This window comes from Methylobacterium sp. ARG-1, assembly GCF_001262595.1.
Lineage (GTDB): Bacteria > Pseudomonadota > Alphaproteobacteria > Rhizobiales > Beijerinckiaceae > Methylobacterium > Methylobacterium brachiatum.
This window is the reverse complement of the sequence record NZ_LHCD01000039.1, coordinates 1-83,107: the sequence shown is the minus strand read 5'-3', so window position 1 is coordinate 83,107 and position 83,107 is coordinate 1. Positions and strand designations below refer to the sequence as shown.

Annotated in this window: 78 protein-coding genes and 4 pseudogenes; 44 read left to right on the top strand and 38 right to left on the bottom strand. The window is 67.4% G+C overall.

What is annotated here, in order from left to right:
- Window positions 1–570: 570 nt before the first annotated feature.
- Entirely contained in the window at window positions 571–1,158 is a 588-nt protein-coding gene (locus AKJ13_RS31650) for a hypothetical protein (protein ID WP_144426391.1), read from the bottom strand.
- A 214-nt stretch (window positions 1,159–1,372) separates the two neighbouring features.
- Between AKJ13_RS31650 and AKJ13_RS25830 the strand changes: the two genes are divergently transcribed.
- Both AKJ13_RS25830 and AKJ13_RS31645 read left to right on the top strand, forming a co-directional pair.
- The gene (locus AKJ13_RS25830) at window positions 1,373–2,005 is read left to right on the top strand and encodes a tyrosine-type recombinase/integrase (RefSeq protein ID WP_050735889.1); all 633 of its coding nucleotides are present in this window, start codon (window positions 1,373–1,375) and stop codon (window positions 2,003–2,005) included.
- Window positions 2,006–2,068: 63 nt separating this feature from the next.
- Window positions 2,069–2,257 carry a hypothetical protein gene (locus AKJ13_RS31645; protein ID WP_144426390.1) on the top strand — a complete coding sequence of 63 codons (189 nt, stop codon included), beginning with the start codon at window positions 2,069–2,071 and terminating at the stop codon, window positions 2,255–2,257.
- A gap of 39 nt (window positions 2,258–2,296) precedes the next feature.
- Here the strand turns inward: AKJ13_RS31645 and AKJ13_RS25825 are convergent, their stop codons facing one another.
- The 4 genes from AKJ13_RS25825 to AKJ13_RS25810 form a co-directional block, all read right to left on the bottom strand.
- Entirely contained in the window at window positions 2,297–3,232 is a 936-nt protein-coding gene (locus AKJ13_RS25825) for a PDR/VanB family oxidoreductase (RefSeq protein ID WP_050735888.1), read from the bottom strand.
- A gap of 4 nt (window positions 3,233–3,236) precedes the next feature.
- Complete coding sequence (locus AKJ13_RS25820) at window positions 3,237–3,806, bottom strand: MOSC domain-containing protein (RefSeq protein ID WP_050735887.1); 570 nt, start codon at window positions 3,804–3,806, stop codon at window positions 3,237–3,239.
- Window positions 3,803–4,195, bottom strand: a complete 393-nt coding sequence (locus AKJ13_RS25815; RefSeq protein ID WP_050735886.1) for a Rid family detoxifying hydrolase — start codon at window positions 4,193–4,195, stop codon at window positions 3,803–3,805. The genes AKJ13_RS25820 and AKJ13_RS25815 overlap by 4 nt, the downstream gene beginning before the upstream one ends.
- A 109-nt stretch (window positions 4,196–4,304) precedes the next feature.
- Complete coding sequence (locus AKJ13_RS25810; protein ID WP_244471730.1) at window positions 4,305–5,612, bottom strand: MFS transporter; 1,308 nt, start codon at window positions 5,610–5,612, stop codon at window positions 4,305–4,307.
- Between the two features lie 189 nt (window positions 5,613–5,801).
- On the opposite strand from AKJ13_RS25810, the gene AKJ13_RS25805 reads away from it, so the two are divergent.
- Both AKJ13_RS25805 and AKJ13_RS30860 read left to right on the top strand, forming a co-directional pair.
- The gene (locus tag AKJ13_RS25805; protein WP_050735884.1) at window positions 5,802–6,413 is read left to right on the top strand and encodes an XRE family transcriptional regulator; all 612 of its coding nucleotides are present in this window, start codon (window positions 5,802–5,804) and stop codon (window positions 6,411–6,413) included.
- Between the two features lie 493 nt (window positions 6,414–6,906).
- Window positions 6,907–8,400, top strand: a complete 1,494-nt coding sequence (locus tag AKJ13_RS30860; RefSeq protein WP_144426389.1) for a DUF2231 domain-containing protein — start codon at window positions 6,907–6,909, stop codon at window positions 8,398–8,400.
- 22 nt (window positions 8,401–8,422) lie between these two features.
- Here the strand turns inward: AKJ13_RS30860 and AKJ13_RS25790 are convergent, their stop codons facing one another.
- Window positions 8,423–9,688 (bottom strand): cytochrome P450, encoded by a 1,266-nt coding sequence (locus tag AKJ13_RS25790; RefSeq protein ID WP_050735881.1) that lies wholly within the window; start codon window positions 9,686–9,688, stop codon window positions 8,423–8,425.
- Between the two features lie 560 nt (window positions 9,689–10,248).
- Between AKJ13_RS25790 and AKJ13_RS25785 the strand changes: the two genes are divergently transcribed.
- Complete coding sequence (locus AKJ13_RS25785) at window positions 10,249–10,494, top strand: arginase family protein (protein WP_050735880.1); 246 nt, start codon at window positions 10,249–10,251, stop codon at window positions 10,492–10,494.
- 292 nt (window positions 10,495–10,786) lie between these two features.
- Complete coding sequence (solA, locus tag AKJ13_RS25780) at window positions 10,787–11,947, top strand: N-methyl-L-tryptophan oxidase (RefSeq protein WP_050735899.1); 1,161 nt, start codon at window positions 10,787–10,789, stop codon at window positions 11,945–11,947.
- A gap of 52 nt (window positions 11,948–11,999) precedes the next feature.
- Here solA and AKJ13_RS25775 read toward each other — a convergent pair whose 3' ends face one another.
- Window positions 12,000–12,530 (bottom strand): 4-vinyl reductase, encoded by a 531-nt coding sequence (locus AKJ13_RS25775; RefSeq protein WP_050735879.1) that lies wholly within the window; start codon window positions 12,528–12,530, stop codon window positions 12,000–12,002.
- Window positions 12,531–12,535: 5 nt separating this feature from the next.
- Window positions 12,536–13,513 (bottom strand): dipeptidase, encoded by a 978-nt coding sequence (locus AKJ13_RS25770; protein WP_050735878.1) that lies wholly within the window; start codon window positions 13,511–13,513, stop codon window positions 12,536–12,538.
- Between the two features lie 218 nt (window positions 13,514–13,731).
- On the opposite strand from AKJ13_RS25770, the gene AKJ13_RS25765 reads away from it, so the two are divergent.
- From AKJ13_RS25765 to AKJ13_RS25740, 6 genes are read left to right on the top strand one after another with little or no spacing between them, the layout of a single operon-like run.
- Entirely contained in the window at window positions 13,732–14,898 is a 1,167-nt protein-coding gene (locus AKJ13_RS25765; protein ID WP_050735877.1) for a branched-chain amino acid ABC transporter substrate-binding protein, read from the top strand.
- A 23-nt stretch (window positions 14,899–14,921) separates the two neighbouring features.
- Window positions 14,922–15,833, top strand: coding sequence for a branched-chain amino acid ABC transporter permease (locus tag AKJ13_RS25760; protein ID WP_050735876.1), 912 nt, complete (start codon window positions 14,922–14,924; stop codon window positions 15,831–15,833).
- 28 nt (window positions 15,834–15,861) lie between these two features.
- Complete coding sequence (locus AKJ13_RS25755) at window positions 15,862–17,088, top strand: branched-chain amino acid ABC transporter permease (protein ID WP_050735875.1); 1,227 nt, start codon at window positions 15,862–15,864, stop codon at window positions 17,086–17,088.
- Window positions 17,085–17,876, top strand: a complete 792-nt coding sequence (locus AKJ13_RS25750) for an ABC transporter ATP-binding protein (protein ID WP_050735874.1) — start codon at window positions 17,085–17,087, stop codon at window positions 17,874–17,876. The genes AKJ13_RS25755 and AKJ13_RS25750 overlap by 4 nt, the downstream gene beginning before the upstream one ends.
- The gene (locus AKJ13_RS25745) at window positions 17,873–18,592 is read left to right on the top strand and encodes an ABC transporter ATP-binding protein (RefSeq protein WP_050735873.1); all 720 of its coding nucleotides are present in this window, start codon (window positions 17,873–17,875) and stop codon (window positions 18,590–18,592) included. Before AKJ13_RS25750 ends, AKJ13_RS25745 begins: the two co-directional genes overlap by 4 nt.
- A gap of 39 nt (window positions 18,593–18,631) precedes the next feature.
- Window positions 18,632–19,846, top strand: a complete 1,215-nt coding sequence (locus AKJ13_RS25740; RefSeq protein WP_200905703.1) for a GlxA family transcriptional regulator — start codon at window positions 18,632–18,634, stop codon at window positions 19,844–19,846.
- A 380-nt stretch (window positions 19,847–20,226) separates the two neighbouring features.
- Here AKJ13_RS25740 and AKJ13_RS25735 read toward each other — a convergent pair whose 3' ends face one another.
- The 5 genes from AKJ13_RS25735 to AKJ13_RS25715 all read right to left on the bottom strand — a co-directional run bounded on the left by AKJ13_RS25735 (window position 20,227) and on the right by AKJ13_RS25715 (window position 26,156).
- The gene (locus AKJ13_RS25735) at window positions 20,227–21,600 is read right to left on the bottom strand and encodes an IS1182 family transposase (protein WP_050735872.1); all 1,374 of its coding nucleotides are present in this window, start codon (window positions 21,598–21,600) and stop codon (window positions 20,227–20,229) included.
- A gap of 940 nt (window positions 21,601–22,540) precedes the next feature.
- Window positions 22,541–22,777 (bottom strand): hypothetical protein, encoded by a 237-nt coding sequence (locus tag AKJ13_RS25730; RefSeq protein ID WP_050735871.1) that lies wholly within the window; start codon window positions 22,775–22,777, stop codon window positions 22,541–22,543.
- 236 nt (window positions 22,778–23,013) lie between these two features.
- Window positions 23,014–23,682, bottom strand: coding sequence for a GDYXXLXY domain-containing protein (locus tag AKJ13_RS25725; RefSeq protein ID WP_064774670.1), 669 nt, complete (start codon window positions 23,680–23,682; stop codon window positions 23,014–23,016).
- Window positions 23,679–25,016 carry a DUF2157 domain-containing protein gene (locus AKJ13_RS25720; RefSeq protein WP_050735869.1) on the bottom strand — a complete coding sequence of 446 codons (1,338 nt, stop codon included), beginning with the start codon at window positions 25,014–25,016 and terminating at the stop codon, window positions 23,679–23,681. Before AKJ13_RS25720 ends, AKJ13_RS25725 begins: the two co-directional genes overlap by 4 nt.
- Before the next feature lie 540 nt (window positions 25,017–25,556).
- A complete protein-coding gene (locus tag AKJ13_RS25715; RefSeq protein WP_050735868.1) occupies window positions 25,557–26,156 on the bottom strand; it encodes a TetR/AcrR family transcriptional regulator in 600 nt (199 codons plus the stop codon).
- 88 nt (window positions 26,157–26,244) lie between these two features.
- Between AKJ13_RS25715 and AKJ13_RS25710 the strand changes: the two genes are divergently transcribed.
- The 3 genes from AKJ13_RS25710 (at window position 26,245) to AKJ13_RS25700 (ending at window position 32,091) form a co-directional block, all read left to right on the top strand.
- A complete protein-coding gene (locus AKJ13_RS25710; protein ID WP_050735867.1) occupies window positions 26,245–27,504 on the top strand; it encodes an efflux RND transporter periplasmic adaptor subunit in 1,260 nt (419 codons plus the stop codon).
- A 119-nt stretch (window positions 27,505–27,623) separates the two neighbouring features.
- Complete coding sequence (locus AKJ13_RS25705) at window positions 27,624–30,818, top strand: multidrug efflux RND transporter permease subunit (protein ID WP_050735866.1); 3,195 nt, start codon at window positions 27,624–27,626, stop codon at window positions 30,816–30,818.
- Window positions 30,819–31,284: 466 nt separating this feature from the next.
- Entirely contained in the window at window positions 31,285–32,091 is an 807-nt protein-coding gene (locus AKJ13_RS25700) for a class I SAM-dependent methyltransferase (RefSeq protein WP_160320628.1), read from the top strand.
- A 113-nt stretch (window positions 32,092–32,204) separates the two neighbouring features.
- Here the strand turns inward: AKJ13_RS25700 and AKJ13_RS25695 are convergent.
- Window positions 32,205–33,307, bottom strand: a protein-coding gene (locus AKJ13_RS25695; protein ID WP_144426388.1) for an IS3 family transposase whose coding sequence is annotated in 2 segments (ribosomal slippage) — window positions 32,205–33,046 and window positions 33,046–33,307 — 1,104 coding nt in all. Because the reading frame shifts where the segments join, the coding sequence is not laid out codon by codon here.
- Window positions 33,308–33,542: 235 nt separating this feature from the next.
- On the opposite strand from AKJ13_RS25695, the gene AKJ13_RS31640 reads away from it, so the two are divergent.
- The 3 genes from AKJ13_RS31640 (at window position 33,543) to AKJ13_RS25680 (ending at window position 35,037) form a co-directional block, all read left to right on the top strand.
- Entirely contained in the window at window positions 33,543–33,932 is a 390-nt protein-coding gene (locus AKJ13_RS31640) for a hypothetical protein (protein WP_144426387.1), read from the top strand.
- A 208-nt stretch (window positions 33,933–34,140) separates the two neighbouring features.
- Window positions 34,141–34,770, top strand: a complete 630-nt coding sequence (locus AKJ13_RS25685; RefSeq protein WP_050735897.1) for a PRC-barrel domain-containing protein — start codon at window positions 34,141–34,143, stop codon at window positions 34,768–34,770.
- Window positions 34,771–34,797: 27 nt separating this feature from the next.
- Window positions 34,798–35,037, top strand: coding sequence for a hypothetical protein (locus AKJ13_RS25680; RefSeq protein ID WP_050735863.1), 240 nt, complete (start codon window positions 34,798–34,800; stop codon window positions 35,035–35,037).
- A 289-nt stretch (window positions 35,038–35,326) separates the two neighbouring features.
- Here AKJ13_RS25680 and AKJ13_RS33165 read toward each other — a convergent pair whose 3' ends face one another.
- Window positions 35,327–35,458 (bottom strand): hypothetical protein, encoded by a 132-nt coding sequence (locus tag AKJ13_RS33165; protein WP_280137128.1) that lies wholly within the window; start codon window positions 35,456–35,458, stop codon window positions 35,327–35,329.
- Between AKJ13_RS33165 and AKJ13_RS25675 the strand changes: the two are divergent.
- Window positions 35,414–36,591: pseudogene (locus AKJ13_RS25675) on the top strand (c-type cytochrome). The gene AKJ13_RS33165 and the pseudogene AKJ13_RS25675 overlap by 45 nt on opposite strands.
- A gap of 8 nt (window positions 36,592–36,599) precedes the next feature.
- Here AKJ13_RS25675 and AKJ13_RS25670 read toward each other — a convergent pair.
- The gene (locus tag AKJ13_RS25670) at window positions 36,600–38,585 is read right to left on the bottom strand and encodes a 4Fe-4S binding protein (protein WP_050735896.1); all 1,986 of its coding nucleotides are present in this window, start codon (window positions 38,583–38,585) and stop codon (window positions 36,600–36,602) included.
- A gap of 194 nt (window positions 38,586–38,779) precedes the next feature.
- Between AKJ13_RS25670 and AKJ13_RS25665 the strand changes: the two genes are divergently transcribed.
- The 13 genes from AKJ13_RS25665 (at window position 38,780) to AKJ13_RS30855 (ending at window position 49,523) form a co-directional block, all read left to right on the top strand.
- Window positions 38,780–39,529: a biotin/lipoate--protein ligase family protein gene (locus AKJ13_RS25665; RefSeq protein ID WP_050735862.1), complete on the top strand. Its 750-nt coding sequence runs from the start codon at window positions 38,780–38,782 to the stop codon at window positions 39,527–39,529.
- Window positions 39,526–40,077 carry a DUF6505 family protein gene (locus tag AKJ13_RS25660; protein ID WP_050735861.1) on the top strand — a complete coding sequence of 184 codons (552 nt, stop codon included), beginning with the start codon at window positions 39,526–39,528 and terminating at the stop codon, window positions 40,075–40,077. The genes AKJ13_RS25665 and AKJ13_RS25660 overlap by 4 nt, the downstream gene beginning before the upstream one ends.
- 4 nt (window positions 40,078–40,081) lie before the next feature.
- Window positions 40,082–41,092: a DUF6352 family protein gene (locus AKJ13_RS25655; RefSeq protein WP_050735860.1), complete on the top strand. Its 1,011-nt coding sequence runs from the start codon at window positions 40,082–40,084 to the stop codon at window positions 41,090–41,092.
- A gap of 1 nt (window position 41,093) precedes the next feature.
- Entirely contained in the window at window positions 41,094–41,606 is a 513-nt protein-coding gene (locus AKJ13_RS25650; protein WP_050735859.1) for a DUF3305 domain-containing protein, read from the top strand.
- A complete protein-coding gene (locus AKJ13_RS25645) occupies window positions 41,603–42,352 on the top strand; it encodes a DUF3306 domain-containing protein (protein WP_050735858.1) in 750 nt (249 codons plus the stop codon). Before AKJ13_RS25650 ends, AKJ13_RS25645 begins: the two co-directional genes overlap by 4 nt.
- Before the next feature lie 88 nt (window positions 42,353–42,440).
- Complete coding sequence (locus tag AKJ13_RS25640; protein WP_244471728.1) at window positions 42,441–43,064, top strand: molecular chaperone TorD family protein; 624 nt, start codon at window positions 42,441–42,443, stop codon at window positions 43,062–43,064.
- An 88-nt stretch (window positions 43,065–43,152) separates the two neighbouring features.
- Window positions 43,153–43,395, top strand: coding sequence for a formate dehydrogenase (locus AKJ13_RS25635; RefSeq protein ID WP_050735894.1), 243 nt, complete (start codon window positions 43,153–43,155; stop codon window positions 43,393–43,395).
- Window positions 43,396–43,402: 7 nt separating this feature from the next.
- Window positions 43,403–46,345, top strand: a complete 2,943-nt coding sequence (locus AKJ13_RS25630; protein ID WP_050735857.1) for a formate dehydrogenase subunit alpha — start codon at window positions 43,403–43,405, stop codon at window positions 46,343–46,345.
- Between the two features lie 16 nt (window positions 46,346–46,361).
- The gene (gene fdh3B, locus AKJ13_RS25625; protein WP_012320149.1) at window positions 46,362–46,958 is read left to right on the top strand and encodes a formate dehydrogenase FDH3 subunit beta; all 597 of its coding nucleotides are present in this window, start codon (window positions 46,362–46,364) and stop codon (window positions 46,956–46,958) included.
- An 89-nt stretch (window positions 46,959–47,047) separates the two neighbouring features.
- Window positions 47,048–48,085: a formate dehydrogenase subunit gamma gene (locus AKJ13_RS25620; RefSeq protein WP_050735856.1), complete on the top strand. Its 1,038-nt coding sequence runs from the start codon at window positions 47,048–47,050 to the stop codon at window positions 48,083–48,085.
- A gap of 63 nt (window positions 48,086–48,148) precedes the next feature.
- Window positions 48,149–48,388, top strand: coding sequence for a hypothetical protein (locus tag AKJ13_RS25615; protein ID WP_050735855.1), 240 nt, complete (start codon window positions 48,149–48,151; stop codon window positions 48,386–48,388).
- Between the two features lie 58 nt (window positions 48,389–48,446).
- Window positions 48,447–48,833, top strand: a complete 387-nt coding sequence (locus AKJ13_RS25610; protein ID WP_244471727.1) for a hypothetical protein — start codon at window positions 48,447–48,449, stop codon at window positions 48,831–48,833.
- Between the two features lie 6 nt (window positions 48,834–48,839).
- Window positions 48,840–49,523, top strand: coding sequence for a hypothetical protein (locus AKJ13_RS30855; protein WP_244471726.1), 684 nt, complete (start codon window positions 48,840–48,842; stop codon window positions 49,521–49,523).
- A gap of 391 nt (window positions 49,524–49,914) precedes the next feature.
- Here AKJ13_RS30855 and AKJ13_RS25605 read toward each other — a convergent pair.
- Window positions 49,915–50,166 (bottom strand): annotated as a pseudogene (locus AKJ13_RS25605) (integrase core domain-containing protein); the annotation flags it as partial.
- A gap of 260 nt (window positions 50,167–50,426) precedes the next feature.
- On the opposite strand from AKJ13_RS25605, the pseudogene AKJ13_RS25600 reads away from it, so the two are divergent.
- Window positions 50,427–51,657: pseudogene (locus AKJ13_RS25600) on the top strand (IS110 family transposase).
- Between the two features lie 95 nt (window positions 51,658–51,752).
- Here the strand turns inward: AKJ13_RS25600 and AKJ13_RS25595 are convergent.
- From AKJ13_RS25595 to AKJ13_RS25580, 4 genes and pseudogenes are all read right to left on the bottom strand, one after another.
- Window positions 51,753–52,466: pseudogene (locus AKJ13_RS25595) on the bottom strand (DDE-type integrase/transposase/recombinase); the annotation flags it as partial.
- Between the two features lie 323 nt (window positions 52,467–52,789).
- Window positions 52,790–53,635 (bottom strand): substrate-binding domain-containing protein, encoded by an 846-nt coding sequence (locus AKJ13_RS25590; protein WP_050735854.1) that lies wholly within the window; start codon window positions 53,633–53,635, stop codon window positions 52,790–52,792.
- Entirely contained in the window at window positions 53,608–54,318 is a 711-nt protein-coding gene (locus tag AKJ13_RS25585; RefSeq protein ID WP_050735853.1) for an ATP-binding cassette domain-containing protein, read from the bottom strand. Before AKJ13_RS25585 ends, AKJ13_RS25590 begins: the two co-directional genes overlap by 28 nt.
- The gene (locus AKJ13_RS25580; RefSeq protein ID WP_050735852.1) at window positions 54,315–55,010 is read right to left on the bottom strand and encodes an ABC transporter permease; all 696 of its coding nucleotides are present in this window, start codon (window positions 55,008–55,010) and stop codon (window positions 54,315–54,317) included. The genes AKJ13_RS25585 and AKJ13_RS25580 overlap by 4 nt, the downstream gene beginning before the upstream one ends.
- Window positions 55,011–55,397: 387 nt before the next feature.
- On the opposite strand from AKJ13_RS25580, the gene AKJ13_RS25575 reads away from it, so the two are divergent.
- The 3 genes from AKJ13_RS25575 to AKJ13_RS25565 all read left to right on the top strand — a co-directional run bounded on the left by AKJ13_RS25575 (window position 55,398) and on the right by AKJ13_RS25565 (window position 59,001).
- Complete coding sequence (locus tag AKJ13_RS25575) at window positions 55,398–56,489, top strand: molybdopterin-binding protein (protein WP_050735893.1); 1,092 nt, start codon at window positions 55,398–55,400, stop codon at window positions 56,487–56,489.
- On the top strand, window positions 56,486–58,471 hold the full coding sequence (locus AKJ13_RS25570) for a molybdopterin biosynthesis protein (RefSeq protein ID WP_050735851.1): 1,986 nt from the start codon (window positions 56,486–56,488) through the stop codon (window positions 58,469–58,471). Before AKJ13_RS25575 ends, AKJ13_RS25570 begins: the two co-directional genes overlap by 4 nt.
- Before the next feature lie 200 nt (window positions 58,472–58,671).
- Window positions 58,672–59,001: a winged helix-turn-helix domain-containing protein gene (locus AKJ13_RS25565; RefSeq protein WP_082317127.1), complete on the top strand. Its 330-nt coding sequence runs from the start codon at window positions 58,672–58,674 to the stop codon at window positions 58,999–59,001.
- Window positions 59,002–59,187: 186 nt separating this feature from the next.
- Here AKJ13_RS25565 and fdhF read toward each other — a convergent pair whose 3' ends face one another.
- The 3 genes from fdhF to AKJ13_RS25550 all read right to left on the bottom strand — a co-directional run bounded on the left by fdhF (window position 59,188) and on the right by AKJ13_RS25550 (window position 64,311).
- Entirely contained in the window at window positions 59,188–62,160 is a 2,973-nt protein-coding gene (gene fdhF, locus AKJ13_RS25560; protein ID WP_050735849.1) for a formate dehydrogenase subunit alpha, read from the bottom strand.
- 55 nt (window positions 62,161–62,215) lie between these two features.
- Window positions 62,216–63,934, bottom strand: coding sequence for an NAD(P)H-dependent oxidoreductase subunit E (locus AKJ13_RS25555; protein WP_050735848.1), 1,719 nt, complete (start codon window positions 63,932–63,934; stop codon window positions 62,216–62,218).
- Between the two features lie 62 nt (window positions 63,935–63,996).
- Complete coding sequence (locus AKJ13_RS25550) at window positions 63,997–64,311, bottom strand: hypothetical protein (RefSeq protein ID WP_050735847.1); 315 nt, start codon at window positions 64,309–64,311, stop codon at window positions 63,997–63,999.
- Between the two features lie 250 nt (window positions 64,312–64,561).
- Here AKJ13_RS25550 and mobB point away from each other — a divergent pair, with 250 nt between their 5' ends.
- From mobB to AKJ13_RS25530, 5 genes are all read left to right on the top strand, one after another.
- Complete coding sequence (mobB, locus tag AKJ13_RS25545; RefSeq protein WP_244471729.1) at window positions 64,562–65,080, top strand: molybdopterin-guanine dinucleotide biosynthesis protein B; 519 nt, start codon at window positions 64,562–64,564, stop codon at window positions 65,078–65,080.
- 4 nt (window positions 65,081–65,084) lie between these two features.
- The gene (gene glp, locus AKJ13_RS25540; protein ID WP_050735846.1) at window positions 65,085–66,341 is read left to right on the top strand and encodes a gephyrin-like molybdotransferase Glp; all 1,257 of its coding nucleotides are present in this window, start codon (window positions 65,085–65,087) and stop codon (window positions 66,339–66,341) included.
- Window positions 66,342–66,479: 138 nt separating this feature from the next.
- Window positions 66,480–66,833, top strand: a complete 354-nt coding sequence (locus AKJ13_RS25535) for an avidin/streptavidin family protein (protein ID WP_082317121.1) — start codon at window positions 66,480–66,482, stop codon at window positions 66,831–66,833.
- 588 nt (window positions 66,834–67,421) lie between these two features.
- On the top strand, window positions 67,422–67,652 hold the full coding sequence (locus tag AKJ13_RS30845) for a hypothetical protein (RefSeq protein ID WP_244471725.1): 231 nt from the start codon (window positions 67,422–67,424) through the stop codon (window positions 67,650–67,652).
- Between the two features lie 78 nt (window positions 67,653–67,730).
- Entirely contained in the window at window positions 67,731–68,351 is a 621-nt protein-coding gene (locus AKJ13_RS25530) for a 5-formyltetrahydrofolate cyclo-ligase (RefSeq protein WP_082317126.1), read from the top strand.
- Window positions 68,352–69,210: 859 nt separating this feature from the next.
- Here the strand turns inward: AKJ13_RS25530 and AKJ13_RS25525 are convergent.
- From AKJ13_RS25525 to AKJ13_RS30840, 14 genes are all read right to left on the bottom strand, one after another.
- Window positions 69,211–70,233: an aldo/keto reductase gene (locus AKJ13_RS25525; protein WP_050735844.1), complete on the bottom strand. Its 1,023-nt coding sequence runs from the start codon at window positions 70,231–70,233 to the stop codon at window positions 69,211–69,213.
- A gap of 95 nt (window positions 70,234–70,328) precedes the next feature.
- On the bottom strand, window positions 70,329–71,093 hold the full coding sequence (locus AKJ13_RS25520; RefSeq protein ID WP_050735843.1) for an SDR family oxidoreductase: 765 nt from the start codon (window positions 71,091–71,093) through the stop codon (window positions 70,329–70,331).
- Between the two features lie 46 nt (window positions 71,094–71,139).
- Window positions 71,140–72,198 (bottom strand): SDR family oxidoreductase, encoded by a 1,059-nt coding sequence (locus AKJ13_RS25515; RefSeq protein WP_050735842.1) that lies wholly within the window; start codon window positions 72,196–72,198, stop codon window positions 71,140–71,142.
- A gap of 433 nt (window positions 72,199–72,631) precedes the next feature.
- Window positions 72,632–73,675 carry an EscU/YscU/HrcU family type III secretion system export apparatus switch protein gene (locus AKJ13_RS25510; protein WP_050735841.1) on the bottom strand — a complete coding sequence of 348 codons (1,044 nt, stop codon included), beginning with the start codon at window positions 73,673–73,675 and terminating at the stop codon, window positions 72,632–72,634.
- Window positions 73,672–74,499, bottom strand: a complete 828-nt coding sequence (sctT, locus tag AKJ13_RS25505; RefSeq protein ID WP_050735840.1) for a type III secretion system export apparatus subunit SctT — start codon at window positions 74,497–74,499, stop codon at window positions 73,672–73,674. The genes AKJ13_RS25510 and sctT overlap by 4 nt, the downstream gene beginning before the upstream one ends.
- A gap of 8 nt (window positions 74,500–74,507) precedes the next feature.
- Window positions 74,508–74,783 carry a flagellar biosynthetic protein FliQ gene (locus tag AKJ13_RS25500; RefSeq protein WP_050735839.1) on the bottom strand — a complete coding sequence of 92 codons (276 nt, stop codon included), beginning with the start codon at window positions 74,781–74,783 and terminating at the stop codon, window positions 74,508–74,510.
- A 55-nt stretch (window positions 74,784–74,838) separates the two neighbouring features.
- Window positions 74,839–75,501, bottom strand: a complete 663-nt coding sequence (gene sctR / locus AKJ13_RS25495; RefSeq protein WP_050735838.1) for a type III secretion system export apparatus subunit SctR — start codon at window positions 75,499–75,501, stop codon at window positions 74,839–74,841.
- A 10-nt stretch (window positions 75,502–75,511) separates the two neighbouring features.
- Entirely contained in the window at window positions 75,512–76,654 is a 1,143-nt protein-coding gene (sctQ, locus tag AKJ13_RS25490) for a type III secretion system cytoplasmic ring protein SctQ (protein WP_050735837.1), read from the bottom strand.
- The gene (locus tag AKJ13_RS25485; protein ID WP_050735836.1) at window positions 76,651–77,166 is read right to left on the bottom strand and encodes a hypothetical protein; all 516 of its coding nucleotides are present in this window, start codon (window positions 77,164–77,166) and stop codon (window positions 76,651–76,653) included. Before AKJ13_RS25485 ends, sctQ begins: the two co-directional genes overlap by 4 nt.
- Complete coding sequence (gene sctN, locus AKJ13_RS25480; protein ID WP_050735835.1) at window positions 77,142–78,500, bottom strand: type III secretion system ATPase SctN; 1,359 nt, start codon at window positions 78,498–78,500, stop codon at window positions 77,142–77,144. Before sctN ends, AKJ13_RS25485 begins: the two co-directional genes overlap by 25 nt.
- Window positions 78,497–79,093, bottom strand: a complete 597-nt coding sequence (gene sctL / locus AKJ13_RS25475) for a type III secretion system stator protein SctL (protein ID WP_050735834.1) — start codon at window positions 79,091–79,093, stop codon at window positions 78,497–78,499. The genes sctN and sctL overlap by 4 nt, the downstream gene beginning before the upstream one ends.
- Window positions 79,086–79,670, bottom strand: a complete 585-nt coding sequence (locus tag AKJ13_RS25470; protein ID WP_050735833.1) for a hypothetical protein — start codon at window positions 79,668–79,670, stop codon at window positions 79,086–79,088. The genes sctL and AKJ13_RS25470 overlap by 8 nt, the downstream gene beginning before the upstream one ends.
- A gap of 7 nt (window positions 79,671–79,677) precedes the next feature.
- Window positions 79,678–80,550 (bottom strand): type III secretion inner membrane ring lipoprotein SctJ, encoded by an 873-nt coding sequence (gene sctJ / locus AKJ13_RS25465; RefSeq protein ID WP_082317125.1) that lies wholly within the window; start codon window positions 80,548–80,550, stop codon window positions 79,678–79,680.
- Window positions 80,551–80,602: 52 nt separating this feature from the next.
- A complete protein-coding gene (locus tag AKJ13_RS30840; RefSeq protein ID WP_050735832.1) occupies window positions 80,603–81,202 on the bottom strand; it encodes a nodulation protein NolB in 600 nt (199 codons plus the stop codon).
- Window positions 81,203–81,410: 208 nt separating this feature from the next.
- Here AKJ13_RS30840 and AKJ13_RS25455 point away from each other — a divergent pair, with 208 nt between their 5' ends.
- From AKJ13_RS25455 to AKJ13_RS25445, 3 genes are all read left to right on the top strand, one after another.
- Window positions 81,411–82,181 (top strand): secretin N-terminal domain-containing protein, encoded by a 771-nt coding sequence (locus AKJ13_RS25455; protein WP_050735831.1) that lies wholly within the window; start codon window positions 81,411–81,413, stop codon window positions 82,179–82,181.
- A gap of 224 nt (window positions 82,182–82,405) precedes the next feature.
- On the top strand, window positions 82,406–82,693 hold the full coding sequence (locus AKJ13_RS25450) for a hypothetical protein (protein WP_144426386.1): 288 nt from the start codon (window positions 82,406–82,408) through the stop codon (window positions 82,691–82,693).
- Between the two features lie 31 nt (window positions 82,694–82,724).
- The gene (locus tag AKJ13_RS25445; protein WP_144426385.1) at window positions 82,725–83,018 is read left to right on the top strand and encodes a hypothetical protein; all 294 of its coding nucleotides are present in this window, start codon (window positions 82,725–82,727) and stop codon (window positions 83,016–83,018) included.
- Window positions 83,019–83,107: the final 89 nt, after the last annotated feature.

Here is an 83,107-nt window from a genome sequence, read left to right as displayed (position 1 = left end):
CTTGGATGGGCAGCACGCCCTTCCTGACGAAGGGCCTGAAAGGCGTGCGAACCGAGATGAGCCTCGCGATTCTTGCCTACAACATGAAGCGGATGATCCGCCTGTTTGGCGCAGCCTGGCTCATCCAGGCCATTCGAGCCTGAAGCGGCCCACCGCGCCGCCGTCATCATCCTGCCAAGCGACGCTGCCGGCCACGAGCAACGCGTTTTGACACGGCCTCGACCGAGGCTGTGTCAAAACGTCGGGGCGTCGAGAAGCCCTAGAACAAACCTCTCCACAGCCGCCGTTAGAGATCTCCGGATCGGCCTTCTGGTGCCGACAGGAGGCCCATTCCGCCGATGCCACGAGCTACCGAGGGAAGATCCTTCTATGGTAGCCGACGACATTCGCGTTTCGACACAGCCTCGGTCGTAAGCCGAATGGCTGCTCTGGGTGGATTGCTGCCGGTCCGCTTCCGGACGGCGGATGCATCGAAGCGGACATAGCCGGGGAACCGGTCACGATCCAAAGCGGCCTTTCGCACAACCCCTCAAACAGATGCGTGGCGTTGGCCCTTGAGGGGTTAGAAGCTCATGTTCGAAGCTTCACGTCCAAAATCGTAATGCGGCGCGGCCGAAACGCCGACGTTCCGGGCAGAGCAACGGGTTTTGTCCCCCGGACTGTACGCCAGATTTCTTCGTACAGCGGACCGAGATCGTAATCTTCATTCAAGTAAAATTCGAACACGAGATGCTGGCACGACCAACTTTTATCGGAGGAACTGACAATTGGATCGTGGCAGAACATCAGATCGATAGAGCGGTTCACTTGAGACATGAAAGGTGATGCAGGGTGGGTACTGCGCGTGATTTTGGCTTCAACCAATGTAAGGCGATTTTCGCTTTCGGATTTTGAAACGACCCTAACGCCGTCGTTTACAAGACGATTTCTGATGAAATCTTGAAGCCCGACAAAAATGGACTGAGCAGGGATTGTCTTGAGCCCAAGCACTCGGCTGGCGGCAAAACGCTCGGCATCGTAATCTCGGTCCTCGTAGACTGCGACAGGCAGAATACCAGCTTGAACTGGCCGAGCTACGACGGGGACGTTCGCCAGCCATACGGATGCTGCCAACAAAGCCGCACCACCGAGCGAAAGAATAAGCGTTCGACCCTTCATCGCTTTAGCATGAACCCCACCGCGTCGGCCTTCCCATCCCTAGCCGAAGTTGCCGGACGGCCGAATGATGACCGCTTACTGGAAGCGCTCATGCCGATCCAGGCGGCTCGGTTGGGTCGGATGCGGAACGTCCGCATCTGCTCGCCCTCACCTCAGCGGTTTTGATTCGGGTGTCTTCTCGTCTCGTCGGCATAGGCCGGCGAGGGGATCGACGATGGGACACTCTGCATACGATCCGGCCACAAAAGGTCGGCAGCCCTGGAACGCGGGCCGCAAGCTCGGCGCCAAACGTGCCCTCAAACCTCAGCAGGTTTGGGCCATCCGGTTCTGGCTCGACCGCGAACGGCGGGTGCGTGACCGCGCGATGTTCGACCTTGCCATCGATAGCAAGCTGCGAGGCTGCGACATCGTCAAGCTCAAGATCGGCGATCTCGTCAGTGGTGGTCGCGTCCGCACACGAGCCATCGTTACTCAGCGCAAGACCGGCCGACCGGTACAGTTCGAGCTCCTCGAACCAGCCCGCAGCAGCATCCTGGCATGGCTGGAGGCCAGGGGTGGAACGCTCGACGACTATGCCTTCCCGAGCCGGCTCGACGGCGTCACGCACATCAGCACGAGGCAGTATGCGCGCTTGGTCGATGAGTGGGTCACGGGTATCGGGCTGCGGTGCGAGGACTACGGAACCCATTCTTTGCGGCGAACGAAGGCGTCGTTGATCTACAAGCGGACCGGCAACCTGCGTGCTGTGCAAATTTTACTGGGCCACACGAAAATCGAGAGCACAGTCAGGTACCTCGGCGTCGATGTCGAGGATGCGCTTACGCTTGCGGAAGGGACTGAGATTTGAGCCTCCGGCCCCTCGGCTTCAGGGTCGAGGGGCTTTAAAACCGGCTGGGCAGCAGTGCGCCCAATGCAGCCATCTGACCGCGTCACCGCCGAACTTGAAAGCGGACTCGCTTCGAAATGCCCGTCCGGCAAAGCCAGCGGCGGTCGCTCACTCATTGAAGGCAAGGCAATTCAGCTCGTGGCGCTGCATCTTCTCGTTCAGGGCATGGCCGAGACGATGTCCTTCATCACGAGCGGCCCGTGCCGGGGCTGAGGCGCCCCGGTCAATGAGCCGGGGTCGCGCTGCAAGTGATCAGAGGGCGAGCGTTACGGTCCCGCGGGCGCGGGAGACGCAGGGCATCAGGTGGTCTCGGCGTCTGGCCTGGGGCAGCACGACGTCGCGGTGGATCACGTCGCCTTCCCGATAGCCGCATTCGCAGGCGCCGCACACGCCGATCTCGCAGGACGAGGGCATCTTGACCCCGTTCTGGTGCAGGACCTCCAGGAGCGAGGTTTCGGCGGGGACATGGAGGGTCGCGCCGGTCGAGGCGATCTGCACATCGAAGGGTTCGGGCACGTAGCCCTCATCCACCAAAGGCGCGAAATGCTCGACATGCACCTGCTCCGCCGGCCAGCCTAGCGCCTGCACGGCCGCCGTCAGACGCTGAGGTCCGCAGGCGTAGAGGTGGACGCCGTCCTCCGGTGGCCCGAGCGTCGCGGGATCGAGCCGTTGGCCCGCCGCAGAGTACCAGCAGTGCAGGCGTTCACCGCAGACCGCGCGCAGCTCCTCCAGCAGGGGGGCATGCGCGGCAGAGCGCGCGCAGAGGTGGAGTGTGAAGTCGCCGCCGGTCGCGGCCAGGTGCCGTGCCATGGCGGCGACGGGCGTCACGCCGATACCGCCGCCGATGAGCACGTGATGCCGCGCCCCGGCGGCCAGGGGGAAATGGTTGCGCGGATGCGAGATGGGGACGGTTGTGCCGGCGGCGAGGTGGGCATGCGCCCAGGCCGAACCGCCACGCCCCGCCTCCTCGCGCTTGATCGCCAGGACGTACCGGCTCCGGTCGGCGGGGTCGCCGCAGAGAGAGTACTGCCTCACCCGCTCGTCCGGCAGGCGCAGGTCGACATGGGCGCCGGGCTCCCAGGCGGGCAACTGGGGGCGCTGCGGATGGACAAGGGTGAGGCGCACCACCTCCGGTGTGGTGGCCAGGGCCTCCACGACCGTCAGCTTCATGACGATGCGGGCGGACATCGCCTCACTCCACCAGGGTGATCGGATCGCCCGGCCGGATGATGCCGCCGCGCTCGATCCCGCAATTGAGGCCGGAGCGGTTGTAGAGCGGCAGGTAGAGGGGGAGGCCGAGCAATTCCTCAAGGTATTTGCACGGGAAGTTCAGCCGCCCCCCGCGCAGGATCACCTCGCCCACCCGGAAGCGGCGGCCGACGAGGTGGTTGAGGGGCACACCACGCACCGTGAGGTTGCGGCGGTGGTCGATGGGCGCCAGGTGGATCGGCCCATCCTGAAGCGGCGGATCATTGCGCGCGAGGGCGTCGAGCACCTCATGCTCGATCAGCGTCACCTCGCGGGTGTCGGCCTTGGGCGAGTATGTGCCGGTGCCGAGGCAATAGCGGTCGCCCTCGATGCCCCGGCCGGCGACGCAGCGGGCCTCCGTCAGCTCCTCCATCTCGTAGCTCGCCGCAGGGGCGATGTGGATGTGGAGCAGGCTGCCCTGCCACCCGGTGGCGCCACCGGGCACGCTGTGGGCGACCGAGCCGACCTTGTGGACGAAGGCCTCGATATGGGGAGGGGCCGCGGTCGTGCTCATCGGGCTGGTCCTGTCGCTAGGGCGATGGCCTCGACCTCGACCAGGGCGTCGCGTGGTAGGCGCGCCACCTCCACGGTCGAGCGCGCCGGGGCGGCTTCGGGGAAGTGCTCAGCGTAGACGGCATTCATCGCGGCGAAGTCGTTCATGTTTTTCAGGAACACCGTGGTCTTGGCTACGCTTGCGAGGCTGGCGCCCCCGGCTTCCAGCACCGCTGCTAGGTTGGCAAGCGAGCGGCGCGTCTGCGCCTCGATCCCCTCCGGGAACGCCCCGGTGGCGGGGTCGATCGGCAGCTGCCCCGAGGCGAAGACGAGGTCGCCCACCCGGGTGGCCTGAGCATAGGGTCCCACCGCCGGCGCGGCGGCCTCCGTCGCGATGATCGTTCGAGTCAAAGCCGCCCTCCTTCGAAGCCTTCTGGCCTAATTTTTATTCCACTGCAGTGGACAAATGTCCACCAAAGGATCGTGGGGTTCCGCATCAATGATGCGGCCGTCACCTCGCTCAGTCGATGGGCCGCCGGGCTGTTTCGGGTGCCAGGTAGGTAGCCACGAGCGTCACACAGGCGAGGACGATGAGATAGGTCGAGATCGGCCATGTCGCCCCACCGCTCCAGGTGAGGAGGGCGGCGGCGATCAGCGGGGTGAAGCCGCCGCTCAGGGCCGCGCCGACCTGGAACCCGAGCGAGGCGCCGCTGTAGCGCAAGCGGGCGTGGAACATCTCGGACATCCAGGCGGCCCCGGTCCCGAACATGATGCCCTGCCCGAAGCTGAGGGCGACCGCGACCGTCAGAGCGATGATGGTCGGGTTACGGGTGTCGAGGAGTTGGAACATCGGGAAGGCGAAGGCGATCGAGAACAGGCAGGCGACCACGAACAAGGTCTTGCGGCCGTAGCGGTCCGACAGCCAGCCGAAGGCTGGGATGGTGAAGAGTTCGATCACCGCCGCAATCAAGATCCCGTTGAGGATCACGCTTCGTGACAGCCCGAGTTGCCCGGTGACGTAGGAGATCGAGAACACGGTCACCACGCTGACATAGGCGATCTCCGAGACCTTCAGGCCCACCGCCTTCAGGAACAGGCCCGGATGCTCGGTGAGGATCTCCATCACCGGCAGCCGGGCCGTCGCCGCCTTTGCCTTGATCGCCTTGAAGGCGGGGGTCTCGTGCAGCCGCAGGCGGATGAACAGGCCGACGAGGACCAGCGGCGCGCTCGCCAGGAACGGCACCCGCCAGCCCCAGGACAGGAACGCCTCCTCTGTCAGGAGGCCGGTCAGCGCGAAGGCGCCGATCGAGAGGATCACCCCGATCGGGTATCCGAGCTGGACGATGCTACCGAAGAATCCGCGCCGCTCCTGCGGTACGCTCTCCACCACCATCAGCACGGCGCCGCCCCATTCGCCGCCGATCCCGATGCCCTGGACCAGCCGCAGGGCGACGAGGAGGACCGGGGCCAGGATGCCGATCTGCCCATAGGTCGGCAGGCAGCCGATCAGGAAAGTGCCGATGCCCATGATCATCAGGGTCAGGGCCAGCATGGCCTTGCGCCCGACCCGGTCGCCGAAATGGCCGAACACCGCCCCGCCGAGGGGCCGCGCCAGGAAACCCACGGCGTAGGAGCCGAACGCGGCGATGGTCCCCACCACCGGATCGATGCTGGGGAAGAACAGCTTATTGAACACCAGCGCGCTGGCCGTTCCGTAGATCAGGAAGTCGTACCACTCGATGGTGGTGCCGATGACGCTCGACCAGACGATCTGGCGGCGGTCCGCAGGGGTTACGGGATCCTGCGCGGCCAGCAGGGTTCCATCCATCGGGAGGGCGGCGTCGAGCATGTCGGGCATCCACTTTGAAAGAGGAATTTCCACTCGAGGCGATACAAGCTGCGTGCCAACCGAAGGCTTCGGTCCGGCGGACACGGCCGCGCCGGTCATGCTAAGTCCCTCCCGCGAGCTTCCGGGAACGAGGGAGCGCTCTGGCCGGGGGACCAGGACGACGTGCCGATGACGGTCATGACAGAGGGGCGGCGCGAGCAGGCCGACGCGGAGGCCCGCTCGCAGCTCCAGGTGCTCGCCGAGGAAATCCGGCGGCGGCGCAAGGAGCGGGATCTCTCCCTGGAGGCGCTGAGCGCCCGCTCGGGGGTGAGCCGTTCGATGATCTCCAAGGTGGAGCGCGGCGAGGCGGTGCCATCGACAGCGGTGCTCTCGCGGCTCGCCGAGGCCCTGGACGTGACCTTCTCGCGCCTGATGTCGCCGGCCACCGACCGGGAGGTGCTGCTGATCCCCGCCGCCCGCCAGCCGGTGCTGCGGGACGAGGAATCGGGCTTCCTGCGCCGCTGCCTCTCACCGGTCCTGCCGGGCCGGGGGATCGACATGGTGCTCAACACTCTGCCGCCGGGGGCGACGGCGGGGGAGTTTGTGGCCCACCGCAGGGGCGTCTCGGAATACATCTTCGTGCTGAAGGGGCGCCTGCGCGCCGTCATCGGTGAGCGGTCCCTCGTGGTCGAGGAAGGGGACAGCCTGTATTTTGAGGCCGATGCCGGGCACGCCTTCACCAATCTCGGGGCAGAGGCTTGCCAGTACTTCCTGGTCATCGACGCAACGCGGCTGCGGTGAGCGTCGCCTTCCACGCCGGATAAAAGTCGCCCCTGGAACAACAGCGTTGGAGAATCGCCGTTGGCAGCCTGAGCGGCCGGGTTGAAATAGTAGCAGTCCGTCCGCTTAACCGGTGGACCTTCTTGGAAGCGGACCGGCAACTTCCGGCCAGCTCTGGTCGCGCCGGCGGGGCCACTAGACGGCTAGGTTGGGTGGATTCCAGCTGGTCTGCTTTTGAGCAATCAATAATCTAAGCGGACATAGCTGCGCCGCCCCTTCACGACCCTTTTTAGAAGATCGAATGTAGGCTTGCGCAGGATGAGGAGCGCGCTCATACATTCATGGCAATCGCTCAGATATGGCTTTCAAAAAGCAATGTAAGTTGAGATTTTCAGCTCCGTAAGCGCTGTAATGGCCGGGTATTGATCGGATCCGTAGCGCTTCCGTGTCGCGTTGCCACCGTTGGTGCTCGGCGCTTACGCTGAGAGAACAGGCGCAACAGCGGGAAGATCCATTGGTCAAGGTTCTGGATAAAGCGATTGGCAAGCTCGAAACCGCGGAGGGGTTGGATCGACCCTCTTATATGCTGGGCAAAGCCATTTCTCGCACGGGGCAGATCGTTGGCAGGCCGGGCAAGAAGATAGCAAACACCCTTCATGGGCGCGGCTACGGACACCCAGTTCACCCGATACTCGTCACCATACCAATCGGTACCTGGACCCTGGCGCTTGGCTTGGATCTGTTGGGGTCTGCCGGCTTGCTCCGCAACCGAGCCTCTGAACAAGCCGCTGATCTGGCGCTGCAAGCCGGCTCGATCGGTGCTGTTGCCGCCATGGCGACAGGGCTCGCGGATTGGCAGTCGATGAACGGGCGTGACCGCCGGGTTGGCCTGGTGCATGGCTCTGTCAACGCGACAGCGCTGGGCCTCAACCTTCTGTCCAGCGCGCTGCGCAGCCGCGGCCGTCGAGGAGCAGGAATCTGGGCAAGCGCCTCAGCCTTCGCCTGCATGGGCATTGGCGGTTACCTCGGCGGGCACATGGTCTATCGGCGCCGTACAGGCGTCGACCACGCCGATCGAAGCCCAGAGCCACGCGAATTCGTACAAGTGGCGAAGCTCGGCGAGTTGACCGAGAAGGTACCCTTTCGCGTTGCCGTCTGGGACGAGGTCGCTCGGAAGGAAATTGGCGTTGTATTGGTTCGACAGGGCGAGCGCGTCCATGCACTAGGCGCACGCTGTACTCACGCAGGCGGGCCGCTCGATCAAGGCTGGGTGCTGGATGGCAAGCTCGTCTGTCCCTGGCATGGTTCATCCTTCGATCTTCAGACCGGGGAGCCCGTAACTGGGCCAGGAACTTGCCCACAACCGCGCTACCAAGTGCGGCTGCAAGGCGGCGCGATATACATTCGGCGCGAGCAGGAACCCGGCGATCACGTCGTCACCTCCGCCTCCCTCGCTCACGTACGGGACGTCGCGAGCTTCGAAGAGCCGGACGAGTGGCAGCCGGAAACGAGGACTCATCAGCCGGGTAAGAAGGGGACCGATGTTTTATACGAGCATCATGAACTGATGAGGCGGATGTTCAAAAAGATGCGGGCGACCTCTGGCCATGGGGCGGAGCGACATGAACTCATGCGTACGCTGGCCGCCGAGCTCGACATCCATGAAGTCATCGAAGACGCGATTTTCTACCCTGCTGTGCAGCCTGTCAGCGAAGACACTGAAATAGCCTATGCTGAGCACGGCGTGCTAGCCGACCTGCTCGCTGCGACGGTCAAATTGCCGCTCGGTGGACCTGAGTTCGAGGAGCATTTGGTTGCCCTGGAGTCTGCCTTCCTTCACCACGCTGGATCGGAGGAACGGTCGATGTTCCGAGAAGCGGAGCGATTGACCGATGAGCGGCTGCGAGATCTTGGGGAACAGTTAGAGACGATGCTTGAACGCGAGCGTACCTCGCGCTTCCGTCAAGCTTTTAGAACTCTGAAATTGACGTTGCTCGAGAACGCTTGAGTGTCACGCGCGTGCCGGAGCCTCACGCCGGCTGTACGTTGCGGAGGACACATCCGCTCCGGGGGCGTGCGGGAATGTAGGCTAGATCAATCCTGAGATCCTGTGGAGGAACCTCGTAGCGCATCGAATGCGCCAGAAGATCAGCGGCCGTGATGAGCAGAGTTTGCGTGATGCCCTCGCCGGGGCAGCGGTGCCCGTCCGCGGCTGAGCCACCGCCATGGGAGATCAAGTCAAACGCATCGATGGCTTCGGTGTAGAAGCGGTCTGGATCGAAGCGCTCCGGCGCCTGCCACCGATCCGGGTCGTGATTGGTGCCGTAGAGGTCCATGAGTGCCCAATCGCCAACCCTGAACGCATGGCCTCGCCACTCAAACGGCTCTCGGACGCGACCGCCGATGAACGGGATAAACGGGAAGACCCGCCGCACTTCCAGGACGAAGCGCTGGCGCGTGTTTTCGTCTGTATTGCGGAGAGCCTCGACCCAGTGAGGGTGCTCATGAAGCGCCATGGCGACGAATACGACATAACGGGCGTTCGCCACCGTCGGGCGCAGGACGTTGATGAGTTCCACTCCCGCTGTTTTGACATCAAGAAGGCGACCGTCGGCGTCGCGATGGGTTGCGACGGTCCGGGCAGCACCCAGAGGGACTTCGCGCCGGCCACTTCGGATCTCTTCGATCGTTCGCCCCGCCCAGCGCTCGGTGCGAGCGCGAAGCAGATGCCCTCGCCAATTGCGTGGTCCGATTGAGCCCGTGCCCGCGACCATGGCGGCAAACTCGGCGGCTCGTGCGCCGACTTCATCAGAGGTGAGTGGAAGACCGGCCCATTCGCACACCGCAGCCGTGATGACGCGGTGCGCCTCGTCGAGGAGCACTACACTGTCCATTGTAGCCCAGCGAAGCACGGCTTGGCGCCAGTGACCAGCGAATAGGTCTGAGAAGCGCTGGAGCGCCGCTGGCCCGACCAGCGACAGGAACATCTTCTTGCGGTGACGATGGGCATCACCGTCCAAGACCATCACGCTTCCGTGGTCCTGGATCAGCGCAAACGTGGTCGGCGGGAGCGCGTGTCGACGTGTGAAGCGATAATGATCGTAGAAGCGTGACGCTGCCTCTCGACCTGACATGCAGACCACGGGGCTCAACATGAGCCGGGCCATGAACAGGTCCGATCCGTACCGCCCGCAACGGTTCGGGATGAACGCATAGCCTTCCGAGAGCAGCGACAATGTGCTGTCGGGTGCGCGATCCCGGGGTATCGCCGAGCTTATCCGACCGTTCAGCTTCATCCCGGTTCTCTCAAAAGCTGCTGCGGAATGCGCCTTCTGAGCTCGGTCAACCTATGCGAGGCCAAGCAGTTCACACCATAGGGCTCTACCGCCCTCAACCGGCGAGCGGCAGCATCGGGGGACGTCAAGAGCGGGCAGCTATGACCGAACTGGGTTGGCAGGGTCCTGTCTGCTTCCCCGTCGGAACTTCTCCGAAGCGGACCGGCGGCTTTCGGCCATGAGCAGACATCAGCTCAACGCCCGGTAGCGGACATTCAGTATCAGATGACCGTCCGTCCGGTGTCGACCCTTCTCAGACTTTCGGAACGTCTGCTTGCCGGAAGTCTGAGGGGCCGCGAATGACGGAATCTGGCCGAAAGCCGCCGGTCCGCTACGGAGCGGTCCCACCGAAAAGCAGACGCTCCTCCCGCGATCCAATCAGGTCTCACCGCTACTTTCGGCACCGAGCCGCGGGAGACATCTGATCCGGTCATTTCAACCTGCGGTCACACAACGTTAAGGATTTAGAATGGCCGTCCTGCCACGGACAGGAACTAGTAAGGTCTATTCGTTCCTGGGGTATGGATGTCTTCGATCCGTCGGTCGCCCCCGGTGTCTGCATGGCCAGCTGGGGCGGCCTGACGGCGCGGGAGGGGATCGAGCTGATCCGCAGCCTGAGCGGCCTGAACATCGTGGCGATGGATTACAACACCGTGAGCCCGCCGCAGGACGTGAGCGACATGGCCGCGCATCTTTGCGCGCATATGATCATGGAGGGGATGCTCCTGCTGGCTCGCCGGCATGACTTGATCCCGGAGCCGGCCTGAGTCTCGTCGGCCGGACCACCCAGGCGCGGGAGATCGCCCTCGACTCTCAACACTCGAAGAAAGACGACATCTGCGGCGGCAGGAGAGGCTGCCCCCTCCCACAACGGGCAAGCCCCTCCGTCCTCTCGAACCGGCGGTTCGTCACCGGGGACCGCGAACAAGGTGCGGTCCCGTCCGTGCCGCATGCAGCTTACCGATGCGCCGCTTGCGTCCAAGCCGATCCCCGCCCTTCCGGGGGATGACCGGTGCCGAAGTGCGACCCTCCGCCATCAGGTCGAAGATGCAGGCCCCCATGCGTTCGGACACGCCCTACGATGTCATCGTTGTCGGGATCGGCGGCATGGGCAGTGCCGCGGCCTGGCAGTTGACCAAGCGCGGTCAGCGCGTGCTCGGGCTTGAGCGCTACGACATCCCCCACGCCATGGGCTCGTCCCATGGGATCAGCCGGATTATCCGTTTGCCCTACTACGAGGATCCGGCCTATGTGCCGCTCCTGCACCGGGCCTACGCGCTGTGGCGGGACCTCGAGGCGGCGACGGGCGACGAGATCCTGGTGATCACTGGCTCCATCGACGGCGGCGCGGAGGAGAGCGACGTCTTCCAGGGCGCCCTGGCCTCGGCCCGGCTGCACGACCTGCCCCACGAGGTCCTCACCGCCACCGCGGTCAACGAGCGGTTCCCGGCTTACCGGCTCCCGGTGGGCATGCGCGCCGTCTACCAGCCCCAGGGCGGGCTCGTGGCCAGCGAGCGGGCGATCGTCGCCCACGTCCGGGCCGCACAGGCCCACGGGGCGGAGATCCATGCCCGCGAGCAGGTTCTCGACTGGCAGGCGACCCCGGGAGGTGGGGTCGTCGTGCGGACCGATCACGGGACCTACGAAGCCGGGCGGCTGGTCCTGACGGCGGGGGCCTGGGCGGCGGATCTCGCCGCGCCCCTGGCCGGTCTTGCCGTCCCGGAGCGCCAAGTGCTGGCATGGCTCCAGCCTCAGGAGCCCGCTTGGTTCGAGCCGTCGCGCTTTCCGGTCTTCAACTTGCAGGTGCCGGAGGGACGATACTACGGACTGCCCGTCTATGAGGTTCCGGGGTTCAAGTTCGGGCGCTACCATCACCTCGGGGAGACCGGCGCCCCGGACGCCGTGCGGCGGGAGCCGGATGCCGCCGACGAGCGCCTCCTGCGCGACTTCGCGGAACGCTACTTCCCCGCCGGCAGCGGGCCGACCATGGCCTTGCGCGACTGCATGTTCACCAACACCCCCGACGAGCACTTCATCCTGGATCACCACCCGGACTACCCGCAGGTCGTGCTGGCCTCGCCGTGCTCGGGGCACGGCTACAAGTTTTGCTCGGTGATCGGCGAGATCCTTGCCGATCTCGCCAGCGGCGACGGGCGGACCCGCCACGAGATCGGCTTCCTGGGCCTCAAGCGGCCGGGCCTGAGCCCCGCCAATCCGTAGCGCCGGAGGCGTCACGGACTGGGAGCCGGCCGGGATCGGAAAGAGCCGAAGCCTATCTCCGCGGCGTGACCTCGAACAAGCAATGGTCGTGCGTGCCCTCCGCGGCGCAATAGGCTTCCCGGGCATGGAGATGCAGCGTCCGGCCCGAGGCCGCCGCCGCATATTCGAGCGAGCCTTCGAGCCACGCGGCGAACATCGTGCAGACCTTGCGGCCGAGGCGTCGGCGCTCCTCGTCCACAAAGGCCGAGTTCCGAAGTCGGACCGAGGCGGTGCCGGCCCCGAGATCGACGTCCAGCACCTCGAACTGCCCCCAGCCGCGCTGGGTGATGCGCCGCATATAGTGGTGGAAGGCCCCGAGGCCGTCCAACCCATGATGAGCGGCCTCCTTCTCGCACCAATGATAGGCCGAGCGATGGCCAGCGGGCCGCAGCACCTCCGCCAGCCGTTCGGGACCCAGTTCCGCCTCAAGGGCGAAGTGGTTGTTCAGGAAGAAGTGCTGCGGCACCAGGATCATCGGCAGCGCGTCGACGGACCAGCGCCCGGTGGTGTCGTCGACCGTGATCTCGACCTGCGGCTTGCCCATGACCCTCACGCTCCCCACACGTCGCGCAGGAGCGCGAACCAGTTGCCGCCGATCACCCGCTCGATCCGCGCGGACGGCCAGCCGCGCCGCTCCATCGCCGCTGTCAGGTTCGGCCACTCGCCGATGGTGCGCAGGCCCTCGGGGTTGATCACCTCGCCGAAGTCGGTGAGCCGGCGGCCATAGCCCTTGTCGTGGGTGATCCAGTCGAAGAACGGCCGGCCGTAGCCCTGGGTAAAATCGGTGCCGATGCCGACCTTGTCCTCGCCGCACAGGTTCAGGACGTACTCGATCGCCTCGACGTAATCATCGACCGTCGAATCCGGTCCGCGCTTGAGGAAGGGCGGGAACATGGTCACGCCGACAAACCCGTCCCGCTCGGCGATGAAGCGAAGCTGCTCGTCGGACTTGTTGCGCGGGTGCGCCTTCAGCCCGGCAGGGAGGCAGTGCGAGTAGGCGACCCGCTGGCGGGAGCCGAGGATCACGTCCTCGCTCGTCTTCGGACCCACATGCGACAGGTCGGCCAGGATGCCGAGCCGGTTCATCTCACCCAGCACGTCATGGCCGAAGTCCGACAGGCCCCCGTCCCGGCGCTCGTAGCAGCCGGTGCCGACGAGGTTCTGGGTGTTGTACGCCATCTGGATGATGCCGACGCCGAGTTCCTTGAACAGGCCGAGATAGCCAACCTGGTCCTCGATCCCGGTGATGTTCTGCCAGCCGAGGATGATACCGGTCTTCCCGGCTTCCTTGGCGGCCTGAATGTCGGCGGTGGTGTAAATCTGCGTGATCAGGTCCGCATGTTCGCGGAAATACGCCTTCCAGCGCATCACGTTTCGCATCGTCTCCGTGAAATTCTCCCAGACGCAGCAGGTGCAGTTCGCGGCAGTCAGGCCGCCCTTGCGCATGTCTTCGAAGACCGGCCGGCCGAAGTCGGAGATGATCAGGCCGTCGATGACGATCGATCGGTCGTGCAGGTCGGACGGCATGCGCAGTCTCCGTGGGAGCTTCCCTGGTTCGGGGTGCCCTTGATCCTCCCTTCCGCCGGATGGCAGCTAGGACATTTCCGTCATCGGCTCGGTACGCACGCGCCGCGCCCCGCGGTTGCACCAATGGCGCATCCGTTCAGGAGCCAGCGCGCTTGCGTGCTAGTCTGCCCACGGCTCCGCTGCCTAGTCTGCTTCTGGACTGAAGACGGAGAGGCGGAATGGGTCGGATCACGCGGCGGTGCCTCGCAGGGGTAGTGGCGGGGGCGCTGCTCATCCCAGGATGGGCCGAGGCCAAGGACACGGTGAAGATCGCGTTCGTCGGCCCCCTCACCGGGCCGAACTCCCCCCACGGGATCGGCGCCCGCAACTCCGCCGAACTCGCCGTGAAGCTGTTCAACGCCGATCCGGCCCATCGTTATCAGTACGAGCTCGTCGTCCTAGACGACGAATGCAAACCGAATGTCGGCGTGCAGGTCGTGACCAAGCTCGGGTCTGACCGCAGCATCGCGGCGGCGGTACCGCATTACTGCTCGGCCACCGCCATCGCCACGGTCGACGTGTTCCACCGCTTCAAGCTGCCGATGGTGGTCTGGGCGGCGGTGCTGCCCGAGATCACCTATGCCAACAAATACGCGGAAATCCACCGGGTGAGCGGCATCCTCATCGGCCAAAACCGGGTCGGTGCGCAGTTCATGAAGGAGCAGGGTTACAAGACCTTTGTCTCCTTCGCCGACTCGACCGATTACGGGAAGTCGATGAACAAATATTTCACCGAGTTCACCAACGAGAACGGCGGAAAAATCCTCGGAAATTTCGCGGTCGCGCCCGATCAGCAGGATCTCAGTGCCGAGCTGACGAAGATCAAAGAATTGAATCCGGAGGTGATCTATTTCGGTGGCCTCACGCCGCTGGGGACGCGGCTGCGGACGCAAATGGACAAGCTCGGGATCAAGGCGCAGCTCGAAGGCAACTCCGGGATCATGGGCGATGCGTTCATCAACGCCGTGGGACCGGATCTCGCCGAAGGTACCGTGACCTTCTTCGATTCGCCACCACTCTCAAAGATGCCCGGCGGCGCAGCCTTCACCGAAAACTACAAGGCGGCGGGCTTCCGGGAGCCGCCGGAGGCCTACGGACCCTTCGCCTACATCGCCACCCACCTGCTGATGCAGAAAATCGAGGCGGTGGGTCCAGAGCGGGCGAAGATCACCGCGGCGCTCGGTGACGTGAAGGACGTGCCCTCGATCGTTGGGCCGATCACCTTCGACGACCACGGCCAGAATATCACGCCGCTCACCACGAAATACGTCGTTCAGGACGGCAAATGGCTCGTCTGGGAGGACAGTGAGTACGCAAGCGGCAAGCGCAAGTTGCTGCACCGCTGAGACCGAGCGATCGGAGATATGCGATGAGCGCGATCGGCCAGTACGTCCTCAATGGGCTCATGCAGGGGACGATCTACGGCCTCGTGGCGATGGGGTTCACGATCTTCTTCGGGGTGATGAACGTCATCAAGTTCTCCCACGGGGACGTGATGACGTTCGGAGCCTTCGGCGCCTTGGTCGCGGCGACTGCCGCCGCCGCCGCGGGGCTGCCGGCCGGTGTGCAGATCCTGGCCGCCGTCTCGACGGCCGTGGGCCTCGCCGCGCTCCTCGGCGCCGGGATCTCCCGCCTCCTGATACTGCCCCTGCGCTCCGCCCCGCCCCTCAACCTGCTGCTGATGACGATGATGGTCGGCACCGTGATCCGCGAGTCGATCCGGCTGTTCTTCCCCAACGGCACCAATTCGCAGCGCTTCCCCGCCCTGCTGCCACCTGGGGGGGCGACCGTCGGTGGCGTCTTCGTCCGCTATGACGGGCTGATCCTGATCGGGGCCGGGCTCCTGATTATCGCCGTCGTCCACCACATCATCAACCGCACCCGCTTCGGGCTCGCGATGCGGGCGGTGGCGGAGGATCAGGAGACCGCCCGGACGATGGGGGTCAACTTCTTCCGTGTCGTCCCCCTGACCTTCGCCCTCGGTTCGGCGACGGCGGGTTTCGCGGGGGTGATCTCCGGCCTGTACTACAGCGAGATCAACTACGGCATGGGCCTGCTGATCGCGGTGATCGGCTTCAGCGCGGCTATCGTCGGCGGGCTCGGTAACCTCTGGGGTGCGATCCTAGGGGGCTACCTCTTCGCCGGGCTTCAAACCGTCGTCGTCGCCACCCTGCCGACCTTCAGCGAATACAAGAACGTCGTCGCCTTCGTCGCCGTCATCGCCCTGATCACGTGGCGCCCCACCGGGCTGCTGGCCGAGCGCGCCAGCGAGCGCGTCTGACCTCTCCTCCCGCCCGGATGACGTACCGATGCTGATGCGCCACCGCTCCACCCAAGACGAGGTCCCCGGGGACGCGCTGCCGATGGTGGCCGGGGTGAGTGCCCGGCGGGCTTCGGATTTCGCGATCTTCGCGGTTGTCGTGGCCGCCTGCGCCGGGGCGGTCGCTTTCTTGGTCCATGCGGAGGACCAAAGGGTCGTTCTCTCGGCGCTGGTGGCCTGCGGGATGGTGTGGTTCGCCGCCGCTCGGTTCCGGGTGATCGCCGCCGTGGAGCGCGGCGCGGCCGGTCATCCCTGGCCGGCGCGGCTCGTGCTGGTGGCCGCCTGCCTTGCCGTCATCGTCGTCCTGCGCGAGGACAATTTCGGCCTCTTGATGCTGGCGACGGTGCTGATCTACGCCACGGTCTGCCTCGGCCTGACGATCCAGCTCGGCTATGCCGGCCTCTCGAATTTTTGCGCCGCGGCCTTTCTCGGCTGCGGCGGCTATACCGCAGCCGCCCTCGGCCGGGCGGAGGGAATCGCCATCCCGGACCTGGTGGTCATTCTCCTCGGGGGCGGTGTCGCTGTCGCGATCGGCTCGCTCCTCGTACTGCCGCTGTTGCGGACGCGGGGCCACTACGCCGCCCTGACGACACTGGCCTTCGGGGTGATGTTCAACGTCTTCCTGGACGCCAATGAGTTGCTCGGTGGCCCCCAGGGCCTGAAGCTCGCGCCGATCACGGTGTTCGGCTGGGACTTCTCGAACGACCTCGACTTGTTCGGCATGACGTTTTCCTTCTACGCCAACTACGTCATGCTGTGCCTCGCCCTCACCGCGGTGGCCCTGGCGCTCGTCGGTCTCCTCGATCGATCGTGGATCGGCATCCGTCTGGACGCAGTGCGGCTCGACGAGGTCGCCGCCCAGGTCTTCGGCCTGCGGATCGCCCGTTGGAAGATCCTCGCCTTCACCCTGGGCAACGTGCTTGCCGGGATGGCCGGGGCGATCTACGCCAAGATGACCGGCTTCATCGCCCCCAACAACTTCACCCTCGGCGACTCGCTGATGATGGTGTCGATCGTCATCCTGGGCGGGATCGGCAACCGCTGGGGGGTACTACCGGCGGCGCTGATCGTCGTGCTGCTGCCGGAGAAACTGCAGTTCATTCAGGAATACCGGCTTTTGCTGTTCGCAGTGCTGGTGATCCTTGTCCTCGTCCTCAGTCCCGGCGGCCTGTTGCCCCGCCGGACGCGGACCCTCGTCGCGGGGCGCCAGGCATGAGCGCCGTGGCGGCAGCCCCCGCGATCCTGGAGGCGAAGGGCCTGTCCGTCCGCTTCGGCGGCCTCTTCGCCCTCAATGAACTCGACCTGACGGTCCGACGCGGCGAGGTGTTGGGTCTGATCGGCCCGAACGGCTCCGGCAAGACCACCTTTTTCAACGTCACGAGCGGCATCTACCCGGCTGCGGCCGGCTCCATCGTCCTCGACGGCCGCGACATCACCCGCGAGCCTGCCCACGCGCTCGCCGGGCTCGGTCTCGCCCGGACCTTCCAGCGTTCGCGCCTGTGCCTGCCGCTCTCCGTCTTCGACAACATCGCGCTCGGCGCGCAGGAGCGCCTGCCGCAGGGTGTGATCGACAACCTCCTGCGCCGCCGCACCCTGGCGCGGGCCGTCGCGGCCCTCGCCGAGGAGGCCAGGGACCTCGCCCGGTTGTTCAACCCGGACCTCGCCCGGCGTCTCGACGAGCCGGCCGTCGCCCTCGGCATGATCGACCGCCGCCGGGTCGAGATCTGCCGCGCCCTTATCGGACGGCCGAAGATCCTGCTGCTCGACGAGCCCTCCGCCGGCATGACCCACGATGAGACCAACCAGCTCATCGACGAGATCCTCGATGTGCAGCGCAGCCGCGGCGACCTGACTGTTATCATCGTAGAACACGAGATGGGGTTGATCGAGCGCATCACCGACCGCTGCGTCGTCCTCAACTACGGCCGCAAGATCTGCGAGGGCTGTTTCCGCGAAGTGGCCGCCGACCCGACCGTCCGCGAAGCCTATCTGGGGCATTCATGACCGCGCGCCTGACCATCGACGGCGTCTTCACCACGTACGACCGTATCGATGTCCTCGACGACATCACCCTCGAGGTGGCCCCCGGACGGATCACATGTATCCTCGGCTCGAACGGCGCCGGCAAGACCACGCTGATCCGTTCGATCCTGCGCCTTACGCCGCCCCGCCGCGGCTCCATCTCCTTCGACGGGCGCAAGCTCGACGGGATGCAGACCCACGACGTGGTCAGTCTCGGGATCGGCTGCATTCCCGAGGGCCGCCGGATCTTTTCCAAGATGACCGTCGAGGAGAACCTTCGGCTCGGCGCCTACCGCGTGTCGTCCGAGCGGGAGATCCGGCGCAGGCTCGACGGCGTGCATGCCGTCTTCCCACGCCTCGCGGAGCGGGCTCGCCAGCTCGCCGGCACGATGTCCGGTGGCGAGCAGGCCATGGTGTCGATCGGCCGGGGGCTGATGACCGATCCGAAGCTCCTCGTGATCGACGAGCCCTCGCTGGGGCTCTCGCCGCTCTTCGTGCAAGAGAACTTCAATGTGATCGCCCGGATCAATGCGACCGGCGTCACGGTCCTGCTCGTCGAGCAGAACGTGAATCAGACGCTGGCGATCGCCCATCACGGCTATGTCCTATCCGGCGGGCGCATCGTGGCGCAGGGCTCCTCCGCGACGCTGCGGGACGACCCCGAATTGCAACGGGCCTATTTCGGCGCTGTGCACTGACGCCAGCGTCCCGCTGTTCGCTCGCCCCTGGTCCGTCTCTTGCAGAAGGAGACCGACCGGATCACAATCCGGGCAAACGCACCGGATGGCATGACGACACCCCGGACACCGTCGACCATACCGCTGCAGGGGCCGAGCCGTCGCAAGCTGTCGCTCGGTTTCGTGTTGCTGCCCCACTTCACCCTTGTGGCCTTTTCGACCCTGATCGACATCCTACGTTTGTCCGCGGACGAGGGGGATCGCAGCCGACCCGAGCGCTGCTCATGGAGCTTGCTCGCTCCGGATCTGGAGCCGGTGACATCGAGTTGCGGAATCCAGGTGATGCCCTGGGAGACGTTCTCGGATCCGACCCGGTTCGATTACATTGTCGTCGTGGGCGGGCTGCTCGACCGGGAGCCCTATAACTCCCGATCCCTCGCATTTATGCGAGAGGCTCATTCTGCCGGGGTGCGCCTCATCGGCATCTGCACCGGCGGCATCGCTTTGGCCGAGGCGGGGTTAATGCGCGGCCGCCGCTGCTGCGTCAGCTGGTACCACTTCACCGATCTCGTCGCGCGGCATGACGATGTGATCCCAGTCGCGGACCAACTCTTCGTGGAGGATGGCCCGATCATCACCTGCGCGGGCGGTCTCGCCAGCCTGGATCTCGGGGCTTGGCTCATCGATCGGCACCTTGGTCCGGGACATGCGCAGAAGAGCTTGCATATTATGGTCACCGACCGGGCCCGTCCCGCGGCCGGGGCTCAGCCCCAGCCGCCGAGTGCCGGGATCGTCGAGGACAACCGGGTTCGCCGGGCGATGCTGCTGATTGAGCAGCATCTCAGCACGCCTCAGCGCGTCGAGAAAATCGCGCAGACCGTAGGACTCTCGAAGCGACAGCTCGAACGGGTCTTCCGTAAGCTCGTTGGCAAGAGCGTTCAGGAATACTCGCGGGACCTTCGCGTCCTCTATGGACGCTGGCTCCTTGCGAACTCGCCGCAGACCATCACGGAGGTCGCCACGGAATGCGGGTTCTCGGACGTATCCCACTTCAACCGTCTGTTCCGTCGCAGCTTCGGATGTTCGCCATCGACCATGCGCCGGGGTGACAGCCAAGGTTCGGTACAGGCGTCGGAGGAGTGGGATAGCCTGCGGGCGATCGCCGGATCTCCCGACAGTCAGGGCGATTTCCATCGCTTCCTGAACAACGATCCGGCCGAGGTCCTCGGAGTCGAACGGTTCCTGAGCTGTGAGCGGCGTCCCTACGCCCAGTAGCCCCCACGCAGCTCGGCTGACGATGTGTCGGACGGAATCACCGCCGGCGCATCCAACATCGGCACACAATCGAGGTCCCGACATACAGACGTCGCTGTGGTGGCAATCTTCAATCCTGTCCTGTACCCCTGAGGAGACTGAGCAGTTCCGCTTTGGCGCAGGGCATGCTGTGGATCGGTATAACCGCCTCCTACATTCCGCTAAGCACGGGACAGGCCGAAGTACGGCGATGAGAAGTTAGCTCATTGTGAGGTCAGGTCCGCTTTGAAGACACCGCGAGAAGCGAGCGAATGCCCGCTATGGGCGGATTTCGTTGAAAAACTCGCGGTTGGCCTGGATCGAGGTTTGATTGGGGCTTGGCTGAGGGCCTCCCCAGCCGATCAGGCTAGGCTCGGCTGCCCCAGCGGGATCAGCTTGGCCAGCTTCCGTAGGTTCTGGGCGGCGGCCGCGAGGTGGAATTCGTCCCGGGCTCCATCCGGCCCCCGCAACCGAAGCCGATCCAGCTTCAGGATCCGCTTGAGGTGGGCAAACAGCATCTCGACCTTCTTGCGCTCCCGCCGCGAGGTACGGCCCGCCTCCGAGGCGCAGATGTCGCGCGCCATCTGCCGGGCGCCCTCGTGGATCGAGCGTGGGATCTTGCGAGCGGATGCGTTGGGGCAGCATCGTGGCTTCAGCGCGCAGGCATCGCAGTCGTGCTTGCTCGCGCGGTAGCGCAGCATCCCGTCTGCGTCGACGAGCGGGGGCGGTGACCTGTAGACCTTCTGACGTTGCCGCAGGTGCTTGCCGGCCGGGCAGGTGTAGGCGTCAGCGCTAGGGTCGTAGGTGAAGGCTGATCGGCTGAAGGTGCCGTCGCGGCGCTCAGACTTGTCGAAGACGGGGATGTGCGGGTCGATGCCCTGCTCGTGGACGAGCCAGCCCAGCATCGCGGCCGATCCGTAACCGCTGTCGCCGGCGAGCCGTGCCGGGTAGAGGTCGAAGCGCTCGCGCGAGCGCACGATCATGCGCTTGGCGGCCGTGACCTCGGCCTGCCGGATCGCGGTGGTCGGCTCGACGTCCACGATGACCGCGTGGTCGAGGTCGATCAGGTAGTTGGCCGCGTAGGCGAAGTAGGCCAGCCCACCGTCCGCGCCCGTCCAGCGCGCGGCCGGGTCGGCGGGGGAGACGAGCTTGGGCACGACCGGCGTCGCAGCACCGAACGCGGCGTCGTCAAGCACGGCCAGGTACTCCCGGGCGGCGCGGCTGACGGTCTCGGGCGGCAGGCCGTTCGTACCCTCGACGCCCTTCTGCCGGTTGGCATCGGCCTTGATCAGGCTGGCGTCGACCGCGAAGCCCTCGCCGCCCACGAGCCCCTCGGCGATGCAGCGGGTGAGCACGGTCTCGAACAAGCGGCGCAGCAGGTCGCTGTCGCGGAAGCGGCCATGACGGTTCTTGGAGAAGGTCGAGTGGTCGGGCACGGCGCCCTCCAACCCGAGCCGGCAGAACCAGCGATAGGCGAGGTTGAGGTGGACCTCGTCGCACAGGCGGCGCTCGGAGCGGATGCCGAAGCAGTAGCCGATGAGCAACATGCGGATCATCAGCTCGGGGTCGACCGAGGGCCGGCCCGTCGTGCTGTAGAAGGGCCGCAGGTGCGCACGCAGATCCGACAGGTCAACGAAGCGATCAATGGCGCGCAGCAGATGGTCGACGGGGACGTGGGTATCGAGCGAGAACTCGTAGAACAGGGCACCCTGCTCGACTTGCCGAGGTCCCATCATCTGCTTCGGTCTCCGTCTATCAACAGGAGTGAATCACCTCACGACTACCGCCGCAACACCTGAGTTTTTCAACAAAATCGGCCAGATCCAGTCCCGCAGGGTTGTGCCTTTTAATGACCGGGGTGGGTGGCTTGCAGTGGGTCCGCTTTCGAGCGGCGGGCGCAGCGAAGCAGACGTTTCTGGAAGCCTCGCAGATAATCTCATTCGTCGAAAGCAAGTGACCGACACAGCAATTTTGAAGGATATCGCGCGCATACTATCCAAATGCGCTGGAGGTAGAACATGCGGACGGTGGTGGCAGTAGGCGTGGCATCTCTGGCCCTGGTGGGGAGCATCAACGGGGCCGAGGCGCGCGCACGGATACGCCTGTCCTTCGGGCGTGCGGTGGCGCTACAGCGACCCATAATGCCGGCCCCTGCCGCTGCGGTAGCTCAGACTGGATCCGTCGGACGGATAAGCTACCGGCCTGCAGTCACTATCTCGCCGAGTCAGGCCGCCGTCGCAGCCACGGCAACCGCGATGCCGCTCGCAACCTCTGGGGATACGACCGCCGGCGTCGAACCAAGGGCGAGGATTGTGCCTTCTGTGACGACCCCAGCTCCCGTTCCGCCGCGCGTCCGTGAGGTCAGCACCGTTGCTCCGCCCTGCGAGGTTGGCAAACGCGTCGGGGGTGTGGAGCATGAAGATGCCGGCTTCTGCCTCATCAACTGAATGATGGCGCAGTTAACCCAGGGTTCCGATCACGCAACCAAGTTGTCTTCCCATCGGGCTCCAACCTTGTAGATACTGAAAACTTCTCACCTAGAGCAAACGGCATCAAGACCAGTGGTATGGCTCCGAGAGGCGCGCCCAGTGTTGAAGAGCACCGGGATACCTGCGGCCGCCGCAATGGAAGCGGCAGCCGGGTGAGATTGCCCTCACGCGGCTGCTCGCTCACCAGTCAGTAGCTGTAATCGCGGCGTGGGTAAGCTTGTGGCTGGCCGTAGCCCGTCCCCCTCGGCTGGACGCGAGCGCCGTAGTCGATCTCTCGCCGAGCCTGCCGGTTGGCGAGGTAGCGGCCACCGAGGCAGCCTGCCACGGCACCGACGACGCCGCGCTCAGCCAGATAATGACCGGCCAAGCCGCCGATGATTGCGCCCTTGATGCAGCCCTTTGCCTCGGCGGCCCCGACACTCATGAGTGTCACGTGAGTGTCACGAGGGCGATGGCCGATGCGTGTATGACTGGTCGCATACTGGTGCTCCTGGTTAATGGCCAGAAGAAATGGGTTTGCCCTGGAAGCGTTCCCGCCAGCAGACAACGGACCTCTGCTTGCGTCGCGCACGGCCGGCACGTCGCGGCGCGGGATGACGGCCGCCAGTGCAAACGACCGGCTGATGTTTCCTGGCTCTACTCTACGCTTGAAGCCGATCCTCACCAGAGACGAGCAGTCTTGGCGAAGGCTTTGCCCGCCACGGTGATCCCGTCGATCACGGCTGTTCCGTCCGACGCCACACGCACCTCGACGAGAATGTCCTTGCGTGCCGTCCGATCGAGTTTCCCGGGAACGCTTTGTGCCCCGTACCAACGCTCGATGCCGTAGTTCACGATGCCCGTCAGACAGACCGGATGCTGACAGGTGGCGGGCTCCGCCGGCTGACCGCCCGTCCTGGCCCGGATGCTGAGAGGAGCTCCCTGGCGCGCGAGCGTCGCGGATCCCAGGCTGCCTTTGATGAACAGCCCGTTTCCTGGGGGTGCCGTGAAGAACACCTCATCGGCCCTGTGCACACCATCAGCATCAGCATCGGCGGCGAGCCGGACGTAGACGTCGCGTCCAACCTTCAGCCTGCAATTGTCGCGAGCATCGAAATCGCAGCCCGCCGGCGCCGCATCCGCGCCGATCCCTTGCAGGCGCCCGATCTCGTAGGTGAACACGCTGTATTCACCGCGTAGCAAATCGCGAGGGTCTCGAGTTTCAACCGCTAAGCGGACCAAGTGTCCGTCATTCAGCCGTTGCGTCTGCCGCCAAGCCAGCATCGCGGCAGGGGACACCTGAACGGCCAGCAGGCCAGCAAAAGCGAGACCGACAAGCCATCCTTTCATGCGACTCTCCCGGTGACGCGGCGAGCAGCCCAACGGCAGGCCAGCAAGGCGAGGCTCAGGAGAACGGCGCACAGCAGCAAGTTCCCCGAGAATGCGATCAGATTGCGAGAGGCCGCGAGCATGCCGATTGTGAGGCCAGCGGTCAGTGTCATGCCCCAGCCGTACAGCTCTCGCCTGTCTTCGAGGTCGCCTGCCACGACGAGCATGAGGGCTGGGACGATGCCGCCCCACACGGTCCAGAAGGTCGATGGTTCCCAGCCCGTGCCAGCGATGAGCCAGATGAGAAGCGCCAACGCGGCCGCGGCAAGAACGAGAAGGTCACTTGTGGGGCGGGCCGCCCGCGCGGGCAACCGGAAGCGTGCCACGACGAACGCGCTGGTCGCGATCGTCGCGAGGGCGAGAGCTGCTGCGAAGGTCGGCCGCGCACCGCCGAAGCCGAGCGTGCGCACTGATACCATGACGATGCCGAGCAGGCAGAGACCGACTGCCGCACGTGTGAGGGCAAGCGCACCCGCGCGGATGCGCGAGGGCCATTCTCCCTGAGGCGCGACGCGAGACACTGCGTGGCCAACCGCGAGCGCAATCGCGGCCACGGTCAGTATGCGATCTGGCGGAAGAAAGAACGTCAGACCTGCCGGTGCACCACCAAGGTGGTTGGTGAACACGATTAGGAGAAGGAGAAGCGTTGCCTCCCGCGCAGGCAGCCAGCCTGACAGGCTCGCAAGGAACAGGGCCGGACCCACTGTCCAGAACCAAATCCCCGCACCTGCGGCTGTGTCCCCTCGCAGCGTTGCGAAGTCGAGCCCTCCGAACCCGACGTCGGCTGCGATGAGGGCGACGCAGGCGATGACGGCCGCGCCGCCGGAGCGCGCGACCAATGCTGTCGCTAAGCCGAGAGCCGCAATGGTTCCGGCAAAACCTTGCGGATCCGCGGCCACGTGGAAGGTCTGTCCGACGAGAGCCAGCGTGGCCGCTGCGATAACCAGGGACAGCGTCGCCAGTCCATCGACGAGCCTACTCGCCGAACGGGCTCGATCCAGAGCCCGCCGGCGCGCGGCGAGATAAGTGCCAAACACGGCCACGGCGTTGGTGACTAACAGGACGACCAGTCGGGACGCAGGCGCCATAACGGACCAATTTGCCGCCACGAACGCGATGATCGACGGAGCCACAAGCAGGAGGATGCACAGGACGATGGCGGCCTGCAGGTGTTTGGAACCGCGTGGTGCGAAGGCGTGCGCGGCGATGCGTTCCGCCTGCTCGGGCAGGATCAGGCCGCTTTCCTGCCAATCGCGGAGATCGCGCCGCAGGCGTGCGGAATAGGACAGCGGCATGGGCAGCCTTCATGCAATGCTGTAGATCGTATCAGCTGAAGTGTTAAAGCTCGGCCGCAACTCTCGAATGCGACTTTTTGCACATCGAATAATGCTTGCCATTAATTGAATAGATTGCATTGCGTCGGCGGATCTGGCTGCGCCTCGCAGCCGGCCCCTATCATCCCTCCCTCATCCGGAACCTTGGAACCGCACATCCGCACCGTTTTGGCTCTGGAATAGAGGACGAACGAAGGGCCGCTTTGTGGCAACGCCGCTGGCGGTCCAGGCGGCCGGGTTCGGTCGTCAGGAGGCTGTCCGCTTTTCCAGCGGGTCTGCTGCGAAGCGGACCAGCTGCTTTCGGCCACCTTTGGTCATTCTGGTTCGATCAGACCTCCAGCAAGGGGCCTTCTGAACACCTAAGAAGGGCCAAAAAGCAGAATGGCAGCTCTCGGGAACGCAGGACCGGAAAGCAGCCGTGCTCCGTATTGAGAGTCATCGGCCGGCCTACAAGTTTGGGGCCAATGCACGGGTGATACACTGCCGTGACGCTGCGACAGCCTACGTTTGCCCGCTTCTCGCAAAGGCATTGAGGGAAACGGATGCCACCGCGCGCAAAGCGTCCCGGTTCGCACCGGACGACGCCATGACGCCCATTCCAGAAGCGACCGTCGACAGGAACCGCGCCAGTGCAACTGGGTCCGCATCAGTCGGAAGATCGCCGTCCCCCTTGGCCTGGACGAAGCGCCCGAGGAGCTCCGTCTCTGTCTGCGCCCGACGCGACGCCAGCTCGAACGGGATGTTCTCCGAACCGGCGCCACAAGCCAAGCCGCCCTGGACCAGAAGGCAGCCAGGTGGATTGGCCGGGTCGGTATGGCTTTCGGCAATGCTGCTCAGGAAGCGTTCGGCTACGTCGCGCGCTGTGGCGCCGGCGAGCACGTAGCGCATGTGCTCGGAGCGCCGCAGCGCGTAGCGATCGAGGGCGGCCTTGAGTAGGCCCTCCTTGCTGCCGAAGGCCGCGTAGAGGCTTGGTGCCTTGATGCCCATCGCCTTCGTCAGCATGGCGAGGCTGGCGCCGTCGTAGCCGTGGCGCCAGAACACCTCCATTGCCTCGTCGAGGGCTTTGTCCATGTCGAAGGACCGAGGCCGCCCCATCACCATTGTCCGCAGGCTCCAACTTTTATATCGAGTGGTAGATAAGTCGCTTGACGCCCGGCGTCCATGCCGACATGTGTAGCGCACTCTACAAATGTCGGAGCCGGTCGTGAATCCTGCGCCTCATTCTGCACCTACCCGTTCCGGCCTCAGGCGCAGCCTCGTTGCAGGTGTTGCCCTCGCCCTTCTGGCAGGGGTCTCCGTCCAGCTACTGCCATCCCTAACGTCGCGAGGAGCTGAGGCATTCGCCGCCCCTGCAGCAGCCGAGCAGCCGATGCCGGTTCCGGTCGCCACGGTCGCTCCCCGAGCGGTCGTGCTTTGGGACGAGTTCTCCGGTCGCCTGGAGGCCGTCGACCGTGTCGACGTCAGGGCGCGGGTCGGCGGCGCGATCCAGGCAACACACTTTACCGAGGGCGAACTCGTAAAACCAGGCGACCTGCTGGTGACCATCGATCCGGCACCGTACGCCGCCGAGGTCCAGCGCCTTGAGGCACAGGTCGCCGGTGCCGAAGCGCGTGTCGCCCTGACCGCGAGCGACCTGGAGCGCGGGCAAAGGCTGTCGGGCCAACAGATCGTCACGGCGCGCGACCTCGACGTGCGCTCCAACGCCTTCAAGGAGGCGAAGGCGAGCCTTGATGCCGCTAAGGCGGCACTGGAGGCAGCGCGGCTGAACCTCGGCTACACCGAGGTCCGTGCTGCGGTCGGCGGCCGCGTCGGGCGCCGCGAGATCACGCCGGGCAACCTCGTAGCCACCGGCGCTGGCGCCGCCGTACTGACCACGCTCGTCTCGGTCGATCCCGTCTATGCCAGCTTCGACGCGGACGAGACCGTCGTCCTCAAGGCACTGGCCTCACTCGCGGAACCCTCGGGCAAGCGCGGCAAACTCGATCGCATCCCGGTCGAGATGGTCACCGCCGATGGTGCCCGGGCAGGTGGCCACCTCCAGTTCATCGACAACAAGGTCGACGCGCGCAGCGGCACCATCCGGGTCCGCGCCAGCTTCGCCAACGGCGACGGTCATCTCATTCCCGGCCAGTTCGCGCGCATGCGCCTCGGTCAAGCCGCGCCGCAATCGCTGCTTCTCGTGGACGAGCGGGCGGTCGGCACGGATCAGGACAAGAAGTTCGTGCTCGCGGTCAGTGCGGACGACCGCGCCGAGTTCCGCGCCGTCACCCTCGGCCGGGCCGTCGACGGGCTCCGCGTCGTGACCTCGGGCCTGTTTGGCGGCGAGCGCATCATCGTGAACGGCTTGCAGCGGGTTCGCCCCGGCATGCTGCTGCGGCCCGAGCCCGTCACCATGGGCGCCCGGCCTCATGACGCCGCATCCGCCGCGCGCCAGCTCGCCCAGCGCTGACGGCCGGCGCCGTACGCATTCCTGATCGACGATCATTCACGGCGGCCGCCTTGCGACCGCTTTCTCTAGCCGCGCGCAGTCCCACGCCGCGCGATCTCTCTCGCCCTCAGGAGAGCGGTATGAATTTCTCGAAATTCTTTATCGACCGGCCAATCTTCGCGGGCGTGCTCTCGGTGCTCATCTTCATCATGGGCCTGATCTCACTCTTCGCAATGCCAATCTCCGAGTACCCGGACGTCGTGCCGCCCTCGGTCGTCGTGCGCGCGACCTTCCCAGGCGCCAACCCGAAGGTCATCGTCGAGACGGTGGCGACGCCGATCGAGGAGCAGATCAACGGCGTCGAGGGCATGCTCTACATGTCGAGCCAGGCCACAACCGACGGCATCATGACCCTCACGGTCACGTTCCGCCTCGGCACCGACCCCGACAAGGCGCAGCAGCTCGTCCAGAACCGCGTCTCGCAGGCCGAGCCGCGGCTGCCGGCGATCGTGCGCCAGCTCGGCATCGTCACAGTGAAGTCCTCGCCGGACCTGACCATGGTCGTGCACCTCGTCTCGCCGAATGGGCGCTACGACATGACCTACCTGCGTAACTACGCGGTGCTGAACATCAAGGACCGGCTCGCCCGCCTCGACGGTGTCGGGCAGGTACAGCTCTTCGGCTCCGGCGACTATTCGATGCGCATCTGGCTCGATCCACAGAAGGTTGCCGAGCACGGGCTGTCGGCCGGCGATGTCGTGCGCGAGATCCAGGCGCAGAACGTCGAGGCGGCGGCCGGCGTCATCGGCGCCTCGCCGGCGATCCCAGGGCTCGACCTTCAGCTGTCGCTCAACGCCGAGGGCCGGCTGACCAGCGAGGAGCAGTTCGGCGACATCGTCGTCAAGACCGGGGCCGACGGCGAGATCACCCGCCTGCGCGACGTCGCCCGGATCGAGCTCGGGGCCTCCGACTACGCCCTGCGCTCGCTCCTCGACAACAAGTCCGCCGTCGCCCTGCCGATTTCCCAGTCGCCCGGCTCCAACGCGATTCAGATCTCTGACGAGGTCCGCAGGACCATGGCCGAGATCAAGCGGAACATGCCTGAGGGCGTCGACTACGAGATCGTCTACGATCCGACGCAGTTCGTGCGCGCTTCCATCGAAGCAGTCATCCATACCCTGCTGGAGGCGATCGCCCTCGTCGTTGTCGTCGTAATCCTGTTCCTTCAGACGTGGCGGGCTTCGATCATCCCGCTACTCGCCGTGCCGGTCTCCATCGTCGGCACCTTCGCGGTGATGCACGCCTTCGGCTTCTCCATCAACGCGTTGAGCCTGTTCGGCCTCGTGCTCGCCATCGGCATCGTCGTCGACGACGCCATCGTGGTGGTCGAGAACGTCGAGCGGAACATCGAGCGCGGGCTGTCGCCCCGCGAGGCCAGCTACCAGGCCATGCGCGAGGTCTCGGGTCCGATCATCGCCATCGCGCTGGTGCTCGTCGCGGTGTTCGTGCCTCTTGCCTTTATCAGCGGCCTCACGGGCCAGTTCTACAAACAGTTCGCCCTCACCATCGCGATCTCGACCGTCATCTCAGCCGTCAATTCGCTGACCCTGTCGCCGGCCCTCTCGGCGCTTCTCCTCAAGGACCACCACGCCCCCAAGGACCGGCTGACCCGGATCCTCGACGGGTTGCTCGGCTGGTTCTTCCGGCGCTTCAACCGCGCCTTCGGGCGGGCCTCGGACGGGTACGGACGCGGCGTCGGCTTCGTCGTCTCTCGCAAGGCGACGATGATGGTGCTCTACCTCGTCCTCGTTGGCCTGACCGTGATGCTGTTTCGTCAGATCCCCGGCGGCTTCGTGCCGGGCCAGGACAAGCAGTACCTCGTTGGCTTTGCGCAGCTGCCGGACGGTGCCACCCTCGACCGGACCGAGGACGTGATCCGACGCATGAGCGAGATCGCCCTCAAGGAGCCCGGCGTCGAGAGCGCGGTTGCCTTCCCGGGCTTGTCCATCAACGGCTTCACCAACAGCTCGAATTCGGGGATCGTGTTCTCGACCTTAAAGCCCTTCGAGGAGCGCCGCTCGCCGGCCCTGAACGGCGGCGCCATCGCGCAGTCGCTCAACAAGAAGTTCTCGGCGATCCCCGAGGCGTTCATCGCGATGTTCCCGCCGCCGCCCGTCAACGGGTTGGGCACTATCGGCGGCTTCAAGCTTCAGATCGAGGACCGGGCCGGCCTCGGCTACGAGGCGCTGAACGACGCGACCAAGGCCTTCCTGGCCAAGGCGGCGCAGGCGCCCGAACTCGCTGGCCTGTTCTCCAGCTTCCAGATGAACGTGCCGCAACTCTTCGCCGACATCGACCGGACGAAGGCTCGCCAGCTTCGGATCCCTGTGACGGACGTCTTTGACACTTTGCAGATCTATCTCGGCTCGCTCTACGTCAACGACTTTAACCGGTTCGGCCGCACCTACTCGGTCCGGGTCCAGGCCGACGCGCCCTTCCGCGCCCGCTCGGACGACATCGGAGCGCTGAAGGTGCGCGCGGGCTCAGGCGAGATGGTGCCGCTCGCGGCCCTCCTGCACGTCCGGCAGACGGCCGGCCCGGAGCGGGCCATGCGGTACAACGGCTTCCTCTCCGCCGACATCAACGCCGGCGCCGCGCCGGGCTACTCCTCGGGCCAAGCCCAGGCGGCGGCCGCCCGCATCGCGGCCGAGACCCTGCCGCGCGGCTTTGCCTTCGAGTGGACCGACCTGACCTATCAGGAGTTCATCGCGGGCAACTCCGGGATGTGGGTGTTCCCGCTCGCCTTGCTCCTGGTCTTCCTCGTGCTCGCCGCCCAGTACGAGAGTCTGGCGCTGCCGCTCGCCATCCTGATGATCGTGCCGATGGGCCTGCTGGCTGCGATGTTTGGCGTCTGGCTCTCGGCAGGCGACAACAACGTCTTCACCCAGATCGGCCTGATCGTCCTCGTCGGTCTCTCGGCCAAGAACGCGATCCTGATCGTGGAATTCGCCCGCGAGCTGGAATTCGCCGGTCGCTCCCCGCTTCAGGCCGCGATCGAGGCGAGCCGCCTACGGCTGCGCCCGATCTTGATGACCTCGATGGCTTTCATCATGGGCGTCCTGCCCCTGGTGACGGCCACCGGCGCCGGCTCGGAGATGCGAAGCGCTATGGGAGTGGCCGTCTTCTCCGGGATGATCGGCGTCACCGCCTTCGGGCTTTTCCTCACGCCGGTGTTCTACGTTCTGCTGCGCCGTCTTAGCGGTAACCGGCCGCTTAAGCAGCACGGCGGCCCCGCGCCGCTCGCCCATCAAGGGCGGATCGCGGAGGCAGCATAGCAGTTCCTTGGCCAGAGCCCGTGGCTTGCAAAGCGCGCATGGTCACTTCGTAACCAGCGCGCGCCGCTCGCCGACCGCTTTCAGGATTGATCGGTTTTGAGATGCATGACGATATCGGATCGATAGGAGGCCGTCCACTTTTGCGGCCCACCTTCTCCGAAGCAGTCGTTCCGCCTTCGGCCAGCTTCTGCCGGTATCGGGAGGCTGCTGAACGTCTCAGATGGGTGGTGAGCGGTCTGTCCGCTTTTGGACGTGCCCAAGGTAAAGCGGACACCGGGCGGCTATGTTTCTGCTGTCTTCTTCATGACATCCGCCCGTAACTTCCGGCCGCCATCGTGACGAGACATGTGCTTGGCGCCGCTTGTTGGGAGATCCGGAACCGCCACGGCCCATGGGCTTTTGGCTTTGGTTTGATGTCATGTACCGAACCGCGGGTCGGAGAAGCCAGAACGGAAAGGACGCACCGGTGAGCGACACGAACGGCGATCCACTCAACTTCAGCGAACTGGTGACATTCTACGAGCGCATCGTTGATCCCCTGACCCTGCCGATGGGCAGGCGGGCGCTAGATCTGGTCGGCCTGACGCGTGGTGACCGCCTGATCGACGTCGCCGCTGGAACCGGGGCATTGGCGGCCGAAGCGGCGCAACGCGGCATGCGCGTACTGGCGGTCGACGTCGAGCCCAAGATGGTAGCGCGGGCGGCCGCGCGATTGGCACCTTTCCCAGGTTCAGAAGCGCGCGAGATGAACTTCGATGCGATTGAGGCACCCGATGCTTCGTTCGACGCAGCCGTGTCGATCGTCGGGGTGCTAGCGTTCCCGGGAGGGCGGAAGGGGCTGCACGAGCTTGTTCGCGTCACGCGCCCTGGCGGCAGCGTGGCTGTAGCGACCTGGGATCAGGAACAGACTGCAGCGCCGCAGTATCTCGCTTCCGATGTGTTCGCCGGGCTGTTCCCCGACCGGCAGCTTTGGCCAGCAGATTTCTTCCCCGCTTGGACGAAGGACGAGGTTGTCCTCGCGTTGCGCGAGGCAGGTTGCACGAAGGCCGAGATGCATAGCGTGCAGGGCGAATGGGTAGTTCAGTCACCTGCCGCCGTGATGGCAGAGGCTGGTGCCTCCATCCGTATGTTCCCCGGCTACAAAGCTTTGAGCGAAGCGGATCGCCACCGTTTCGAGGACGCGTACACCGCAGCTGTTGTCGGTCGAGCCGGGCCGGATGGTACAGCCCGTATCATGACCCGGGCGTTTGTCGGCGTCGGACGTATTGCATAAGCGGGTCTCACTTCTGAAGTGAACACCATGACGTGGCCTGCCCCCATTTGGTGGCCCAGGTTTGAAGTTAGTGCATCGTCGGTCTGGAGTTGACCCTGTTTGTGGTCCACGGCCTATGCAAGTTCTCGGGCTGTGACAGCTTGGTTGGCGAAGGCTCGGGGCGTCAAGCCGCCCAGGGCCGTATGGGGTCGATCTTCGTTATAGTGGCACCTCCAGTCCTCGATGCACTCGCGGGCATCGGCCAGCGACAGGAACCACGAAGCGTTCAAGCACTCTGCCCGTAGGCGGCCGTTGAACGACTCGATGTAGGCGTTGTCGGTCGGCTTGCCCGGTCGTGAGAAGTCGATCTCGACCCCGTTCAGGTACGCCCACTGGTCGAGCATGCGCCCGGCAAACTCCGGTCCATTGTCGACCCGCAGGCTCTTGGGCTGCCCCCGCAGCCGGACCAAGGCGTCCAGGGCCTCGGTCACCTGGAAGGCGCGGAAGTTGGCTCTCGGTGTGAGCGAGAGCGCCTCTCGCGTATGGCAATCGACGGCCGTCAGGATTCGGAACGTACGTCCGTCGAACAGGCGATCAGACATGAAGTCCATGGCCCAGATCTCGTTTGGACCTCCGATCGCCGGCCGCCCTTGCCGGTAGCGCCAGGCCCGTTTGCGCTTGGGCAGCTTGGGCCGGATCGATAGCCCTTCGTCCCGGTAGATCCGGTAGGTGCGCTTGTGGTTCACCTTCCAGCCCTCCCGCCGTAACAGGATATGCAGCCGTCGGTAGCCGTAGCGCACCCGTGCGGCAGCGAGCTCCTTCAGCCGCATCCGCAGCGCCACCTGCGGGTCGGCGCGCTTGCGGTAGCGCTGAGACGAGCGGCCGAAGCCGGTGGCCTGGCAGGCCCGACGCTCGCTGATGTCGTAGGCCACCTGCAGGTGACCGGCGACCTCGCGGCGAGCGGCGGGCCTCACCACTTTCGCTTGAGCACGTCCTGCAGCATGGAGCGGTCCAGCGTCAGGTCGGCCACCAGTCGTTTGAGCTTGCTGTTCTCGTCCTCCAGCTGCTTCAACCGTCGGATCTCCGGCACGCCCATGCCGACGAACTGCTTCTTCCCGCGGTAAAATGTCGGCTCAGACACGCCCATCTTCCGGCAGACCTCGTCCACCGTCGTGCCGTTCTCCGCCTGTCGCAGGGCGAAGGCGATCTGCTCGTTCGTGAAGCGTTTGCGGGGCATGGCATCCACCCTCCTTCAGGGTTCAGGATGCCCGAAAAACTTGCGCTCAGCGCGGACCAGTTTGCTGGGTCAGGGTCAGGGACGTCAACATCCAGGGCTCTGCCTCGAATTGTGACAAGGTCGCTGCGGGTCCCTGGTATTCTGGGCACGGCTGGCCATACGGGCTGCGGTTCTGCGATCTTCGGCGAGATCGCCGCTTCCTTGTGCATTTTCGCAAAATGTGTTTGCGAGTTAAGTGGCTGATCAAGGTCGACAAAGCTGCGAGCAATCAGGCATCCTGACCAACAAGCGCATCCGAAGAGTTGCGTTCGGAAGAGGGAATGCCGTCGTGGCAGCGGAACGATTACATCTCACCGTGAGCGCGCGTTATCGACTCAAGCTCCTCTCCCGGGGGCCTCGGCAGTACGGCCTTGAAGATTACCAGTGTAAAGCTCTCTCCCGCCGTGGCCTGATCGCGCCTCTTCCTGATCAGTCTGCAGATGGCACGCGCCGATGGGCCATCACCGAGGATGGCCTGACCGTGTTGCAAAGCTACATTCAACCGATCAGAAAGGCTGCCAGACAGCCGGAACGCAGCGCCATGATCCCACAGGAGCGCCGCTCGATCGATGACACCGCGGGTTAGGCCGGCTGCCCTCGGTCATGCGTCCGGTGATGGGCTGGTGATCGGGTCCTGGGCTTCAAGCAAGCGGTAGCGGGCGTTCGTCACCGCAGGCCTTCCGAAGGCTCTGAGCGCGGTCGGCACGATCGCTGGGCCGCACCATTGATGAACCCAAGGGCACAGTCCATCGTTTCCGTCGTGTATGTTTTGGCACGAGTTCAGAGAGCCTGTGATGCGCGGTACCCTTCTCAAAGCCCGGATGCTGGGTGTCCTCGTCACCGCCGTGCTGCCTGCGGCGGCATCGCTGTCCGCGCAGTCGGATGCACCCGCGACCCGGTTCATCGAAGGCCCCGAGCCCGGAACCATATCGGCCTCGCAGATGATCAGGGTTCCGGTGATTGGAATGGACCACGTGGGGGTTGGGATGATCGAGGACGTGTTGGTCGACGGAGGTGGTCAGGTTCGAGCCGTCATCATCGGGGTCGGCGGATTCCTGGGACTGGGCAAAAAATCCGTGGCGCTCCCGTTCGACCAGATCGCCTGGAACTTCAGCGATGTGTCGCTGACAAGTGGCCCGAGCTCGATCGTGACGCCCGAGACCGCGCCCGGCGCCGAGGCCGCCGCACGGGCGGGGCCGGACACGATGCCGGGCGCGCGGACCACCCGCGATACCCTCGGTGCGGTTCAGAACCAGCATAGCGGGCGCGTGACCGAAGCGACCGGCTCTGTGGAGGCCGAGCGACCCAGCGGCACGCCGGCGACGGTCCTTGTCGGCGAGAAGCCCTGGCGCGCCGAAATCCGCCTGACGCGGGCGCAACTGGAAGCAGCACCGGCGTTCCGCTCTGGGAAGTCCCGCCTCTAGCGTCCACGCCTCACCCGGGAGCTAGTCATGCGAAGCGCCGTTCTCACCGGCCTGATCTGGGCTTCGAGCCTTAAGGGCGCGCTGGCACAGCAGACCCACCCGGCGCCCCCGATCTCGGAGACGGGCCCCGCGCAATCCAGCTCGGGAGCGGCCACGACCGCGGCGATCGACTTCAACTGGGTCTGGCTGAGCCTGGTCGTGGCCGTCGTGGTCCTGGCCCTCTGGTACATCGCGCGTCGACGTCAGTCCGGCCCGCCGCCCCGCTGATCCCCGATCCGCGCGTCACGGGCGCACCGGCGCCGCACAGCAGAGGCAGCGCGTCCCGGAGCGGCAACAGGGCCGCGGAGGCGGTTCGGATCATCGCCGGAGCGATGCGGCATCCCGGAGTGACGATCAGGATCCACCTGTGCGCCGCCCCGGCAACGCCGCGCGCTGTATCCACGCCCAAAAGGCGATCGACGACTGCCGGGGAGCCGCCGCGACAGGCCGGCCGGCGCTCCGCTATGGTGAGCGGCCCCTTCAGAGCCGAGCCTCGATGACCAGCTTTGCGCGGATCTTAGGCGTGATCGCCCTCCTGCTGCTCTGCGGCGCCCCGGCCCGAGCGCAGATGCGCGGCCACGGTGGCCCGGTCCGGGCCCTCGCCGTGACTGCCGACGGCCGCCTCGCAATCTCGGGCGGCTTCGACCATTCCGCCATCGTGTGGGGCATTGAGACCGATGCCGCGCTCGGCGTGCTGCGCTTCCACGACGGCGCGGTGAACGCGGTCGCCGCGCTTCCGGACGGCCGTTTCGCCACGGCCTCCGAGGACGGGCGGACGCCCTGTGGCGCCTGGGGCGCGCGGAGCCGGAACGGGTGCTCGAGGGCCATACCGGCCCGATCGTCGCGCTCGCGGTCTCGCCGGACGGCCTGTCGCTCGCCTCTGCCTCCTGGGACGGCACGGCGCGGATCTGGTCGCTATCCGGGGAGGACAGCCGGTTGCTCGATCCACACCGCGGGCCGGTGAACGCGGTGGCCTTCCTGCTGGGCGGCGCGCCGCTCACGGTCGGTGTCGACCGGGCGGTGCGGATCTGGCCCCCGGAGGGCGCACCCCGGGTTCTCGCCACCGCACCCACGGGCCTCAACGCCGTCGCGGTCGCGGCGGACGGCGAGATCGCGATCGCTGGGGCCGATGCGATTCTCCGCTTCATCCGATCCGACGGCACGGTCCGAGCCGATGCCGAGCTCGGCCCGAACCCGGTGATCGCCCTGGCCCTGTCTCCGGACGGAGCCAGGGTGGCTGCTGTGACGGCGGGCGGGACCATCGCGGTGGTCGACCGGGCGACCGGCCAAGTCCAGCTGCGGCTCGTGGGACCCGGCCTGCCGGTCTGGTCGCTCGCGTGGCGTCCGGACGGGGCCGAGCTCGTCACGGGCGGCGGCGACCGCCTCGTCCGGCGCTGGGACGCGAAGAGCGGCGCACCGATCGGCGCGCTGATCATGCGGCGCCCGGCAGATCCCCTCGCTGTCCGGCAGGGCGGCCGGGGCGCCGAGGTGTTCGGGGCGTGCGTCGCCTGCCACGCCCTGACGTCCGACGAGGGCGAGCGGGCCGGGCCGACGCTGGCCGGCCTGTTCGGCCGCCGGATCGCCAGCGTGCCCGGTTACCGGTACTCGGACTCCCTGAAGCGAATGGACCTCGTCTGGACACCCGAGACCGTGTCGCGGCTCTTCGAGATCGGTCCCGCCCGCTACACGCCCGGGACGAAGATGCCCGAGCAGATGATCGGCAACGAAGCGGACCGCGCGGCGCTGATCGAATTTCTTGAACGCGCCACCGCGCCCCACTGAGGCGCCCGTCAGCCGCTCGCGCGTTCGCGCAGGTAATCCTCGGTCGTACGGGGCTTGTCGCGTTCCGGCGCCGCGTTCGGATCGAAGCCCTGATTCACCGCGACTTCGACCCGGCAATCCTCGCACATCGTTAGCGCTTGCAGGCGCGCCTCGCCGTCCGCCCCGCTGAACATCCAGTGCCGCTCGCGCAGCCGCTCGACGATGCGCTCGATCGTCGAGCGCGTGCCGAAGGGTTTGGCGCACTGCGTGCAGCAGAAAGGCTCTTCCTCCTTCACGACCCGACGGGGCGCCGCCCAGGCCTCGAAATCCAACTGCGGGCGCAAGGCGATGACGTCCTCGGGACAGGTCGCGGCGCAGAGGCCGCACTGCACGCAGAGGCTCTCCTCGAAGCCGAGAAGCGGCTGCTCGGCACTGTCGGAGAGCGCGTGGGTCGGACAGGCGCTGACGCAGGCCAGGCACAGGGTGCAGTCCGCGACCCGGAAATCGAGGCCGCCGAAGGGAGCGCCGGCCGCGAGCGGAACCCGGCTCACGGGTGTTGGTGCGGCGGCGTGCATGTCGCGGAAGGCATGGCGCAGCACCTCGCGCTTGTTCCCCAGGAACAGCAGACCGGCCGGCACTACGGCCTGTCGCCCCAGCGTGGCCTGCCGGAGGGCGGCGCCCAGGAGATCAGGATCATCGGTCTCGATGGTTTCGACCACGCGCCCGCCGCCTTCCGCACCGTAGCCCAGCGCCTGCGCCAGCGTCTCCCCGAGGGTCAGGGTTCGGTACAGGGGTTCGAGGTCGTGCTTGGCACGGGCCCGGACCAGGACCCGGATTCCGGCGGCGCCGTAGGCAAACAGGGCCGCGATCACTTCGGGCCCGATCTGCGTCACCTCGTTGACCTGCACCGGCAGCACGTGTGCGGGAAGGCCGTCGCCATAGCGGCCGAGCGCGTCGACGAGGGGTTCTCCGTGGTCACCGTCGTGGAATAGGACGAGGCCGTTCTGTCCGCCCGCCGCGCGATAGGCGCGCATCAGGCTGCGCAGCCGGCGCATCAGCGCGTCGGAGGTCGGCAGCGCGTAGGCGGCGGCCCCTGTCGGGCAGACCGCGGCACAAGAGCCGCAGCCCGCGCAGACGTAAGGGTCGATGTGCACGGTGTCGCCCGCGGGCGCGATCGCGCCGGTCGGGCAGATTTCGAGGCAGCGCGTGCAGCCCGTGATGCGGGAGCGGCTGTGCGCGCACAATTCGCCGTGGAAGTCGATGAAGCGCGGCTTGTCGAACGTGCCGACCAGATGGGACGCGTCCGCCAGCACGCGCTCGACGGCGGCCGGATTGCCCGGGTCCGCGCGCAGATAACCGCTCCGCACCGCGTGTGCCGGAAACAGCGGCGCGCCGGCCGAGAGGTCGATGACGAGATCGCAGGTCGACACGGCGCCATTTCGCGGCGCGCCGAAGACGAGGTGCGTGCGCGAGGACGGGGCCGGGAGGGCGTAATCGTCGATGCCGAGCTCGAACGCTCCGAGGTACCCTTTCGCGGTCCGGATCGTGCCCTGCAGGACCGGGAAGGCGTTGCGGTGCAGCGGCGAGATGTCGCGGGGGCGGGTCAGCAGGACGGTGATGTCCAGATGCTCGGCGAGGCGCCGGCCGGCATTGAGGGCCACCTCGTCGCACCCGTAGATCAGGGCCACGCCGCGGCTTTCCAGGGAGACGGTGGCGGCGCCGGGGAGCGGCTCCGCCGCCGCGGCGAGCAAGGCGGCCATCTTCGGTCCGGCCGCCGCGGCGTCGGACGACCAGCCGGCGGTTTCCCGGATCTTGGCATAGGCGACCCGGTCCTCGCCGCCCGCCTCCTCGGCCACCTCGTCGAACAGCGGCGCCTGCAGCGTGCAGGACACCGTGACGGGCCGCCCGGTGGCCATGGCCTCCCGGAAGCGGTCGAGTTCGCGGCCGCAGAGCTGGTCGGCGGTGCGAAGCTCGCCGCCGCAGGTCTGGCCCATGGCGGCGGTATCGAGGGACATCGTCCGCTCGCAGGAGCAGGCGAGTACGAGGCGGTCGGACAAGATCGGACCCGAATACAACCGCGAATGGAAAGCCCCTTCGCGCGACGGGGCCGGTCCCTTATACTCGAACCATTCGAAACAACGATCCGGCATGCGGGCGCAGGTCGCAACCCTGTCCCGCACTCTCATCGGCCCCTCGCCAAAGCCGCTCCATGACCGTCCTTGTCGATGCCGGCCCGTCCAGGCTGGTCCTGCCCCCCGGCTTCAGCGAGCGCGCAGCGGAGCCGCATTCCGACGCGCACGCGGAAGCCTGCCGGCTCGCCGCGTCGGGCGAGGCGGAGGCAGCGACGCTCGTCCTGAGCCGGCGCGACGACCTGATCGACCTCGCCGTGGTGCTCGCCCCGGCCGAGCCGCTCGCCACCGCGCGCCGCGCGCATTTCGCCGGGATGGTCGCCCTGGCGAATGCCGTCGGCGTCTTTGGACCGCCGGAGATCCCGGTGACGTTCGAATGGCCCGGGACGCTGCTGTTCAACGGCGCGCGCCTTGGAGGGGGGCGCCTCGGCTGGCCCGAAGCGTGCCGCGAGGACGAGGAGCCGGACTGGCTGGTCTTCTCGGGGATGCTGCTCGCCTCGAGACTGGCGGCGGGCGACCCTGGCCACACGCCGGATTCCACCGCCCTGGAGGAGGAAGGCTTCGGCACGAACCTGCGCGCGCCCCTGGTCGAGAGCTTCGCGCGTCACCTGACCAAGACCTTCGAGGTCTGGCGCGAGGACGGCTTCGGCCATGTCGCGGCGCTCTACCTCGCCCATCTGCCGCGGGAATCCGGTGTGCGGGCCGCGATCGAGCCTGAGGGCGACGGGAGGCTGACCTGGCCCGGCGGGCGGGTCGAGCACCTCCCGCTGCGCGCGAACCTGGAGGCGCCGGACTGGCGCGATCCGAAGATCGGCGGAGTCCGGCTGTGACGCTCAAGCTCCTTCGAACCCTGCGGCTCGATCCCTCCGACACCTTCGTCTTCGCGCACGCCGCCGAACCCAGAGAATGGGCCGTCACCGGGACCTTCCTGTTCCTCGACGGGGATCCGTCGCGGCTGACCGGCAAGGCCCTGACGGCCTTCCGCTCGGGGTTTGTCGGCGTTGACTCGCTCGGCTTCTCCACCCTGGTGGTGGTGAGCGAGGCGAGCGAAGAGGAGCGCGCGAAGGCCGAGGAGCACCTCGCCGGCCACATCCACGCGCGCTTCGGGGCTCCCGACCGGGAGTCCGCCCTTGCGGCCGCCCGCGAGGAGCTCGACGTCGCCGCGTCCCTCTGCGATCTGCCAGTCGGCAGCGTCGTCGCGATGCACCGCGTCGAGACAGACGGGGCTATCCGGGAGGATTTCCGGACGCTGCACCAACGGTCCGGCGTCAACCGGTCGCTCGGACGCGCGTTCCTGTTCGTCGAGGCCGACGCGGACGAGCCGGAGGAACAGGCCGACCTTGTCGGCCTTCTGCGTGATACGACGGCGGGAGGCTGACCGGATGACCGAGTTCTGGGTCTCAAGCGGCCACCACCTCACGCAGCGCACGGCCGGCGGCGGACTCACGGTCACGGACGAACTGATCCTTGCGTATCTGGCGCGGCCCGAACTCGTGCCGCCGGACGACGCCTGCGCGTCCGAGGTCGCACTCCACGCCGCCCTCCTGGACGCGCCCCGGCGGCCCGTGGGGCCGGCCGAGATCGCCGCCATCGCCGACGCCGACGCTCGGGAGAACTGGGCGGTGATCCTCGCCTTCCGCGACCGGCTGCTCGCGGCCCGCTCCGTCGAGGCGGGATATCTGTCGCTCGTGCGCGGCGACCTTCAGGGTGTGCCGTCCCTGTTCCTGAACCACCTCGTCCACCTGATCCTGCGCAACGCCCTCGACGGCTGCGACGATCCCTTCGTCCTGCGCGCGGCCGAGCTGTTCTTCCGCCCCCAGCGCGTGAGCTTCCACGAGGGCGCCGTGCTCCTGGCCGACGCCGAAGTGATCGCTGCGCGCGAGGGAAGCGCGCCGCTCTCGCCCCTGCTGACGATGCTGGGCAAGGAGGCGGCGAACGAGCTGGACGTGCTGACGGCCGAGAATGCCTGGACGTACTGGAGCCGGTCGGACGCCTTCACGATGGCGCTCAATCTCGGCTCCGATCCCCGCAGCCGCATAGGATTGGCGCGGGTGATCGAGACCTTCGTGGGCCACCTGCTGAACGTCGCGGTGCGCGTGACGCCCCTCGATCGGCTGGAGGACCCCGACTGGCGCTGGTTCGTCGGTCTCGACCAGGAGGCGACGCGCATCGGCAACGCGCTCTGGCGCGGCGACACACTCGATGCCGGAACGCGCGAGCGGGTCCTCGCCGTGTTCAGCCTGACCTTCGACGACCCCGCGCAGGTCCTGCCGACAGTGGGGGAGCGCCCGGTCTATCTCCTGCTCGTGGCGTCGCCGGATCGAAGCGTGCAGCTGAAGCCGCACAATCTCGTCGTCGGATTGCCCCTCGCCGAAGGCCGGGAGGCCGCCTGACATGTCCACGACGCCCGAGCATCGTTTCGAGGTCGGCATCATCGTCGCGCGGCGGCGCCTGATCGGCCCCTGGGCGAGCCATGCTTGGCTCCCGGTGGGCGCCCTGCCGGCGGCGGCCGCCGCGTCGCCCTGGACGAAGCTCTCCGAGACCGAGGACGAGGCGACCTTCTATGCCGGCTCGTACGAAGTCGCGCTGCATCCGGGCGAGACCGGGCACTACCGCGACAATCTCGTCTCCGGTCGCCCCTCCCTCTGGGTCGCCCTGCGCAACAGCGGCGACGAGACCTACGAGGTCGCGAGCGTCACAGCCGACCCGTATGAGGGTGAATCCATGGCCGAAGGGGTCGGCGAGATCGTCGAGCCGGTGCCGATGCCGCCGGAGGTGCAGGCGAAGCTTCTGGCCTTCTTCGAGGCCTTCCACGTCGAGCGCAAGTTCGAGAAGCGCAAGCGCGATCGTGCCGATCCCGAGGCGCTGGCCCGCCGGGCGCACGGCGCCCGGGAGCGGCGCGAATGAGTGAGAATTTCCTCTCGCGGTGGACGCGGCGCAAGCTCGCCGTGCGCGCCGCCGCCCTGGCGGAACGCGGCACGCCGACTGCCCCCGACACGGCGCCTCTCCCGGAGCCGGACGCGGGGGCCGCCGAGGCGGATCTCATCGTGCCGCAGACCGGACCCGAGGCGCGACCGCCGGAAGCGGAGCCGGCGGACGATCCGGTGGTGGATCTCCCGCCTCTCGAAGCCCTGACCCCGGAGACCGATCTCGCCCCGTTCCTGCGGGCCGGCGTTCCGACGGCCCTGCGCAACGCGGCCCTGCGCCGGATGTGGTCGCTCGACCCCGCCATCCGCGACTTCGTCAGCGAGGCGCGGGAATACGCTTACGACTGGAACAGCCCGGGTGGCGTCCCAGGTCTCGGTCCGCTTCTGCCCGGCGACGACGTCAAGGCAATGCTCGGGCGTCTGCTGGGCGGGGCCTCCAAAGCGGCGCCGGCGTCGGGTGAGACCCGCGATGGCCAGCCCGAATGTTCGCCGGAGCCCAATCGGACGCTGGAATGTCCCCTAGCGGCCGATTCCGCTCCGCCCGGACCCGGTCCGCAGGACCAGGCGCCGGCCCTCCCGGCCCCCGCGGCCACGGTCCATCAAGCCGCTCCGGCCTTCGCTGATACGAGGTCCGCGCGCGATCCCGTGCCTGCGGCAGACGGAAAGGAGACGAGTCCGGGACCGCGCCTGCGGCGTCACGGCGGCGCGATGCCCAATACGAGCTAGGAGTTTTGGATTGCGGGAGATAAGAGCCCTTCTTATTGTCGTTCCAGAGAGCGAGATCGGTCCGATCTCGGGCGAGTAGAAAACTTCAGTGGCGTCGGCGTTCGGACCTGTGGAATCGGAGGCGCTGGGCGGCGCCCGCGTGGACGACGTCGACGGGCTACGCGCGCGGCACTACGATCTCCTGGCCGTCCTGCTCGGACGTCCACCCAGCCAGGACCTGCTCGATACGCTCGCCGGCCTCTCGGGCGGCGAAGGGATCCTCGGCCAGCACGTCGCGGATCTGAGCCGCGCGGCGGCAGAGGCTACCGGCGCGGGGGTCGAGCGCGAGTTCTTTGCGCTGTTCATCGGCGTGGGCAGGGGCGAACTTCTTCCCTACGCCTCCTACTATCTCACCGGCTTCCTCAACGAGCGCCCGCTCGCGCTGGTCCGAGAGGATCTCGCAGCCCTCGGCCTCTCGCAGGCCGAGGCTATGAGCGAGCCGGAGGACCACCTGGCCTTCCTCATGGAGGTGATGGCGGGGCTCGCCGGCGGGCGGTTCGCGGCCGGGCCGGATGTACAGGCACGCTTCTTCGCCCGGCACCTCGTCTCCTGGGCAGACCGCTTCTTCGGGGATCTTGAGCGGGCGAAGAACGCTCGCTTCTACCGGGCGGTGGGCAGCCTGGGACGGATTTTCATGGAGGTGGAGGCGGAAGCCTTCGCGATGGATGCGTGACGGGGATGCGGTGCCCGGTGGTCGGAGCGTGACCGAAAGGCGTGACGTGAGTTTGCTATCAAGCGGGTGTCGCTGAGGGAGTTGGATGATGCGGCAGGATCCGAAGACGCTCGGTCGTCGCCAGTTCTTTCGGGCGCTCGGCGGAAGCACCGTGGCGGTCGCCGCCGCGGTCGCGTCGCCGATGGCTGCGACGGAGGCCCAGGCCTACGACCCGGGCCAGGACGAGACGCGCAGCCGGTACCGCCTGAGCGATCACGTGAAGGCGTTCTACCGGACCAACGGCTACGAGACGCTCCTGAAAAATCCCGATCCTGCGCCGGGGACGAAGTGAGGCTGCCATGCTGACGAAGCGGAAGAGCGGCGAGGCCAGCCGCAGCAAGCATCAGGCGGTCGCGGCCGGTCTCGCGGCGGGCGTGCTCGACCGGCGTGCGTTCCTGCGCAAGTCCGGGCTCACGGCCGGAGCGCTCGCCGCCGCGGGCTCGATCCAGCTCGGCGCCGTCCGCAAGGTCGAGGCCGCCGGCTCGTCGGCGGTCGGGCCGGGGACGGTCATCAAGAAGAACATCTGCACGCATTGCTCGGTCGGCTGCACGGTGACCGCCGAAGTCGTAAACGGCGTGTGGGTCGGCCAGGAGCCGTCCTGGGCGAGTCCCATCAACCGCGGCACTCATTGCGCCAAGGGGGCCGCCATCCGCGAACTGGTCTCGTCGGACCGGCGGCTGAAATATCCGATGAAGCTCGTCGGCGGCCAGTGGCAGCGGATCTCCTGGGATCAAGCGATCAACGAGATCGGCGACAAGCTGCTGCAGATCCGCGAGAAGTGGGGTTCTGATTCCGTCTACTGGCTTGGCTCGGCCAAGTACACGAACGAGGCCGCGTACCTGTTGCGGAAATTCGGGGCCTTCTGGGGCACCAACAACGTCGACCACCAGGCGCGCATCTGCCACTCGACCACCGTGGCGGGCGTGGCGAATACCTGGGGCTACGGCGCCCAGACCAACTCGTACAACGACATCCGCAACGCCAAGACCATGATCATCATGGGCGGCAATCCCGCCGAGGCGCACCCGATCTCGATGCAGCACGTGCTGTCCGGGAAGGAGATCAACCGCGCCAACCTGATCGTCATCGACCCCCGTTTCACCCGCACGGCGGCGCACGCCACCGAATATGTGCGCATCCGCTCCGGGACCGACATCCCGGTGGCCTGGGGCATCCTCTGGCACATCTTCCAGAACGGCTGGGAGGATAAGGACTTCATCCGCCAGCGCGTCTACGCGATGGACGACGTCCGCAAGGAGGTCGCCAAGTGGACGCCCGAGGAGGTGGAGCGCGTGTCTGGCATACCGGGCGAGCAACTCCGCCGCGTGGCGGAGAAGTTCGCCAAGGAGAAGCCCGCCACCCTGATCTGGTGCATGGGCAACACGCAGCACACGGTCGGCACCGCCAATGTGCGCGCGCTCTGCATCCTGTGCTTGGCCACGGGCAATGTTGGCAAGCCGGGCACGGGTGCCAATATCTTCCGCGGGCACACGAACGTGCAGGGCGCGACCGACCTCGGCCTCGATGTGACAACCCTGCCGCTCTACTACGGCCTCGTCGAGGGCGGCTGGCGGCACTGGGCCCGCGTCTGGGAGGTGGACTACGCGTGGCTACAGTCGCGCTTCGATGAGGTTCCCGCGGCCGCCGGCCGCAAGGCGCGGTCCCGCAAGGAGAACATGGAGACCCCGGGCATCACGTCGACCCGCTGGTTCGACTCTGTCAACCTCCCGCCCGACCAGATCGATCAGCGGAGCCCCACGCGGGCGATGATGATCTCGGGCCATGGCGGCAACACCGTCACGCGCCTGCCCGAAGCCCTCGAAGGTCTGAACAAGCTCGACCTGATCGTCGTCGCCGACCCACATCCGACTACCTTCGCGGCGCTCGATGCCCGGCAGGACAACACGTATCTGCTCCCGATCTGCACCTCGTTGGAGATGGACGGGTGCCGCACGGCCTCGAACCGGTCCCTGCAATGGGGCGAGCAGATCGTGAAGCCCGCCTTTGAGTCCAAGAACGACTACGAGTTCCTCTACCTGCTCTCGAAGAAGCTCGGCTTCGCCGACCCGATGTTCAAGAACATCAAGGTCGAGAACAACGTCCCCTTGGCCGAGGACATCCTGCGGGAGATCAACCGCGGCGGCTGGTCGACAGGCTATTGCGGGCAGTCGCCCGAGCGCCTGAAGGCGCATATGCGCAACCAGCAGAAGTTCGATCTCGTCACCCTGCGGGCGCCGAAGGACGATCCGGAGGTCGGCGGGGATTATTACGGCCTGCCCTGGCCCTGCTGGGGCAAGCCGGAGATCCGCCATCCGGGCTCGGCCATCCTCTACAACACGGCGCTGCACGTGAAGGAGGGGGGCGGCACGTTCCGCGCGCGCTTCGGCACCGAACGCAACGGCGAGACGTTGCTGGCCGAGGATTCCTACTCGAACGGCTCGGACCTGACCGACGGCTATCCGGAATTCACCCTCGGCGTGTTCAAGAAGCTCGGGTGGGACAAGGATCTCACGGCGGACGAGCTCGCGACGATCCTGAGGATCGGCGGCGACAAGCCCGACACGGTGAGCTGGGCGACCGACCTCTCGGGCGGCATCCAGCGCGTCTGTCTCGAGCACGGCGTCTCGCCGTTCGGCAACGGCAAGGCGCGCGCGAATGCCTGGAACCTGCCCGACCCGGTGCCGGTCCACCGCGAGCCGATCTACTCACCGCGCCCGGATCTCGTGGCCAAGTACCCGACGCGGCCCGATGAGCGTCAGTTCCGCATGCCAAATATCGGGTTCTCGGTGCAGAAGGCGGCTGTCGAGCGCAACGTCGCCCGGGATTTCCCGATCATCCTCACCTCGGGCCGCCTCGTCGAGTACGAGGGCGGCGGCGAGGAGACCCGCTCCAACCCGTGGCTCGCCGAGCTGCAGCAGGACATGTTCGTCGAGATCAACACCGGTGACGCGGCCGAGCGCGGCATCAAGGATGGCCAGTGGGTCTGGGTCACGGGCGCGGAGAACAACTCCAAGACGAAGGTGAAGGCCCTCGTGACCGACCGCGTGGGGAAAGGCGTCGCGTTCATGCCGTTCCATTTCTCCGGCTGGTACCAAGGCAAGGACATGCGCGACTATTACCCGAAGGGCACCGACCCGGTCGTGCTCGGCGAGAGCGTCAACACCATCACGACCTACGGCTTCGATCCCGTCACCGGCATGCAAGAGACGAAAGCCACCCTGTGTCAGATCCGAGCGGCCTGAGAGGAGCGACCTGATCATGGCGCGCATGAAGTTTCTCTGCGACGCGGATCGTTGCATCGAGTGCAACGCCTGCGTCACCGCCTGCAAGAACGAGCACGAAGTGCCGTGGGGCATTAACCGGCGGCGGGTGGTGACGCTCAACGACGGCAAGCCCGGCGAGCGCTCGGTGTCGATGGCCTGCATGCACTGCACCGACGCGCCCTGTGCGGCTGTGTGCCCGGTCAACTGCTTCTACACCACCGCCGACGCGGTGGTGCTGCACTCCAAGGACATCTGCATCGGCTGCGGCTACTGCTTCTATGCCTGCCCGTTCGGCGCGCCGCAGTACCCGCGCGTCGGGAACTTCGGGTCCCGAGGCAAGATGGACAAGTGCACCTACTGCTCGGGTGGCCCCGAGCCTGATCTCTCGACCGCCGAGTACGAGAAGTACGGTTCGAACCGGCTTGCGGAGGGCAAGCTGCCGCTCTGCGCCGAGATGTGCTCGACCAAGGCTCTGCTCGCGGGCGACGGCGAGATGATCGCCGAGATCTACAAGCAGCGTGTGATCAAGCGCGGGTACGGCTCGGGGGCCTGGGGCTGGAAGACGGCCTATCGCGAGACCATCGCGATCTGATGTGGGGCTGCTCCTCTGCTGAGGGGCGCGCAGGAACAGGGACCGCGGCAGCGTCCGCGGACCGCTCGACCGATCTGAAAGGAACGCCGATGCGGCGGGCATGGACGCTTCTCAGCACTCTCGTCCTGGCAACGGCGCTCTGGACGACACCGGGTGTCTACGGGGCCGCGCAGGCGCAGAACCCGATCCAGACTGATGGGCAGAACCCAACGGGCGCGAAACCCACGGCGGATTCGATCAATGAGGAGCTTCTGTTCCGGCAGGCCCCCAAGATCAGCGGGCGCATCAGCATCCCGGACAGCAAGGCCGCCAACCTGATCCAGCCGCAGGGCCGCGCGTACCAGATGTTCCGCGAGGGATGGCTGCCCTGGATCGGGGCGCTCGTGATCCTCGGCATACTCGCAGCCCTGGCGCTCTTCTTCCTCTGGCGCGGCCGCATCATCACGGATCACAGTCAGGAATCCGGCAAGAAGATCCTCCGGTTCAACGCGTTCGAGCGGTTCACGCACTGGATGACGGCCGTGTGCTTCATCATCCTGTCCCTGTCCGGCCTGAACTACATCTTCGGCAAACGGCTGCTGATGCCGCTGATCGGGCCGGATGCCTTCGGTGCGCTAGCCCAGTACGCGAAGTACAGCCACGTCTATCTCGCCTGGCCCTTCATGCTGGGTGTCGCCTTCATGATCGTCGTCTGGATCCGGGACAACATCCCGAACCGAATCGACTGGGAGTGGCTCAAGGCGGGGGGCGGCTTCATCGGCAGCAAGCACCCGCATGCGGGGCGCTTCAACGCGGGTCAGAAGGGCGTGTTCTGGATGGTGGCCGGCTTCGGCGCCGCCATGGGCGCCACCGGCCTGATGATGCTCTTCCCGTTCGCGCTCGTCGACGTCAACGGGATGCAGATCATGCAGGTTATCCATTCCCTGATCGGCATCGTCTTCATCGCCGGTATTCTGGCCCACATCTACATCGGCACACTCGGGATGAAGGGCGCCTACGACGCGATGGGCAGCGGTCAGGTCGATCTGGCCTGGGCGCGCGCGCACCACGACCTCTGGGTCGAGCAGGAGCAGGCCCGCACCGCGAGCGGCCCGCAACTCGGATCCCGCCCGGCTCCGGCCGAGTGATGAGCCGGGTTGGCCTCCCGGCGTCACTCCGGACGCTCTGCGCTCTTATCAGGGACCACTGACATGAAAGCTTTCATCGCCGCTGTCCTTGCCGCCGTTCTCCTGGGCATTGCGGCCATGCTGGCGCTCACAAGCAATCAGAAGTTCGCCTACCAGGCATTCGCCACCTCCGGTGCCCGGGTCTCCGAGCCGGGCACCAACCTGGTCGGCCCGCGTTGGAACGGCGACCCGTCCCCCGATGAGTTCGCCGGCGAGCCGCATGGGAAAGCCGAGGGCGCCGCCTCGCAGCCGAAGCGCTCCTGAGGCCCGGTATTCGAGCGCCAGCTGCGACGAGACCAAGCTTTGAGGAGGAGCGCATCCGATGAAGCGGCGACTGAGCACTTTCGCCCAGGCAATCGGCCTGGCAGTGGTCCTGCTCGTAGTGGACAACGCCCTCGCGCAGGAGAGCGGCACAGCCGTCCCGATCGGGCGTCCAGCCAATCTCTGCCAGGAGCTTCTGGCCTTCGTGAAGCAGCCGGAGCCAGCGAAGGAGGCCGCCGCGACGCCTCCGCAGCAGGCGACCGCCGTCTCAAATCCCTCGGAGGCAAGCCAGGGTACGCAATCTTCCGCCGGCGGCGACGTCCAGCAGAAGTCGGGCTTGAGCGGCCCCACGAAGGGTGAGGCTCCCAATCAGACGGCCGCCAATGCTGAGCGCGGGCCGGCGAAACAGGCTGCGAAGGATGTGCCGGCTGCTGAACGACACGCCTAGTTACCGGTGAAGTTGAAACTCGATGTCCGCTCGTCGGTTGGCCCAGCGTTGATGCAGGATTTGCTCGTGGCACGCACCACCTCTACAGCGCTGATCGCCGCGGCCATCCTGCTGCCGTCGGTAGCGTTCGCGCAGGCTGGCCCGCAGCCATCCGCACCATCGCAGCCTCCTGAGGCGCAGATGAGCGGTACGCCGGCTAACCTCTGCCAGGAGCTTGTCTCCTTCGTTCACCAGCCGGACCCATCACAGGGGTCCGATGCCCCGCCCCCGCAACTGGCCACAGCAGTATCGGCCAAGAAGGATGATGCTCCTTCCGTCAAGCCAGGGGACGCAGCAGGGGCGGCACAGCAGGCTTCCGGTCAGAGCGGCCAGATCACCTCTTCCGGTCCAGGTGCAGCCGGTCCGCAGGGCGATGCACAGAACAACGCGGCTCCCGCCGGGACGACGGCGACGGCCGCAGGTCCTCCGAAAACTCCCTCATCGGCAGGTGCCGCAGCCAGTTCCACGCCGGATGCTCACAAACCGGCACCGGAGAATGTTCAGCAAGTCGAGGCAGCGGCCGCCAGCAATGACCTTCTGGGCTGCAGGGCCGCGGCTCAGAAGATGCGGCGGGCCGGCGTCGTCATGCCGGGACCGTTGCTGGCCCTGTCAGCCCTTGATCCGAAGCTGCTGGAGCGAGCCCGGCGCTGAAGACGTCTATCGCGGCTAACGCAGACGAAATTGGTGTGCCGTCGCGCAGCTAACCCGGTGGGCCTACGACTTCACTGCAGCCAACTCTTGTATCGTGAGGTTAATCGCACGGATGAGGCGCTCGGCCGTCCCAGGTACGGCAGGGTCTTGCGAGACCGCCATTGCCGCTTCCTGAAGCGTGCGAAATTCCTGAAGGCGCGCAACAGGATCGCCCCCTCGGGTGACGGCGGATTGTACGAGGCCCTGGATCAGCTCGCGCGCTAAGCGCTCATCGAGGCACGGCGCCATCCACTCCGGGGACGGCGGACAGGACAGGCCCGGTCCGGCTGTCGAGCGGGCCGACCTGCGCCACTTCGGATGGCGTCCGCCACCCACTCGCTCGATCAGGCCTTCATCCTTTAAAAGTGTTTGGTCGCAGGATTTGGTGGTGCGGGTTCTGAGTGAACCTGGAGGGCTCGTCCACCCAGGCTTTGCAGATAGCTTCGTAGGGCGTGAGGCCGCGTAGCGTCTTGAGGCGGCGGGCGAAGTTGTAGGCGGCCACGAAGTCCGCGAGGTGCTGCCGGAGCTGATCGTGGCTGTCGTAGTGGAAGCGTTTAACAGTGGCGTCCTTGATCGTGCGGTTCATCCGCTCAACTTGACCATTATCCGGTATGTACCCGTGCGGTGCCTTCTCGTTCCGCTGTTCTCCCCAGAGAACGGCATTATGGTGAGCCCATCTGGGACGCGGGGCACCGGGAGCACGAAGGTGCGGGCAGGCCGTCGATAGACAGTGAGCTGAGAGCCCGAACTCGTTACATGGCCGCCCCTTGCGACTTTCCCGGATGCGCTGCGAGCGCGGATCAGTAGGTGTCGTGTTGCCCGCCAGCTCCCGTTTTTGTCGACGAACCAGCATGGGGAGTGGGCATGCGGATTATTGGACTGGATATTCACCGCGCCTTCGCGGAAGCGGTAGCGTGGGATGATGGCAAGCTGAGGCGGCTGGGTCGCGTCGACATGCGTCGCGATCTTCTGACCGCCTTCGCTGAGCAACTCTCGGCGGATGACGTCGTGGTCGTTGAGGCCACCGGCAATGCCTCGGCCGTTGTGGCGGTTCTCGCGCCGCACGTGAAGAAGGTGGTGATCGCCAACCCGATGCAGGTGCGGATGATCGCGCATGCCAAGATCAAGACCGACACGATCGACGCCGGCGTGCTGGCGCAGCTCTACGCGAGCGGGTTCCTGCCGGAGGTGTGGGTTCCAGACGAGCCGACCCAGGCGCTGCGCCGGCAGGTTACCCGCCGCAACCAGATCGTCCGGCAGCGATCCCGGCTGAAGAACATCATCCAGTCGATCCTGCACAGCCACCTGATCCCATCCTGTCCCCACGCTGACCTTTGCGGGGCCAAGGGCCGGGCCTGGCTCGTCGAGCAGGTCGTGCCAGAGGACGAACGGCTCGCGATCGAGCGGCACCTGCGTGAGTTTGACAGGCTTGGCGAGGACCTGAAGGTCATCGAGCGCGATCTCGCCCGTTCGGCCCTCGCTGACGAAAGCGTCAAGCGACTGATGACGGTCCCCGGCATCGACATGGTGGTGGCGCTCGCGTTGACAGCGGCCATCGGCGATGGTGACCCGCTTCGACGAGCCGCAAAAGCTTGTCAGCTACCTCGGTCTGAACCCGAGCGTGCGGCAATCAGGACCGGGACCCGCGCACCACGGCCGGATCACCAAGCAGGGTCGCGGTCACGCCCGCGGCATGTTGGTCGAGGCCGCCTGGGCCGCAGCCCGCGCTCCAGGCCCACTCCGAGCCTTTTTCCTGCGGGTTAGGGCGCGACGCGGCCAGCACGTGGCCGCTGTCGCAACCGCCCGCAAGCTCGCGGTCGTGATTTGGCATCTTTTGACCAAGAGCGAGAGCTACGTCTGGGCCCGCCCCTCACTTCACGCGAAGAAGCTTCGCGATCTCGAGCTGAAGGCCGGCTACAAGGCGGCTCGCGGTCAGAAGGGGGCAGCTCACGCCTACAACAGCAAGAGCCACCGCGATGAGGAGCGGCGCTTGGTCGAACAGGCGGAGACTGCCTACGCCCGCTTCGTGACGGGCTGGAATCCGCAAGGGCCCAAGAAGGTGCGCACGGGCGCCGCAACTGAGGTGCGACGATAGAGGCTGCGCGGCAGGGCTCCCACCTCACGCCCTGCTCTTCGCCACGCGGTCGCCCGTGCGCCAGCCGAAAATAGCGCAGATCCACGAAGAAGGCTCTTGTCGATTACATCAGTGGTCCAGGGATGGCGCGGCTTGGTCAGGCGATGCTCAATGTTGAGGTCGGCGCAGGCACCCTCGAAGGAGTGGCAGCGGAACGGCACCTTCTCGGCGCGCATCGCTCTGATCTCCTCCGGCGTCCAAGTGTTGCCGGACGGCTCGGTGAAATGCGTGCCGTTATCGGTGAGCACGGTGTGGATTTTGTAGGGAACGGCGGCAGCAAGGGCCCGCAGGAAATTGCCGGCGACCCGGCGCGTGACCTTCTCGTGCAACTCGGCGAAGGCGAACTTGGAGGTCCGATCGATCGCCACGAGCAGGTAAAGCCGGCCTTCTTCGGTGTGCACCCCGGCGATATCGATGTGGAAGTAGCCGATCGGGTATCGCTTGAACTTTGCACGGAGCGGCTTGTCGCCACCCACCTCGGGGAGCCGCGAGATGCCATGGCGCTGCAGGCAACGGTGCAGGCTTGAGCGCGTGAGGTGCGGGATCGTCGGCTGCAGAGCGTAGAGGCAGTCGTCGAGCGGCAGTAGGGTATGCCGGCGGAAGGCGACGATCACCGCCTCGTTCTCGGCCGACAGCACCGTGGATCGGGGTTCTGTAGGGCCCGTCTTCCGGTCAGCCACCGAGGACCGCTTCTTCCACTTCGCGACGGTCTTCGGGTCGACGCCGTAACGGGCCGCCAGCGCCCTCAGGCTCGCTTGACTATGCTGTATCGCTCGACGGACTGCCGCTGTCGTCGTGGCGCTCCCGTGCTGAACCTAGCCCATAGCGTGTCCTTCCACTCGCGTGAGAAAACTGTACCATCAAACCCTGGGATCAAACATCTAGCCGTGGTTTGCGGTAACCCTGACCCGATGTGACTTCACGTTCGAGCCACAGCGGCTCTCTCCTGTCGCCATGGTCTGCGATACCCTTCCCTATGGCGCTTGCGCAGCCGTTCGGGCGTGATGATGTCGAGTAATCGGCCGACTGCCTCTGGTCCTCAGGTACAGCGCACGTCGACGTCAGTCCGGCCTGCCACCCCGCTGATCCCCGGTCAGCGCGTCACAGGCGCGCCGGCGCTCGGGAAGAAGAGCTGTTCGCCGCCGACCTTGTATCCCGCGATCGCCTGCTGCCCCTCCGGTGAGACAAGCCAGTCGATGAAGGCCTGTCCCTGCTTCGACTTCACGCCAGGATGCCTATCGGGGTTCACCAACATCACGCCGTAGGGGTTGAACAGGCTCGGGTCCCCTTGAACCAGGATGACCAAGTCGGCGCGGTTCTTGAACGCGAGCCATGTCCCCCGGTCGGCGAGGATGTAGGCGCCGAGAGCTGAGGCCGTGTTGAGCGCGGGGCCCATGCCCTGGCCGACATCCCGGTACCAAGGGCCGCGCACGGCCGCGAGATCGACGCCTGCCTCCTTCCAGCTGCGCAACTCGGCGCTGTGGGTGCCCGAGCGGTCACCGCGCGACACGAACGCCGTCTTGCTGGCCGCGAGCTTGGCGAAGGCCTCGCGCACGCCCAGGCCGCGCACGCCATCCGGATCGGAGGCCGGGCCGATCAGCACGAAGTCGTTGTACATCACGTCGTACCGCGCCTCCGCGAAGCCCTCGGCGAGGAACTTGTCCTCGGCGGGACGGTCGTGGACCAGCACCACGTCGGCATCGCCGCGGCGCGCTGCGTCGAGCGCCTGGCCCGTGCCCAGAGCGACGACCTTCACGTCGATCCCGGACGTCTCCCGGAAGAGCGGGAGGATGTGCTTGAACAGGCCGGACTGCTCGGTCGAGGTTGTCGAGGCGACGACGATCGAGGTCGGTTCGGCGTCGGCCGACGGCAGCAGGCCGGCTGTGCTCAGGAGCGCAGCCGATGCGAGGGTCAGGAGGCGACGACGGAAGGGGTCCACGGCAACTCCCCAGCGAGGTAGGCCCGCGCCTCGGAGGTGCGGGGCGAGAACAGGATCTGGCGGGATGGACCATGCTCGACGGCGCGGCCGGAGGCCAGCACGATCGCCGTGTCGGCGAGGCGCGCCACCTGCCCGAGATTGTGTGAGACGAGCACCACCGTGGTGCCCGCCCGCGCCATCGCGGACACCAGTCCCTCGACGATCTCGGTCGAAGCTGGGTCGAGGTTCGCGGTCGGCTCGTCGAGGAGGAGCAGGTCCGGTTCGACCGCCCAGGCGCGGGCCAGCGCTAGCCGCTGCTGCTCGCCGCCGGAGAACCGCGTCGCGGCATCGCGTGCACGCTCCGCGAGGCGGACCCGGGCGAGCGCCTCCTGCACCCGCGCGGCGCGCGCAGGACGGGTGAGGCCTCCGAGAGCCAGCGCGACGTTCGCGGCCGCGGTTGCGCGGATCAGCGCGGGCCGCTGAAACACGAAGGCCCGCCGGTGCGGGCCGACCCGTACCGCCCCGCTGTCGGGTCGCAGGAGCCCGTCGATGACCCGGAGGGTGACGCTCTTGCCCGCTCCGTTCGGGCCGATGATGGCCGTGACGCTGCCCGAAGCGACCTCCAGGCAGAGATGGTCGAGCACCGTTCGCCCGTCGAGGAACAGAGCCACGTCTTCGAGGCGGATGGCCGGCGTCGCGCTCATCCATACACCCGCGCGGCGTGCCGGCGGAGCAGGGCCACGGTGACGTTCACCACCAGAACGAGGCCGATCAGCACGAGTCCGAGAGCCAAGGCGAGGCTGAGATCGCCCTTCTGGGTCTCCAGCGAGATCGCCGTCGTCATCGTACGGGTATACCCGTCGATATTCCCGCCGACGACGAGGACCGCTCCGATCTCCGAGATCGCCCGGCCGAACGCGGCGAGTGCCGCGGTCACGAGGGAGAAGCGCACGTCGTAGATCATCGCCCCGGCCTGACGCGGTGCGGAGAGCCCGAGGGAGCGCAACTGCTCCCCGAGATGCACCCGGGCGTCGGCGACGACCTGCTGCGTCAGGGCGGCCACGAGCGGGGTCGCGAGCGTCGCCTGTGCGGCGATCATCGCGCCGGGGGTGAACAGCAGGCCGAGCGGTCCGAGCGGACCGGAGCGGGAGAGGATGAGGTAGAGCGCGAGGCCGACGAGCACCGGCGGCAGCCCCATAAAGGCGTTCAGCAGGCCGATCGCGGCGCCACGTCCGGGAAAGCGGGCGACAGCCACGAACGCACCCAGGGGTATGCCGAGCACGAGACCGATGCCGACGGCGGTGAGGCTGACACGCAGCGACAGCCAAGCGATCGCCAGCACGTCGCCATCCAGACTGCACAGGCGGGACAGGATTTCCTGAAGCGTCTGCATCATGCGCCCGGGCTAGTCCTCAGGAATGGGACGAGGCTGATGGCGAGATCAGCCGATGAGTCCGACCTCGAGGCGCAGTTTCGGCGGAATGGACCTGTCATGCCTACCAGGGAAGCGCGTGCGGATAGTAGGTGAGCATATCGCCGGAGGCGACCGTTGTCGTGGCGTCGGAACGTTCGACGAGGCCATCCCTTTCCGTCAGGGATGCGAGCTGTAACCCGTCGCGGGGGAACATGCTCGCCACGGGGGCATCGTCGGTGCCGCATTCCGGGCAGAGCCGCACGTATTCTCGCCGACGCGGCTTCTTTCAATACTCGAACGCGGCGTACGCCGGGTCGACCGCCATGTCAGCCCTTGATCATCGAACCCGGATGGCGCATCGCCGCCACGATGATCCGAAATGCGTCCTCGGCGCTGATCCCGCTTCGGGAGGCGGCGAACCTGCTCAGCGGCGAAGCTGCTCCCGTCGCCCCCGCGACGGTTCCGCTCGCAGCGGCGCTCGGACGCATATCCGCAGGAGCGGTCGTCGCGGGCACCGACGTGCCCGTGGGCCTGACAGCAATGCGAGACGGCTTCGCGGTCGAGGCCGCTTCGGTGGGCGGCGCCTCGGCCTACGCGCCGATCTTCCTGGGGCGGCCACCACCCTGGGTCGAGGCCGGACAGCCGCTGCCGTCCGGCACCGATGCCGTCTTGCCTCCGGAGGGATTTGTGGACGGCATGGTCGTCGCGGACATCGCCCCGCGGGAAGGTGTGTGCGGAGCGGGCGACGACGTCGCCGGCAGCGAGAGGCTGATCGAGACGGGCACCCGGATCGAGCCGCTTCACCTGCTCGTCTTGGAGGCGGTCGGCCTCAAGGTGGTGGACATCCGTCAGCCACTTTTGCACGTCGTCACCGCGGGGGCGTCCAGCCTTGATACCGTGTCGCCCCTGCTGAGGCGTCTGATCGCGCGGGCAGGCGGGGCGACCGAGGCCGTTCGCGCCCAGGGAGTCCGGGACATCGTCGAGGCCATCCGCGGCGGCACGGCGGACGCGGTGCTGGTGGTCGGGGGAAGCGGTTTCGGCCGCTCGGACCAGAGCGCTGCGGCCCTTTCTATCGCCGGGGAAGTCCGCGCGCACGGCATCGCAATGCGGCCCGGGGAAACCACCGCCGTCGGCTCCGCAGCCGGCCGGCCGGTTCTTCTGGTGCCCGGGCGTCCCGAGGCGGCCCTCGCCGCGTTCTTGACCCTCGGCCGTCCTCTCATCGCGAGGCTCGCCGGCGCGCAAGACTGCCTGCCTCGGCGGCAGGTCCTCGTACGGAAGATCGTCTCGTCGATCGGTCTGTCCGAGGTCGTCTTCGTCCGAAGCGAGGCGGATGGCGTCGAGCCACTCGGCGGATCCGGCCTTCCGCTCAGTCGGTTGGTGCAGGCGGACGGCATCATCGTGATCGAGCCGGAAAGCGAAGGCTTCCGGGCTGGCGGGGAGGTGAAGGTTTGGCCCCTGTGAACGGCGACGCAGACCGTGACGACGCGGCTTTCGCCGAGCGTCTCGCCGCGGCCTCGAGCCAGGAGCAATTTCTCAAGGTGATGAGCCGGGACGATGCGCTCGCAAGGTTCCGGGCGGCGGTCCCGCACACGCGCCTGCCTTCCGAGACGGTGCCCCTGGAAGACGCGCTCGGGCGCGTGCTCGCCCGCGATGTGGCCTCCCCGATCGACGTTCCGCCCTTCGACCGTTCCCTGGTCGACGGTTTCGCCCTGCGCGCGACCGACACCGAAAGAGCCGGGCCGGCGAGCCCGCGGCGTCTCACGCTGAACCGCGAGATCCTTGCCTGCGGCGTCGCGCCGACCGTCGTCGTTCAGCCCGGAACGGCGACGCCGATCTCCACCGGCGGGATGATCCCCCGTGGGGCCGACGCCGTGGTCATGATCGAGCACTCGGAGTTCGACGCCCGGAGCCTCGCCGTCGATGTCTTGACCGCGGTTCGTCCCGCGCAGTTCGTGGGATATGCCGGAGCCGACATGGCCCGCGGCGAGACGGTGCTGCGCAAGGGAACGCGGATCACCGCCCGAGAAATCGGCATGCTGGCGGCGTGCGGTCTGGCCGCCGTCGACGTCACCAGACGCCCGCGCGTCGCGGTCCTTTCCACAGGGGACGAACTGGTCGCACCGGGCGAGCCCCTGCCCGAAGGCGCGATCTACGACTCGAACGGCGCGATCATCGCGGCCGCGGTGACAGAGAACGGCGGGGAACCGGTTCGGCTCGGGATCGTGCGCGACGATGCTGCCGTCCTCGAGGCAGCCCTCCGATCCGCCCTGCGGGACAGCGACCTCGTCGTGCTCTCAGGAGGCACGTCCAAAGGTGCCGGCGACGTCTCGCACCGTGTGCTGTCCCGCCTCGGCGAGCCGGGAATTCTGTTCCACGGCGTGGCCCTGAAACCCGGGAAGCCGCTCTGCGTGGCGGTGGCTCAGGGAAGGCCGATCGTCGTCCTGCCGGGATTCCCCACCTCCGCGATGTTCACCTTCCACGACTTCGTCGTTCCGTTCGTGCGGGCGCTTGCCGGGCTGCCGCCGCGGGAGGACGAGACGATCGCGGCGCGCGTGTCCCAACGGGTGCCCTCCGAGCTCGGTCGCACCGAGTTCGTGATGACCTCGCTCGCCCTCGGTCCAGAGGGGACGATGGCCCTGCCGCTACCGAAGGGCTCGGGGTCGGTCACCGCCTTCTCGCAGGCGGACGGCTTCTTCGCGGTGCCAGCCGCGCGCGCGGGCGTCGAGGCGGGAGAGGGCGTCGCCGTGGTCCGCCTGGGCTCCGGCGTTCGGGCGCCAGACCTGACGATCGTCGGCAGCCATTGCATCGGTCTGGACCGGGTGGTCGGGCTGCTCGGCGAGCGAGGCTACCGCGCCCGCACCATCTGGGTCGGGTCGGCCGGCGGCCTTGCCGCCCTGCGACGCGGCGAATGCGATGTCGCCGCCATGCACCTCTTCGATCCGGAGACGAGCCGGTACAACGCCCCGTTCCTCGCCGAGGGGATGTCCCTCGCGCCCGGTTGGCGCCGTCTACAGGGCGTCGTGTTTCGCCGCGGCGACGCCAGGTTCGAAGGTCGGGAGGCCGCGGACGCGGTCGCCACCGCGCTCGCCGACCCCGACGCTGTGATGGTCAACCGCAACGCCGGATCGGGCACGCGCCTGCTCGTCGATGGGCTGCTGAACGGTACCCGGCCGGCGGGGTTCTGGAACCAGCCGCGCTCGCACAACGCCGTCGCCGCGGCGGTCTCGCAAGGTAGGGCGGACTGGGGCGTGGCCATAGCAAGCGTCGCGGATGCCTACGGGCTCGGCTTTCGTCCGCTGACGGAAGAGGCTTACGACCTGGCGTATCGCGGGGACGCCCAGGGGATGCCGGCGCTCGCGGCCTTCCTGAGACTGCTCGGCGAGCCCGAGACGGCCGCCGCGCTGCGCGATCTGGGCTTCTCGCCCGCCGCAGAAACCGCGTGACGCGCGCATGGCCTGCCGGCCTCGCCGCGGGCGGCGTGCCCCCGACCCGTGATGAGCTGGCCCCACCTCGATGGAACAAAACGGACAATCCTGTCGCGCGCCGAGATGATCGACGGTGCCATTTCGCGTAAGGCTCCTGCGAGGCGCAGAAGCCTCCAGCGAAGCGGCGGTGGGCGTTGGACGAGGACACGAGCATCAGTTTGCGGATCGAGCTCGGCTCGGACACCTTGCTGGGACCGGGCAAGGCCGCCCTTCTGAGCGGCATCCGCGACACCGGTTCCATCGCTGCTGCAGGGCGCCGGATGGGCATGAGCTACAAGCGAGCCTGGTACCTCATCGATACGTTGAACAAGGCGTTCCAGGAGCCGCTCGTCTCCGCGAGCAAGGGGGGACGCCGAGGCGGCGGGGCGATCCTCACGAGCACGGGCGACGCCATCCTCGACAGCTACCTGCGCATGGAGCGGCTCGCCTCAGAGGCCGTGGCGGGCGAACTCGACCTTCTCGCTTCGCTCATGAAACCCGACTTCTAGGATCGAGGATGGCGCGCGGAGGCGCGCATCCAGCGGGCGCAGAGTCTAGAGGTTGTGCGTCGGCCCGGTAGCCCGCGGCTCGGTGCCGGCAGGCCGGCTGCTTCCGGCGCTGCCCGCCGAAGCCTCCTGTGATCCGCCGTCCAAGTCCGGCGGCACGCCTGGGCGCGCCGCCGGAGGTTTCGCCGCCTACTCGGCGGCCATGGGCGTCGCGTGGGCGGCGGAGGCCCGGGCCGCGCAGAACTTGAACTCGGGGATCTTGCCCATCGGGTCGAGCGCCGGGTTCGTCAGCAGGTTGGCCGCGGCCTCGGCGTAGCAGAACGGCATGAAGATCATACCGACCGGCACGTCGCGGTCGGAGCGCACCTTCAGGTGGACGGCGCCGCGGCGCGTCTCCAGCTTCATCGTGTCGCCGGGCTCCAGCCCGAGCCGGTAAAGCTCCTTCGGGGCCATGAAGGCGACCGCCTCAGGCTCCAGCGCGTCGAGGACGCCGGCGCGCCGGGTCATTGATCCGGTGTGCCAGTGTTCCAGCACGCGGCCGGTCGACAGGACCATCGGGTAGTCCTCGTCCGGCAGCTCGTCCGGCGGCACCACCGCGGCCGGGACGATCTTCGCGCGCCCGCTCTCCGTGGGGAAGCCGGCGTAGAAGATGATCTCGTTGCCGGGCTTGTCCGGCGCATCGACCGGGTAGGTCACGGCGCCCTCGCGCTCCAGGCGCTCCCAGGTGATGTTGTTGAACGACGGCATCACCATGGCCATCTCGCGGAAGATGTCGGCCGGGCCGCCGTAGTTCCAGGGCAGGCCGAGGCGCTTCCCCAGTTCCTGGATGATCCACCAATCCTGCCGCGCGTCGCCCGGCGGGGACACCACCGGCTGCGAGATCTGCACGCGACGGTCGGTGTTGGTGAAGGTGCCGGCCTTCTCGGCGAAGGCGGAGGCCGGCAGCACCACGTCGGCGTGGAAGGCGGTCTCCGTCAGGAACAGGTCCTGCACGACAAGGTGGTCGAGCATCGCCAGGGCGTGCCGGGCGTGGTTCAGGTCGGGGTCGGACATCGCCGGGTTCTCGCCCTCGACGAACATGCCCTTGATCTCGCCGGCGTGGATAGCGCGCATGATCTCGACGACGGTGAGGCCCCTTTGCGGGTCGAGCTTCTGACCCCAGAACTCCTCGAACATCTCCCGCACCGCGGCCTTCTCGACCGACTGGTAGTCCGGGTAGACCATCGGGATCAGGCCGGCGTCGGACGCGCCCTGGACGTTGTTCTGGCCGCGCAGCGGATGCAGGCCGGTGCCCGGACGCCCGATCTGCCCGGTGACGAGGGCCAGGGCGATCAGGCAGCGCGAGTTGTCCGTGCCGTGGACGTGCTGGCTGATGCCCATGCCCCAGAAGATGATCGAGGACTTGGCGCGGGCGTAGAGCCTGGCGACCTCGCGCAGCGTCTCCGCGTCGATGCCGCAGACCGAGGACATCTTCTCAGGCGTGAACTCGACGATCTTATCCTTCAGCGCCTCGAAATTCTCGGTGTAGCCGGCGATGTACTGCTCGTCGTAGAGCCGCTCCTCGATGATCACGTTGAGCATCGCGTTGAGCATCGCCACGTCCGAGCCGGGCTTGAACGCGAGGTGCTTGTAGGCGTGCCGCGACAGCACCTGCCGGCGCGGGTCCATGACGATCAGCTTGGCGCCGCGCTGCTTCACGGCGTTCTTGAGGAAGGTCGCCGCGACCGGGTGGTTCACGGTCGGGTTGGCGCCGATCACGATGATGACCTCGGCGTCGAGCGCCGCCGAGAACGGCGCCGACACGGCGCCCGAGTTCAGGCCCTCCATGAGGGCGGCGACCGACGAGGCGTGGCACAGCCGGGTGCAGTGGTCGACGTTGTTCGAGCCGAACCCGAGCCGCACCAGCTTCTGGAAGAGGTAGGCCTCCTCGTTCGAGCCCTTCGCGGAGCCGAAGCCGGCGAGCGCCTTGCGGCCATGCGTGTCGCGGACCGTCTTGAGGCCGCCGGCAGCACGGTCGAGAGCCTCCTCCCAGGTGGCCTCGCGGAAGTGCGTCCACGGGTTGGCCGGGTCGACCTGGTCGTTGGCGTCCTTCGGGACGTTGTCCAGGCGGATCAGCGGCGCCGTCAGGCGATGGGGGTGGTGGACGTAGTCGAAGCCGAAGCGCCCCTTCACGCAGAGCCGGTTGTGGTTGGCCGGGCCGTTCACGCCTTCGGCGTAGACGATCTTCTCGTCCTTCACCTTGTAGGAGACTTGGCAACCGACGCCGCAATAGGGGCACAGCGAGGTCACCTCGCGGTCGGGATAAACCGTCCGGGTCTTGTGCTCGGCGTCGAGGTAGGCGGACGGCATCAGCGCGCCGGTCGGACAGGCCTGGACGCACTCGCCGCAGGCCACGCAGGTCGAGCCGCCCATCGGGTCGTCGAAGTCGAACACGACCTTGGCGCCCGCCGAGCGGTAGGCCATGCCGATGACGTCGTTGACTTGGACCTCGCGGCAGGCGCGGACGCAGAGGCTGCACTGGATGCAGGCGTCGAGATTGACGCTCATGGCCGGGTGGCTGAAGTCGCCGGTCCAGCGTTCGGCTGCGGGAAAGCGGCTCTCGGATACGTCGAGGAAGTCGGCCTGAACCCAGAAGTGCGATGTCGGGTCGTGCGAGGTCTCGCGCTCGGGCTGGTCGGCCACGAGCAGTTCGAGGACCATGGCGCGCGCCTTGGTGGCGCGCTCGGTCGCGGTCTTGACCTTCATGCCCACGGCCGGCGTGCGCTTGCACGAGGCGGCCAGCACGCGCTCGCCCTCGATCTCGACCATGCAGGCGCGGCAATTGCCGTCCGGACGGTAGCCGGGCTCGGGCTTGTGGCAGAGGTGCGGGATGTGGGTGCCGAGGCGCTTGGCGACGGCCCAGATCGTCTCGCCGGGCCCGGCCTCAACTTGCTGTCCGTCGAGTTCGAACGCGATGGTCGGAGGTGCGGTGGGCCGCTCCTTCAGATCGTGCAGTCCCGACGGCTCCGGTGCCGCCTGGCCGCCCGCCTTCGCTCCTTCCGAGTAGGAGCCGCCGGCCTCTGGCTTCGGGTCCTGCGCGGGACCGCCTGCATCCTGCGGCCCGTCGGCCCGGATCTCGGATTTCTCGCTCTTGTCGCCGTGCTGTTCGGGGGCGTTGCTCATGCGGCCGCTCCTGGCTCGGACATCGGGGTAGGGTTCGCCGGCGCCATCGGTTGCCTCACTCGGTAGCCGCGGCGCGCGGGGCGGGGAACAGGTCCGGGAAATACTTGATGACGCTGCTGAGCGGGTTCGAGGCGGCTTGGCCGAGGCCGCAGATCGAGGCGTCCCGCATGCACTGGGACAGCTCGCCCAGGAGCTCGATGTCCCAGACGCCCTGCTCCATCAGGATGCGGGCCTTCTGGGTCCCCGAACGGCAGGGGGTGCATTGCCCGCAGCTCTCGTCCTCGAAGAACCTCATCAGGTTCAACGCGGCGCCGCGCACGTCGTCCCGGTCCGACAGGATCACGACGGCGGCGGAGCCGATGAAGCAGCCGTACTTCTCCAGCGTCCCGAAATCGAGCGGGATGTCGTTCATCGACGCCGGCAGGATACCGCCCGACGCGCCGCCCGGCAGGTAGGCCGCGAAGGTGTGGCCGTCTGCCATGCCGCCGCAATACTCGTCGATGAGTTCCTGGATGGTGAGGCCGGCCGGGCCGAGCTTCACGCCCGGTTCCTTCACGCGCCCCGAGACCGAGTAGGAGCGCAGGCCGACGCGGCCGTTGCGGCCGTGGCTCTTCCACCAATCGCCGCCCCGCTCGATCAGGTCGCGGACCCAGAACAGCGTCTCGATGTTGTTGATCAGCGTCGGACGGTTGAACAGGCCGACCTGGAACGGGAACGGCGGCTTGTGCCGCGGCAGCCCGCGCTTGCCTTCGAGGGACTCGATCAGCGAGGATTCCTCGCCGCAGATGTAGGCGCCGGCGCCACGGCGCAGGTGGATGCGCGGGCTACCCTCGGGGAGCTTCGCAATCTCGCGCGTCAGGATCTCACGGGAGATGGGGTATTCGTCGCGCAGGTAGATATAGACCTCCGGCGCCTCGACAACGTGGGCGCCGATCAGCATGCCTTCGAGGAAGCGGTGCGGGTCAGTGTTGAGGTAGAGCTGGTCCTTGAAGGTGCCAGGCTCGCCCTCGTCCCCGTTGACTGCCATCAGGCGCGGGCCGGGCTCGCCACGCACCGAGCGCCACTTGCGCCCCGTCGGGAAGCCCGCGCCGCCGAGGCCACGGAGGCCGCCGTCGTCGAGCACCTTCAGGATGTCGTCGACCGGAAGGTCCCCACTGCGGAGCCGGTCGAGGGTCTCGTACCCACCGGCGGCCCGATAGGCGTCGTAGTCGACGTAGTCCGGGATGTTGGCGTGTGTGTCGCCGGCCTCGACCGCGGCCCTCACGGACGCGAGGTCGGCCTTGTGCAGGAAGTTGTGCCCGACCTCGACTGCGGGCGCGTGGTCGCACAGGCCGACGCAGGGCGCGCGCACGACGCGGACGACGTCGGAGGCGAGTTCCCGCTGGAGCGTCTCCAGCAACTCCTCGGCTCCGAACATCGCGCAGGTGATGCTGTCGCAGACCCGGACGGTCAGCCTCGGGATAGAGGCGTCACCCTCCTTCACCACGTCGAAATGCGCGTAGAAGGTCGCGGTCTCGAACACCTCGGCGAAGGCCAGGGCCATCTCGTCGGCCAGCGCCGCCAAGTGCTCGGCGCTGATCTGGCCGTAGGTGTCCTGGATCAGGTGGAGGTGCTCGATGAGCAGGTCGCGCTGGCGCGAGCGGGAGCCGAGAAGCTCCTCGATCTCGACCTTCGCCCACGGCTCGACTTGGCGCCCCTTGGGTACGCTGCGCGCCTTGTTCCGCCCCCGGCCGGGATGCGAGAAGGTCCTGACTGTCCCGGGTGCCTCACTCATTGCGGTGTCTGGTTCTCAACTGCTGGGGCGGGTGGTCGCGGCGTCCTGCGGTCCGATCGGGTCTACTGGCCGCCGAAGGCCCGGAGCGGCTGGCCGGCCTCGGACCGATGTTTCATCGCGACGGCTCTCGTCGCCTCGTCCAGGGACGTGACCCTGGGCCCGACGACGGAGCGGAGCTCGGTCTCGAACGCGTCGAGGGCGTCGTTCAGGCGATCCATCAGGGAATTCGGGGCATCCCCCGCCGGGGAAGCGACAGCTTTCGCGAGCGCGTCGCGGACCCGGCCGGCGAGCTCCTGCGTGAGCGGCGGTTTCGCGTCGGCGCAGTACGCGTCCGTCACGATGTCGGCCCAGGCCGCCGCAGGGGATGCGTCGCCCATGCTTATGCCTGCGCGATCGAGGGAAGGTTGAAGTCGTGCATGGCGTGCCCGTTCGGGTCCGTTGGCGTGGCGTTCGCTCGTGGCATACCAAATGGCAGCCGTTATAGCGCAGGTGTTATATCGTTTTTGAAGGCGTTTCAATTTGCGCGGGGTCGCGGTCACGCGTCCCGGCGGCGTGGCTGATGCTTGCCCTGAGCCATCGAGCGGGGCAGTGGAAACGTCACGAGGGAGGCGGTCAGTGGTGTCCGGCATGCGCGTAATCGGACTTGCCGGGTGGAGCGGGGCTGGCAAGACCAACCTACTGGTTCGGGCCATCCCCGTGCTCGTCGCCCGCGGGGTGAAGGTGGCGACCGTCAAGCACGCTCACCACGACTTCGACACCGACTGGCCCGGGAAGGACTCGTACGAGCACCGCAAGGCGGGGGCGAGCGAGGTCCTGATCTCTTCGGGCCGCCGGTGGGCCCAGGTCCACGAGCTGCGGGACGCGGAGGAAGCGACCCTCGGTCAGCTCCTGCGGCGGATCAGCCCCTGCGACCTCATCGTCGTGGAAGGGTACAAGCGGGAGCCGATCCCCAAGATCGAGGTCCATCGCGCCGACAACGGCCGCCCGCCCATCCATCCTCTGGACCCCACCATCGTGGGCATCGCGAGCGACGTCGCATTTCCGGCATCGGGCATTCCCGTCGTAGATTTGAACGACGCGGAGGCGGTGACGGGGCTGATGCTCGACGTGGCCGTTTCCTTGGAAGACGTCCTCGGGAGGCTCTAGCCGGATGGCCCAGCTCAGCGACGACTGCTTCGCGTTCGGCGGTCCTCTGATGACCATCGAGGACGCGCACGCGCTGTTCGGCGAGCGGCTCGTAGCGGTCGTCGGCACCGAGGACGTTCCCGTTTTGGACGCCGACGGACGCATCCTGGCCGAGGATTGCGTTGCGCCCATCGACGTCCCGCCGTTCCCCAACTCGGCCGTTGACGGCTACGCGGTCCGTTTCGCTGACCTGCGCACCTCCGATGCGACGGTTCTGCCGGTCGGCGCGGTCGTCGCGGCCGGCGGCTCGTCCGAAGGCGTGTCGGTGGCGGGCTCGGCCGTCCGGATCTTCACCGGGGCCCCGATGCCGGCGGAGGCTGACACCGTCTTCATGCAGGAGGACGTCCACGTCTTGCCCGACAGCCGGGTGTCCTTGCCGCTCGGGTTGAAGCGGGGCGCCAACAGCCGCGATGCCGGCGAGGATGCGGCGAAGGGCTCGTCGATCATCCCGGCCGGCCGGCGTCTCCGGCCGCAGGACTTGGCTCTGGCGACTGCGGTCGGCCTGCAAACGTTGAAGGTCCATCGAACCCTGCGGGTCGGCGTGTTCTCGACGGGCAACGAGCTCGTCGAGCCGGGGGCGCCCTTGAGGCCAGGCGAGATCTACGACTCGAACCGCGTCCTGCTACTTGCTCTTCTCCGGCGGATGGGCGTCGCGGCGCATGACCTCGGCGTCATCCGTGACGACCCGGCGGCACTCGCGGCGAGGCTCTCGGCGGCGGCCACCGAGCATGACGTGATCCTGACTTCGGGCGGCGTGTCGACCGGCGACGAGGATCACGTGAAGACCGCCGTCGAGACCATCGGGCGCCTCGTGTTCTGGAGGCTGGGGATCAAGCCGGGACGGCCGGTCGCGATGGGCATGATCGACGGCAAGCCGTTCCTGGGCCTGCCGGGCAACCCGGTGGCTGTCTACGTCACCCTGTTGTTCGTCGTGCGACCGCTCCTCGCCCGGCTCGCCGGCGAGGCCTACGCGCCGCCGCGCGGGTTCACCGTCAGGGCAGCCTTCTCCTACCGGAAGCGCGCGGGCCGCAGAGAGTTCGTCAGGGTCAGTCTCGCCCGGGACGCCGACGGCACCTGGGAAGCCCGGAAGTTCCAGCGCGACGGCGCGGGCATGCTGTCGTCGCTCACCGAAACCGACGGCCTCGTAGAGCTGGAGGATAGCCGGACCGAGGTCGTGCCGGGCGACGTCGTACGGTTCCATCCGCACGAAGCCCTCTGGTAGCGAAGCCGTACTCAGAGCCTGGTCAGACACAGACCGCGCTGGAGCATTGCCGGGCTCGCGCCTCCGTTATATCAAATCTGCTATATCGCTTGTGATTGGCCGTGCGAACGGCCGCTCGGTCGACGGGCTTGTGCAACGATGTTCGATGGTGTCTGGCGGAGCCAAGCAGGCGCGGAACTTCGCCTCCTGCAGATGGGCGAGGCGGTCTCCGGGACCTACACCGCCGCCAATCCCGGCCCTGCGCAGACGCATCGAAGCCGCATCCTCGTCGGCACGGCCGAGGGCGATATCATCGGCTTCGTGACCAGCACGTCGTCGCCACAGGAAATCACGGCCTGGACCGGGCGTCTCGTCCGCGCCGACGAGAAAGCGGCGGAGGAGATTCACGCGGTCTTCCATGCCGTCGAACGGTGTTCGCAGCCGCAGGCCGTGGATGGTCATATCGCGCTCGAAACGACCATCTTCTCAAAGGTCGAGAACGCCTGTTCTTGAAGGCGGAGCCTCGTCCCTCCTCGATATTGTCCTGAGGAACGGGAGGCGAAATCGGAGCGATGAACGGTCGGCGCATCGATTGCCGACGAACATCGGCTTTCCGGTTCGTCCCACATCCCATCATCTCCATATCGGGTATGCGAATGGCCGGGATGGGCGCGGACCGGCCGGCTGAAGTCGACCTGAAGCGGATGATCCACCGCTTGGCATGCTCATGTCGTCAGCCATCACCTGCTGCCCCGGCGCGCAATCCTATCGCTCACCGTCGCCGTACCGAGGACAGGCGCGGGTCGGCTGCCCCTTGTGTCAGTCGCCTTTGGAGGACTGCGAGGAGCTGTACGGTTCTTCCCTCGGCCTATTCCCGTCGTGGAATTGTTGTTGTAGCCAAAGTTGGTTTCGATCCTCGATAAGTGTATTAGTTGCTCGATGCAGGCGTGATCACTCAAAATCGGTTTGAATATTGAGTACACTTCGAGCCACTGGGGAGGGCATATGGGCACACACCCTGGTCGAACGGCAGACGAGTGGGCCGGCATCATCAGCGAGGCGTATGCTGCTAAAACACGGCCGCCCTTGACACGCCAACTCGTGACCGAGGTTCGTCAAGTGATCGCCGAGGCGCTTCGGGAAGCAGAAGCGGCGAACAGCCCGGACAGTGAATGGTGCGAGCGCGTCAACCTCGTTCTGGATCGCAGCGAGATGTCCCTCCATGTAGCCGTGGGGCCTCGGCTTGCCGCGATCGATGATGCTGCAGGAACGGCCGTGATGATGCACCGGTCGGAAGCCGGACGGCCCTTGCGCGCCTTCGGCGGGCAATAGCCGATGCGACACGGGATGCACCTGCACTGACCAATGGCGTTTCATAGGCAGCAACACGGGAGCGGCGGGAGCGAGACCATGAGTTCCGTGAATGAGGTGTGTGAGCTCACCGGCCCCGGTCCGGCATGGCCAGCCGCCAATGCGGATTGGCCGACGATCCGTGACTGGCGCAAGGAAATCCGGGAGCGACTGATCGCACGGCGTACCAGCATCTCGGCTGAGGATCGGTCCGCCTGGAGCGAGCGGATCAGCCGGGCCCTGGAAGCGGCTCTTGAGCCGTACGCCGCCAGACTGATCGGCTTCTACTGGCCGTTCCGGGGCGAGTATGATCCACGAGCCGTTCTCACCGCGATGCGGGAGCGCGGCTCACGCCTTGCTCTGCCGGTGATCGTCGAACGCGGGCAGCCGCTCGCCTTCCGTGAGTGGTCCCCTGGCAGCCTGATGGTGCAAGGGACTTGGAAGATCCCGATGCCTGAGTCGGGCGAGGCAGTCTTCCCAGACCTCCTCGTGGTGCCGTTGGTCGGGTTTGACAGGCAGGGCTACCGGCTCGGCTATGGTGGCGGCTTTTATGACCGGACCATTGCCGCAATGCCGGAGAGGCCGCGCACCGTTGGTGTCGGCTTCGAACTCGGACGCCTGGAAACGATCTGCCCGCAGTCGCACGACATTCCGCTGGAGCGGATTATCACGGAGGGATGACGTGACCTGACCGGTCGACTTCCGACTGGGCTGATCGGGTGGGCAAACCGGCGGTACTCGTCGAAGGTGTCGGTGACGAATGAAGCCGACCTTCCGACCGTCTGCAGTCGGTCGCAGTCTGCCTTCGCGTGTTGCGGGCCGGACGTCGATAAACGGCGCGCTGTAGGCCCGATCCCTACGCCGTGACGACGTCTGCTTCTGGGATGCAGTTGAGTGCGGTTAAACGGCCGGAATGGGCGCAAAGCAGCCGGTCCGCTTTCCCAGCAACGGAACAGCGCCCGGACGTGATGCAGTCCTCGCCCAGATGTTTCGCTACGACGGCTATCGGCGACCTGGTCGAGGAAGGGTTCGACATGGCCGTCCGGGCAGGCCCGCTAGCGACCTCGAACCTCGTGAACCGATGCCTGGTCGCGTTCCCGTTGCTGACGATGGCGGCTCCGGACTTGTGGAAAGGCTCGGTCCCATCACCGACCCGACGACCCTCGATCCCACCCTTGGCCTCAGCCTAGGGCATCGTCGATGGGTTTTCCGGAGGGAGGGCGAGGAGCATGCCTTCGCCCTCCTCGGACGGGTGCACTCGAACAGCGGCAAGATGCTCATCCAGGCCGCCGTGGACGGGCTCGGCCTGGTGCAGCTGCCCGGCACTACGGGCGGGACGAGATCCGGTCTGGTGCCCTTCTACACGTGCTGGAGACGTGGGCGTCGAAGGAGCCCTTCGAGTTCTTCATCGTATATCCGCAACGGAGGCTGCCGCAGCGAGTCCGCACGCCGATCGACTTCCTGGTCAACGAGATGCGTGCCTTGTAGGCGCGCTGAGGCGGGCCGGAACGCTTCGTCCGACCCGCCGATCCCTCAATGCTCAACCGCGCTCGTTCAGCATCGGGAAGCCGCGCTGGTGCCACACCGGATAGGCCGGCGGAACGTCGCTGGCAGCATCGAGCATGGCCACCTGTTCCTCCGAGAGACTCCATCCGACCGCACCGATGTTCTCGATCAGCTGCTCCTCATTGCGCGCGCCGACCACGATGTTTGACACCGTCGGACGCCGGAGCAGCCAGTTCAGCGCGACCTGGGGCACAGTCTTGCCGGTCTCTCCGGCGACGCCGAGAAGCGCATCGACGATCCGGAAAAGGCGCTCCTGCTCGTAGTGCGGTCCGGTCTCGGCGATGTCGTGCGCCCGCGTGCCCGGCTTCGGCGGCTGGTCGCGACGGATCTTGCCTGTCAGCTTGCCCCAGCCCAGCGGGCTCCAAACCACCGCGCCGACGCCCTGGTCGCGCCCGAGCGGCATCAATTCCCATTCGTAGTCGCGGTTGAGCAGGGAGTAGTAGGCCTGGTGCGCCACGTGGCGCGGGTAGCCGTATCGATCCGACACCGCGAGCGACTTCATCAGGTGCCACCCGGAGAAGTTCGAAGCGCCGATGTAGCGGACCTTGCCGGAGCGCACGATCCTGTCGAGCGTTGAGAGCGTCTCTTCCACCGGGGTGTTGTAGTCCTGCCCGTGGAGCTGCAGCAGGTCGATGTGCCCGGTGCCCAACCGCGTCAGGGCCTTGTCCACGGCGTCGACGAGATGCTGGCGCGACGAGCCGAAGCCGTTGGGATCGTCGCCCATCGGGAACGTGGTCTTGGTCGAGATCAGCAGGCGGTCGCGCTTGCCCTTGATGGCGGCGCCCAGGATCTCCTCGGCCAGCCCGTCCGAGTAGACGTCGGCGCTGTCGAACATCGACACGCCGTGGTCGAGGCAGACGTCGACGAGGCGGGAGGCGCCCCCCGCGTCGGTCGATCCCCATGCCTTGAAGAAATCGTTGCCCCCGCCGAAGGTGGCGGTCCCGAAGCTGAGGGCGGGTACGCGGAGCCCTGAGTGGCCGAGGCGTCTGATTTCCATCGTCGTTCTCCGTTTTGCGGGTGGTGCCGATGACAGGCCATCGGCATGCGGACACAAGGCGCCGCGAGGGTACCGGCAATCGACACGGGTGTGGATCAAGCTTGTCGCGGCTGGCCGTTCGAGGCGGACAAGCCGCCGTCCACCGGCAGGTTCACCCCGGTGACGAAACGCGCGTCGTGGCTCGCGAGGAAGGCGATGACGTCGGCGACCTCCTCTGCCTCCGCGCCGCGACCCATCGGGATTCGGTTGGCGAACTTCGCCATCAGGGCCGCGTCGTCCTTCATGTCCCGGGTCAAGTCCGTGAAGGTCAGGCTCGGATTGACGGCGTTCACCCGCACGCCCTTGTCGCCGAGCTCAAGCGCCAGCGACCGGGTCAAGTTGGTCACGGCCCCCTTGGCGGCGTTGTAGAAGCTCATGTTCCAGTCGCCGCCGAGACCCGAGACCGAAGACACGTTGACGATGCTACCCTTCGCCGTGAGCAGATGGGGCAACGCGGCCCGGATGCAGAAGAAGACGCCGTCGACGTCGACCGCCATGACCTTGCGCCAATCCTCGAGCGAGGCTTCGAGGAAGGGGCCGGTGGGGGCGACGCCGGCATTGTTGACCAGCACGTCGAGCCTACCGAACCGCCCGACCGCAGCAGCCATGAGCGCCTCGGCATCGGCCTGGTGCGAGACGTCGCCCGCATGCACCAAAGTTCGCCCAGCATCGAGCTCGGACGCGACGCGGTCGAGCTTGCCCCGGTCCCGGCCGTTCAGGACGACGGAAGCGCCCTCCGACGCGAACCGTTTCGCGGTGGCCGCGCCGATGCCGCTTCCGGCGCCGGTGACGACGACAACGCTCTTTTCGAAGCGGGACATGTTCGGCTTCCTTCCTGACGGGTGATGCTGTGGTCGATGCCGGATCTCAGGCGAAGGGCGGGATGAGCTTGAGGTCGCCGAGGTGCCGGAACTGGTTCCGGAACATGTCCTCGGTATCGATGCAGGCATGGAAGCCGGCCTGACGGGCCTTGATCGTGCTGCTGATGTTGTCGAAGCCGCTGGCGAAGATGAAATCGCCGAAGGGCCACGAGGCCACCTTGTCGTAGGGGATCGGCTGCAACCCGTAGCGCTTGGTCATCCCGTCCCAGAGCGGCGCCTTGTCGGCCATGTAGGTCGCGAGCGGCATCGGGATCGGATCGGCCCAGTCCATGTCGAACATGCGCGCGATCCGCGGCCACATGTGCTGCCAGCGGAAGTAGTCGCCGTTGGTGATGTTGAAGATCTCGTTCCGCGCGGCCGGCGTTGTGCCAGCCCAGTCGGCCGCCTCCGCCAGGATGTCGGCCGAACTGACTTGGTAGAGCGCCCGGTAGGCGGCCTCCGTGCCGGGGAAGCGAAGCGGGATGCCGAGCTCCTTCGAGATGGCCGCATAGACGGCGATGACCGTGAGCAGGTTCATCGGGTTGCCGACGGCGAAGCCGCAGACCGCCTCGGGCCGGAGCGCGGTGAACGACCAGTCCTTACCCTTCTGGCGCTCGCGCAGGAGGTCCTCTTGGTCGTAGTAGAAGTTCGGCGGCATCAAGCGCGGATCGTCCTCGCGGGCGGGCGTCTTGAAGGGCCCGAGATCGGCACCGTAGGCCTTGCCACCCTGGTAGAACGTGACGTGCCGTAGGCCCGGCGAGGTCTCCTCGACGACGTCGAGCAGGTTGCGCAGGATGGCGACGTTGACGGTGCTCTTCTCGGCGGCCGTCTGCTTCTCGATGTAGGCTCCGAAGACGATGTGGGTGACGTCGCGGACGCCGCCGAGACGCTCCCGGACCTGGCTGGGTTCGAGGAGGTCGACGGAGATCGCCTCGACGTTGGGGACGGACGGTTCGGTCCGACGCGACAGGCCCAGCACCTGCGTATCGGGCTGAGCGGCGAGGCGGGTGGCCGCAGCGCGGCCGATGACGCCCTGGGCGCCGGCGACGAGGACTTTTCTCTGCATGATCGGCTCGCTTCTGTTCGCCCTAAGCTGGGGGTGCCGGGATGAGCAAGAAGTGGTCGCACCGGGAACCAGCCTTACCGAGGGGAAAAGCCGCCGACGCCGTTCGCGGTTCGAACGTTCGGCTAGTGGCGCCGTTCGTGCCAGTTCAACACCATTCGGACTTACGCGCTGGGCCACTGGAGCGTCCGCTTGCGGGATATCGTCACAGCCTGCTGAATGACCGTTGTGGGCGCAAAGCTGAACGACCGCTTTTGCGCGGGTCGGCGATCCGGCATGGCGTAGTCTGGCCGAAAGCAGCTGGTCCGCTTCGGGGAGGGACTGCCGAAAAAGCGGACGCCCCCCTTTGAGTTGGATCCGAGAGGTGCGGCTCGGGCGAACGGACACCGATCGAGGCCAGACGACCGGTCTCTCGCCGACGTAGACAGCAATGCGGCTAGATCTGCCCGGCTGCGAAGATCACCCGTGCTGTGCGGTCGAAGTAGCGGTTGGGCAGCGTCGAGCCCGGTGCGACTGACTTGGCCAAGGATGAGGCCAAGCCGTGATCCGGCGCCCGCGGGATGTTGAGTTCAGCCGCGGCCTCGATCATCACATCAGCCTGCGGCCCGCGCGCCCTGCAGACAACGATGGGTGCGTTTCCTTCTTCGGGCACATAGCGGAGCCCGACGGCGACGCCGCGGCCCCGGATCAGGATGGTGGCGCGCTTCAGGCCGATCCGGGGCAGGCCTGCTGCTTCCTGCCGATGACGGCGGTGGGCGCCGCGCACGTGGGGATCGCCCTCCTGCTCCTTGAACTCGCGCTTCAGTTCGGTGGCGCTCATCTTCATGTCGCGCAGGAACAACCAGCGTTGAATGAGCACGTCGGCGACGCCGGCAACCAGGAAAGCGCAGACTCCGATGCCAAGCAGGAGCTTGGTCTGGGTAGTGATCACGAAGCCCAGGCAGCCCGTGCCGCAGGTCGGCATCAGCACCAAGGTGTTCCAGGTCCCGAGGAAGACGAAGAGAAGGGTGCCGCCGAGCAGCAGCGCCTTGACCAGCGTCTTGGCGAGTTCGACCAGGGCCTTCACGCCGAACATCCGCTTGAACCCCTCGACCGGGTTCAGGTGCTCGAGCTTCGGCTTGATCGGGTCGAGGGAGAGCACGATCCCCTGATTGGCGACCATGCTGCCGAGGATGCCGGTCGCCACGACCAGGCCGAGCATCGGCAGGACGGTGCCGGCCGCCAGTTCGGCGAGACTCGCGCCAACCTGCGGGGCGGCAACCGAGAACGCGTCGTTCTGCAGGTTGCTCGCCTGGAGCATCGCCTCGCGCCACCGGTCCGCGAGTGCGCCCCCGCGCGTCCAGAGGAAGATCGCCGCGGCGGCCAGGCCGAGGGCGCCGACGAAGTCGCGGCTTTTGGCGATCTGCCCCTTCTTGCGAGCGTCGCGCAGCTTCTTCTGGCTCGGCGGAAGGTTCTTCTCCTCGCTTGAATCGCCGCTCACCGCAGGAACTGCCCAAGGCGGTCGGCGAGGCCGCGCGTCGCGCCGACCTCGGAGCCGACATAGTCGAACAGGTAATTGGCGTAGACCATCAGGAACAGCACGACCGCGACGTTCTTTAGCGTCGGCGCCAGATCGTTCAGGTTCAGCTGCGGCGCGAGGCGCCCGATCAGCATGACGCAGATGTCGAGGAGCAGCATCAGCACAATCACCGGCCCGCTGACGAGGACAGCCGTGCGCAGGACTCGGTCGACGAGGCGGGCCACCGCCATCACCGCGTCGAGGTCAGCGGACGGCAGGGCGTTGCCGATCGGCCAGAGCGCATAACTGCCGTAGAGGATCTCCACGACGGTGTTCATCCCGTCGGCGGCGACGAAGACCGTGATCGCCAGGATCCCGAGGAACAAGCCCAGCGCCGAGGCCTGCGACTTGGTCGTTGGGTCGACCGGCGCAACTTGGTTAGTGATGCCCCGCTGGGTGTCGATCAGTTCGCCGACCGACTGGATCGCCCAGAATGGGATGCCGAGCACGTAGCCGATCAGGATGCCGACGAAGAGCTCCTTGAGCGCCATCAGGGTCAGGCGCACCGCGTGGATATCGGCCGGGCCGAGGCCCTGGCGGCTGTAGGTGAGCACTGGAAGGGCGAGCGCGAAGGCGAGGCCGAGCCTGAGGACGGTGCCCAGCTCGGCGCGGGTGAAGACCGGCAGGATCAGCAGGATCCCGATCGGGCGGCTCATCCCGAGCGCCGTGACCGTGACCCAGCGCGTCGCCTCGGTGACGAGGGCCGCGAGGCCCGCATAGGTCGAGAGGTCGAGGCTGGGCGGCACGGATCGGCTCAGCCGCGCCGGGTCAGGGCGGGAAAATCGATGAAGACCTGCTTGGCGCCCTCGAACAAGGGCGCGGAGAGAACCGGCACGAACAGCGCCAGCACTGCGACGACCACGAGCAGCTTGACCGTCTGCGGCATGGTCTGGTCCTGGATCTGCGTCGCCGCCTGCAGAATGCCGACGACGAGCCCCACGACGAGCGCCGCGATGAGCGGCGGCAGGGTCAGGGTCATGAACTGCGCGAGCGCGTTGCTCACGTGCATCTGGACGCTTGCACCATCCATGCCGTCCTCCTCCTCACTCCGACTCTGCACGGTCCCCGCACGCCGCACCGGCCGGTCAGGGGGTGATCGCGTAGCTCAGCACCAGGCCGTGCATCAGCCGCGACCAGCCATCGATGGCGATGAACAGGAACAGCTTGAACGGGATCGAGATCACGGTTGGCGAGACCATCGACATCCCCATCGCCATGAGGATCGTGGTCACCACGAGGTCGATCACGATGAACGGCAGGTAGAGAAGGAAGCCGATCTCGAAGGCGCGCTTCAACTCCGAGATCAGGAAGGATGGGACCAGGATCTGCATGTCGTCGGGCCCAGCGCTGGCCCGCGCGCCCTCGGGCCAGACCCGCTGCGTCGCGTCGAGGAAGAATGCACGCTGCTCGGGACTGGTGAAGCGGCTCAGGTAGTCGCGCACCGGCTCCTGGGCGCGCTGGCCCGCACGCATCCAGTCGTCGAGGGAGTGGTAGGTCAGCTGGGGATCGGCCGCCCGCTGGAACACCTGCTCGGCCACCGGCGAAGAGATGTAGACGGTGAGGATCAGGGCGGCGCCATAGAGGACGATGTTGGGGGGAATCTGCTGCGTGCCCAAGGCGTTGCGCACCAGGAAGAGCACGACCGAGATCTTCATGAAGGCCGTGGTCGTCACCACCACGAAGGCGAGCAACCCCAGCCCGAGGGTGACGGCGAGAAGGGCGAGGATGCCCGGCTGGACCTCGGTCATGCCCGACGCCCTAGTCGTGTCCGAGGTTGGGCCCGGCCTGCCCGGCTTCCGGCCCGTACAGGCGCACGACCCGGACGCCGATCCGCTCGCCGATCTCGACGATCTCGCCGCGGCCGATGCGCGACCCGTTCACCACGAGGTCGACCGGCTCCTCCGGCGCGAGCCCGAGATCGAACACGTGGCCGGCACCAATCCCGCGGAGCTCGGCCAGGGAGACGGTCAGCCGTCCGAGTTCGAAGGCGAGCGTGACGCCGACGGCGTCCAGACCAGTCCCGGCGGCCTCGGCCGCAGGGCCGGCATCCGGGGTCATCTCCTGCGCCATGGCTGCGTCAACGCCTCCCATCGACCCCGTCACGATCGGTCGAAGGGGTGTCTTTAGCGTCGCTGTGTGACGGTCCGTCTTCGCCGTCGCGGCGTGGGACGTCCCCACGGTCATCCGGATCTCGTCCTGCGCCAAGTGCCAGATGTCGGGCAGGATCGCGTCTCCCAGCCGCAGCCTGGCAAGCTGGTGCAGCGTCAGCCGGGTGTGCCCGGCCCGGCAGCTGATCGGCAGCCGAAGATGAAGATCGGCGGCGCGTCCTTCGAGCGCCTCGACGAGGGCCAGGGCCGCGGCCTGCGCCGGCCGGCCGACCTCTGCCGGGTCGAGATCGAGCCGCGCCTGAAAGGCGTCGCCGTCGAGCTTGCCGTCGAGGAGCAGCGCGATCGTTCGGGAGCCGCCCGACGGCGGCGCCACTCGGTCGACGCGCAACCCAGTCCCGGCAACCCGCTCCGCGCTGTCGAGGTGTGTGGCCAGCGCGAGTTCAACGAGCAGGGCGCCGGCCGGGCCGGATGGGAGCGGCTCGAGACCCGGCTGCACGGCCTTCACGAGCCGGGACAGGATCCTGGCCGGCACCTGCAGGCCGAGCTGTCCGTCCGCGCCGATGCCGAAGACGATCGTGACCGTGTCCGGCGGGGGCGCGGCGGCACAGAGTCGGATCCCGGCCGGGGTCAGCCGCAGGGGCATACCTTCGACCGCCACCGACAGGCCGTCCCGCGGGCGCGCGAGCCGGTTGACCAGCGCAATCGAGGTCTGGGCGAATCGCGTGCGCGGGCGGTAGCGCCGGGGCGCCGGCGCGGCTGAGGCCGGCGGGCGAACGGAGACCGGCGCGCTCATGTCCGGGCCCGCGCAGCGCCGAGCCGCGTCAGCGTCTCGTCCTCCGCTTCACCTTCTTCGGCCTGCTCGGCGGCGGCACGGCGCGCCGAGAGGATGCGCGCGCGCACCCGATCCCACCGGTCCGCCTCGCTCGCCCGCACCGTGTGGCGCGCGCGGGCTGCGGCGAGGGCCGCGTCCGCGGCCTCGCCTTCGGCCGCGCGCCGGCTGGCCCGGGCGCGGGCCTCCGCGACCCGCTCGGTCAGTCCTGCGACCCGGAGGCGGTTCTCGACGAAGGTCGCGAGATCGACGGCCGCGCCGCCGACCAGCGCCGCGTCGAGCGCCCGTTCGCCCGCGCGGCGCTCGGCCTCGCGGGCCGAGACGTCCCGAAGGGCCCGCGCCGTCGCGTCCTCGGCGGCGGCGCGCGCGGCTTCAGCCGTCCGCGCGACGTCCCGCGCCTCCGCCTCGCGGCGCGCGCGCAGCATGGCGAGACGGCTGAGGTCGACAGGCCTCACGCGGCGAGCCGCTGCATCCATGCGATGCTCTCCTCGAAGGGGGTGGTCTCGGCTTCGGCCTGCCGCAGGAAGCCGCGCAGGTCGCCGATCCGCGCGAGGGCGGCGTCGGTCAGCGGGTCGGAGCCAGCCTTGTATTCGCCGACCTGAATCAGGAACTCGGTCTCCTGATAGCGCGCCAGCAACTCGCGGACGCGGGCGGCAGCCGCGACGTGGTCCTGCCCGGCCACCGCGTTCATCACCCGGGAGCGGCTCGCCAGCACGTCGACCGCGGGATAGTGGTTCTGCGCGGCCAAGGCCGGCGACAGGACGATGTGCCCATCGAGGATGCCGCGCGTCTCCTCGGCGATGGGGTCGCCGCTGCCGTCGCCCTCCACCAGCACGGTGTAGAACGCGGTGATTGAACCCGAAGCGCCCGGGCCCGCCCGCTCCATCAGGCCGGGCAGGCTTGCGAACACGGAGGGCGGAAAGCCCCGCCGTGTCGGCGGCTCGCCCGCGGCCAAGCCGATCTCACGCAGGGCCCGGGCGAAGCGCGTGACCGAGTCCATCAGCAGCACGACGCGCCGGCCCGCATCCCGAAAATGCTCCGCGATCGCGGTTGCGGCGTAGGCTGCTTGGAGGCGCTCGATCGCGGAGCGGTCCGACGTCGCCACGATAAGCACGCTGCGCGCCAAGCCGGCGGCGCCGAGATGGCGCTCCACGAACTCGCGGACCTCGCGGCCACGCTCGCCGATCAGCGCGATCACGCAGATCTCCGCCTGCGTGCCCTTGACGATCTGCGCGAGCAGGGACGACTTGCCGCCGCCCGGCTCGCCGTAGATGCCGAGCCGCTGGCCTTCGCCCACCGTGAGCAGGCCGTCGATGACCCGCACCCCGAGGGGCATGGGCCGGTCGATGAGCTGCCGCTGCAGCGGGTTCGGCGCGGTGCCGCGCAGCGGCCGGGTCGGCGCGCCGTCGAGGGGGGCGCCGCCGTCGAGGGGCAGGCCGCGGCTGTCGAGGATCCGTCCGAGGAGCGTGGGGCCCACCGGGACCTCGACCATCCGGCCGGTGGGTACGACCTCCACGCGGGACGAGAGGGTCTCGATCGCACCGATCGGGGTCAGGATCGCGGTGTGCTCGGTCAGGCCGACAACCTCGGCCTCGAGGCTCAGGCCGCTCTGGTTGTCCTCGAGACGGCACAGTTCGCCGATCCGCACACCGGGGACCACCGCGTGGATGACCGTGCCGACCGCGCGGGTGATGCGGCCGCGCAGCGGTCGCGTGTCGATGGTGCGGGCGGCGTCGCGAAGGCGCGGAAGCGCGTGCGACAGCGCCTCCGCGGACGGGACCGGGTCGATGAGGTCGAGCAAGCGGCTCATGGGTGCGGCTCCAGCGCGGCGAGGCCCGCCCGCAGGGCGCGGAGTTGCGCAGCGATCCCGATTTCGACGCTGCCGATCGGGCTGCGCAGCGTGCTCTCGCCGGGGCCGAGGCTCGGATCGGCCTCGATCTGCGGCGCCCGGTCGCCGAGCCCCGCGAGGGCGCCCCGCACGGCCTCTATCTCGCCCGGGCAGACCCGCAGTACCGCCTCGGCCTCCGGCTGAAGCTTGGCCACCGCCTTTCGGACCGCCCGGCCGATGCGGTCACCCGGCTCGAAGGTCCCGACGATCTCAGTGACGAGATCGTGAACGAGGGCGGGTAGATCCTGCTCCAGCGCGGCGACATGGTCCGCGGCCCGCGCCGCCGTATCCGCGAGGAGGCGCGCCGCCGCCTCAGCACCGGCCTCGCGGCCCTCCGCGTAGCCGCGGGCGCGCTCCCGCTCGAGGTGCGCCTGCGCCCATTCCCGCGTCTCGACCACGTGGCGGTGCGCGGCGGCCAGACCCGCGCGGGCCTCGTTCCAGATCCCGGTCTCGGCGGCCGGCACGATCGGACCGGTCGGACGTAGGCGCGGCGCCGCGGGCGCTTGGTCAGGCATCCTGGGTGACCTCTTCGGGCGTGTAGGACTGCGCGACGGCGGCCATCACCGCCTCGGCCTCGTCATCGCCCTGCGCCTCGGCAGCGAGCATGCTGGGCGGCAGCGCCAGGGAGATCACGGCGCGGACCGGGGCGGGCTGTCGCCGCAGCCAAGCGCCCAGGCAGTCCGCCCCGTCGCGCCGGATTGCGCCCTCGAGGTCGCCGTTGTTCTCACGCGGCGGAGCCTCGGCCCCATGCCGCAGGCCGAGCGCGTGGGCCTCCCGACCGATCGCGGTGATGAGATCCGTGACCGCACGGGCGGCCAGAAGGCTTCGGATCGCCCGACCGTGCAGGACGGCGCCAGCCCGGAGCGCCGCTTCCGCGGGATCGGTGCGGAGCCAAGCCGGCGCGGTGGCGGCCTCCACGGCGTCGGAGCCGAGGCAGACGTCGAGGCGGGCGCGCAGACGCTCGCAGGCCAGCAGGCGCGCGACCGTCGCATCGCTCAGCCGCGGATCGAGGGCGGCACGGACGTGGTCGGGGTGGACCGATCGGTCGATGCGGCGCGACGCTTGCCTGGACGGCGATGAGGACTCCATCATCACGCTCTCAGGCGGCTTGCTTGATCGGCGTCGACACACCGGGACGGGCGGGCGGCGCCGGCAGCGCCGTATCCGACGGCGCCATCGGTTCGAGAGCTCCGAGCTGCGGCCCAGCCGTCCGGCGCCGTCGCGAACGGACATACCAGAGGGCGCCCCCTGCAAGAGCCAGGGCTCCCCCGGCACCGGCGGCCGCGGGTGCGAGAGCGGCCGCGAGCGAGCCTTGGGCCGCCGGCGGCGCAGCGGCCGCCGACCCGACAGCCTCGCGGTCGCCCTGTGCCCGGTCCACGGGCACGAACACGACCGAGACTTTCTCGTAGGTCAGCCCCTCGATGCTGTTGGCCACCAGCATTTTGATCTGCGGCAGCAGCGCCTTCACCGAAGCCGCTTGATCGTACCTGATGAACACGGAGGCCGAAGAGGGCGTCGCGTCCTGCTTCAGGAGGTCGTTCTTCGGCAGAACGACGTGGATCCGCGCCGAGAGGACGCCGTCGATGCCGGAGATCGTCTTCGAGAGTTCCTGGCTCAGGGCGTAGATGTAGCGCGCCCGCTCCTCGGTCGGCGACGCGATCAGTCCGCCGCCCTTGAACACCTCGCCCATGTTGGTGAAGGTCTGGTGCGGATAACCGCCCGCCTTGAGGAGTTCGACCGCATGCGCGAAGCGGCCCTGGTCGACCTGAACGGTGCTGGTGCCATCCTTCGCACCGACGCGCGCTGCCTCGATGCCCTTGTCGAGGAGCAGCGCGACCATCTCGTTGGCCTCCCGCTCGGAGAGCTTGGTGTAGAGGTCGGTCTTGCAGCCGCCGAGCACCAGGGCCACGGCCGCGAACAGCGCGGCGCGGCGAAGGCGGCGCCCGCGGCGCGTGCCGGTCGGATGCGTCATCGGCGGCTCTCCGTTGAAGACGAGGGATCGGGCGATCGCCATCGGAACGCGCTCAACCCGATGAGAGGAGCTTGTTGAGCGAGCCCGTGAAGCTGCTAGTCGTCTTCGAGACGATGGAGACCTGCACCACCTGATCACTCACCTGCTGCAGCTGGTCGACCATGTGGTCGAAGCCCGAATTTCGGCTTTGGCCCGGCTGCTGGTCCGGCTGGACGGTCGTCGGCGCGCCCGAGGGAGCCGGCCGCAGCTGTGCGCTCGCCGGTCCTGGCTCGCGCGCCGGTATCCGCAGCGTCGGCTCGCCTCCCGACGTCTGGGGCGCCCGGCTGCGCGTGCTCCAGGCGGCATCGCCCCGCTGCACGCTGTCCATGCGGTGGATGACCCGATCCCCGATCGACGGCCCGTCACGCTGCGGTGCGGCGCTGACCTCCGGGACGGGGTTCGGCCGCACGGGCGTCTCGGCTGGGCCGCCGACGCGGGCCGTGCGCGTCTCGAGGGCCACCGCCCGGGGCGCCGCGGCTTCGGACGGCCGGGCGATCTCGAACGTCTGCGGGCCGCCCGGATGCTGGCCACCGAGCCCCTGCCCGGCCTCGGAGCCGGGCGCCGGGACCATGCCGCTGCCGCCGAGACTTGTCGCCACCGACTCGATCGCCATGCTGTACGGCTCCGTCACGTCGTGGGCGGCTGGAGGGCGCCGCGCCGGAGAATCCCTCCGGCCGCCGCATCCCGGCCTTCGAGGTCGACGCTAGGGACGAGAGCTGACGGGGACCTGACGAAGCGCCGGCCGGCTGTCAGCCCAGCGTCGCAATTCCCACCTAAGCGGGACGCTGCGGGTGTGTGGCCCGCGAGGAGCATCATTGGGCATGCCACGACCCGACCGGCACGGCCGCCCTCTGACCGCCTCCGCCGTCGTCCTCGGCGGCGCACTGGCGAGCGGCCTCGGCTGCGCCGCCGCGCCGCTGAAGCTCCCCGACGCCACCTACAATTACACGGTGATTGACCAGGATCTCGCCGCCGCCCTTCAGGAATTCGGCGCCAACCTCAACATCAAGGTCAATGTCGCGCCCGACGTGAAGGGTCGGATCCAGGGCCGGATCCCCGAAGGCAAGCCGCAGGCATTCCTCGACCGGCTCGCCACGGCCTACAATCTCGAATGGTATTACGATGGCAGCATCCTCTACATTACACCCGCCAAGGAGAATCGAACGCAGCTTCTGGTGCTGAGCCCGATCAGCTACGACACGCTGAAGGACGCGCTCGACGCGTTGCAGATCAGTGACCCGCGCTTCTCGCTGCGCCCCGCGCCGAGCAAGGGGCTAGTGATGGTCTCCGGGCCGCCGCGCTACGTCGCGCTGGTGGAGCAGACGCTGGCCGGCCTCGTGGCCGAGGCACAGGCGCGGCCCAAGTCGTCGCCCCCGGCTCTCCAGGCCGGGAAGGAGCCCGCTCCCGCCAAGCCCACCGTGCTGACGGTCTTCCGCGGAAGCCAGACAACAATCCTGCGGGACGGCCGCGCCGAGCGGATGCCAGGTCCGGAACCCGAGATGCCAGCTCGCTCGGGCCCGCAGCCGGCCGCGAACTGGGTCCGCACCGAGGGCCCACCGGTTGGCGTACCTGGTCCGGGGCCGACCCCGTAGGCCGCCCCAGAGCGCCGCCGATCCGGGCAGCCGGCACATCGGCCGTCGACTTGGTCCAGGGCCCGTCAGGTTCTCGACAGGTCACCTCCCTAGCGTCCCGACCCGTGGCGATGCCCAGCGTTGACCGGCACGATCCGGGCGGCGCGGCTGCGGAGCCGCTGGGTAACCGGGATCCACCGGGGTGCGGCTCGCGCCGCGCGCCGTTGCGCCTCCGGATGCCCATCGTGAACCGGCCGGACGGCCCGGACGCTTTGGCGGACGATGCCCCCGGCCTCCAGAAGGAGCATCCGATGTTCGGAACGATCGGAAGCATCGCGGGCAGTGCCCTCGGCGGGCCCGTCGGCGGCATGGTCGGCGGTGCGATCGGTGATGCCATCGGTGGCTCCGGGGACGGTGGTCAGCAGGCCCAGGCCTTCGACAAGGCCCTGAGCCAGTTCGCCATGCAGATCGCCGGAGACGGGATGGATGAGATGAACCAGGCGATGAGCGATACGGAAGAGGATTTCGCGTAGCTGCCCCGCGGGGTGGCCTCGGATCTTCCAATTGTCGTTCAGATCCTGGTCGCTTGTTCGCGAGCGACAACTGAAACCGAACGAGATGGAGACGGATATGGCTGGTGGAATCGGCAATATTGCGGGTGGCCTCGCGGGCGGCCTGACCGGCGGAGCGACGGGCGGTGCCGGCGCCGCGGGCGGTGGCGGTGACAGCTTCGCGCAGAACCTCGCCCAACTTCAGCAGGTGAGCGAGGAGCAGCAGCAGAAGCAGATGCAGCTGCGGATGGTGTCGGCCAAGCTCGGCACCGACCAGAACGCGGCCAAGGAAAAGCCGCAGGGGTAAGCCGACGGGGCGTGGGGCGCTCCGACGCCCCACGCCCGCATCCCTGTCCCGAATCGATCCCGAGCAGAGGCTCGGTAGCATTGTCCCCC

What these genes read in the sequence shown, in the direction of transcription:
- AKJ13_RS25650 (WP_050735859.1), top strand. Translation starts at nt 41,094, where the DNA reads ATGTCCACGACGCCCGAGCATCGTTTCGAGGTCGGCATCATCGTCGCG.
- AKJ13_RS25715 (WP_050735868.1), bottom strand. Translation starts at nt 26,156, where the DNA reads ATGGTGATGGGGCGGCCTCGGTCCTTCGACATGGACAAAGCCCTCGAC.
- AKJ13_RS25645 (WP_050735858.1), top strand. Translation starts at nt 41,603, where the DNA reads ATGAGTGAGAATTTCCTCTCGCGGTGGACGCGGCGCAAGCTCGCCGTG.
- AKJ13_RS25485 (WP_050735836.1), bottom strand. Translation starts at nt 77,166, where the DNA reads ATGGATGCAGCGGCTCGCCGCGTGAGGCCTGTCGACCTCAGCCGTCTC.
- AKJ13_RS25830 (WP_050735889.1), top strand. Translation starts at nt 1,373, where the DNA reads ATGGGACACTCTGCATACGATCCGGCCACAAAAGGTCGGCAGCCCTGG.
- AKJ13_RS25755 (WP_050735875.1), top strand. Translation starts at nt 15,862, where the DNA reads ATGCTGATGCGCCACCGCTCCACCCAAGACGAGGTCCCCGGGGACGCG.
- AKJ13_RS25500 (WP_050735839.1), bottom strand. Translation starts at nt 74,783, where the DNA reads ATGGATGGTGCAAGCGTCCAGATGCACGTGAGCAACGCGCTCGCGCAG.
- sctL (WP_050735834.1), bottom strand. Translation starts at nt 79,093, where the DNA reads ATGCCTGACCAAGCGCCCGCGGCGCCGCGCCTACGTCCGACCGGTCCG.
- mobB (WP_244471729.1), top strand. Translation starts at nt 64,562, where the DNA reads ATGCGCGTAATCGGACTTGCCGGGTGGAGCGGGGCTGGCAAGACCAAC.
- AKJ13_RS25585 (WP_050735853.1), bottom strand. Translation starts at nt 54,318, where the DNA reads ATGAGCGCGACGCCGGCCATCCGCCTCGAAGACGTGGCTCTGTTCCTC.
- AKJ13_RS25760 (WP_050735876.1), top strand. Translation starts at nt 14,922, where the DNA reads ATGAGCGCGATCGGCCAGTACGTCCTCAATGGGCTCATGCAGGGGACG.
- AKJ13_RS25720 (WP_050735869.1), bottom strand. Translation starts at nt 25,016, where the DNA reads ATGCCGCTGTCCTATTCCGCACGCCTGCGGCGCGATCTCCGCGATTGG.
- AKJ13_RS25550 (WP_050735847.1), bottom strand. Translation starts at nt 64,311, where the DNA reads ATGGGCGACGCATCCCCTGCGGCGGCCTGGGCCGACATCGTGACGGAC.
- AKJ13_RS25525 (WP_050735844.1), bottom strand. Translation starts at nt 70,233, where the DNA reads ATGGAAATCAGACGCCTCGGCCACTCAGGGCTCCGCGTACCCGCCCTC.
- sctQ (WP_050735837.1), bottom strand. Translation starts at nt 76,654, where the DNA reads ATGAGCGCGCCGGTCTCCGTTCGCCCGCCGGCCTCAGCCGCGCCGGCG.
- glp (WP_050735846.1), top strand. Translation starts at nt 65,085, where the DNA reads ATGGCCCAGCTCAGCGACGACTGCTTCGCGTTCGGCGGTCCTCTGATG.
- AKJ13_RS25575 (WP_050735893.1), top strand. Translation starts at nt 55,398, where the DNA reads ATGATCCGAAATGCGTCCTCGGCGCTGATCCCGCTTCGGGAGGCGGCG.
- AKJ13_RS25730 (WP_050735871.1), bottom strand. Translation starts at nt 22,777, where the DNA reads ATGAGTGTCGGGGCCGCCGAGGCAAAGGGCTGCATCAAGGGCGCAATC.
- AKJ13_RS25750 (WP_050735874.1), top strand. Translation starts at nt 17,085, where the DNA reads ATGAGCGCCGTGGCGGCAGCCCCCGCGATCCTGGAGGCGAAGGGCCTG.
- AKJ13_RS25530 (WP_082317126.1), top strand. Translation starts at nt 67,731, where the DNA reads ATGAGTTCCGTGAATGAGGTGTGTGAGCTCACCGGCCCCGGTCCGGCA.
- AKJ13_RS25735 (WP_050735872.1), bottom strand. Translation starts at nt 21,600, where the DNA reads ATGATGGGACCTCGGCAAGTCGAGCAGGGTGCCCTGTTCTACGAGTTC.
- AKJ13_RS25455 (WP_050735831.1), top strand. Translation starts at nt 81,411, where the DNA reads ATGCCACGACCCGACCGGCACGGCCGCCCTCTGACCGCCTCCGCCGTC.
- AKJ13_RS25470 (WP_050735833.1), bottom strand. Translation starts at nt 79,670, where the DNA reads ATGATGGAGTCCTCATCGCCGTCCAGGCAAGCGTCGCGCCGCATCGAC.
- AKJ13_RS31650 (WP_144426391.1), bottom strand. Translation starts at nt 1,158, where the DNA reads ATGAAGGGTCGAACGCTTATTCTTTCGCTCGGTGGTGCGGCTTTGTTG.
- AKJ13_RS25685 (WP_050735897.1), top strand. Translation starts at nt 34,141, where the DNA reads ATGCGCGGTACCCTTCTCAAAGCCCGGATGCTGGGTGTCCTCGTCACC.
- AKJ13_RS25765 (WP_050735877.1), top strand. Translation starts at nt 13,732, where the DNA reads ATGGGTCGGATCACGCGGCGGTGCCTCGCAGGGGTAGTGGCGGGGGCG.
- fdhF (WP_050735849.1), bottom strand. Translation starts at nt 62,160, where the DNA reads ATGAGCAACGCCCCCGAACAGCACGGCGACAAGAGCGAGAAATCCGAG.
- AKJ13_RS25770 (WP_050735878.1), bottom strand. Translation starts at nt 13,513, where the DNA reads ATGCCGTCCGACCTGCACGACCGATCGATCGTCATCGACGGCCTGATC.
- sctJ (WP_082317125.1), bottom strand. Translation starts at nt 80,550, where the DNA reads ATGACGCATCCGACCGGCACGCGCCGCGGGCGCCGCCTTCGCCGCGCC.
- AKJ13_RS25655 (WP_050735860.1), top strand. Translation starts at nt 40,082, where the DNA reads ATGACCGAGTTCTGGGTCTCAAGCGGCCACCACCTCACGCAGCGCACG.
- AKJ13_RS25555 (WP_050735848.1), bottom strand. Translation starts at nt 63,934, where the DNA reads ATGAGTGAGGCACCCGGGACAGTCAGGACCTTCTCGCATCCCGGCCGG.
- AKJ13_RS25710 (WP_050735867.1), top strand. Translation starts at nt 26,245, where the DNA reads ATGTCGGAGCCGGTCGTGAATCCTGCGCCTCATTCTGCACCTACCCGT.
- AKJ13_RS33165 (WP_280137128.1), bottom strand. Translation starts at nt 35,458, where the DNA reads ATGGTCGAAGCCGCCCGAGATTGCGAGGCGGCCGTCGGCAGTCACGGC.
- sctR (WP_050735838.1), bottom strand. Translation starts at nt 75,501, where the DNA reads ATGACCGAGGTCCAGCCGGGCATCCTCGCCCTTCTCGCCGTCACCCTC.
- solA (WP_050735899.1), top strand. Translation starts at nt 10,787, where the DNA reads ATGCGTTCGGACACGCCCTACGATGTCATCGTTGTCGGGATCGGCGGC.
- AKJ13_RS25580 (WP_050735852.1), bottom strand. Translation starts at nt 55,010, where the DNA reads ATGATGCAGACGCTTCAGGAAATCCTGTCCCGCCTGTGCAGTCTGGAT.
- AKJ13_RS25615 (WP_050735855.1), top strand. Translation starts at nt 48,149, where the DNA reads ATGAAAGCTTTCATCGCCGCTGTCCTTGCCGCCGTTCTCCTGGGCATT.
- AKJ13_RS31645 (WP_144426390.1), top strand. Translation starts at nt 2,069, where the DNA reads ATGCAGCCATCTGACCGCGTCACCGCCGAACTTGAAAGCGGACTCGCT.
- AKJ13_RS25515 (WP_050735842.1), bottom strand. Translation starts at nt 72,198, where the DNA reads ATGCAGAGAAAAGTCCTCGTCGCCGGCGCCCAGGGCGTCATCGGCCGC.
- AKJ13_RS25635 (WP_050735894.1), top strand. Translation starts at nt 43,153, where the DNA reads ATGCGGCAGGATCCGAAGACGCTCGGTCGTCGCCAGTTCTTTCGGGCG.
- AKJ13_RS25630 (WP_050735857.1), top strand. Translation starts at nt 43,403, where the DNA reads ATGCTGACGAAGCGGAAGAGCGGCGAGGCCAGCCGCAGCAAGCATCAG.
- sctN (WP_050735835.1), bottom strand. Translation starts at nt 78,500, where the DNA reads ATGAGCCGCTTGCTCGACCTCATCGACCCGGTCCCGTCCGCGGAGGCG.
- AKJ13_RS25785 (WP_050735880.1), top strand. Translation starts at nt 10,249, where the DNA reads ATGGATGTCTTCGATCCGTCGGTCGCCCCCGGTGTCTGCATGGCCAGC.
- AKJ13_RS30840 (WP_050735832.1), bottom strand. Translation starts at nt 81,202, where the DNA reads ATGGCGATCGAGTCGGTGGCGACAAGTCTCGGCGGCAGCGGCATGGTC.
- AKJ13_RS25810 (WP_244471730.1), bottom strand. Translation starts at nt 5,612, where the DNA reads ATGGATGGAACCCTGCTGGCCGCGCAGGATCCCGTAACCCCTGCGGAC.
- AKJ13_RS25825 (WP_050735888.1), bottom strand. Translation starts at nt 3,232, where the DNA reads ATGTCCGCCCGCATCGTCATGAAGCTGACGGTCGTGGAGGCCCTGGCC.
- AKJ13_RS25665 (WP_050735862.1), top strand. Translation starts at nt 38,780, where the DNA reads ATGACCGTCCTTGTCGATGCCGGCCCGTCCAGGCTGGTCCTGCCCCCC.
- AKJ13_RS25745 (WP_050735873.1), top strand. Translation starts at nt 17,873, where the DNA reads ATGACCGCGCGCCTGACCATCGACGGCGTCTTCACCACGTACGACCGT.
- AKJ13_RS25620 (WP_050735856.1), top strand. Translation starts at nt 47,048, where the DNA reads ATGCGGCGGGCATGGACGCTTCTCAGCACTCTCGTCCTGGCAACGGCG.
- AKJ13_RS25535 (WP_082317121.1), top strand. Translation starts at nt 66,480, where the DNA reads ATGTTCGATGGTGTCTGGCGGAGCCAAGCAGGCGCGGAACTTCGCCTC.
- AKJ13_RS25725 (WP_064774670.1), bottom strand. Translation starts at nt 23,682, where the DNA reads ATGAAAGGATGGCTTGTCGGTCTCGCTTTTGCTGGCCTGCTGGCCGTT.
- AKJ13_RS25705 (WP_050735866.1), top strand. Translation starts at nt 27,624, where the DNA reads ATGAATTTCTCGAAATTCTTTATCGACCGGCCAATCTTCGCGGGCGTG.
- fdh3B (WP_012320149.1), top strand. Translation starts at nt 46,362, where the DNA reads ATGGCGCGCATGAAGTTTCTCTGCGACGCGGATCGTTGCATCGAGTGC.
- AKJ13_RS25775 (WP_050735879.1), bottom strand. Translation starts at nt 12,530, where the DNA reads ATGGGCAAGCCGCAGGTCGAGATCACGGTCGACGACACCACCGGGCGC.
- AKJ13_RS25805 (WP_050735884.1), top strand. Translation starts at nt 5,802, where the DNA reads ATGACGGTCATGACAGAGGGGCGGCGCGAGCAGGCCGACGCGGAGGCC.
- AKJ13_RS25680 (WP_050735863.1), top strand. Translation starts at nt 34,798, where the DNA reads ATGCGAAGCGCCGTTCTCACCGGCCTGATCTGGGCTTCGAGCCTTAAG.
- AKJ13_RS25610 (WP_244471727.1), top strand. Translation starts at nt 48,447, where the DNA reads ATGAAGCGGCGACTGAGCACTTTCGCCCAGGCAATCGGCCTGGCAGTG.
- AKJ13_RS25790 (WP_050735881.1), bottom strand. Translation starts at nt 9,688, where the DNA reads ATGAAGCTGAACGGTCGGATAAGCTCGGCGATACCCCGGGATCGCGCA.
- AKJ13_RS25520 (WP_050735843.1), bottom strand. Translation starts at nt 71,093, where the DNA reads ATGTCCCGCTTCGAAAAGAGCGTTGTCGTCGTCACCGGCGCCGGAAGC.
- AKJ13_RS25670 (WP_050735896.1), bottom strand. Translation starts at nt 38,585, where the DNA reads ATGTCCCTCGATACCGCCGCCATGGGCCAGACCTGCGGCGGCGAGCTT.
- AKJ13_RS25820 (WP_050735887.1), bottom strand. Translation starts at nt 3,806, where the DNA reads ATGAGCACGACCGCGGCCCCTCCCCATATCGAGGCCTTCGTCCACAAG.